The sequence below is a fragment of the Roseibium aggregatum IAM 12614 genome (assembly GCF_000168975.1).
Lineage (GTDB): Bacteria > Pseudomonadota > Alphaproteobacteria > Rhizobiales > Stappiaceae > Roseibium > Roseibium aggregatum.
Genome location: NZ_AAUW01000005.1, coordinates 228,680 through 324,427 on the forward strand (window position 1 = coordinate 228,680; position 95,748 = coordinate 324,427).

At 60.5% G+C, this 95,748-nt stretch carries 88 protein-coding genes, 2 tRNA genes and 1 pseudogene (1 of these 91 running past the window's edge); 55 read left to right on the plus strand and 36 right to left on the minus strand.

Annotated elements, in window-relative coordinates:
- From SIAM614_RS08675 to SIAM614_RS08710, 8 genes are all read right to left on the minus strand, one after another.
- Positions 1–194 carry the 5' end (the start) of a sulfotransferase family protein gene (locus tag SIAM614_RS08675; protein WP_006933707.1) on the minus strand. Its footprint begins 577 nt before the window's first position, so 194 of the gene's 771 nt are visible here — the first part of the coding sequence; its start codon is at positions 192–194; the stop codon falls past the left edge of the window.
- 151 nt (positions 195–345) lie between these two features.
- Positions 346–1,056 (minus strand): ThuA domain-containing protein, encoded by a 711-nt coding sequence (locus SIAM614_RS08680; protein ID WP_006933708.1) that lies wholly within the window; start codon positions 1,054–1,056, stop codon positions 346–348.
- Positions 1,053–1,928, minus strand: coding sequence for an NAD(P)-dependent oxidoreductase (locus SIAM614_RS08685; protein ID WP_006933709.1), 876 nt, complete (start codon positions 1,926–1,928; stop codon positions 1,053–1,055). Before SIAM614_RS08685 ends, SIAM614_RS08680 begins: the two co-directional genes overlap by 4 nt.
- Positions 1,928–3,439, minus strand: a complete 1,512-nt coding sequence (locus tag SIAM614_RS08690) for a sugar ABC transporter ATP-binding protein (RefSeq protein WP_006933710.1) — start codon at positions 3,437–3,439, stop codon at positions 1,928–1,930. The genes SIAM614_RS08685 and SIAM614_RS08690 overlap by 1 nt, the downstream gene beginning before the upstream one ends.
- The gene (locus tag SIAM614_RS08695; RefSeq protein WP_006933711.1) at positions 3,436–4,437 is read right to left on the minus strand and encodes an ABC transporter permease; all 1,002 of its coding nucleotides are present in this window, start codon (positions 4,435–4,437) and stop codon (positions 3,436–3,438) included. The genes SIAM614_RS08690 and SIAM614_RS08695 overlap by 4 nt, the downstream gene beginning before the upstream one ends.
- An 11-nt stretch (positions 4,438–4,448) precedes the next feature.
- Complete coding sequence (locus SIAM614_RS08700; RefSeq protein WP_040439707.1) at positions 4,449–5,423, minus strand: ABC transporter permease; 975 nt, start codon at positions 5,421–5,423, stop codon at positions 4,449–4,451.
- 86 nt (positions 5,424–5,509) lie between these two features.
- Positions 5,510–6,307: an SDR family oxidoreductase gene (locus SIAM614_RS08705; RefSeq protein ID WP_006933713.1), complete on the minus strand. Its 798-nt coding sequence runs from the start codon at positions 6,305–6,307 to the stop codon at positions 5,510–5,512.
- A gap of 80 nt (positions 6,308–6,387) precedes the next feature.
- On the minus strand, positions 6,388–7,350 hold the full coding sequence (locus tag SIAM614_RS08710) for a sugar ABC transporter substrate-binding protein (RefSeq protein WP_040439641.1): 963 nt from the start codon (positions 7,348–7,350) through the stop codon (positions 6,388–6,390).
- 296 nt (positions 7,351–7,646) lie between these two features.
- Between SIAM614_RS08710 and SIAM614_RS08715 the strand changes: the two genes are divergently transcribed.
- The 8 genes from SIAM614_RS08715 to SIAM614_RS08750 all read left to right on the plus strand — a co-directional run bounded on the left by SIAM614_RS08715 (position 7,647) and on the right by SIAM614_RS08750 (position 17,355).
- A complete protein-coding gene (locus SIAM614_RS08715) occupies positions 7,647–9,401 on the plus strand; it encodes an ABC transporter substrate-binding protein (protein ID WP_198137286.1) in 1,755 nt (584 codons plus the stop codon).
- A 12-nt stretch (positions 9,402–9,413) separates the two neighbouring features.
- Positions 9,414–10,220, plus strand: a complete 807-nt coding sequence (locus SIAM614_RS08720) for an SDR family NAD(P)-dependent oxidoreductase (RefSeq protein ID WP_006933716.1) — start codon at positions 9,414–9,416, stop codon at positions 10,218–10,220.
- A gap of 66 nt (positions 10,221–10,286) precedes the next feature.
- On the plus strand, positions 10,287–11,585 hold the full coding sequence (locus tag SIAM614_RS08725) for a M24 family metallopeptidase (RefSeq protein ID WP_006933717.1): 1,299 nt from the start codon (positions 10,287–10,289) through the stop codon (positions 11,583–11,585).
- 54 nt (positions 11,586–11,639) lie between these two features.
- Positions 11,640–12,635 (plus strand): thiamine pyrophosphate-dependent dehydrogenase E1 component subunit alpha, encoded by a 996-nt coding sequence (locus tag SIAM614_RS08730; RefSeq protein ID WP_006933718.1) that lies wholly within the window; start codon positions 11,640–11,642, stop codon positions 12,633–12,635.
- Positions 12,636–12,646: 11 nt separating this feature from the next.
- On the plus strand, positions 12,647–13,645 hold the full coding sequence (locus tag SIAM614_RS08735) for an alpha-ketoacid dehydrogenase subunit beta (RefSeq protein WP_006933719.1): 999 nt from the start codon (positions 12,647–12,649) through the stop codon (positions 13,643–13,645).
- The gene (locus SIAM614_RS08740) at positions 13,635–14,993 is read left to right on the plus strand and encodes a biotin/lipoyl-containing protein (protein WP_006933720.1); all 1,359 of its coding nucleotides are present in this window, start codon (positions 13,635–13,637) and stop codon (positions 14,991–14,993) included. Before SIAM614_RS08735 ends, SIAM614_RS08740 begins: the two co-directional genes overlap by 11 nt.
- A 16-nt stretch (positions 14,994–15,009) precedes the next feature.
- Positions 15,010–16,440 (plus strand): NAD-dependent succinate-semialdehyde dehydrogenase, encoded by a 1,431-nt coding sequence (locus SIAM614_RS08745; protein WP_006933722.1) that lies wholly within the window; start codon positions 15,010–15,012, stop codon positions 16,438–16,440.
- 9 nt (positions 16,441–16,449) lie between these two features.
- On the plus strand, positions 16,450–17,355 hold the full coding sequence (locus SIAM614_RS08750; RefSeq protein WP_006933724.1) for a 2-oxo acid dehydrogenase subunit E2: 906 nt from the start codon (positions 16,450–16,452) through the stop codon (positions 17,353–17,355).
- 102 nt (positions 17,356–17,457) lie between these two features.
- Here SIAM614_RS08750 and SIAM614_RS08755 read toward each other — a convergent pair.
- Positions 17,458–17,547: transfer RNA gene (locus tag SIAM614_RS08755), tRNA-Ser, on the minus strand.
- Positions 17,548–18,182: 635 nt separating this feature from the next.
- On the opposite strand from SIAM614_RS08755, the gene SIAM614_RS08760 reads away from it, so the two are divergent.
- The 18 genes from SIAM614_RS08760 to fdhF all read left to right on the plus strand — a co-directional run bounded on the left by SIAM614_RS08760 (position 18,183) and on the right by fdhF (position 36,450).
- Positions 18,183–18,782, plus strand: a complete 600-nt coding sequence (locus SIAM614_RS08760; protein ID WP_040439644.1) for a 50S ribosomal protein L21 — start codon at positions 18,183–18,185, stop codon at positions 18,780–18,782.
- A 50-nt stretch (positions 18,783–18,832) separates the two neighbouring features.
- A complete protein-coding gene (rpmA, locus tag SIAM614_RS08765; protein ID WP_006933726.1) occupies positions 18,833–19,102 on the plus strand; it encodes a 50S ribosomal protein L27 in 270 nt (89 codons plus the stop codon).
- 139 nt (positions 19,103–19,241) lie between these two features.
- Positions 19,242–19,847 (plus strand): GNAT family N-acetyltransferase, encoded by a 606-nt coding sequence (locus SIAM614_RS08770; protein ID WP_040439712.1) that lies wholly within the window; start codon positions 19,242–19,244, stop codon positions 19,845–19,847.
- Complete coding sequence (locus SIAM614_RS08775) at positions 19,844–20,413, plus strand: GNAT family N-acetyltransferase (protein WP_006933728.1); 570 nt, start codon at positions 19,844–19,846, stop codon at positions 20,411–20,413. Before SIAM614_RS08770 ends, SIAM614_RS08775 begins: the two co-directional genes overlap by 4 nt.
- On the plus strand, positions 20,413–20,955 hold the full coding sequence (locus SIAM614_RS08780; protein WP_006933729.1) for a GNAT family N-acetyltransferase: 543 nt from the start codon (positions 20,413–20,415) through the stop codon (positions 20,953–20,955). The genes SIAM614_RS08775 and SIAM614_RS08780 overlap by 1 nt, the downstream gene beginning before the upstream one ends.
- Positions 20,956–21,001: 46 nt before the next feature.
- The gene (gene obgE, locus SIAM614_RS08785; RefSeq protein WP_006933730.1) at positions 21,002–22,048 is read left to right on the plus strand and encodes a GTPase ObgE; all 1,047 of its coding nucleotides are present in this window, start codon (positions 21,002–21,004) and stop codon (positions 22,046–22,048) included.
- The gene (gene proB, locus SIAM614_RS08790) at positions 22,048–23,172 is read left to right on the plus strand and encodes a glutamate 5-kinase (RefSeq protein WP_006933731.1); all 1,125 of its coding nucleotides are present in this window, start codon (positions 22,048–22,050) and stop codon (positions 23,170–23,172) included. The genes obgE and proB overlap by 1 nt, the downstream gene beginning before the upstream one ends.
- 95 nt (positions 23,173–23,267) lie before the next feature.
- A complete protein-coding gene (locus SIAM614_RS08795; RefSeq protein WP_006933732.1) occupies positions 23,268–24,548 on the plus strand; it encodes a glutamate-5-semialdehyde dehydrogenase in 1,281 nt (426 codons plus the stop codon).
- A 23-nt stretch (positions 24,549–24,571) separates the two neighbouring features.
- Entirely contained in the window at positions 24,572–25,207 is a 636-nt protein-coding gene (locus SIAM614_RS08800) for a nicotinate-nucleotide adenylyltransferase (RefSeq protein ID WP_198137288.1), read from the plus strand.
- A gap of 230 nt (positions 25,208–25,437) precedes the next feature.
- Positions 25,438–25,821, plus strand: coding sequence for a ribosome silencing factor (gene rsfS, locus SIAM614_RS08805; protein WP_006933734.1), 384 nt, complete (start codon positions 25,438–25,440; stop codon positions 25,819–25,821).
- Positions 25,822–25,900: 79 nt separating this feature from the next.
- Complete coding sequence (gene rlmH / locus SIAM614_RS08810; RefSeq protein ID WP_006933735.1) at positions 25,901–26,383, plus strand: 23S rRNA (pseudouridine(1915)-N(3))-methyltransferase RlmH; 483 nt, start codon at positions 25,901–25,903, stop codon at positions 26,381–26,383.
- Between the two features lie 49 nt (positions 26,384–26,432).
- Positions 26,433–26,924, plus strand: coding sequence for a GNAT family N-acetyltransferase (locus tag SIAM614_RS08815; RefSeq protein ID WP_006933736.1), 492 nt, complete (start codon positions 26,433–26,435; stop codon positions 26,922–26,924).
- Between the two features lie 312 nt (positions 26,925–27,236).
- Positions 27,237–28,583 (plus strand): murein hydrolase activator EnvC family protein, encoded by a 1,347-nt coding sequence (locus SIAM614_RS08820; protein WP_050789350.1) that lies wholly within the window; start codon positions 27,237–27,239, stop codon positions 28,581–28,583.
- The gene (locus SIAM614_RS08825; protein WP_006933738.1) at positions 28,580–29,911 is read left to right on the plus strand and encodes a S41 family peptidase; all 1,332 of its coding nucleotides are present in this window, start codon (positions 28,580–28,582) and stop codon (positions 29,909–29,911) included. The genes SIAM614_RS08820 and SIAM614_RS08825 overlap by 4 nt, the downstream gene beginning before the upstream one ends.
- 117 nt (positions 29,912–30,028) lie before the next feature.
- Complete coding sequence (locus SIAM614_RS08830) at positions 30,029–31,174, plus strand: divergent polysaccharide deacetylase family protein (RefSeq protein ID WP_208983926.1); 1,146 nt, start codon at positions 30,029–30,031, stop codon at positions 31,172–31,174.
- Positions 31,175–31,204: 30 nt separating this feature from the next.
- Positions 31,205–31,735: an RNA pyrophosphohydrolase gene (locus tag SIAM614_RS08835; protein WP_006933740.1), complete on the plus strand. Its 531-nt coding sequence runs from the start codon at positions 31,205–31,207 to the stop codon at positions 31,733–31,735.
- A 273-nt stretch (positions 31,736–32,008) separates the two neighbouring features.
- The gene (locus tag SIAM614_RS08840; RefSeq protein ID WP_040439646.1) at positions 32,009–33,685 is read left to right on the plus strand and encodes an NAD(P)H-dependent oxidoreductase subunit E; all 1,677 of its coding nucleotides are present in this window, start codon (positions 32,009–32,011) and stop codon (positions 33,683–33,685) included.
- The gene (fdhF, locus tag SIAM614_RS08845; RefSeq protein ID WP_006933742.1) at positions 33,682–36,450 is read left to right on the plus strand and encodes a formate dehydrogenase subunit alpha; all 2,769 of its coding nucleotides are present in this window, start codon (positions 33,682–33,684) and stop codon (positions 36,448–36,450) included. Before SIAM614_RS08840 ends, fdhF begins: the two co-directional genes overlap by 4 nt.
- Positions 36,451–36,554: 104 nt before the next feature.
- Here the strand turns inward: fdhF and SIAM614_RS08850 are convergent, their stop codons facing one another.
- From SIAM614_RS08850 to SIAM614_RS08860, 3 genes are all read right to left on the minus strand, one after another.
- Positions 36,555–38,723 carry a hypothetical protein gene (locus tag SIAM614_RS08850; protein WP_006933743.1) on the minus strand — a complete coding sequence of 723 codons (2,169 nt, stop codon included), beginning with the start codon at positions 38,721–38,723 and terminating at the stop codon, positions 36,555–36,557.
- A 148-nt stretch (positions 38,724–38,871) separates the two neighbouring features.
- Positions 38,872–40,014: a tRNA epoxyqueuosine(34) reductase QueG gene (gene queG, locus SIAM614_RS08855; protein ID WP_006933749.1), complete on the minus strand. Its 1,143-nt coding sequence runs from the start codon at positions 40,012–40,014 to the stop codon at positions 38,872–38,874.
- Positions 40,015–40,080: 66 nt separating this feature from the next.
- A complete protein-coding gene (locus tag SIAM614_RS08860) occupies positions 40,081–40,773 on the minus strand; it encodes a glutathione S-transferase family protein (RefSeq protein WP_006933751.1) in 693 nt (230 codons plus the stop codon).
- Between the two features lie 218 nt (positions 40,774–40,991).
- Here SIAM614_RS08860 and SIAM614_RS08865 point away from each other — a divergent pair, with 218 nt between their 5' ends.
- The gene (locus tag SIAM614_RS08865; protein ID WP_006933753.1) at positions 40,992–41,798 is read left to right on the plus strand and encodes an undecaprenyl-diphosphate phosphatase; all 807 of its coding nucleotides are present in this window, start codon (positions 40,992–40,994) and stop codon (positions 41,796–41,798) included.
- Between the two features lie 216 nt (positions 41,799–42,014).
- Here the strand turns inward: SIAM614_RS08865 and SIAM614_RS08870 are convergent, their stop codons facing one another.
- The gene (locus tag SIAM614_RS08870) at positions 42,015–43,043 is read right to left on the minus strand and encodes a helix-turn-helix transcriptional regulator (RefSeq protein ID WP_006933755.1); all 1,029 of its coding nucleotides are present in this window, start codon (positions 43,041–43,043) and stop codon (positions 42,015–42,017) included.
- Between the two features lie 150 nt (positions 43,044–43,193).
- On the opposite strand from SIAM614_RS08870, the gene SIAM614_RS08875 reads away from it, so the two are divergent.
- Positions 43,194–43,430, plus strand: coding sequence for a DUF1127 domain-containing protein (locus SIAM614_RS08875; RefSeq protein ID WP_006933756.1), 237 nt, complete (start codon positions 43,194–43,196; stop codon positions 43,428–43,430).
- A 29-nt stretch (positions 43,431–43,459) separates the two neighbouring features.
- Here SIAM614_RS08875 and SIAM614_RS08880 read toward each other — a convergent pair whose 3' ends face one another.
- Both SIAM614_RS08880 and SIAM614_RS08885 read right to left on the minus strand, forming a co-directional pair.
- Positions 43,460–44,722, minus strand: a complete 1,263-nt coding sequence (locus tag SIAM614_RS08880) for an MFS transporter (protein WP_006933759.1) — start codon at positions 44,720–44,722, stop codon at positions 43,460–43,462.
- Positions 44,723–45,138: 416 nt separating this feature from the next.
- The gene (locus SIAM614_RS08885; RefSeq protein WP_006933761.1) at positions 45,139–46,113 is read right to left on the minus strand and encodes a complex I NDUFA9 subunit family protein; all 975 of its coding nucleotides are present in this window, start codon (positions 46,111–46,113) and stop codon (positions 45,139–45,141) included.
- A gap of 178 nt (positions 46,114–46,291) precedes the next feature.
- Here SIAM614_RS08885 and SIAM614_RS08890 point away from each other — a divergent pair.
- A tRNA-Leu gene (locus SIAM614_RS08890) sits at positions 46,292–46,378 on the plus strand.
- A gap of 100 nt (positions 46,379–46,478) precedes the next feature.
- Here SIAM614_RS08890 and SIAM614_RS08895 read toward each other — a convergent pair.
- Together SIAM614_RS08895 and SIAM614_RS08900 are read right to left on the minus strand one after the other, a co-directional pair.
- A complete protein-coding gene (locus SIAM614_RS08895; protein ID WP_006933763.1) occupies positions 46,479–46,826 on the minus strand; it encodes an SMR family transporter in 348 nt (115 codons plus the stop codon).
- A gap of 248 nt (positions 46,827–47,074) precedes the next feature.
- Positions 47,075–47,890: a hypothetical protein gene (locus SIAM614_RS08900; protein ID WP_006933765.1), complete on the minus strand. Its 816-nt coding sequence runs from the start codon at positions 47,888–47,890 to the stop codon at positions 47,075–47,077.
- Positions 47,891–48,311: 421 nt separating this feature from the next.
- Here SIAM614_RS08900 and cueR point away from each other — a divergent pair, with 421 nt between their 5' ends.
- The 9 genes from cueR to ptsN all read left to right on the plus strand — a co-directional run bounded on the left by cueR (position 48,312) and on the right by ptsN (position 55,280).
- Positions 48,312–48,737, plus strand: coding sequence for a Cu(I)-responsive transcriptional regulator (cueR, locus tag SIAM614_RS08905; RefSeq protein WP_006933767.1), 426 nt, complete (start codon positions 48,312–48,314; stop codon positions 48,735–48,737).
- Positions 48,737–49,162, plus strand: a complete 426-nt coding sequence (locus SIAM614_RS08910) for a c-type cytochrome (RefSeq protein WP_006933768.1) — start codon at positions 48,737–48,739, stop codon at positions 49,160–49,162. The genes cueR and SIAM614_RS08910 overlap by 1 nt, the downstream gene beginning before the upstream one ends.
- A 275-nt stretch (positions 49,163–49,437) precedes the next feature.
- The gene (locus SIAM614_RS08915; protein WP_006933769.1) at positions 49,438–50,058 is read left to right on the plus strand and encodes a ribonuclease D; all 621 of its coding nucleotides are present in this window, start codon (positions 49,438–49,440) and stop codon (positions 50,056–50,058) included.
- Between the two features lie 59 nt (positions 50,059–50,117).
- Positions 50,118–50,768 (plus strand): LPS export ABC transporter periplasmic protein LptC, encoded by a 651-nt coding sequence (gene lptC / locus SIAM614_RS08920; protein ID WP_208983927.1) that lies wholly within the window; start codon positions 50,118–50,120, stop codon positions 50,766–50,768.
- A gap of 3 nt (positions 50,769–50,771) precedes the next feature.
- Complete coding sequence (locus tag SIAM614_RS08925; RefSeq protein WP_006933771.1) at positions 50,772–51,350, plus strand: LptA/OstA family protein; 579 nt, start codon at positions 50,772–50,774, stop codon at positions 51,348–51,350.
- 124 nt (positions 51,351–51,474) lie between these two features.
- The gene (gene lptB / locus SIAM614_RS08930) at positions 51,475–52,230 is read left to right on the plus strand and encodes an LPS export ABC transporter ATP-binding protein (protein WP_040439725.1); all 756 of its coding nucleotides are present in this window, start codon (positions 51,475–51,477) and stop codon (positions 52,228–52,230) included.
- Positions 52,231–52,319: 89 nt separating this feature from the next.
- Complete coding sequence (rpoN, locus tag SIAM614_RS08935; protein ID WP_006933773.1) at positions 52,320–53,873, plus strand: RNA polymerase factor sigma-54; 1,554 nt, start codon at positions 52,320–52,322, stop codon at positions 53,871–53,873.
- 291 nt (positions 53,874–54,164) lie between these two features.
- Positions 54,165–54,752, plus strand: a complete 588-nt coding sequence (gene hpf, locus SIAM614_RS08940) for a ribosome hibernation-promoting factor, HPF/YfiA family (RefSeq protein ID WP_040439727.1) — start codon at positions 54,165–54,167, stop codon at positions 54,750–54,752.
- Positions 54,753–54,812: 60 nt separating this feature from the next.
- On the plus strand, positions 54,813–55,280 hold the full coding sequence (gene ptsN / locus SIAM614_RS08945; RefSeq protein ID WP_006933778.1) for a PTS IIA-like nitrogen regulatory protein PtsN: 468 nt from the start codon (positions 54,813–54,815) through the stop codon (positions 55,278–55,280).
- A 233-nt stretch (positions 55,281–55,513) separates the two neighbouring features.
- Here the strand turns inward: ptsN and mdoH are convergent, their stop codons facing one another.
- A complete protein-coding gene (mdoH, locus tag SIAM614_RS08950; RefSeq protein WP_208983928.1) occupies positions 55,514–57,286 on the minus strand; it encodes a glucans biosynthesis glucosyltransferase MdoH in 1,773 nt (590 codons plus the stop codon).
- A 147-nt stretch (positions 57,287–57,433) separates the two neighbouring features.
- Between mdoH and SIAM614_RS08955 the strand changes: the two genes are divergently transcribed.
- The 9 genes from SIAM614_RS08955 (at position 57,434) to SIAM614_RS08995 (ending at position 66,924) form a co-directional block, all read left to right on the plus strand.
- Complete coding sequence (locus tag SIAM614_RS08955; protein WP_006933781.1) at positions 57,434–58,456, plus strand: zinc-dependent alcohol dehydrogenase; 1,023 nt, start codon at positions 57,434–57,436, stop codon at positions 58,454–58,456.
- Positions 58,457–58,495: 39 nt separating this feature from the next.
- Entirely contained in the window at positions 58,496–58,894 is a 399-nt protein-coding gene (locus tag SIAM614_RS08960; RefSeq protein WP_006933782.1) for a 6-pyruvoyl trahydropterin synthase family protein, read from the plus strand.
- A gap of 6 nt (positions 58,895–58,900) precedes the next feature.
- Entirely contained in the window at positions 58,901–59,953 is a 1,053-nt protein-coding gene (locus SIAM614_RS08965; RefSeq protein ID WP_006933783.1) for a glycosyltransferase family 4 protein, read from the plus strand.
- Entirely contained in the window at positions 59,950–60,744 is a 795-nt protein-coding gene (locus SIAM614_RS08970; protein WP_006933784.1) for a class I SAM-dependent methyltransferase, read from the plus strand. The genes SIAM614_RS08965 and SIAM614_RS08970 overlap by 4 nt, the downstream gene beginning before the upstream one ends.
- Positions 60,745–61,091: 347 nt before the next feature.
- Positions 61,092–61,340, plus strand: a complete 249-nt coding sequence (locus SIAM614_RS08975) for an acyl carrier protein (protein WP_006933785.1) — start codon at positions 61,092–61,094, stop codon at positions 61,338–61,340.
- 3 nt (positions 61,341–61,343) lie between these two features.
- The gene (locus tag SIAM614_RS08980; RefSeq protein WP_006933786.1) at positions 61,344–62,525 is read left to right on the plus strand and encodes an acyl-CoA dehydrogenase family protein; all 1,182 of its coding nucleotides are present in this window, start codon (positions 61,344–61,346) and stop codon (positions 62,523–62,525) included.
- A gap of 2 nt (positions 62,526–62,527) precedes the next feature.
- Positions 62,528–63,436: an amino acid--[acyl-carrier-protein] ligase gene (locus tag SIAM614_RS08985; protein ID WP_040439654.1), complete on the plus strand. Its 909-nt coding sequence runs from the start codon at positions 62,528–62,530 to the stop codon at positions 63,434–63,436.
- Between the two features lie 11 nt (positions 63,437–63,447).
- The gene (locus SIAM614_RS08990; RefSeq protein WP_006933789.1) at positions 63,448–64,470 is read left to right on the plus strand and encodes a DUF1839 family protein; all 1,023 of its coding nucleotides are present in this window, start codon (positions 63,448–63,450) and stop codon (positions 64,468–64,470) included.
- Positions 64,471–66,924: a glycoside hydrolase family 2 protein gene (locus SIAM614_RS08995; protein ID WP_006933791.1), complete on the plus strand. Its 2,454-nt coding sequence runs from the start codon at positions 64,471–64,473 to the stop codon at positions 66,922–66,924.
- Positions 66,925–66,945: 21 nt separating this feature from the next.
- Here SIAM614_RS08995 and SIAM614_RS09000 read toward each other — a convergent pair whose 3' ends face one another.
- A complete protein-coding gene (locus SIAM614_RS09000) occupies positions 66,946–68,256 on the minus strand; it encodes a lipopolysaccharide biosynthesis protein (RefSeq protein ID WP_006933793.1) in 1,311 nt (436 codons plus the stop codon).
- Positions 68,257–68,493: 237 nt separating this feature from the next.
- On the opposite strand from SIAM614_RS09000, the gene SIAM614_RS09005 reads away from it, so the two are divergent.
- Entirely contained in the window at positions 68,494–69,174 is a 681-nt protein-coding gene (locus SIAM614_RS09005) for a polysaccharide deacetylase family protein (RefSeq protein ID WP_050789351.1), read from the plus strand.
- A gap of 25 nt (positions 69,175–69,199) precedes the next feature.
- On the opposite strand, the gene SIAM614_RS09010 is transcribed toward SIAM614_RS09005, so the two are convergent.
- The gene (locus tag SIAM614_RS09010; RefSeq protein ID WP_006933796.1) at positions 69,200–70,108 is read right to left on the minus strand and encodes a glycosyltransferase family 2 protein; all 909 of its coding nucleotides are present in this window, start codon (positions 70,106–70,108) and stop codon (positions 69,200–69,202) included.
- A gap of 175 nt (positions 70,109–70,283) precedes the next feature.
- Here SIAM614_RS09010 and SIAM614_RS09015 point away from each other — a divergent pair, with 175 nt between their 5' ends.
- Positions 70,284–72,077 (plus strand): alpha/beta fold hydrolase, encoded by a 1,794-nt coding sequence (locus tag SIAM614_RS09015; RefSeq protein WP_006933803.1) that lies wholly within the window; start codon positions 70,284–70,286, stop codon positions 72,075–72,077.
- An 18-nt stretch (positions 72,078–72,095) separates the two neighbouring features.
- Here the strand turns inward: SIAM614_RS09015 and SIAM614_RS09020 are convergent, their stop codons facing one another.
- From SIAM614_RS09020 to SIAM614_RS09035, 4 genes are all read right to left on the minus strand, one after another.
- Positions 72,096–74,444 carry a GumC family protein gene (locus SIAM614_RS09020; RefSeq protein WP_006933806.1) on the minus strand — a complete coding sequence of 783 codons (2,349 nt, stop codon included), beginning with the start codon at positions 74,442–74,444 and terminating at the stop codon, positions 72,096–72,098.
- Positions 74,445–74,597: 153 nt separating this feature from the next.
- Positions 74,598–75,902, minus strand: coding sequence for an O-antigen ligase family protein (locus SIAM614_RS09025; RefSeq protein WP_157139747.1), 1,305 nt, complete (start codon positions 75,900–75,902; stop codon positions 74,598–74,600).
- Positions 75,903–76,077: 175 nt separating this feature from the next.
- Positions 76,078–77,397 (minus strand): glycoside hydrolase family 5 protein, encoded by a 1,320-nt coding sequence (locus SIAM614_RS09030; RefSeq protein ID WP_006933810.1) that lies wholly within the window; start codon positions 77,395–77,397, stop codon positions 76,078–76,080.
- On the minus strand, positions 77,394–78,614 hold the full coding sequence (locus tag SIAM614_RS09035; RefSeq protein ID WP_157139748.1) for a glycosyltransferase: 1,221 nt from the start codon (positions 78,612–78,614) through the stop codon (positions 77,394–77,396). The genes SIAM614_RS09030 and SIAM614_RS09035 overlap by 4 nt, the downstream gene beginning before the upstream one ends.
- A 351-nt stretch (positions 78,615–78,965) precedes the next feature.
- Here SIAM614_RS09035 and SIAM614_RS09040 point away from each other — a divergent pair, with 351 nt between their 5' ends.
- On the plus strand, positions 78,966–79,580 hold the full coding sequence (locus SIAM614_RS09040) for an LbetaH domain-containing protein (protein WP_006933813.1): 615 nt from the start codon (positions 78,966–78,968) through the stop codon (positions 79,578–79,580).
- Between the two features lie 162 nt (positions 79,581–79,742).
- A complete protein-coding gene (locus tag SIAM614_RS09045; RefSeq protein WP_006933814.1) occupies positions 79,743–80,531 on the plus strand; it encodes a WecB/TagA/CpsF family glycosyltransferase in 789 nt (262 codons plus the stop codon).
- On the opposite strand, the gene SIAM614_RS09050 is transcribed toward SIAM614_RS09045, so the two are convergent.
- Together SIAM614_RS09050 and SIAM614_RS09055 are read right to left on the minus strand one after the other, a co-directional pair.
- On the minus strand, positions 80,528–81,289 hold the full coding sequence (locus SIAM614_RS09050; protein ID WP_006933815.1) for a cobalt-precorrin-6A reductase: 762 nt from the start codon (positions 81,287–81,289) through the stop codon (positions 80,528–80,530). The two genes, SIAM614_RS09045 and SIAM614_RS09050, sit on opposite strands and share 4 nt — an antisense overlap.
- Positions 81,279–82,373, minus strand: coding sequence for a cobalt-precorrin-5B (C(1))-methyltransferase (locus SIAM614_RS09055; RefSeq protein WP_040439662.1), 1,095 nt, complete (start codon positions 82,371–82,373; stop codon positions 81,279–81,281). Before SIAM614_RS09055 ends, SIAM614_RS09050 begins: the two co-directional genes overlap by 11 nt.
- Before the next feature lie 130 nt (positions 82,374–82,503).
- Between SIAM614_RS09055 and cobA the strand changes: the two genes are divergently transcribed.
- Complete coding sequence (gene cobA, locus SIAM614_RS09060; protein WP_006933817.1) at positions 82,504–83,382, plus strand: uroporphyrinogen-III C-methyltransferase; 879 nt, start codon at positions 82,504–82,506, stop codon at positions 83,380–83,382.
- Positions 83,372–84,691, plus strand: a complete 1,320-nt coding sequence (locus tag SIAM614_RS09065) for a cobyrinate a,c-diamide synthase (protein WP_006933819.1) — start codon at positions 83,372–83,374, stop codon at positions 84,689–84,691. Before cobA ends, SIAM614_RS09065 begins: the two co-directional genes overlap by 11 nt.
- Here the strand turns inward: SIAM614_RS09065 and SIAM614_RS09070 are convergent.
- The 9 genes from SIAM614_RS09070 to SIAM614_RS09110 form a co-directional block, all read right to left on the minus strand.
- Positions 84,688–85,317 (minus strand): class I SAM-dependent DNA methyltransferase, encoded by a 630-nt coding sequence (locus SIAM614_RS09070; RefSeq protein ID WP_006933820.1) that lies wholly within the window; start codon positions 85,315–85,317, stop codon positions 84,688–84,690. The genes SIAM614_RS09065 and SIAM614_RS09070 overlap by 4 nt on opposite strands.
- Positions 85,318–85,496: 179 nt before the next feature.
- Positions 85,497–86,270 carry a precorrin-4 C(11)-methyltransferase gene (gene cobM, locus SIAM614_RS09075; RefSeq protein ID WP_006933821.1) on the minus strand — a complete coding sequence of 258 codons (774 nt, stop codon included), beginning with the start codon at positions 86,268–86,270 and terminating at the stop codon, positions 85,497–85,499.
- Positions 86,267–88,195: a precorrin-3B C(17)-methyltransferase gene (gene cobJ, locus SIAM614_RS09080; protein ID WP_006933823.1), complete on the minus strand. Its 1,929-nt coding sequence runs from the start codon at positions 88,193–88,195 to the stop codon at positions 86,267–86,269. Before cobJ ends, cobM begins: the two co-directional genes overlap by 4 nt.
- Positions 88,165–88,890, minus strand: coding sequence for a precorrin-2 C(20)-methyltransferase (gene cobI / locus SIAM614_RS09085; RefSeq protein WP_006933824.1), 726 nt, complete (start codon positions 88,888–88,890; stop codon positions 88,165–88,167). Before cobI ends, cobJ begins: the two co-directional genes overlap by 31 nt.
- Positions 88,887–90,101 carry a bifunctional cobalt-precorrin-7 (C(5))-methyltransferase/cobalt-precorrin-6B (C(15))-methyltransferase gene (locus tag SIAM614_RS09090; protein WP_006933826.1) on the minus strand — a complete coding sequence of 405 codons (1,215 nt, stop codon included), beginning with the start codon at positions 90,099–90,101 and terminating at the stop codon, positions 88,887–88,889. Before SIAM614_RS09090 ends, cobI begins: the two co-directional genes overlap by 4 nt.
- Complete coding sequence (locus SIAM614_RS09095; RefSeq protein WP_006933829.1) at positions 90,098–90,352, minus strand: hypothetical protein; 255 nt, start codon at positions 90,350–90,352, stop codon at positions 90,098–90,100. Before SIAM614_RS09095 ends, SIAM614_RS09090 begins: the two co-directional genes overlap by 4 nt.
- A 1-nt stretch (position 90,353) precedes the next feature.
- A complete protein-coding gene (locus SIAM614_RS09100) occupies positions 90,354–90,995 on the minus strand; it encodes a precorrin-8X methylmutase (protein WP_208983936.1) in 642 nt (213 codons plus the stop codon).
- Positions 90,996–91,017: 22 nt separating this feature from the next.
- Positions 91,018–92,205, minus strand: a complete 1,188-nt coding sequence (locus SIAM614_RS09105) for a sirohydrochlorin chelatase (RefSeq protein ID WP_006933833.1) — start codon at positions 92,203–92,205, stop codon at positions 91,018–91,020.
- Positions 92,202–92,441 carry a DUF6732 family protein gene (locus SIAM614_RS09110; RefSeq protein ID WP_006933837.1) on the minus strand — a complete coding sequence of 80 codons (240 nt, stop codon included), beginning with the start codon at positions 92,439–92,441 and terminating at the stop codon, positions 92,202–92,204. Before SIAM614_RS09110 ends, SIAM614_RS09105 begins: the two co-directional genes overlap by 4 nt.
- Before the next feature lie 415 nt (positions 92,442–92,856).
- Between SIAM614_RS09110 and SIAM614_RS09115 the strand changes: the two genes are divergently transcribed.
- Positions 92,857–93,231, plus strand: a complete 375-nt coding sequence (locus tag SIAM614_RS09115) for a DUF2946 family protein (RefSeq protein WP_157139749.1) — start codon at positions 92,857–92,859, stop codon at positions 93,229–93,231.
- Positions 93,232–93,314: 83 nt separating this feature from the next.
- Entirely contained in the window at positions 93,315–94,715 is a 1,401-nt protein-coding gene (locus tag SIAM614_RS09120; RefSeq protein ID WP_006933839.1) for a PepSY-associated TM helix domain-containing protein, read from the plus strand.
- Between the two features lie 287 nt (positions 94,716–95,002).
- Here the strand turns inward: SIAM614_RS09120 and SIAM614_RS09125 are convergent.
- Positions 95,003–95,748 (minus strand): annotated as a pseudogene (locus tag SIAM614_RS09125) (PP2C family protein-serine/threonine phosphatase); the annotation flags it as partial.

Genomic DNA, 95,748 nt, shown 5'->3' on the forward strand with positions numbered 1-95,748 from the left:
AGGCGAAAGTCCGGTTTGTCCTGAAGCTCCTGCAAGGCCACGTGAAGCGGCGGATAGCGGCCAAGATGGTGCGAAATCAGCGCTTGAGAGGGGACGACTGCTGCCTCTCCAACTGCCTGTTCCAGCGAAAGGCGCAATGAGGTGCCGGCTGTCTTCGGGATGTGGCAAAAGAAGATCTTTTTATCAAACTTCAAAACACCTCCCTTTTCCTGAGGCGGAATATTCGCACTCCCTCACACCGGTGCAGTCATAGGTGCGCCAACCGATCATGAAAGCCTGATCACCCTAGCGGAAAGCCGGCGTTTATTGAAGCGTGACGCTCCTGTCGGAAAATCTGAAGGGGGGCTAAGCGGATTTGCCTTCTGCTGCCCAGAGTGCGCCGCGGCGAATGATTTCCGTCACCTGGGGCACCTTGAGATCGTCCAGTTCGTGGCCGATGGAGCAGTAGAACACCCGGCCCTTGTCCCAGCGCCGTTTCCAGACGACGGGAATGACGGTTCCCTCGATCCACCATAGGTGATCGCCGGAGAAGGTGGTGGTGGCCAGAACCTCGTTGGAAGGGTCTACCAGCATGTAATACTGCTCGGACGTCAGGCGGAAGCTCCTGATGCCCTTCACGATCGGATCGTCCGGTTTGCAGATGGTCACATCGTAGTCGATGTAGTCTTCCCGTGGCTGAAGGTTGTCCGGCCACCCGGGAGGATGAGCGACAAACTGCCCGCCGATCAGGAAATGGTAGGTCGGACGGTCGCGGAAGGCATCGCCCATGTGTCCGTGCCATCCGGCAATACCGCAGCCGTTGGCGACGAGTTTCAGCAGCCCGTCCTCCTGAGGTTTGGTCATGTTGCCGAATTCCTGCTGATGACCCGAGCGGGCCGACGACCAGATCGGCGTGATCAGATCGACATCGGCAAGCTCATCCGGCCGCTCCAGCGGTTCCATCGTGTCGTAGACGGTGACGCTGAACCCATTGTCGCGAAGCAGCGCTTCGTACCAGTCGCTGAAGTGGGTGGGCGTGTGGCCTTCCCAGCCACCGACAAACAGAACTGCTTTCATTTCAGACCCTTGTTCACGAAGGAAAGAATGGAGGCCATGTCGCGGCCGTCATATCCGGCCTGGCCGGCAGCCTTCAGAACCGCATGATTGAGTTCCGCCTGCGGCATGACCACACCGCAGGTGGATGCAAGTTCCAGTGCCAGCCCGACATCCTTGCGGGCAAGCGCGACCGTGAAGCTCACCTCATGGGCGGCCTCGTCCAGATAAAGTCCCTTGCGATAGGCGATAACCGGGGCGGCGGCTGCGGAATTTTCGACGACCTCGTAGGCTTGTTCCTGCGGGATGCCGGCGGCCGTTGTCAGGGAAAGGGCTTCGGCCAGCGTCTGGTTGAGACCGTGAATAAGCATGTTGACGCCAAGCTTCATGGCGGCGCCTGCACCGGCTTTGCCCAACCAGATTGTTTTCCGGCCCAGAACATCGAAGAGAGCGGCAAGTTCGGGCGCATCGCTCGCTGTGGCGCCTGCCATGATCAACAGCTTTGCGTCCTTGGCCGCCTGTGTAGCGCCGGAAACAGGTGCATCGACGAAGCGCCGGCCTTTTTCCTGCGCAGCTCGCGCCAGACGTTCTGCCATGGGGACGGAAAGGGTGCCCATTTCGACCAGAACCTGCGCGCCGCTCGAAGCTTCAAACAGACCATCCGGCCCGAAATAGACTGTCTCCGCAGCAGCATCGTCGGCGAGCATGGTGATCACGATATCCGACCGCTCCGCCAGATCTTTCGGGGTGGCTGCCGGAAAGGCGTTGTGGGCGGAGGCGAAGGTCCGCGCAGTTTCAGCTGTCCGGTTCCAGATGCTCACCTCCAGACCGGCGGCGGCCAGATTGGCGGCCATGCGCACGCCCATCCGGCCGAGCCCTGCAAATCCGACCCGCATCAGGCGGCCTTTTCCGGCCTTATGCCGGAAATGGCCTGGATGAGATTGTCCTCGGTAACTTCCTCGGAGGTGAACGTCCGGATGATCTCACCGCTGTACATGGCGACGATCCTGTCGCTGACATGCAGAACCTCCGGCATTTCCGAACTGATCACGATGATTGCATAGCCCTGGCTGGCCAGGTCGCGGATCAGATTGTGGATCTCGGACTTGCTGCCGACATCGATCCCGCGCGTCGGTTCATCGACGATCAGCACGCTCGGATGCATGGAGAGCCACTTGCCGATGACGATCTTCTGCTGGTTACCGCCGGAGAGGTTGCCGGCAAGCTGCTTCCAGCCGGGCGTGCGAATGTCGAGCCGGTCCCGGTACTGGTCGAAGATCGCAATTTCCGCGCCCTCGGCAACGAAGGGGCCGGCCTTGAGGTCGTCCACCTGAGGCAGGGTCATGTTGTCCCGGCAGTTCATGCCCAGAACGAGGCCCTGTGCCTTGCGGTCTTCCGGCACCAGAGAAATGCCTTTGGCGATGGCGTCGGCCGGTGAGTGAAAGACGGTTTCCTCGCCATTCAGCAAAATGGTGCCGCTGCTGGGTTCGCGCAGGCCGAACAGGGTTTCGGCGATTTCCGTGCGGCCAGCACCAACAAGGCCATAGAAGCCGACAACCTCGCCCTTGCGCACCTCAAAGCTGATGTCCCGGAACAGCTTCCCGCAGGAGAGGCCGCGCACTTCCAGTGCCACATCGCCCAGTTCGTGATGGACGGCGTTGCGCGACAGGTCGAGCTTGCGGCCAATCATCAATTGCGTGATTTCGTCCTCGCTGGTCTCGGCCGTGTTCAGGGTGCCCCGATACTGTCCGTCCCGCAGCACGCTGATACGGTCGGTCATGCGGAAGATCTCCTCCATGCGGTGCGAGATGTAGATGATGCCGACGCCTTCGGCTTTCAGGTTGTCGATGACATCGAACAGAACCACCTTTTCCGCGTCGGTCAGAGAAGCGGTCGGTTCATCGAAGATGACCGCCTTGGCTTCAACGGTCAGGGCGCGGGCAATTTCCACCATCTGCTGGTTGGCGATGGAAAGGTCGCCGACGCGCGTGCGTGCGTCGAAACCGACCTTGAGCGTCTCCAGAATGCGGTTGGTCTGCTCATGCAGCTTCGGCCAGTCGACGCGGCCGAAACTCTTGCGCGGCAATTCGCCGAGATAGATGTTTTCGGCAACCGTCAGTTCTTCGGCAAGGCTCAGTTCCTGGTGAATGAAGACGATGCCCTTGCTTTTCGCCTGAAGCGGCGACGTCATGACGACCGGTTGCTCGCTGACGATGATCTTGCCCTCGTCCGGCTGGTAGATGCCGCCGAGCACCTTCATCAGGGTCGATTTCCCAGCGCCGTTTTCGCCCATCAGGGCATGGACTTCACCGGGCAGGACGGAAAAGGAGACACCGTCCAGAGCGCGGACGCCGGGGAAGGTCTTGACGATGCCTTCCAGGCGCAAGGCGGGGGTGGCGCTGGTCATATTCTCAGCTCCTGTTTGCCTTTGAGGTTCAATTGACGGTCGAGGAAGAGGACGGCGATCAGGATCAGGCCGATAACCAGATTGACCGTTTCCGTGTCGGCGCCGATGTGCCCCAGCCCCTTGCGCAGAAGCTGGATGGCAATGACACCTCCAAGCGTCGAAAGCACGGACCCGGCCCCACCGGTGAGCTTGGTGCCGCCAAGCACAACGGCCGTAATGACCCACAGCTCATAGAGTTCGCCGTCGTTGGGATTGACCGAACCGGACTCGGAATAGAACACCACGGCAGACAGGGACGCGAGAAAACCGATGATCATGAAGTTGATCATCATGTGCGGCCCGACCCGGATGCCGGCATTGATGGCAGCAGTCCGGTTGTCGCCGATGGCATAGGCGTTGCGACCGTGGATCGTGCGGTTCATCACGAACCAGACCACGGCGGTAACCGCAATGAGGAACCACGTGGCGGTGTGAAGACCCAGGAAATGGGCTTCGGCAAAATCGACCAGGGTCCAGTTGAGGTGGGAGGTCGGCTGTTCCCCATTGTACATGAACACCAGTCCGCGATAGCCGAGCATGGATCCGAGCGTGACGATGAAGGCATCGACCCCGGTCTTCCACACGATCAGTCCGTTGAGGGCGCCGAGCACAATCCCCGTCAGCAGTGCGAGACCCCAGGCAATCGGAATGACGCCATCGCCGAGACCGGCAAAGACCGGCCATGTCATGCTGTCGAGCAGCACGACCGCGCTCAAGGCAAAGGTGGCGCCGACACTCAGGTCGATGTTGCCGTTGATCATGATGATCGTCATGCCGATGGCGATGATGCCGATGGGGGCGGACTGCTTGAACAGCAGCAGCATGTTGTCCATGTCCATGAACGCCTTGTCGCTCAGCGACAGGAATTCACCCGCGATCGAGAAGAAGAGCAGCTCGACGACGATAAAGCCCCAGATCGCGCCGCGTTTCAAAAAGGTGCTTAAGGTTCCCGGTTCCATCTTTCCCTCCCTCACGCGAACGGCGACCAGAGCTTGCCGCGTTTGGCGGCAATATCCAGCCACACGGCAAGAATGATGATGATCCAGGTGACGACATACTGGACATAGAACTGCAGCCCGACGAGCAGGAGGCCGTTCTGGATGAAGCCGAGGATCAGGACACCGATGACGGTCTTGAAGATCGTGCCGGAACCACCCAGCAGGGACGCCCCGCCGAGGATGACGGCTGCCAGCACTTCAAGTTCCAGCCCCTGGCCCACGGTGTTCTGGCTCCCGAGCGAGCGGCTGGCCTGGATGAGTCCGGCGGTGCCGACGCAAAAGGCGGACAGGAGGTAGCAGGTGAAGACGACGCGCGCCCGGCGGATGCCGGAAAAGGTTGCAGCCGTGCCGTTGCCGCCCACCGCATAGACCTTGCGGCCGAAGGGGGTCTTTGCCAGCACGATCCCCAGAACAGAGGCGACAAGGGCAAACAGCAGGATCGGCACGGGAATGCCGAGCAGGGTCGACTGGCCGAACACGCTGAACCAGGTGCCTTCCTTGTCGGCGATATCCATGTTCTTGCCGCCGGAATAGGTGAGGGTGAGGCCGTGGATCGCCGACAGCATGCCGAGGGTGACGATCAGGGAGTTGAGCTTCAGATATCCGACAAGAAACCCGATGAAAGCGCCCAGGCACAGGACCATCGCATACATGGAGGGGATCGCGAGCGCCGGGCCCAGCTTGTCGTGCAGATCAAGGACCACGATGGTCGCAAAGGACATCATGGAGCCGACGGAAAGATCGAGATTGCCGCTGATGACGACGAAGGTGACACCCAGAGCCATCACGCCGAGAATGGCGGAAGAGCGAACGACGCCCATGATGTTGTCAGGGTCGAGAAAGCGCTGATTGGCGATCGTGAAGCCGATGATGAATACGGCGAAGGCGACCAGAATGCCCTGTTTCGCCAGAAATCCCCCAACGCCTGTCAGACTGAAGGGCTTCATGGATTTATCCTTCGAACTGCCGGGATGGCTGGCAGCCTTGCTTGATATATCGGACAACAGACCCTCCCTCATTCTGTTGTAAAATCTCAGACGAGCGTCATGCCGCCATCGATCATCACCACCTGGCCGGTCATGTAATCGCTTTCCGGTGACGCCAGGAACGTGGTCGTTCCCGTGATATCGGATGGTGTTGCCACCCGGCCCCTCAGGATTTCGGAAGAGAATTCCTCCATCGCCTGCCCGGGGCGTTCGGCGGCGCCGATGTCCAGAAGATCGCGGTCCACCTGTTCCCACATTTCCGTGGCGACGACACCCGGCGCGAAGCCTGTGACAGTGATGTTGTGCCTGGCAAGGTCTCTGGCGCCGGATTGGGTCAGCGAGACCACGGCCCATTTCGAAGCGCAGTAAGGTGCGACATTGTCGAACCCCTGGCGGCTGGCGATGGAAGCGGTGTTGATGATCTTGCCGCCGGTGCCCTGGGCGATCATCTGGCGCGCGGCCTCCTGCATGCCGATCAGGCACCCCAGGCCGTTCACCCCCATGATGAAGTTCCAGTTGTCTTCGGTGACATCGAGAAAGTTCATGGGTTTGTTGACGCCGGCATTGTTGAACTTCACGTCCAGTTTGCCGAAGGTCTCGACGGTTTTGTCGATCATGGCGCGTACCTGGTCGCGATCGGTCACGTCGACCTTCGCCCATGTCACGCCCGCGCCGGCTTCAGTGGCCCGCTCGCGGTTCGCTTCGCAGACAGCCTGTGCCTGTTCACCGTTGATGTCGGCAAAGCAGACATCGGCTCCCTCGTTGATAAGCGCTTCGCCGATGGCGCGGCCGATCCCTCGGGCGGCGCCAGTGACGATACAGGAACGCCCGGACACTCGGCCCATGGTTTCCTCCCGGTCGATGTCATTCGGAAAAAAGGGGCGCAAAGCTTGGCTTGCGCCCCAGTCGGGCTTGTTCTTCAGTCTTAGAAGACAGGCTTTTCGAATTCGGCCATGTTGTCCTGGGTGATCTTCGGTGTGTCGAAGTAGTTCAGGAACGGGACATCCTTGCCGGACAGAATGTCGATGGCCGTCTGCAGGGCAGCTTCGGCATCGTCGACGGGCGACTGGTAGATCGAACCCCAGTATTCGCCGCGTTCCATGGCCTCGTAACCGACGGAGAAGTTGGTCGCGCCGACGAAGATGATGCCCTCGCGTCCGGCGGCTTTGGCGGCATTCAGCGCGCCGACACCCATGTTGTCGTCTCCGGCGTAAACGCCGTCGATGTCATCATATTTCACCAGGAAGGCTTCCATGACCTTCTGGGACTTTTCACGGTTCCAGTCGCCCGGCTGGGTCTCCATCAGGGTAACGTTCGGGCAAACTTCCGGCAAACGGTCTTCAAAGCCCTTTGCGCGTTCGATCGCTGTCGTGTAGCCCGGCTGACCGGAAATCTGCACGATCCTGGCTTCGTTCTCGATGCCCATGTCCTTGAACTTGTCACACATGATTTCCGCGGAGCGGGACCCCTGGGTGATGTTGTCCGGACCAGAGAAGGACTTCACAAACTCGAAGCCCTGTTCGGCAATGTTCGAGTTGGTCACGATGACCGGAATATCGGCCTTGAAAGCCTTGCGCACTGCCGGAATGACGGCTTCGCCATTTGTCGGCCAGATGATGATAGCGTCGACTTCCTGCTGGATCAGGTCTTCCATCTGAGCGATCTGACGCGCGACATCGCCGCCGGCGTCCAGCACGACGGTTTCGACATCCGCATTTGCGTCGGCTGCGGCGATGAAGGCTTTTTCATATGTGGTCTGGTAGCTGTCGACGCCGACATTGTTCTGCGTGATGCCGATCTTCATGGTTTCTGCACTGGCAGCACCGGTCAGCGTCAGGCCTGCAATGGCGGTCGTGGCGACAAGCAGCGAACGGAAAGTGTTCGTCATTTCGTTTCCTCCCTGAAAGACCAATCGAATGGTCTGAATTCTGAACCGTGCCTCCTCCTGACACGGGTAAGCGCTCACCGTGAGCGTCATCAAAAATCCTGCACACCTCTCCCGGATGATGCCCCCTCGAAAATATCCAAAATGGATGGTCTTATATCCATAATGGATTTTTTGGCCGTTTTTCTCACCGGTCATCTCGCTCACGCTTAGGAGGACATTCAATGTCGATCCAAAAAATATCCAAAACGAGGAAACGCAGCAGTGGTTCGTCCCGTCCGGAAAACTGGAGCCGAGCGATGAACCAGCAAGAGGGAGAGTTGGTTCGCGAAAAGACTTATCTGACGCAACAGGCCAAGACAGAAATTCTGCAGGTTCTCAGCTTTCTGGAGAACTTTGAAGAAGAGATGGATGGTCTGTTGGAGATATCTGCTCCGAACCCCTATGTCAAAATGTCGACCTATCTGGTGAAAAGGCATCTGGAAGCGAAGGCGGTGACGCCGACCTCGCTCATCGGCGCGTCGGGGGTACCCTACGCGACGGCCAGCCGCCGCATGCGCGAGATGATCGACAGCGGCCTGATCGAGCAACGGCCGAGAACCTCGACCGGCAAAAGCTACTCGCTCCACCCGAGCGCCGGCATGCTGGAGGCATGGACCCAGTTCAGCAGCCGTGTCCGCAGGATGGCGGCCCAGTCGTTTGGATCGGCCGATCTGCGCTCCGGCACTCAGGATTATTACTTCGGCGGATCCTATCTGGAAGCCCAGACGATCCAGCCGCCCCAGGTGCTGCTCGAGCCCTTGAAGCTCTCCGGCGATCTCCGCGTTCTGGTGCATGGGGATCCCACCTTCATGGTGATGCACGGCCTCAAGCGCCAGTTCGAGCAGGTGGTCGGCTGTTCCATACAGCAGCGGGCCTTTTCCATCGACCGGCTCCACGAGGAAGCGGTCAAGAACGCCCACCGGCCGACAAGCCGCTACGACCTGATTGCCCTGGATCTGCCCTGGCTCGGAGAGTTTGCCGAGAATGGCTACCTGCTGCCGCTGGATGAGGTGCTGGACGTCGAACGGCTTCAGCCCAGCGATTTTCACACGGCCGGCTGGCAGGCAGCCCACTGGGGAGGCAAGCCCTATGGTGTGCCCTCGCAGACAACACCGGAGCTGCTGTTCTACCGCAAGGATCTGCTGGCAGAGGCCGGGCTGGAGCCGCCGCAGACCACCGATGCGCTGCTGAAGGCTGCCGCCAGGCTCAACGATCCGGTTCAGGGTCGATACGGAATTGCCTGGAACGCTGCGCGCGGCACGGCGCTTGGCCATACCTTCATGATGACCTGCGCGGATTTTGGTCAGCCCATTCTGGACCTGCCGAAACAGGCCGGCGGCTATGATGCCTCGCGTCTTGCGGACGGAGACTACCGACCGGTCATCTATTCAGAGCGTGCGCTCGATGCGGCGGAATACCTGATGGCGCTGCTTCAGTATTCGCCGCCGGACATCCTGTCGATGTCCTGGTACGAGCGCGTCCGCCCCTTCGCCAGCGGGCGGGTGGCAATGGCCTACGGCTACACCTTGCTGGCCCCGTACTTTGAACAGAATCCGGCCTGTGCGGCCCATGGCAAGGTCGGCTTCCTGCCGCATCCTTCCGGCCCCAATGCGCAGAACATCGCCCCTGTCGGCGGGTATCTGCTCGGCATACCGGCCAACATCGCACCGGAGCGGCTGGAGGCGGCGGCCGAAGCGCTGATCGTCTTTACGTCGCCCGAAGCGCAGAAGCTTTACGTCGAACACGGCAGCCGCACCAATCCGCGCTACTCAGTTGGCGCGGACCCGGAAGTGCGGCGCCTGTCTCCGATTTTCGAGGCGGTGGACGCCATGTCCTGGCGGGACGAACTGCAGTTCTGGCCGCGTCCCCCGATCCCTGAAATCAACGACATCATCCGCATATGCGGGGAGGAATGCCACGACATGTTGCGTGGCGTGAAGTCGCCAAAAGCCGCGTTGCAGATGGCTCAGGATCGTGCCGACCGAATGATGCGGGAGGCTGGAAAACTTTAATGGGAGGAAATCATGGACCCCAATCGGCTCAAGGGAAAAAACGTTCTGATCACCGGTGCCGCGCGCGGCATGGGGGCGACCAACGCCGAGCATTTCGCGGCGCAAGGCGCTAACGTCTGTCTTGGTGATCTGGACCTCGACGAAGCCCAGGCCGTCGCCGATCGCATCAATGCGGCCGGAAACGGCAAGGCAGTCGCGGTCAAGATGGATGTGACCCGCCGCGAGGACAACGCTGCAGCGGTCGCGGCAACAGTCGACGCCTTCGGCAGCATCAATGTCGGCCTTTTCAATGCCGGCCTCAACAAGCCTCGTTTCTTCATGGATATCGATGAGGACAACTGGGATCTCATCATGGGCGTCAACACCAAGGCGATGTGGCTGGGCATGCAGGAAACCGCCCGGCAGATGATTGCGCAAGGGCCGAAGGATTTCCCCTACAAGCTGATCAATGTCGGCTCCATCGCCTCGCGCAAGCCGTTGGTGGATGTGACCGTCTACTGCACATCCAAATACGGCTGCCTGGCGCTGACCCACTGCGGCGCGGTCGCGCTCGGCGAACACAATATCACCGTCAACGGCTATGCACCGGGCGTGGTGGTGACACCACTTTGGGAACAGCTGGACAAGGATCTTGTCGAGATCGGCTTCAAGGAACGGGCCGGACAGGCCTACGAAGACATCGCCAACAACGAACTGGTGATCAAGCGGGTGTCCTATCCGGACGATATCAAGGGCACTGCGTCTTTTCTCGCCAGCCCCGAGAGCGACTACATGACCGGCCAGATGATCCACATCGACGGCGGTTGGTGCATCCAGTAACGAACTGAAAAACAATATTCTTTTTCACATGACGGATGTGCGCAGGTGCATCCGAAGGAGAGAGCCATGTCTCGCGCACTGTTACCCAACCTCCTGACGCCGCAGGACCTCGAACCCCATTGGCGCTGGGAAGGGCGTTTGCCTGCCTGGGGCCATACATCCGTCGATTTCGAACGCCGCATCGACCACGACCGCCTGCGCCGGTATCGCCTGGCCCGGACACGGGAGGCCCTGAAGGCGTCTCCCGCCGGCACGCTGCTGCTGTTTGACGTCAACAACATCCGCTACGTCTCGGCCACCAAGATCGGCGAATGGGAGCGGGACAAGATGTGCCGCTTCTGCCTGCTGACGGGCGATGATGCCCCTTACGTGTGGGATTTCGGCTCTGCCGCCGTTCACCACAAGAAATTCTCCGACTGGCTGGTGCCGGATCACTGCCGGGCCGGTGTGGTCGGGATGCGCGGCACCATCCCGCCGGAATTCGGCCTGATGCGCAAATATGCCCGTGAAATTGCCGGGCTGATCCGCGACGCCGGCATGGCGGACATGCCGGTCGGTGTCGACTATGCGGAAACCGCCATGTTCCATGCGTTGCAGGCAGAAGGGCTGAATGTAGTCGACGGCCAGCAGATCATGCTGGCGGCGCGCGAGATCAAGAACTGGGACGAGATCCAGCTTCTGACGCAGGCTGCCTCCATGGTCGATGGCGTCTATCACATGATCTACGAGGAGCTGAAGCCGGGCGTGCGTGAGAACGACATCGTCGCCCTGTCCAACAAGATGCTCTACGAAATGGGATCGGACGACGTCGAGGCGATCAACGCCATCTCCGGCGAGCGCTGCAATCCGCATCCGCACAATTTCACCGACCGCTATTTCCGGCCCGGAGATCAGGCGTTTTTCGACATCCTGCAGTCCTATCAGGGCTATCGGACCTGCTACTACCGGACCTTCAACATCGGCCGGGCCACGCCGGCGCAGCGCGATGCCTACGTCAAGGCACGCGAATGGATCGATGCCTCCATCGCCATGATCAAGCCCGGCGTTTCCACCGACAAGGTGGCGGAAGTCTGGCCCAAGGCAGAGGAGTTCGGCTTCCCCAACGAGGAAACGGCCTTCGGCCTGCAATTCGGCCACGGCCTGGGTCTGGCCCTGCATGAGCGGCCGATCATCTCGCGTGCGGTCTCGCTCGACCATCCGATGGAAATCAAGACGGGCATGGTGTTCGCGCTGGAAACCTACTGCCCGGCCGCCGACGGCTATTCCGCCGCCCGGATCGAGGAGGAAGTCGTGGTGACGGACACGGGCGTTGAGGTCATCAGCCTGTTCCCCGCCGAAGAGCTTCCCATCGCCAACCGGTACTGACCTGCCCATCGTGCCCGGCCGTGCGGCGGCCGGGCCCAGTCAAGGGACAACAAGATGAGCGCTGCGAAGAAAAAGAAACACAACACGGAAGAGTATCTGCGCATGTACACGCAGATGGTGCGTATCCGTGCCTTCGAGGACAACGCTAACCAGCTATACCTGTCGGCGAAGATGCCGGGCCTGACCCACATGTATTCCGGTCAGGAAGCGGTCGCCGTCGGCATCTGCGAAGCGCTGACGCCCGAAGACAAGATCACGTCGACGCACAGGGGGCACGGTCACTGTGTCGCCAAGGGCGCGCATTTCAAGGAAATGTTCTGCGAGCTTCTGGGCAAGGAAGAGGGCTATTGCCGGGGCAAGGGCGGGTCGATGCATATCGCCGACCAGGCCAACGGCAACCTGGGCGCCAACGCCATTGTCGGCGGTTCCATGGGAATTGCCACCGGATCGGCACTCACCGCCAAGCGTCTGGGCACCGGGCACGTCACCGTGTGTTTCTTCGGAGATGGCGCGACGGCACAGGGGCTCTGGTACGAGGTCATGAACATGGCCGCGCTCTGGAAGCTCCCCGTCATCTATGCCTGCGAGAACAACGGCTACAGCGAATACACCAGGACCGAGGAAATCGCGGCCGGCTCGCTGACCGCCCGGGCGGAAGCCTTCGGCATCGAGAGCTTCAAGGTCGATGGCCAGGATGTGCTGGCAGTGAACAAGCTGGCGGGCGAACTCGCCGCCCGATGCCGCAAGGGCGAAGGCCCGTTCTTCCTTGAACTCGACACTTACCGCTACCACGGCCACCACGTCGGCGACATCAACCGCGATTATTACCGTGCGAAGGATGAAGAAACGGAGTGGAAGTCCGCGCGCGACCCGATCACCAACTTCGGCAAGTGGCTGATCGACCAGAAGATCATGACCGCCGACGAACTGGTGGCCATCGACAATGAAATCGCCGCCGACGCCGAAGCCGCCGTCAAATATGCGCTCGACGCGAAATATCCGGATGTCCGGGAAGTGGACATGCATGTCTACGCGGACACGGCCGCCTGAGGAGAGACGCCATGACACGTGAAATCACCCTGTCCAGGGCCGTCAACGAAGCCATCGCGGAAGAAATGCGCCGGGATCCGTCGATCATTCTCCTGGGCGAAGACGTTGCCGAGGCCGGAACGCCGTTCAAGGTGCTGTCCGGCCTGGTGGAGGAGTTCGGAACGGACCGGATCATCGACACGCCGATTTCCGAACCCGGCTTCATGGGCATTGCCGTTGGTGCGGCGATGACCGGATTGAGGCCGATCGTCGATCTGATGTTCGGCGACTTTCTCTATCTGGTCATGGATCAGCTCTGCAACCAGGCGGCCAAGACCCACTATATGTCCGGCGGCAAGCTGAACGTGCCGCTGGTCCTGCGCACCAACATGGGCGCAACCCGCCGCTCCGCCGCCCAGCACAGCCAGTCGCTGCAGGCGCTGGTTGCCCACATTCCGGGGCTCAAGGTCGCCATGCCGTCTTCGGCTTACGAGGCCAAGGGCCTGATGAAGACGGCAATCCGGGACAACAACCCGGTGGTCATCTTCGAAGACAAGCTGATGTACAACGACAAGGCGCCGGTGCCGGAGGAGGAATACCTGATCCCCTTCGGCCAGGCGCACATCAAGCGCGAGGGGCGGGACGTCACGCTGGTGGCGACATCCTCCATGGTGCAGGTCGCCGAGGCGGCGGCCGACACGCTGTCCCGGGAAGGCATCAGCGCGGAGATCATCGACCCGCGCACGATCGTGCCGCTGGATGAGGAAACCATCCTGCGCTCCGTCCGCAAGACGTCGCGCGCCATCGTCATCGACGAAGGCCACCAGAGCTACGGCGTGACGGCGGAAATCGCCGCGCGCATCAGCGAAAAGGCCTTCTATCATCTGGATGCGCCGGTCATCCGGATGGGCGCCATGGACGTGCCGGTGCCGTTCTCGCCCGCCCTTGAAGACATAACCGTGCCGAATGCGGCCGGTGTTGCAGACAATGCGCGCAAGATCTGCCGCGGGGAGCTGATCCATGCCGCATGAGGTGATCATGCCCGCGCTCGGCATGGCCCAGGACAGCGGCCAGTTGCTGGCCTGGCACAAGAAACCGGGAGAGGCGGTCGCCGCTGGCGATGTGCTTTTCGAGGTGGAAACCGACAAGGCCGCCATGGAAGTGGAGGCGCAGAAGGAAGGCTACCTGACCGACGTCTCCGCGGAGGCCGGCACCGACGTTCCGGTCGGCCAGGTGATCGCGATGATTTCCGAAACCCCGGAAGGATCTGGAAAGGCGAACCCGGCCCCATCGCCGGACAAGACCTCCGCAGCGGAACGGCCCGAACCAAACGGTTCGGAGGCTGGCGCAGATGCCGGGGGCGAAGACCTTCCCGACGGACATCAGGTCATCATGCCGACGCTCGGCATGGCGCAGGACACGGGCCTTCTGGTTGCCTGGTGCAAACAGCCGGGCGAAGCCGTCGCGGCTGACGACATTCTCTTCGAAGTGGAAACGGACAAGAGCACGGTTGAGGTCAATGCCGGCCGCGACGGTTTCGTGGCCGCGCTTCTGGCAGAAGCGGGAGAGGAAGTGCCCGTCGGCCAGGCGATCGCGGTGATATCGGCGCAAAAGCCGGACAAGCCGGTAACGCGCAAGGCGGGAGGTTCACCTGCGTCTCCTGCGGCCGGTGAAACACCACCGGAGCGGCAGGAAAAAACGGAAACCGCGAACACGCCTGCACCGTCTCCTGAAAAAGCGGTGGCGGCTAAGTCTGCGCACGGGGTGGCCGGAAGAGTTCTTGCGTCACCAAAAGCACGGCGGCTTGCGCTGGAGCAGGGGCTGGACCTGCAGCGTCTGGCCGATGCCGGCCATCCCCAGCCGTTCCACGTCAAGGATCTTGAGACCCTGAAGACCCTGCGCGCGGAAACGCCGGCGGCAAGTGCCACGGCGCAGCGCTTTGAAGTGCGGGCCGAGGTGAAGGGCACTGGCTTTGCGGAGTTTACGTCCTGGGCACGGGAAAACGCCGGACAGGGCGACGAGGCGGCCCTGCTGGCCGGGTTTGCGGCAGCGAGTTTGGGGAACCTTCCATCCAAAGTCCGCGTTGAAACAATGCGGCAGCCGAAAACCTACTCCGCTTCTTCTCTCTGGCTCGGTCAGGTTGAGCCGGCAGACGACGAGTTGGAGGCGGATTTGGTGGTACGTGATTTGAGAGCCAGCCGCATTTCGTCCGTTCAGCTAGATGCAGACAGGTGTCCCGTCATCAGTATCCTGCGGAACGGTGAGGACCTCACTATGGTGCTGGAGTGGACCGGTGACCGGTTGACTGCGCCTCAGGCGATTGACCTGCTTTCCAATTTCGCGGGCCGGATGGAGCAACCGCTTCGCCACCTGCTTTGAACCCATGGGGACCATTATGGACCATACCGATCTTTACATTAACGGCACCTGGTGCGCGGGAGCGAGCGGCGAACGGTTCGACGTTCTGAACCCGGCAACCGAAGAGGTGCTTGCTTCTGTCGCCTCCGCAGACATCAAGGATGCGGATGCCGCGCTGGATGCCGCGGAAGCAGCGATGGCAAAATGGGCCGCCAAAACGCCGCGCGAACGCTCGGAAGTGCTGCGCAAGGCCTGGGAGCTGATGACGGCGCGGCTGGAAGATTTCGCCCGCATGATCACGCTGGAAAACGGCAAGGCGCGCAGCGATGCCATGGGCGAGGCGACCTATGCCGCCGAATTCTTCCGCTGGTTTGCTGAAGAAGCCGTGCGCGCCGACGGCCTCATCACTCATGCGCCGGCTTCCGGCGCGCGCATCATCGTGCAGCACAAGCCTGCCGGTCTCGCGGTTCTGGTCACGCCCTGGAACTATCCGGCGGCCATGGGCACCCGCAAGATCGCCCCGGCTCTGGCTGCGGGCTGCGGGGTTATCATCAAACCAGCCTCCGAAACGCCGCTGACCATGCTGGCGCTCATGCCCTTGCTGGAAGAAGCCGGCGTTCCGGCAGGCCTCGTCAATGTGTTGCCTTCCAAGCGCACCGGCGCGCTTGTCGGCCATATGCTGCACGACCCGCGCGTGCGCGTCGTCTCCTTCACCGGCTCCACGGCGGTTGGCCGCAAGCTGCTGCATTCGGCGGCAGATCAGGTGCTCAAACCGGCGATGGAACTTGGCGGCAATGCGCCGCTGATCGTCTTTGATGATGCCGACCTTGATGAGGCGGTGCAGGGCACCATGCTGGCCAAGATGCGCAACCTTGGCGAAGCCTGCACAGCTGCCAACCGCATCTATGTGCATGAAGCCGTTGCCGAGGACTTCACCCGCCGTCTTGTCGACGCCATGAAAAAACTGAAGGTCGGCGACGGATCAGACCCGGACGTGGATGTCGGCCCGCTGGTCAATGCGGAAACCCGCGACAAGGTCGCGGACTTCGTTCGCGATGCCGTTGAAAAGGGTGCGAAGATCGAGGTTGGTGGCGACCTGCCGGGCGGAAAGGGCTTTTATTATCCGCCGACGGTGCTCTCGGGCGTGCCCGAGACGGCCGACTGCGTCCACGACGAGATTTTCGGACCCGTCGCAGCCCTCCAGACCTTCACCGATCAGGACGACGTGATCCGCAGGGCCAACGACACGGAATACGGTCTGGTTGCCTATGTCTTCACAAAGGACATGAAACGCGGCCTGCAGGTCTGCGAAAAGCTGGACTATGGCATGGTCGGCTTCAACCGCGGTCTCGTTTCCGATCCGGCTGCCCCCTTCGGCGGCACCAAGCAGTCCGGCCTCGGCCGTGAAGGCGGCCATGAAGGCATGCTGGAGTTCATGGAAACCCAGTATATTTCGGCAAGCTGGTAGGAGGTGGAGATGTCCGACGTGATCGCACCGCCTTCAGTCAGGGCGCTGGCCCGGCAGAAGGGCATAGACATTGAGAAACTTGCCCGGGAGATTGGCCGCACGTCCATCGCCCGCGAGGATGTGGAAGGCGAGGGAGGCACCTCGGTGCCCCCCTCCGCCGGGGGCTCTGCCGCGCAATCGGGCGACAGTTCCTACTGGGACGTCGACCACGCGCTCTATGGCCCGGTCACCGAAGAGCCCGTCTCACGGTTTGCGCAGGTCGCCGCGCAGAACATGGCCGCCGCCCACAGGCTCATTCCTGCCGTCACTCATCACGACCGCGCGGAGATGACCGCCATCGAAGCCCTGCGCAAGCAATTGCGGACGGAAGCCGGCGAGCGCGGCGTGAAGCTGACGGCGCTGGCCTTCCATGCCAAGGCCCTGTCGAAGGCCTTGCGGGAGTTCCCGAAGTTCAACGCCTCTCTCAGTTCTGACGGCAAGACGCTGTTCCTGAAGGACTACGTGCACCTTGGCGTTGCGGTCGACACCGCCCACGGCCTGATGGTGCCCGTTATCCGGGACGTTGACCGGAAAGGCCTCTGGCAGATCGCGGCGGAAATCGCCGATCTCGCCTCAAGAGCACTAGAGCGCAAGGTGCGCCCGGACGAAATGGGCGGTGCGTCCATGACCATCACCAACCTCGGCGGCATCGGCGGCACCGCCTTCACCCCCATCGTCAACCCACCCGAAGTCGCCATTCTCGGCATCACCCGCACCGAATTGGCCCCCGTCTGGGACGGCGAGACGTTCCAGCCCGTCCAGATGGTGCCCCTCGACCTCAGCTACGACCACAGGGTGATCAACGGCGCCGACGCGGCCCGGTTCCTGAGTTATTATGCGGGGTTGCTGAGGGAACCCCGGCGGATGATGATGTGAGGGGGAGATCTCGTCAGAGATTCCAAGGAAGGGTCTTCCAACAGGCAAAGCCCGAGGGCGGGCCTGGTGCCCTGGATATTCAAAAACGCAGGTTAGGAAGAATGGCGGAGAGAGAGGGATTCGAACCCTCGGTACGGTTACCCGCACAACGGTTTTCGAGACCGTCCCGTTCAACCACTCCGGCACCTCTCCGCGGTACTTGCGATAAACGGGTCTCAAGTGGCGCGGAACATAGACACACTCTGCGCGCCCTGCAAGCCCGGAAATGAGTTCTTTTTTCAGTTTGTGGATTGGGGCAGTTTTCGCCCGGTTTGTCTGGGTTGGGGGCGTGGATTGACCGCCTGTGGACCTGGTTGGGTGGTTTGAAATGCTGCCTGGAAGAGCCTTCGGGAAAGGGCAGGGGAGAGCGCCGGGGAGATTCGCATTGACCTGATGCGAGCCTGCGCCGATAACGGCCCGTAACGCTGATTGGCGTTTCCCTGTTTGCGGTCATGGCGATGAATGCCAGAGAGCTTGCTGCGAATGCGCGGGCGCAAGGGAGATGGAAACAAGCGGTTTTGCGGCAGAAAGGCCAGATTTCCGTTTGACAACGGATGCGGGCCGACTATATTGCGCGAGCTCGAAAAGGTTCGCTTTTTCGAGTTCTGTTTGTCGTTCAAGGCCTGCCGGGCTTTCAAAGCTTCACGCTCAACCCGACACAAAGACTTGTCAGCCAGGATTCAAGACCTGGAGAGACAGGCGCCTCGGTTCGACCTGAAAAGCAGCCGGTTCGTTGGTGTAACAACCCGTTCCGGTGTGTCAAAAACGAAAAGAAGGACGTGCGAGACATGTTCGCAGTGATCAAGACGGGTGGCAAGCAGTACACTGTTGCCGCCGATGACCTCCTGAAGGTCGAAAAGCTCGAAGCCGAAGCCGGCAGCACCATCACCTTTGAAGAGGTTCTGATGGTCGGCAATGGCACCGACACCACCGTTGGCGCTCCGCTTGTGGAAGGCGCTTCCGTGGTTGCTGAAGTGGTCGAACAGGGCCGTAACCGCAAGGTTATCATTTTCAAGAAGCGCCGGCGTCAGAATTCCCGCCGCCGCAACGGCCATCGTCAGGCGTTCACCCTTGTCAAGGTGACCGACATCCTGACCGGTGGTGCAAAGCCAGCCGAGAAGGCAGCGCCGAAGAAGGCTGCGCCGAAGGCTGAAGAAACCGCTGAAGCCGCACCGGCTGCAGCAGAAGGCGGCGATGACCTGAAGAAGCTGGACGGCGCTGGTCCGGCTGCTGTGAAGAAACTGAACGAGGCAGGTATCACCACCTTCGCTCAGATCGCAGCCATGTCCGCTGACGATGTCGCGCGCGTTGAAGAAGAAACTGGCCTGAAGGGCAAGTTCGAACGCGGTAATTGGGTTGAGCAGGCCAAGGAACTGGCAGGCAACTAAGCCGCCGCTCCCGAACCTAAAAAGTATTCGAAGAACGAGGAGTTCTAACGATGGCACATAAAAAGGCAGGCGGCTCGTCCCGCAACGGCCGCGACTCAGCTGGCCGCCGTCTCGGCATCAAGAAATTCGGCGGGGAAGCTGTGATTCCCGGCAACATCATCGCGCGTCAGCGCGGCACTACCTGGCATCCGGGCACCGGCGTTGGTATGGGCAAGGACCATACCATCTTCGCGACCGTGGAAGGCAAGGTAGAGTTCCAGGCGAAAGCCAACAAGCGAACCTACATTAACGTGCTCCCGGTAGCGGAAGCAGCGGAGTAAAGCCGACGTGAAGTTTCGAAACGCCGGCGTCCCGTAAGACCCCGGCAATTCGAGACAGGCCAAGTTTCCGGCCAGTCAGAGATCCAAGGGGGAGATGGGGCGCCATCTCTCCCTTGACTTGTTTTGGCTGGAGGAAAAGATGGTTGTTGAAAGTGACGGATTATTAGACGAAAGCAGTCTGGCTGCGGCCCCATTGCCGCAGGAAGCGGTTCGTGTGCGGCTCGACAAGCCGCGTATGGACGATTTGGCCGATATGGTGTTTCTGGCCAACAACAAGAAAGTGGCGGCAAATCTTTCCACCATGCCGCATCCCTTCACACTGGAGGATGCCCGGTCGCTGGTCGCCAAGTCCGCGCTCAACCAGCTCCATTCCGCAACCTTTGCCATTCGTCTGAAAATCACCGGCCGGCTGATCGGTATCACGCGCTATGCCAACGTCGAGCCCGAGGGCCCGGTGCATGTGGGCTATTGGCTGGGGGAACCCTTCTGGGGCCAGGGTCTGGCAACCGAAGCGGTCCACGCGCTGGTCGACCATGCCTTCACCTATCACGACATCGCAGAGTTGCAGGGGTCGTGCAGGGTTACCAACCCGGCATCGCGCCGGGTGCTCGTCAAATCCGGATTTCAGTATCGCGACCAGGCCATGATCCGCTCCATCGGGGCGGGTGGCTCGGTGCCCATCGAGCGCTATACGCTGGAACGGGCTGTCTGGAAGTCGTTGAAAAGATGGGGGCAGGGACGATGAGCATATTGCCGGAACTGAAAACAAGACGCCTGATCCTGCGGCCGATCGAAATGTCGGACGCCGAAGCCATGGTTGCGCTGGCGGGCAAGGATTTCGAAGTCGCCCGCTGGATGACGTCGTTCACCTGGCCGTATGAGGACGGGGCTGCGGAAGCCTTTCTGAAGACCGTCGTCGGCAAGGATCCGTTCCAAACCGAAGCGCTGTTCGCCATCACGCTCGGCGGGGTGTTCATCGGCGTGGTCGCCATCGAGCCTCCGGGCGATCTGGACGATCTCCCGAACCTGCCGACACTCGGCTACTGGCTCGGCCGCGCCTTCCAGGGCCATGGCTATGCCAGCGAGGCGGTCGAGGCTGCGCTCGGCTGGGCGTTTGAGGCCTTTGAGACGGACGCCATCGCCGCGCGCGCCTTCGAGGACAACTTCCGCTCTCGCGGCCTGTTGCGGAAAATGGGTTTCAAGCCCTATTCCATGACGGAACGCTTCTCCAAGGCGCTGGACCGCAGGGTTTCCAACCTCATCGTGCGCCTGGCGCGAGCCGATTTCGACGCACGCAAGGAAGCGGCCTGATGTTGCCCGTTCTGAAGACGGAGCGTCTGCTCCTTCGAGCCCCGCGCCCGGAGGATCTGGGTCGCTGCGCCGAGCTCCTGGGCGACTATGAAGTCGCCAAGATGCTGTCGCGGGTCACCTATCCTTACGATCTGGAACAGGGCCGGTCCTTTCTGGCGCTATCCGCTAAACGCTGGACCAACTGGCAGGAGGCAGAGGAGCTCGGTTTCCAGATCGATTGTGAGGGCGAGATGATCGGCGGTGTCAGCTTCAAAAAGTTGCGGGAGACCCCGGAGATCGGCTATTGGCTGGGGCGCGCCTATTGGGGCAAGGGATATATGAGCGAAGCAGCGCAGGCGGCGGTCGCCTGGCTGTTCGAAAATACCGATCACAAGGTGGTTGCCTGCGAAGCCATGACGGAAAATCCGGCCTCGCTTGGCGTTGCCCGGAAACTGGGCTTCCGAGAAGTGAGGGAAGTGGGCTGTGCCAGCGTGTCACGAGGTTGTACGATGCCCGCCATCCGCACCGAGCTGACACGAACAGACTTTCTGAACGGCCATTGATCCAACCGGGATCCGGCCTGAAACAGGACGAAAAGAGAAAAAGAAAATGAAATTCCTAGATCAGGCCAAGGTCTACGTACGCTCCGGCAACGGCGGAGCAGGCTGTGTATCGTTCCGGCGCGAGAAATACATTGAATACGGCGGACCCGACGGCGGTGACGGCGGCAAGGGCGGCGATGTCATCATCGAATGCGTCGACGGCCTCAACACGCTGATCGATTATCGCTACAAGCAGCATTTCAAGGCGGAAACCGGCATTCACGGCATGGGCCGCAACCGCACCGGCGCTCATGGCGGCGATGTCGTGCTGAAGGTTCCCGTCGGTACACAGGTGTTCGAGGAAGACAACGAGACGCTGATCGCCGACCTGACCGAGATCGGCCAGAAGGTGCTGCTTTTGAAGGGTGGCAATGGCGGCTTCGGCAACGCCCATTTCAAGTCGTCAGTCAATCAGGCGCCGCGCCGGGCCAATCCGGGCCTTGAGGGCGAGGAAAAATGGATCTGGCTGCGGCTCAAGCTGATCGCCGATGCCGGTTTGGTCGGCCTGCCCAATGCCGGCAAGTCCACTTTCCTGGCAACGGTTTCCGCTGCCAAGCCGAAGATCGCCGATTATCCCTTCACGACCATTCACCCCAATCTCGGCATCGTGCAGATCGATGGCCGCAGCTTCGCCATGGCCGACATTCCCGGCCTGATCGAAGGTGCGCATGAAGGCACGGGTCTTGGCGACAGGTTCCTCGGCCATGTTGAGCGCACCCGGGTTCTGCTGCATCTGGTGGATGGCTCCGGACAGGAAGATCCGGGCGAAGCCTACCGGATCGTGCGCGGCGAGCTGGAAGCCTATGGCGCGGGACTGACCGAGAAGCCGGAAATCGTGGCGCTCAGCAAATGCGATGCGCTCAACGAAGACCTGATTGCCGAAAAGGCGGCGAGCCTCGAGGAAGCCTGCGGCCAGAAACCGCTGATCCTTTCCTCGGCCAGCGGTCTTAATGTCGACCGGGCACTGCGCATGATCGTGCGCGCCATCGACAAGGACAAGGAAGACGAGGCCAACCAGGTGCCCGCACCCGAACAAGAGGGCTGGCATCCCTGATGTCTCGCAGTCTGAAAGACTACAGTCGGATCGTCGTCAAGATCGGCTCCGCCCTTCTTGTCGAAAAAGGCGAACTGAAGCGTAGCTGGCTGAACGCGCTGATCGCCGATGTGGTCAGGCTGTCGGATGCCGGTGCGGAGATGCTGCTTGTTTCCTCCGGCTCGATCGCGCTTGGCCGGGGCATTCTCGGGCTGCCGGGCGGGCCGCTGAAGCTTGAGGAAAGCCAGGCAGCAGCCGCCGCCGGGCAGATCGCGCTGGCGCAGGCCTATGCGGATGCCCTCGGCGCCCACGGCAAGAAGGCCGGGCAGATCCTGCTCACTCTTGGCGACACCGAAGAACGGCGGCGGTATCTCAACGCCCGCGCCACCATCGGCACCTTGTTGAAACTCGGGGCCGTGCCGATCATCAACGAAAATGATTCCGTGGCGACCTCCGAGATCCGTTACGGCGACAACGACCGTCTGGCGGCGCGTGTCGCCACCATGGCCAGCGCCGACTGCCTGGTGCTGCTGTCGGACATCGACGGGCTGTACACCGCGCCGCCGCAGCAGAACCCCGATGCGGTGTTCCTGCCGGAAGTGCCGCGCATTACCCATGAAATCGAAGCCATGGCCGGGTCTGCCGGGTCGGAGCTTTCGCGCGGCGGCATGAAGACCAAGATCGATGCCGGCAAGATCGCGACGGCTGCCGGAACGTCGATGGTGATTACCTCCGGCAAGGAGCTCAATCCGCTTGAGCGGCTGGATCAGGGCGCTCGTGGCACCTGGTTTCCGGCGCTCAGCTCACCGGCCAGCGCGCGCAAGGCCTGGATCGGTGGCCATCTGGAGCCGCGCGGCGAAATCCGGCTGGATGCAGGTGCGGTCCGGGCAATGACCTCCGGCAAGAGCCTGTTGCCGGCCGGCGTCACCTCGGTATCGGGCAGTTTTTCGCGCGGCGACGCGGTGACGTTGCTCAATCCGGAAGGCCGGGTCATCGGCCGGGGGCTGATCGCCTATGACGCCGATGAAGCGCAACTGATTGCGGGCCGCAACAGCCGCGAGATCGAAGCCATCGTCGGCTATCCGGGCCGTGCGGAAATGATCCACCGGGACGATCTGGTTCTGGAATTGCCCGCGCTCGAGTGAGATTGCGTCATCCGGTGGATGCCTTTTGAGCTGGAACGCGCTAAAACGCGGCAGGACTGGCGGCGGTAAGCGCCGCAAAACGGGAGCAAGTGAGTATGCTGGAAGCAGTCGAGGCAAAGACGACCGAGGACTTGATGGCAGAGATCGGGCGACGTGCTCGCGCTGCCGGCCGGATCCTTGCCATCGCCCCAGCAGACCAGAAGAACAAGGCCTTGAGCGAAATGGCCGCGGCTGTCCGGGCCGCGACACCGGAGATTCTTGCCGGCAACCGGCTCGATATCGAGGCGATGAAGGCAGGCGGGCAGACCGCGGCGTTCCTGGATCGCGGCACGCTTACGGAAGAACGGATCGAGGCGATTGCCAAGGCCCTTGAGGACATCGTCGCGCTGGACGATCCCGTCGGCAGCGTGATTGCCGCCTGGGATCGGCCGAACGGGCTGAAGATCGAACGCGTGCGCACCCCTCTTGGTGTCATCGGCGTCATTTACGAAAGCCGTCCGAACGTGACGGCGGACGCAGGCGCGTTGTGTCTGAAAGCCGGCAACGCCGTCGTGCTGCGCGGCGGCTCCGATACTATCAATTCCAACCGGGCGATCCACGCAGCCCTGCAGAAAGGCCTCGTTGCAGCCGGTCTGCCGGAAGATGCGATCCAGATCGTGCCGGTGACCGACCGGGCCGCCGTTGGCGAAATGCTGCGCGGCCTTGACGGCAATCTGGATGTCATCGTCCCGCGCGGTGGCCGCAGCCTGGTCGAGCGCGTGCAGAGTGAAGCGCGCGTTCCCGTCTTCGCTCATCTGGAAGGCCTGGTGCATATCTTCGTCGACAAGGCGGCAGATCTTGAGACGGCCGTCGAGGTGGTCGTCAATTCCAAGATGCGCCGGACCGGCATCTGCGGTGCGCTTGAAACGCTTCTGGTGCATGAAGACGTGGCCCACAGCCACCTGCCGGTGATCGTGAAGGCGCTTCAGGAAAAGGGTTGCGAAATCCGCGGCGGTGCGATTGTGCGCGATATCTGCGAAAACATCGTGCCGGCAAGCGAGGACGACTGGGCGACCGAATATCTGGACAAGATCCTTGCGGTGAAGGTGGTTCCCGATCTCGATGCCGCCATGGAGCATATCGCGCGCTACGGGTCCAATCACACCGATTGCATCGTGACCGAGGACCAGGCCGCCGCCGACCGGTTCCAGCGGGAAGTGGATTCGGCCATCGTGCTGCACAACGCTTCAACCCAGTTTGCCGATGGCGGCGAGTTCGGCATGGGGGCGGAGATCGGCATTGCGACCGGGCGCATGCATGCACGCGGGCCCGTGGGTGTCGAGCAACTGACCAGCTTCAAATACAAGGTGCATGGCACCGGCCAGATCCGCCCGTGACGGCCAATCGTGAGGTCGTCTGAATGAGCCCCTCGAGTCTTGGCGCGGGACTGGACCGCGACTGGATGAAGCTGCCCCATGCCGAGCCGGGCAACCGTATCGGCATTTTCGGCGGGTCCTTCAATCCACCCCATTCCGGTCACCGGCTTGTGGCATCGACCGTGCTGAAGCGGCTGGGGCTGGATCAGGTCTGGTGGCTGGTAACGCCCGGCAATCCGCTCAAGAGCCATTCGGACCTGGCGCCGCTGGAACGGCGGCTGCGCCTGACGGGGGACCTTGCCGATCATCCGCGCATGAAAGTGACAGCCTTCGAGCAGGTGCTGGGAACTCCCTATACCGCCAGGACGCTCGTTGCCTTGCGCCAGATGCGGCCATCCGTCCGATTCGTCTGGGTCATGGGGGCAGATAATTTAGCCGGCTTCCATCGCTGGCAGGACTGGCGCTCGATTGTCGGCTCGGTGCCGATCGCCATTGTGGACCGTCCGGGAGCCTCGCTATCGGTGATGTCGTCTCCCATGGCGAAAGCCTATGAAAAATATAGGCTTCCGGAAGATGACGCCGCGCTTCTGCCGGAAATGGCTGCACCCGTCTGGACCTTTTTGCACACGCCTTTGGACCGGACATCGTCCACCGATCTGCGCCAGAGGCAAAAGCGGTAGACGGCAGATTTGCCAAGATTTCCCGCGTGTCTTGAAAATGCCAAACGGGAAGCGGTATTATAAGGACGGTCGCGATGAGCGCGGCCGAGGTACGGTCAACCGGTCCTGCATCCAAAACGGGTGACGTACGAAGTCGGACGTTTCAGTTCGTGACGACGTTGGGCGCGGGACGGCATAAACGGCGAAAGGCATAACACCTGACCATGACCTTTGAAAGTGAGCGGACAGACATGTCCTCTCCTCTGCAGGCTTCCGTAGGTAAAGAACTTGCGGCAGACCTCCTCGATACGGTCCTCACCAGTCTTGACGACTCCAAAGCTGAGGACGTTGTTACCCTCGAAATCGCAGGCAAAAGCTCGCTGGCCGATTACATGGTAATCGTGTCTGGCCGCTCCCATCGTCACGTGGGTGCGATTGCCGATCATTTGCTGAAAGACCTCAAGTCGGCTGGTGCCGGAACGGCAACGGTTGAAGGTCTGAGCATCTGCGATTGGGTGCTGATCGATGCGGGTGATGTGATCGTGCACATTTTCCGTCCGGAGGTTCGCGGCTTCTACAATCTGGAGAAGATGTGGGCACCGGAAGAGGATGCGGCACCGCATTACATCGGCTGAGCCGGCATTGAGGCCCTGAAACGGGCCTCCGTCTGCTGCCGGGCAGATTTTTCACCGGATCGATCTCCGGCGGGGACTTATGCGCTTTACGCTCTTCTGCATTGGCAAAATGAAAGCCGGTGCGGACAAAGAACTTTTCGACCGGTACATCGACCGCGCCCGCAAGACCGGCCGCGGTCTCGGTATTACCGAAGTCGCCCTCACAGAAATGTCTGAAAGCCGCGCACAGCGCGCCGACGACCGCAAGGCGGAAGAGGCGCGGGGCATTCTTGCTGCGCTGAGCGCAGGGGCCCGGCTGGTGGTGCTGGACGAAAACGGCAAGAACCTCAGCAGTCCCGCCTTCAGCCAGAAACTGGAAGCCTGGAAGGACGAGGGTGTTTCCGATGTGGTTTTTGCCATTGGCGGGGCCGACGGTCACGGCCAGGACGTCCTGAACCGGGCCGACCTGAAGCTGGCACTTGGCGCCATGACATGGCCGCATCAGATCGCCCGCATTCTATTGGCGGAGCAGATCTACCGCGCCATGACGATTCAGTCCGGGCACCCTTATCACCGTGTGTGAGACACCTGAATACCCCTGAAAAACTCTGAAAATTACTGGGAGAGACCTGGTGACACCGGCACTTGAAACCGAAAGACTGATCTTGCGGCCGATGACCATGTCGGACTGGCCGTTGTATGAGGCTTTGATGGCTTCCGGCCGCTCGCAGTATATGGGCGGCCCGATGTCGCGGTCTGCCGCCTGGGGCATGTTCTGCCACGATGTTGCGCAATGGCCGTTGATGGGACACGGCGCCCTGATGATGGAAGCGCGTGGGTCGGGGGAGGTTCTCGGCCAGGTCGGCATCAATCACGGGCCGCTTTTTCCCGAGCACGAGTTGGGCTGGTTTGTCTATGAACATGCGGAAGGCAAGGGGTACGCTTATGAAGCAGCCAGGGCCTTTCGAGACTGGGCGCAGCAGGAACGGCAGTTGCCGTCCCTGGTCAGTTACATGGATGCGGACAACAACCGTTCGGCACGTCTTGCCGAAAGACTGGGAGCGACCCTGGATGCGGATGCGCCGAGGCCGGAGCCCGGCGATATTGTCTACAGACATTTCTGAGGGGGAGGGCGGGGGCGTCGGGGTGCCGGCCAAAGCTGTTGCCGTAAGGGCAACATGACCAAAAATTAACGGTCCAAATGGCGGAAAAAGGCGCGAATGCCTGTATCTCGCCGCATTCGCCGCGTAACGGTCATCAATCAGACAGAAGAGGGAATGCGATCACGGTGGGAGTAAAAAGTTAATCGGCCGGTCACTAGGGTAAACGGTTCGTTAACGCAGACTGTGTATCGCATTGGAAGATAACCCTTTGGGAGCTTAGGCAGGTTGATAGCGGAACGCATGACAGCGGCGCGTTCGGAACTTGAGAGACGGATGCTTTTCCGCTTGCTCTTGAGTGGTCTGACTGCGGCCTCGCTCGTCCTGCCCCTGCCTGCCGGGTCGACCGAAAGTGCCGACGAGACCACCACCCAGGAACAGGCCGCGCCGCCTGCCGAGGTGACCGCCGCACTGGAACGCAAGAAGCAACGCGAACAGGAACTTGCCGCGCTCTCGCGCGATATCGAGGTTTCGACAGACCGTCAGGCCGCCATCGCACGTGAGATCCGCGCACTGGATCGCGACCGGGACACGTTGAATGCCAAGATCATCAGCACCTCCGATACGATCAAGGGTCTGGAGGGTGAGCTGACCGATACCGAGCGCCGGCTGCGTGCGCTTGGCGAGAATGAGGACGCCGTGCGCCAGTCGCTGATTTCCCGCCGCGATGTGCTGGCGGAAGTGCTGGCCGCACTGCAGCGAATCGGGCGGCGCCCGCCACCGGCGCTTGCCGTGCGCCCCAGTGACGCGCTTTCGGCCGTGCGCAGCGCGATTCTTCTGAACGCGGTGATGCCGGAGCTGAAGGTGGAAACCGAGGCGCTGGCTGCGGATCTTGAGGAATTGCACCGTCTGAAGACGGTGATTGCGGAGGAAAAGAACCGCCTGCGCGGTGATGCAATGCGATTGGCTGAGGAAAAGTCCCGGCTGGAGCTTCTTCTGAGCGCAAAAAGGCAGGAACATCAAAGAACGGTACAGGACCTTCAGGAAGAGAAGGAGCGTGCGGCGGAACTTGCGGACAAGGCGGGGTCTCTCCAGGAATTGATCGCGACCCTGGAAGTGGAAATCGAAAGCGCGCGGGAGGCGGCGGAAAAGTCGCGCCAGGCAGCGCTCGAGGCCCGAAAGCATCCCTCGCGCAGTTTTGATCCCTTTGCCGATCCGGGACGTCTGGCGCCGGCCATTTCGTTCCAGGACGCCAAGGGCCAGTTGCCGCAGCCTGTTGCCGGTACGCTTTTGAAGGACTATGGCCAGGAGGACGATTTCGGCGGTGTGACGGAGGGTCAATCTATCGCCACGCGTCCTGGCTCGAATGTTACTTCACCTGCGGATGGATGGGTGGTCTATTCGGGACCGTTCCGTTCGTTCGGACAGCTCTTGATCCTGAACACCGGCGACGGCTACCATGTGTTGCTTGCCGGAATGGACCGGATCGATGCGGAGTTGGGGCAATTTGTTTTGACCGGGGAACCGGTTGGTGTGATGGGCGCAACCCAGTGGGCTAGCGCCTCGACGTTCGGTTTGGGGTCGACCCAGCCGATCCTTTATGTTGAATTCCGGAAAGACGGTCGTGCGATCGATCCCACACCCTGGTGGGCACGCACTGAAGAAGAAAAGGCTCGCGGATGATACGGAAAGCTTCCTTGCTGCTGGTGGGTGCTCTCATGGGAGCTGCAGCAGTCACGACACTGTCCCAGATGCCGATCAATGTCTCGGTTGCTGCCAACGCTGCGGCGACGGATACGTACAGGCAGCTCAACCTGTTCGGCGACGTGTTCGAGCGCGTGCGCTCCGACTATGTGGAAGTCCCTGATGACGCTCAGCTTATCGAAAGCGCCATCAACGGCATGTTGACCTCTCTCGACCCGCATTCCAGCTACATGTCCCCGAAAAGCTTCCGGGATATGCAGGTGCAGACCCGTGGTGAGTTCGGTGGTCTCGGCATCGAAGTCACCATGGAAGAAGGCCTTGTGAAGGTTGTGTCGCCGATCGACGATACCCCTGCTGCCAAGGCCGGTGTTCTTGCGGGCGACTACATCACCTACATCGATGGGGAACAGGTCCAGGGCCTGACGCTCAACGAGGCGGTTGAAAAGATGCGCGGTCCGGTCAACACGGACATCGTGGTCACCGTGCGCCGCAAGGGCAGCGCCGAACCGTTCGACATCACCATCACCCGCGACATCATCCGCATCCGTTCGGTGCGCTGGCGGGAAGAGGATGACGTCGGATACGTTCGCGTCACCCAGTTCAACGAGCAGACCTTCGATGGACTCAAGGAAGGCATCGAGGAAATGACCGCGAACATCGGTGAAGACAAGCTCAAGGGCTTCGTCATCGACCTGCGCAACAACCCGGGCGGTTTGCTGGATCAGGCTATTGCCGTTTCCGACGCGTTCCTCGACCGGGGTGAGATTGTTTCGACCCGTGGCCGTGAAGCTGAAGAAACCCAGCGCTACAACGCCCGTGCTGGCGATCTGACGAACGGCAAGCCGGTCATCGTGCTGGTCAACGGCGGGTCCGCTTCCGCTTCGGAAATCGTTGCAGGCGCTCTGCAGGATCACCGCCGTGCCACCATCCTCGGCACGCGGTCATTCGGCAAGGGCTCGGTCCAGACGATCATCCCGCTTGGGGCCAACGGCGCCATCCGCCTGACCACCGCGCGCTACTACACGCCGTCGGGCACGTCGATCCAGGCCAAGGGCATCGTGCCGGATATCGAATCCCTGCAGGATCTGCCGGAGGATCTGGTCGGCCGGGTCGACACCAAGGGCGAAGCTGGCCTGCGCGGTCACCTGGAAGCGTCCGAAGGTGAAGAAGAAAGCGGCAGCCAGGCCTATGTGCCGTCTGACCCGAAGGACGACAACCAGTTGAACCTGGCCCTCGACCTTCTGCGCGGCAAGCAGGCAAACAGCGCCTTCCCGCCGGTCTCCGACAGCGCCGCTGTCAAAAACTAAAACTCCAAACGCGCGCCGGTCCGCCGGCGCGCGACTTTTCGTTCTCGTTCTGCGTACATCAAAAACAAACTTTCCGGTCCGGGGCTTCCTGGAACCGAGCAATAGGCTCAGGACGGTATGTCGAGCGAAGATCTCACAGCTCCACTAGGCATGGGCAAGCGGCGGCTCGTCAGGCTGCCGTTCGGTCTTATCGGGGTCGGTATTCTGAGCGTCATCGTCACGTCGACGCTCGTCTGGATCACCGTTGTCGACGACCCGCTGGGCGGCGAACCCGTCGCCGTTCTGCCGCTCGATGCTATCGTCGAAGGCGTGACCTCCCAGGACATTGAAGTGGTCGAGATCCGCCCGGGCATTGACGGCGATCTGGGCCCGAACCTGCGCCCGGAAAGCAGCAAGGATCTGCTTGGCCCGCGCTATGACATGGTCATGCGTCCCGACGGACTTGGTCCGAACGCACCGGTCACCAGCTTGTCGATCAATCCGGACAGCCGCGTCAGCGAACGCTCAGATTTTGGCTTCCTTCCGAAGATCAGCGACGCAGGCGTCCGTCCGCTGGATGCCTATTCACGGCCGGTCGTGCGCGAATTCACCTCGATACCGAAAATTGCCGTCATCGTGACCGGTCTCGGACTGAGTGAAACCGGCACCCAGAACGCGATCACCCGCTTGCCGGCCGATACGACCTTTGCGCTCGCACCCTATGGCGGTGATCTGGACGTGTGGATGCAGCAGGCCCGGACCAAGGGCCACGAACTGCTGCTGCAACTGCCGCTGGAGCCGTTCGATTTTCCGGACAACGACCCTGGGCCGCATACGTTGCTGGTCAGCCTGCGCCCCAACGAGATGATGGATCGTCTCGGGTTCCTGCTGACGCGGGCAACCAATTATGTCGGCGTCATTCCCGAAATGGGAGCTCGTTTCACGGCAACCAAGCCGTCGATGGAGTTCCTGTTGGAAAAACTGAAGGCCCGTGGCCTGATGTTTGCCGACAATGGCACCTCTTCCAGATCCATCGCGGATGAAGTCGCCAAGGAAAAACGCATCCCCTTCAGCGGGGTGGACGTGGTGCTGGACGAAGTGCCGCGCGAAGATGATATTGACGCCAAGCTGTTGCAGCTCGAAAGTGTCGCCCGTGCCCGCGGGGTCGCGGTGGCAACCGCCTCGGCCTTGCCGGTCACCGTGCGGCAACTGGAAAAGTGGGTCCAGGACCTGGAAGAACGGGGCCTCCAGCTTGTTCCGGTCAGCGCGACCATTGACCGATAATGTCTGCACATTGAATTCCAAGAGGTTTTTGTGACGAAGCTGGCACTCGGACCGGGGTTCCCGGAACCTGTCGACGGTCTTCCTTACCGGCCCTGCGTCGGGATCATGCTCATCAACAAGGCGGGCAAGGTCTGGATCGGCAGCCGCGACGACGGCGGCAGTTCATCCAACTACGAATACTGCTGGCAGATGCCGCAGGGCGGTATCGACAAGGGCGAGGCGCCGGAACCGGCGGCCCGGCGCGAGCTTTACGAGGAAACCTCGATCAAATCCGTCACCCTGCTTGAAGAAGCGCCGGAATGGTTTGCCTACGACTATCCGGATGAGGTCGTCCGCATGTCTCGCAAGGGCAAGTATCGCGGACAGGCGCAGCGCTGGATCGCTTACCGATTCGACGGATCGGAAGACGAGATCAACATCCTGAACCCGCCCGATGGCCATACGGCGGAATTCAGCAACTGGCGCTGGGAAGATGCTGACCGTCTGCCTGGCCTGATCGTGCCGTTCAAGCGCCCGGTCTATGAGCGTGTTGTTGCAGCGTTTTCTCATCTGACGTCCTGAGACGAAGCTGTCTGAACAGGCTTGGATGATGGTCCGGCCCCGCCGGTTTTCGTAAACCCGTTCCCTGCGAGGAACTCCAAAGCGTCAGCATTGGAGTTCCGTTTGTCGTTTTTCAAACAGACAGGCTGAAGCGGCGCGGCTAACATCCGGACCAAATTACGGGGTAGGTAAGGGGGATCGCGGTTGCGAACTGCCTGTCAACGCCGCGAAGGTCAAGAAAAGGGGCGCGGACGCGAAATCCAGATGCGCTCCAACACTATGGGAGGTACGCCAATGTCGTTCGGCAAGGGGCTTTCACGCAAGCCATCCCAGCCAAAAGGGCGTCAGGTGGATGATGCGGCTCTGGACGAGGTCCGCAAACTGCTGGGCGACGAGCCGCGCCGGCGCGACCTGCTTATCGAACACCTCCACAAGATCCAGGACGCATTCGGCTGCCTGGAAGCCCGGCATCTGCGCGCGCTGGCAGACGAGATGCGTCTGTCGCAGGTTGAAGTCTATGAAGTCGCGAGCTTCTATCATCATTTCGACATCGTGCGCGAAGGCGACGTCAGGCCTGCGCCGCTGACCGTTCGGGTTTGCGACAGCGTTGCCTGTGCACTGAAGGGCGCGGATGCTCTGGCGGCAGCACTCGAAGCCGGGGTCGATCCGGCGAAAGTCCGCATTCAGAAAGTTCCCTGCATCGGCCGCTGTGCCGGTGCCCCGGCTGTCCAGGTCGGCAAGCGGGCCATCGACAATGCCAGCGAGGTCTCCGTGCGCGCGGCCCTTTTCGAGGGAAATTCAGATCCTGCGGTTCCCGATTACATCAAGCTGGACTCTTATCGTGCCGCCGGTGGCTACGCGTTGCTGGAACGCGTGCGTGCCGGGGAACTGGACGCGGTGGAAATCGCGGACAAGGCCCTGGACGCAGGGCTGCGCGGCCTCGGCGGTGCCGGCTTTCCCACCGGCACGAAATGGAAGATCGTCCACGATCTGCCAGCTCCGAAATACCTCACCATCAATGGTGACGAAGGCGAACCGGGCACATTCAAGGACCGCGTTCATCTGGAGCGGGATCCGCACCGGCTTCTGGAAGGCGCGCTGATTGCCGCTCATGCGATGTCAGCAGCGCGCATCTATCTCTATATGCGCGATGAATATCCTGCGGTCCTTGAAATCCTGCGGACGGAAATCGAGGCGCTGCGTCAGGCCGGTATCATCACGACCATCGACATTGAGCTGCGCCGCGGGGCAGGGGCCTACATCTGCGGCGAAGAAAGCGCGATGATCGAATCGATCGAAGGCAAGCGCGGCCTGCCGCGTCACCGCCCACCCTTCATTGCGCAGGTTGGCCTGTTCGACCGGCCGACGCTCAACCACAATGTCGAGACCTTGTTCTGGATCCGGGACATTGTCGAAAAAGGTCCGGAGTGGTTTGCCAGCCAGGGACGGCGCGGCCACAAGGGCTATCGCTCCTTCTCGGTCTCCGGCCGCGTCAAGGAGCCAGGTGTCAAGCTGGCCCCTGCGGGCATCACGATGAACGAACTTCTGGTGGAATTCTGCGGTGGCATGGAGGATGGCCACGCCTTCAAGGGGTATCTGCCGGGCGGCGCTTCAGGCGGCATCCTGCCGGCCTCCCTTGCCGACGAGCCGCTTGATTTCGGCACGCTCGACAAATACGGCTGTTTCATAGGCAGCCATGCCATCGTCGTTTTCTCCGACCAGGATGACATGCGCGATGTGGCACTGAACCTGATGCGTTTCTTCAAGCACGAGAGTTGCGGCCAGTGCACGCCTTGCCGCTCCGGAACGGAGAAGATGGAACATCTGCTGGCGGCAGGAGACTGGGACAAGGCCAAGATCGCCGATCTCGACGCCGTCATGCGCTCGGCATCGATCTGCGGCCTCGGGCAGGCAGCCAGCAACCCGGTCACATCGGTGCTGAAATTTTTCCCGGAGGAGTTTGAGGCATGAGCCAGGTCACTTTCTCTCTCGACGGCCGGATGGTCACTGCGGAAGACGGTGAAACCATCTGGCAAGTTGCCAAGCGCGAAGGCGTAGCCATCCCGCATCTCTGCCACAAGGACGCGCCGGGTTACCGGTCTGACGGCAACTGCCGTGCCTGTATGGTCGATATCGAAGGCGAGCGCGTGCTTGCCGCCTCCTGCATTCGCACCCCTGCCGAAGGCATGGTGGTGAAGACCACCAGCGAACGCGCCACCAAGGCGCGCGAAATGGTGTTCGAACTTCTGGCCGCCGACCAGCCGTCACGCGACCACCATCCCGATCCGGAAAGCGATTTCTGGAAATGGTCCGACCGCGTCGGCGTTTCCACCAGCCGCTTTGCGCCCTGCGCCAAACCGGCGCAGGACATTTCCCATCCGGCAATCGCGGTCAATCTCGACGCCTGTATCGCCTGCAACCTGTGCGAACGGGCCTGCCGGGAAGTGCAGGTCAACGACGTCATCGGCATGGCCGATCGGGGATCGCACACGGTGCCGGTGTTCGATCTGGCGGACCCGATGGGGCTTTCCACATGCGTTGCCTGCGGCGAATGCGTGTCGGCCTGTCCGACCGGGGCCCTGATGGAAAAGAGCCTTCTGGACGCAACTGCCAGCAAGCGCGAGATCTTTGCCGAAGAAACCGTCGACAGCGTCTGCCCCTTCTGCGGCGTCGGCTGTCTGACGTCGGTCTCGGTGAAGGACGGCAGGATCGTCAGCGTTGAAGGCCGAGACGGCCCGGCCAACGAAAACCGGCTTTGCGTGAAGGGCCGCTTCGGTTTTGACTATGTTTCGAGCCCGGAGCGCCTGACCAGACCGCTGATCCGGCGGGACGATGCGCCCAAGCGCGGCGACATTGCCATGACGCTGGAAAATCATCTCGACTATTTCCGCGAAGCGACCTGGGAAGAAGCGCTCGAGCGGGCTGCTGGTGGCCTGAAAGCGGTCTATGACGCCAAGGGAGGCCGGGGCATTGCCGGCTTCGGCTCGGCCAAGGGCTCCAACGAAGAGGCTTATCTCTTCCAGAGGCTCATCCGCCAGGGCTTCCAGACAAACAACGTCGACCATTGCACGCGTCTCTGCCACGCGTCATCCGTGGCCGCGCTCATGGAAGGCATCGGCTCGGGTGCGGTGACGGCGCCTTTCAATGCCGCCGGCGATGCCGACTGCATGATCGTGATCGGGGCTCGTCCGGAACAGAACCATCCGGTTGCCGCGACCTACATCAAGCAGGCGGCCAAGAACGGCACCAAGCTGATCGTCATGGATCCGCGCGGCCAGGGGCTGATGCGCTTTGCCGACTACGGCTTGAAGTTCAAGCCGGGCACGGATGTCGCGATGTTGAACGCGATCCTCAATGTCATCATTACCGAAGGCCTCTACGACAGCCAGTATATCGCCGCCCATGTGGATGGCTTCGAGGCGCTTAAGGAAAAGATCGCCGATTTTACGCCGGAAGCGATGGAGCCGGTCTGCGGCATCGACGCGCAAACCCTGCGGGAAGTCGCAAGGCTTTATGCCACCAGCGCCAAGTCGATCATCTTCTGGGGCATGGGTGTTTCGCAGCATGTCCACGGCACCGATAACGTCCGCTGTCTGATTGCCATGGCACTGACCACCGGCCAGATCGGCCGCCCGGGCACGGGCCTGCATCCGCTGCGCGGTCAGAACAACGTGCAAGGGGCGTCCGATGCGGGCCTCATTCCGATGGTTTTCCCTGACTATCGTTCGGTTGAAAACCCGGACATCCGCGCCGAATACGAGGACGCCTGGGGCCGCACGCTCGACCCCGTGCGCGGTCTGACCGTGGTGGAGATCATGGACGACATCCTGGACGGCGGCATCGAGGCGATGTTCGTTCAGGGCGAAAACCCGGCGATGTCCGACCCGGACCAGGCGCATGCGCGCAAGGCGCTGGCCAGTCTGAAGCATCTGGTGGTTCAGGACATCTTCCTGACGGAAACCGCCTGGCATGCGGACGTGATCCTGCCGGCCTCCGCCCATGCGGAAAAGCTCGGCACCTACACCAACACAAACCGCCAGGTCCAGATAGGCCGTCCTTGCGTGCCGATGCCGGGCGAAGCTCGGGCCGACTGGCAGATTCTCATCGACCTCGCCAATCGCCTGGGGCTCAACTGGACCTATGACGGCGTGCCGGCGATCTACGAGGAAATGCGCTCGCATATGGGCTCGCTGAGCAACATTTCCTGGGAGCGGCTGGAGCGCGACGGCACGGTCACCTATCCGGCGGACGCTCCGGACAAGCCGGGCAACGAAATCCTGTTCGGCCAGTCCTTTCCGACTGCCGATGGCCGCGGCCGCATCGTGCCGACGGACCTGGTGCCGCCGGACGAACTGCCTGACGACGAGTTCCCGCTGGTGCTGACCACAGGCCGCATGCTGGAGCATTGGCACACCGGTGCCATGACGCGTCGTGCGCAAGTGCTCAACGCCATCGAACCGGAGGCCGTCGTCTCCATGAACCCGCGCGACATCAAGCTGTCAGGTCTGGACATCGGCCAGCAGGTGAGGGTGGAAACACGGCGCGGCGCGATCACATTGACCCTGCGCGCCGACCGGGACGTGTCGACAGGAATGCTGTTCATCCCGTTCTGCTTCAGCGAAGCACCGGCCAACTTCCTGACCAACCCGCAGCTTGACCCCTTCGGCAAGATCCCGGAGTTCAAATTCTGCGCGGCCCGGATCGGACCGGCCGGTCAGCAGCAGGCGGCAGAGTGACGCCGGTTCCTGCAGAGGTTCGAAGGAAGAAATGATTGCTTCGGGGCAAAAAAGGGCGGCCACTGGCCGCCCTTTTGGTTTTTGCATCTATGTGATCATAGCGATCAATTCGCGACAACCTTGACCGCCAGCAGATCCGGCAGGGTCTGCGGTGCTGCCATCGAGCCAAGGATCTGAGCCAGCGGAACCGGGTTCGGCGGGGTCAGGGTTACCTTCAGTTCGCCCGGATTGTTGAGGAACTTCGAGGCAGCTTCGCTGATCATCTGCGTGAACGCCGGGTTCTGGATGGGAGCGGTCATCTGCGCCGCTTGTGCCACCAGGGCTTCCCGGAAGACATTTTCCGGAATGTTCTGGGCTTCGGCCATATGGGCCACACCCTTTTTGGTGAGGCCGGCATCCTTGAACGTCAGCGACGCATCTACAAACTGCGCAACCACAAGTGCCATCTGTCCCTGGTTTTCAGGATCTTCGAACAGCGACTTCGGCACATTGGCGAGACGAGCGGACAATTCTGCCCGGCCAAGGCCTTCGACATCCACCATCATGCGTTCCAGGCGCAGTTCCAGCGTTGCTTCGTCCCAGTAGAGCCGGGTCTCATCGGACCAGACAACATTTTTCAGGTCGAGTGCTTCAAGAAGAGCCTGGACTTCCGGATCATCGATGGTTTCGACGGGTACTTTCAGCCCGTCGGTTCGAGTGTGTACGCTGGTCGGGATCGGCGGTACCGTTGTGGACAGCGTCATCTCGGTCCGGCCGATTTCGGTCCGCCCGATATCCGGAATGTTGAGATCAAGCCCCTCAAGCTCATAGCCGAACGAACGCGGCATGAACGCCCGGGCGACGTCCATCGGATGATCTTCGCCGAAGGTGGGATCGGCCATCAACGTGCTGATCATGGCGCGCATGGGCGTATATTCGGCAAATTCGATGTCGCCGACAGCCGCCCAGTCGAGCTTGAACGATGCGCCCTCCGGCAGTTCCGGGGCGTCGAGACCGACGATCATCATTTCGCCGATGCCGTCGGAATTGATTTGCGACATCGCCATTTCCTTGATGGCGACCTCGATCGGCTTCTCAGGGCCTGGTGTCGGAACGGTCACGTTGATGCCGCTGACGCGGGCATCGGTAACCCCGAACGACCGGTAGAACTGGAAGACGCCGGTGATCAGTTCCTCAGGCGCCGGAGCCTGCTTCGTGAACAGCCCGTCGAACAGGGCGAGAATGTTGTTGTCGCGCTTGACGACCGTGAGTTCCTCAATCGAGGTCTTGTCGACGGTTATTTCAACTGCGAGCCCGTCGCCGAGATCCTGTTTGGATTTGTAGTCGATTGCCGAGGCTGATCCGAGCATGACCACTTCATCGCCGGTTTCCGGAACATCGGGGTCGAACAGATCGAAGAACACGACTGCGTCCATGTCCTTGTAGATCGTTTTGCCCTGGCTGGTGGTCTGGTTCAGCATCTGGCCCGAGGTCGTGTCCAGGGTCTGCATCGACTGGCTCATGCTGTCGATCGTGTATTCCCCGATCCGTCCGTCTTCGGCATCGGCCATGCGGTAGCCGGCAATCTGCATGGTGCCCGAAAGGACCAGAGTGTCCTTGCCGTCTTCGGTCTCATGAGCCTCGATGGTCATGGCCGTGTTGTCGGCCTTGACTTCGTCGTAGGAGGTGAGAAGCGCCGCCTTCACGAACGGCAGCCAGCGGCTGACCTGATGTGCCTCATCTTCTGCCGGCACTTCCGGCATGGTGAAGCTGTAGTTCGTGGCGGATACTCCACTCAGCCGGCCATCGATCTTCAGCCTGCCCTTGCCTTCGGCGCTGGCGGAAACAACCATTTCTGAATCGTCGGAATAGACCCAGCTTGCGGCGGCAAACTCGCCGTCTTCATGACTGAGCCCTGTAATAGTGACCGTGCCGCTGCTGAATGAAAGCGAATAGGTCAGGTCGGTCAGCTTGGCCGGTTCGATATCCGTTGCGCCGTCGTTGCCCGTGACATCCGTTTCCTCGGCCGGGATATCTTCGATTGTTCCGCTCAAGGAAATCGTGCTGTCGGTCAGGGTCAGCGTGTCGGTGCCTGCATCGTAAGCGATGCTGCCGTTCTCGACCTCGACACCCAGGTTCCTCAAACCTTCGACATAGGCTTCATAGGCATCTTCTCCTGTGTCCTGTGCAAAGGCGGAACCGGAGACCAGCGCAAGCGCGGTGCCGAGCATGAACAGCCGGACGCGCGCCCTGGCCGGTTTGGATGAGAAAACGGAAGCGGGCTGGAAATTCAATGTTGTGGCTCCAATAAAAAGATCGGAATCGAGCGGTTCGAACGAGGTCGGTCCCGATAGGGTTGGACATCTAAGTCCTCATCAAGACCTAGGCCATTCCATGACTATGTACCAATCACATGACAAGGTCGAATCGGGAAAAGCCGGATCAGATTTGCGCGTGAAGCCACTCGGAGCGCACGATCTCGTCGGTTTCGACGCGCAGTGCCGCGGTTTTGCGGTCCTGAAAATCTTCCTGTGCAGAAAGTTGCCTCAGCGCCCAGACTGCGGTGCTGCGCACAAGGGCATCGTCATCCGCCAGCAGCGCTTCCACCTTTTCAAGCAATGCTGGTTCGCCGGAGTTGCCGGCGGCGATCAGCACATTGCGCAGAAACTTGCCGCGGCCGATGCGCTTGACAGGCGATCCGGAAAAAAGCGTGCGAAAGGCAGCATCGTCCAGCGACAGGAGGTCCGCAAGCTTCGGATTGATCAGCTCGTCGCGGGCAATCAGCTTGGCCTCCCGGGCAGCTTCGGCAAACTTGTTCCAGGGGCAGGTGGCGAGGCAATCATCGCAGCCGTAGATCCGGTTGCCGATGGCTTTGCGAAAATCGTGGGGTATGGGGCCGGGGTGTTCGATTGTGAGGTAGGAAATGCAGCGCCTGGCATCGAGCTGGTAGGGCGCGGGAAAGGCATTTGTCGGGCAACTGTCGAGGCAGGCGCGGCACGAGCCGCAATGATCGCGCTCCGCACCGCTCGGTGGCAGATCAAGCGTTGTAAAGATCGCGCCAAGAAAAAACCAGGATCCGAGCTCGCGGGATACCAGGTTCGTATGCTTGCCCTGCCAGCCGAGCCCGGCAGCTTCGCCGAGCGGTTTTTCCATCACCGGAGCGGTGTCGACGAACACTTTCACGTCGCCGCCGGACCGGGAAACGAGCAAACTGGCCAGCTCCTTCAGGCGTCCCTTGATGACATCATGATAGTCGCGGTGGCGCGCATAGACGGAAATTCCGCCGGTGGTCTTGTCGGCAAGATGGGCGAGGGGATGCTCGTGCGGCGCGCTGCCGGGGCCGTAATTCATCGCCAGCATGATGACCGAGCGAACCTCCGGCCAAAGTGCCTGCGGTGAAGAACGCCGGTCAGCGGTTTCCGCCATCCAGCCCATACTGCCTTCATAGCCCTTGTCCAGGAAATGCCGCAGACGCTCGCCCGCCTGGGGGATACTGTCGGCAGCAGCGATCTTCACGCCATCGAAACCGAGGGTATGGGCCTTTTCTTCAAAGGCGGTCAGAAGCTTTTGGGTCTTATGGTCCAAGGCTTTCGGCGGCTCTTTGGAACGACGGATAGTCAACCGGTGTCGGTTGAACGCAGACAGAATGTCTCAGAAATCGAGATCCGCATAGGTTTGTGCGGCGGGCATGCCCAAAACCTTCTCGCCCAGGAGCGGGCGCATCGACGGCCGCGATTTGACCCGCGCATACCAGCTCTTGATGTCTTCCTCGTCTCCCCAGGGCACTTCGCCCAGGTAGTCGGCGCAGGAAAGGGAGGCGGCCAGGGCGAAATCGGCGAAGGTCAACCTGTCGCCGGCAACCCAGCGGCGCGAGGCGACGAGATAGCCGAAATACTTGAGGTGATGATGGATGTTTGCCCGGGCAACGCGCAGGGCAGCCGAATCCGGTTCGCCGCCGCCGGCGGACTTCGGCATGATCTGCTTGTAGATGCGTTCGCGCACCAGATGGCCGATGACCTCCTGGTCGAACTTTCCGAGGCTCCATTCGACCAGACGCCGCGTTTCGGCGCGGGCATCGGGATGATCCGGCATCAGCCGGCGGTCGGCAACGGCATAGCCGCGGGTCTCATCCAGGTATTCCATGATGGGTCCGGCCCCGCAGATGGCAGGGCCTTCGTTTTCCACCATCACCGGCACGGTGCCTGCCGCGTTCAGCACCAGAAGCGCCTGTGGGCGTTCCCACGGGTTTACGTGGTGCTCCTCGAAGGCAGCGCCGTATTCACTCAAGATGAGCCGGATGAACCGTGAAGATGGCGAGAACGGATGATGGTAGAGCGTCAGCATGAAGGGGTTAAGAGCCTGAACTGTGGCAACACTACGTCGAAGCGGTTGCCAAATGATGCAACCGTCTAAACGGAGAGTTTGCCCCGAATATGGTTATCAAGGGTTTGACGGCGTGACCTCGCTTCGTCAAATAAGCGGCAGCTCGGGCAACGTCCTGAGTCGCGACACATACTTGGTCAGGCTGGTTTTCATCAAGCCATTTGGAGACAAGATATACTATGGACGGTCAAACGATTGTTAATGCTCTGATTTTGGGGATCGTCGAAGGTTTGACCGAGTTCATTCCCGTTTCCTCCACCGGCCATATCCTGCTGCTCGGCCATTTTCTGGGCTTCGACAGCACCGGAAAGACCTTTGAGGTTCTGATCCAGCTCGGCGCTATTCTGGCCATTCTGTCGGTCTATTTCGGCCGCCTGTGGACATTGCTGATCACCTTGCCGAGCGACCCTTCCAGCCGGCGTTTCGTTGCCGGCATCCTGATTGCCTTCCTGCCCGCCGCCGTTATCGGCGTTCTGCTGCATAGCTTCATCAAGGAAGTACTGTTCGAAACGCCTGCGCTGATCTGCACGACACTGCTGCTTGGCGGCATCGTTCTTCTGTGGATCGACCGCCTGCCGTTGAAGCCGCGCTACACCAATGTGATGGATTACCCACTATCGCTCTGCCTGAAGATCGGCTTTTGCCAGTGCCTTGCCATGGTCCCTGGCGTCTCGCGGTCCGGCGCGACCATTGCCGGCGCGCTGCTGATGGGCACCGACAAACGCTCGGCCGCCGAATTCTCGTTCTTTCTGGCCATGCCGACCATGGCCGGCGCCTTCGCCTATGATCTTTACAAGAACCGCGACGTGCTCTCGATGGATGACGCCATGCTCATCGGCATCGGCTTCGTCGCGTCTTTCATCTCCGGTGTGTTCGTGGTCAAGGGCCTGCTCGACTTCGTCTCCAAACACGGCTTCGCACCCTTTGCCTGGTGGCGCATCTTCGTTGGCATCGCCGGCTTCGCCGGGCTTTATTTCCTGGGCTGAAGCCGCGTTTCCAAAGGCATCAGTGGCCCCGTCCTTGCCGACAAGTGCGGAGCAGCCACAAGTAGATCCGAAAACCAGCGCTTGAGTGTGAGCGGAGCGAACGCCTCCTGAAGGGAATCGCTGCGCTTCGCGCGAATGATTTCCGGGTTCCGGATCGGCGCGCAGCTTTTACTGCACTTGTCCGGAACGACGGAGCGGGCAGGGGAGGGCTTTGTCTCAGGCTGAGCGGTCGAGCTGCCCCTTGGCCGTATAGAGCCCCGCAAGCGCTTCCAGCTCGTCTGCAAGCTCTTGCCGAAGGTCCTCGGGGCCTAGCAGTTCCGCCCCCGGGCCAAGCCAGCGCACCAGTGGCAGGATGCGGGCACGCTCGGTCGACGGAATGCTGACCAGGATCCGGCCCTCTCCAGCCGGTGTAAAAATGGCGTGGCGGTAATACCAGTCCGCACTCAGCTTTTTCGCCTGGGAAGCCGTGATCAGGATCTTGGCAATGGCTTCTTCCTGCTCCCAGCGGCGCATGGCCTGGGACAACCAGGCCCCTCCGAGAAGGCTCTTGATGGAGAAATTCTTGTCCGGCCGAAAGAAAAGCCCGCTGATTTCCAGACCCCGAACCCGGTCTGCCCGGTAAACCTTCAGCGTGTCCGTATCGACGCAGCGCCCGGCCAGGTACCAAAGGTCCCGGTCGAACATGACGCCATAGGGTTCGACATCATGTGCCTTCACGGTCTTTCGTGCGGGATTGACGTGTTCGAAGCGGACGCGCTTGCCGTCCAGGATCCCGGCCATGAAGCCGTCCAGAGCCTTTTGCCAGTCGCAGGTCGGTTCCGCCTTGGTGCCGGAATGAAAGATGTCGGGCGGGATCGGTTCGATGCCGACAATCCTGTCCGCCTCCTTCAGCAACCCGTGCACCGTCTTCGGCAGGGAAGCCACCAGCTTCTTTTCCGCCGCCGCGAGATCGTCTGCCAACGGCACTGTGCGGCTGGAGCGCACCAGAGCCATCGCCGCCAGGAGGGCTGCCGTCTCGTTGCGCGTCAGCGCTACCGGCGGCTGAAGATAACCGCTGGCAAGCCTGTAGCCGCCTTCCGCGCCGCGTTCCGCATCCACCGGCACGCCGAGCGCGATCAGCCGGTCGATGTCGCGATAGATCGTGCGAAGCGAAACGTGAAACCGTTCGGCAAGCACGGTTGCCGGGACAAGTTTGCCTCCGGTCAGCAGCAGCAGGATGCCGAGTGCGCGTTCAATCGGGTTCATGGGAAATCGGGCTCGGTGAGGTCGGGACAAAAAAAATCATAACCTGAGAACAGAACAGGATCAAACATGACTCACTGCTGTCAGGATTGGTTTGTCATTCTTTCCTTGTCCCCAGGAAGGAACGGGCGTTTGGCCCACAGGAGAAGTGAGATGAGCCTTGAGATCGACACCATTTTCCGCAACCGTGCAAACAGCCGTGGCGTTCTGTTTTCTGCCCTTCGTGTTTGTGTCGCAGAGTTCCGGAATTATCTTCGCCGCCGGGAAACTCACCGCGCGCTTTCTCGCCTGAGCGAGAGCGAGCTGAAGGACATCGGCCTGCAGCGCACCGAGCTCGGCTACAACGAGCTGCATAACGATCGCTTCAAGTTGGGGCCTCGGCGTGGGTAAAGACTTTCGGCGGCTGGCAAGATCTCCTGTCAGCCGCCGGATCCGCGCATCAATGCCTTTATGTCCGGCTTGTTCCAGGCAAAGAACATCACCACAAGGGCGGTAAGCGCCGCGATGATCACGCCGTAGAACGGCAGATCCAGATTGAGCCCGATCAATTCCCCGCCCAGCAGCGAGATCACGCCTGCCACCAGCGTGAAAACGGCGATGGTCACGCCCATGACCCAGCCCTGTTCCTTGTCGTTGACGGCTGCCGAGTAAAGCCCGAGAAACGTCGGGTAGGCGATACCGAAGGCAAAGTAGAAACAGAACACCGGCACATAGGTCAGAAGGGCGTTGGGTGAAGCTATGAAGGCGGCCGCGGACAGCGCCCAGACCGTGAAGGTCATTCCCAGGAGGGCTTCCTTGCTGAACCGCTTTTGCGCCGGCACCACCAGAAAGGTGCTGGAAAAGGCGAGAGCTATGCCGATGGTCAGCATCACCATCGAACCGCCGAGCGTGCCATAGCCGAAGCGGCTGGTCAGGTAGTTGTCGACGAAGATGTAGAACGACAGGTTGGCGACGTGGAAGAAGAAGAACACCACCGTCAGCCGCATCACCGTCGGATATTTCCGGATACGCCACAGGAGTTCGAAGATGTCCGAAGGACGGAACACGAATTTCTGCCGCTCGGCTTCAGCGTCGCGGGCATCCTTGAATGAAAACACCACCAGCAGGATGGCAATCAGCACCAGCAGGAAACAGGCATAGAACGGCAATTTGATGCTCGCCAGATCGCCAAGCAGGACCGGATCGGACAGGAGGCCGCCGAGCAGCGGGCCGCCAACCAGGCCGAAGCTGACGCCGGTGATGATGTAGCCCATGTTTCGGTTGCGGTCCTCGTCATCCCTGCTGCCGTCGATCATCGCCGCCTGTGCGATCGGCTGGTTTCCGGCGGTCAACCCGGTGATCGCGCGGCCCAGGATCAGCAGCCCGAAACTGTTGAGAGTGAGCGCCGCTATTGTGAGCGCATAACCGCCGAGCGCGCCGAAGAGGCAGATCAGGATCGCATTCTTGCGGCCGATGACGTCCGACAGTTTGGAGATGTAGGGCGCGCCGAAAAACCAGCACAGAAAGAAGACGCCGATGATGAGGCCATAATCGAAATGGCGCATCGCGTCGCTGGTGGACTGCGGCAGCATGGATGTCGACGGTTCCATCACCAGGGAATTGATGATCGGAAACACCAGTCCCTGGCCGAGCAGGTCGACAAAGACAACAAACAGCAACGTGACCTTGGCAAGAAATGACATCTGCGCCTCCCGTCAGTTTTGACGGTAGGCGAAGCAGCAGGATGCGGCAATGAAAAGCTGTGATCTGCGGGGAAGGCCGGGTGAAAGGTGCTGCCTGCGGAATGAGTAGTGACCCCCACCCCTAACCCCTCCCCACAAGGGGGAGGGGAACCTGGGCCGTTCCTGAGGCGAGAGCCTAGTTTCCGTTGAACGAACACGATTGTGTTGCTCAGGATCGCCAACGAAGCGAGGCGGTGATCCCCCTTCTCCTTTTGGGGCGGGGTTAGGGGTGGTGGGGACACCCAATGATGAGACTAATCATCATGTGTAGTGCGCATACATCCCCGACACCCGGCGGGGGGCCTTACCGAACAAAACGGGCCCCGAAGGGCCCGTCGAAGACGTCGTTTGCAGAAAGGCGTTACCGCAGAAAGGCGTTACGCCGGCCGGTGCGCGTCGTATTGGCCGTGTTCGCGGTAGCGTTCCAGGTAGGTCGGCAAGACGGCAGCCACAGTTGCGGGCTTGATGCCGATGCCTTCCAGCGTGCGGCCTTCGGCTTTCGCCGCTTCGGACACCACGTTGTCGGTTTTCAGAAGCTCGACCTGGTCGGCCGTGAACGGCGCATAGGGGAAGAGCTGCAGCACCTTGCCCATGGCCGAGGAGACCGGGAAGGGCAGGGGCAACAGAACGCGGTTGCGCCGGGTGACTTCCAGAACGTCTTCCAGACAGGCTCTGAAGCTTTTTACTTCAGGTCCACCGAGTTCATAAGTTGTGCCACCGGCAAGCTGGCCATCGACGGAGCGGGCAACCGCCTCGGCAACATCGCAGACATAGACCGGCTGGAATTTCGTCTCGCCGCCGCCAAGCAGCGGCAGCACCGGCGAGAAGCGGGCCATGTCGGCAAACTTGTTGAAGAACTCGTCTTCCGGACCGAACACGATGGAGGGCCGCAGGATCACGCTGTCCGGCAGCGTTTCCAGAACACCTGCTTCGCCAACGGCCTTGGAGCGGGCATAAGCGGATGTGCTCTGAGCGTCTGCGCCGATCGCAGACACATGCGTGATTCGATCAAGTCCGGCAGCGCGCGCAGCTTCCGCGATCGCGCGCGGACCAAAGCCTTGAACCGCGTCGAAGGACTGTTTGCCGGTCGGGGCCAGAATGCCGACGGCGTTGACCACCGCATCGGCACCGATCACCGCCCGGTCGACCGACCAGCGGTAGCGCAGGTTCGCCTGAACGGGCATGATCTGGCCGACAGCACCGAGCGGCTGCAGATGCGTTGCCAGATCGGGACGGCGGACGGCCGCGCGCACGCGGTAACCGCGCCGGGCGAGCGCCTGAACGATGTGCCGGCCAAGGAATCCCGATCCGCCGAAAACCGTGACGAGTTTGCCGTTAAGTGCTGTGGACATCCTGAAAATGCCTTCTGTCGCGTCCAAAAGGAGAGGCGGCCTGGAAATTGACCGGCTCCGTCTGGGAGTTTCTTAGCCCTTTGCCGCGGGTCTGTGAAGGGCTGGTTGTGAATGAATAAAAAAAGTCACACAGAGTGATTGACAAGCCCCGGAACCACCCTTAAAAGCCCCCCTCACAGCCCAGGTGGCGGAATTGGTAGACGCACTAGCTTCAGGTGCTAGCGCTCGCAAGGGCGTGGAGGTTCGAGTCCTCTCCTGGGCACCAAATTCCGGTTTTGGACACACTACCAAGGTCCGAGACAATCTAAAAAAGCTCCGGTTTTCCGGAGCTTTTTTCGTTTCCAGGGCAGTTTCAGCGTTTCCGCCTAATGCCCTACCGATTTCGAGAAAACATTGATGATCACCACCCCGGCAAGGATCAGTCCAAGGCCGATCAGGGCGGGTAGATCGAGCTTTTGGTCGAAGACCAGCCAGGCCACCATGGTGATGAGCACGATGCCCGCTCCGGACCAGATCGCGTAGACGATTCCCGTCGGCAAAACACGAATCGGATAGGACAGCAGCCAGAAAGAGATTGCATAGCCGGCGACTGTGATAAGCGATGGCAGCAGGCGGGTGAAATTTTCGGTTTTTGCCAATGCAGAGGTCGCGATCACTTCGGCAACGATAGCCGCGATGAGAAAAAGATAGGTGGCGGCAAGGCTGTTCGGCATCTTGGGTTCTTTTCGGCGATGGGCAACCCCGGACAAAGGCGTCAAAGCCCTCAGGGTTCATGCGGTTTCGTCTCACCGGTTTACACGAAAAAGGCTCGCATGAGCGGACCTTTCCAACTGTTGGGTTATCTCTGCCGGGCGCGTTTCCAGAGCAAATCGCATTTTACCTGAAACGCTTTTCGCTGTCTGAAATCAGAGATTTCACCGCAAAAGCGATGCAGGATTTTTCCGGTTAAACGCGACATGCTCTAGAACGTGTATTTGCTTTCCAGCAGCAGGCCGTACCGGTGATAGTTCTGGTCGAGAACCACCTTCTCGCCGGTGGTGACAAGTCTGCGGTCGAAATTCGAATGAAGCCACCAGTAGCGGCCGCCGACCCCGAGCTGCCAGTTCTGGGTCAGATCGACATTCAGCATCGCGTCGGCTTCCAGACCATAGGTCCAGTCGCTCTCCCAGGTTTCGATCTTGTTGTAGCTCCAGGGGACGCCTGCCACATCGACGGACCAGCCGACACGTTGGCCCAAATCGCCTTCAGCGGTCATACCCAGGCGGATCGCGTGCCAGTCGCGGGACTGTTCGACGGTCAAGCTCCCGTATTTCGCGGAAACGTCGTCGGAGAGATACTGATAGCCGAGAAAACCTTTCAGCCGCACCTGGTTGTTGGCAAATTGCGCGAAGCCCCAGCCGCCGTCGATAACGACATATCCGAGCGTCGTCTCGTCGGTGCTGTCCATCTCGTAACCCGCGAAATGCACATCACCGCCATTGCTTCTTCCAAGGCCGACATACCCTCTGACGAAGGTATTGGCCGTGGTGTCTTCAAGCGTCCCGACCAGTTCAGCGGTGTTAGAGGTCACATTGTCCGTGCTGGAAATGTCGAAGCCGCTGTTGTCCAGATCGGAGCGTGACTGGCTGTACCAGTAGCGCAGGCCAATGCTGCCGCGCAGCGTCGATGGCTGATAGAGCTCGCCGGGCCCTGAGTAGAGATCGGCGGCCGAAGCAAGAGGCGCTGAAGACAGCGCAAGGAAGGCCGCAATCGGAAGGGACTGAAAAAGTCTTTTCATAGCTGAAACACCGCTTGTGTGAGTACGCGGAAATGCGCGCTATTGGTGTGTCAGGTATTGCAATTTATGGTTAACAGTGCGTGAAGGCACACTCAATCGATTCAGGCGAGGAGGCTGGAACTGCCTTCGTTCCGGAAGTCCAAAGCATCTTCGGGGATTTCAGCGTCCGGGAAAGCCTGTGTCGGATCGGGATAACTGCCGGATCGAACAATAAGCAATTGCCCGCCTTGACCTTCCAGCAACTGGAAGGGTTATCTGATGGCATAGTTCCGGGCTCACCCGGACCGGCTCCAAGAGGCCTGCAGCAAACCGGCCTCGGTAGGGTGGACTGCAGAACTGCCAAGGGCCTGGCCAAGGTTTGGGACCGTGTCCCATAACCGCCCGGCGGGACGCACCGGACGATGTTTTGAGGAAAAACAAAATGAATATCGGTGAAGCTTCAGAACACAGCGGGTTGCCGGTCAAGACAATCCGCTACTACGAGGATATCGGCCTTGTCCGGCCGCTGCGCAGCGAAAACGGTTATCGTGACTTTGTCGACAGCGACCTCCAGCGACTGAAGTTCCTTCAAAGGGCGCGCAGTCTTGGGTTCTCCATCGACGAATGCCGCGAACTGCTCTCTCTTTATGAGGATCGCAACCGGGCAAGCGCTGATGTGAAGGCGATCACCCATGCAAAGATCAAGGAAGTGGATCGCAAGATCGAGGAACTCCGGTCGCTCAGGAAGGTTCTGTCGGAACTGGTGACAGCCTGCCATGGCGATGACCGGCCCGACTGTCCCATCATTGACGATCTGTCCGGCCAGCATGAGCCCGGTCAACAGGACGAAAGCAACGGGCGTAACTGATGCGTAAGATCTTTCTGATCGGTTCAGCAGCCCTGTCGGCTGTTGTTCTGGCCGTTTTGTTTTGGGGGCTCGTGGCGGAAAAAGATCAGTCCCCTGGTGCCAGCGGAGCCGCCCTGGTGGAGGTTCAGGTCCCGGCGCTGGAGGGAGACGCGCTGGCGGGCCAAGGGCTTTTTCGTGAAAACTGCGAGAGCTGCCATGGCGAGAACGCTGGTGGGCGTGACGGCATAGGCCCGCCGCTTGTTCACAAGATTTACGAACCTGGCCATCACGCAGACGGTTCCTTTCTGCTGGCAACCGCACGCGGCGTGCGCGCCCATCACTGGCCGTTTGGCGACATGCTCCCCGTGGAGGGCGTTAGCCAGGCGGATGTCGAAAAGATCGTCGTTTATGTTCGAACCTTGCAGCGGGCTAACGGGATTAATTGATCGCACGTGCGTATGGTTCTGCGGTCAACCGGCTTGCCTCATCCCGCTGCATGTTTTACCTGACGGAAAACTTATTCGAGTAAGGGACCTGTCGTGTGCCCGTTGCGGGCAGCCGGCAGGCGTCCGCATTTCACTTCGTTCAACTTGTATTCATATGCCATCGCATAAATGCAGGTGCGGTAATTGAAGATATAAGCGCGGTGTCCTGCCGGTTCTGCAAGGCAGGAACGCCGGCAGAACGTGCGCCCGGGACAGGCCAGAGGAGACGAAACGTCATGACCATCCGCTATCACAAGGGCGATCTGCCCGACCTGAAAGCCTATGAAACGGCAAATGCGGTGGCGGTCGATTCAGAGACCCTGGGCCTCAACCCGCATCGCGACCGGCTGTGCGTGGTGCAGCTTTCCCCCGGCGACGGCAGCGCCGATGTGGTCCAGATCGCACGCGGCCAGAGCGAGGCGCCGAACCTCGCCGCGCTCATGACGGATACGTCCAAACCCAAAATATTCCACTTCGCCCGGTTTGATGTTGCGGTGCTTCAGCACTATCTGAACATTCGGGTCTCGCCGGTGTGGTGCACGAAAATTGCTTCCAAACTGGTGCGGACCTATACGGATCGCCACGGATTGAAGGATATCACGCGAGAGCTTCTTGGAGTTGAGCTGTCCAAGCAGCAGCAGAGCTCGGATTGGGCGGCGGAAACCTTGAGCGATGCGCAACTGGCCTATGCGGCTTCGGACGTGCTTCATCTGCACGCCTTGAAGGAACGGCTGGAAATGATGCTGGAGCGTGAAGAACGCACTCATATTGCCGAGGCCTGTTTCGACTTCCTGCCGACGCGGGCGGAACTCGATCTGAAGGGCTGGGAAGAAAACGATATTTTTGCCCACTCGTAAGGGCCTACTCCCAAGGGCCTTGGCGTCAGGGCACCGGGCACAGGATTTCGGAGAATGGATTGAGCGCTGTTGGCGATCACATGCACGGGCATTCAGCCAGGCGGCCTTTGAGCCGCGCCCAACGGGCTGCGCGCCGGCACAGCCTGATGGTGCGCATCATGCGCTGGCTGTTTCCGGGCGTCGGACTGTTGATCCTCGCCGTCATGGTCGGGCTGGTTGTGCTGTTCAACGTGCTCAGCGGCTTGGGCGCCACCAACGTGATGCTGACCAGCGAGGGGCTGGTGATGGACCATCCCGAGCTCTCCGGCCATGATGGCGACCGCTCTTACCGGGTCACTGCCTACCGGGCGATCCAGCGCCTCAGCGATCCACGCATCATCGATCTCGAAACCATTCGGGCCGACATCACGCTGAGCAAGGACCAGAGCGCGCAGATCGTGGCGCTGAAGGGCACCTATAACAACGCCACGGAAAGTTTGCGGCTTTACGAAGGCATTCAGCTTGAGTGGAGTGAAGGCTACACGGTCGATTTGTCCGAAGTTGAGATCGATCTCACCAACGGCGCTCTGAAGACCTCGAACGTTGTGTCCATCCGGTCCGATCAGGGTCGTGTCGTGGCGGGCAAACTCGATTATGATAAAGCCAAGGGAATCGTAAGATTTTCCGATGGCATCAAGATGACCCTCAATCCTGCTTCGCAAGGACAGTAAGAGATGACATTTCTGAAACGCATGACGATTGCCGCCGCCGCTGCCCTTCTTGCCGGTTCGGCCCATGCCCAGACCTTCTCCGATGCCTTCGCGGGTTTCGGGTCGAACGAAGGTGAACCCATCGAGATCGAGGCAAGTGAGCTGCGGGTCGAGGACAACAACAACACCGCGACCTTTGTCGGCGACGTGCTGGTGACGCAGGGCGAAACCAGCCTCAAGACCCAGCGACTCAAGGTTTACTACGTCGGTTCCGGTGCCGAAAAGACCGAAGACAGTGCCGTTCAGCAGCGGATTTCCAAGCTGGAAGCGGAAGGCGGCGTGTTCATCACCTCCAAGGATCAGACCGCGAAGGGCGATGAGGCCAGCTTCGACATGAACAAGGAAGTCATGGTCATGACTGGCCGGGAAGTCGTGCTCAGCCAGGGACCGAATGTTGTCGTCGGCAACAAACTGACCGTGAATCTGAAGACCGGCAAGGCCAACCTGAGCGCCGGCGGCGGCAAGGTGTCGGGGCAGGGTAATGGCCGCGTCAAGGTGCGTATTCAGCCCAACAGTGTGAACAACGGCCAAACCGGCAATTGAGTTTGACGGCAGGTCCGACTCGACAGCGTCGGTCGCAGACCTTATGTGAAGCCGCGGCAACGATCGGATGGACGGCGCGCCAGTGAAGAGAACGTCTTCGGAGAACAACGGATTGCAGGGAAACATGCCGGATACCGGCCACGATGGCGAAGACTTGTCGCAGGCGCTGGTCGTTGAAGGCATTGGCAAGACCTATGGCCGCCGACAGGTGGTGAAATATGTCAGCCTGACAGTGAAACCGGGGGAGGCCGTTGGACTTCTGGGCCCGAACGGTGCCGGCAAGACCACCACCTTCTACATGATCACCGGCCTGATCCGTCCGGATCAGGGCCAGATCTCGCTGGAAGGCTTCAACATCACCCGAATGCCGATGTACCGCCGTGCCCGGCTCGGCATCGGCTATCTGCCGCAGGAAGCGTCCATCTTTCGCGGCCTGACGGTGGAGGAAAACATCCGCGCCGTTCTGGAAGTGATTGAGCCCAACCGGCAGAAACGCCGCGAGGAACTTGATTCGCTGCTGGCCGAATTCGGACTTACCCACTTGCGGAAGTCACCCAGTATCGCCCTGTCCGGTGGTGAACGCCGCCGCGTCGAAATTGCCCGCGCGCTGGCAAGCCGGCCATCCTTCATGCTGCTCGACGAACCCTTCGCGGGTATCGATCCGATCGCTGTCGGCGACATCCAGCAGCTCGTTCGCCATCTCACCCAGCGTGGCATCGGCGTCTTGATTACGGACCACAACGTTCGCGAAACCCTCGGCCTGATCGACCGGGCCTATATCATTGCTTCGGGCGAAGTGCTGACGGAAGGGTTGCCGCAGGAAATTGTCACCAACCCGGACGTGCGCCGGCTTTATCTGGGTGAACAATTTACGCTTTGATGACACGCCGTCAGGTACGTTATACACTTGGTCTGCAACGAAGAAGCAAAAAGCAGACCAACTTGAAATAACGCTTGCCTGGGAACTCAATGGCCATTTCAACCAAGCTCGAGATGCGGCAAAGCCAGTCGCTGATCATGACGCCGCAGCTGATGCAGGCGATCAAGCTGTTGCAAATGTCCAATCTCGATCTGGTTGCCTACGTCGAAGCCGAACTGGAGCGAAACCCGCTCCTGGAAAAGACCGACGTTGCCGAAGGTGGAGCCGAGGGGGATAGAGGCGGAGAAGCGGCGGCAGATGCGTTCGGCGATAGCGCGGACAGCCAGAACCGGCAGAGCGACGAGCCGGACACCGGCGACTGGATGCAGAGCGACCTGGAAACCGGGTCGGAAGCCATTGCCTCGCGGATGGATACCGACCTCGGCAACGTCTTTCCCGACGAACCTGGCGTGCCGGCATCGCCCGATCCCGCCCTTTTGAAGGCCGGCGACAGCTACAAGAACACCGGCAGCAGCGGCGCGTCCGAAGATTACAATCTGGAAGCTTTCGTTGCCGACGAAGCCTCTCTGGTCACGACGCTGGAAGAGCAGATGCATCTTGCGATCGGCGACGAGGCCGACAAGCTGATTGCAACACATCTGATCAATTCGCTCGATGAGAACGGCTATCTCTACCTGGATTTCGACGAAACGGCAGAGCAGCTCGGGGTCGAGACGGAACGGCTGGAAAGCGTTCTCGCAGTCCTGCAGACCTTTGAACCCGCAGGCGTTTTCGCGCGGAACCTGGCCGAATGCCTGAAGCTGCAGCTCATCGACAAGAACCGCTTCGATCCCGCAATGGAAGCACTGATCGACAACATTGAGCTGCTGGCCAGACGCGACTTGCCCGCGTTGCGCAAGGTCTGCGGTGTCGATGACGAGGATCTGATCGAGATGATCGCGGAAATCCGGGCTCTCGATCCAAAGCCTGGCAGCCTGTTCGGGTCTGCGCTGGTGCAGCCGGTGGTGCCGGATGTGTTCGTGCGTCCGGCCAATGACGGCACCTGGGCGATCGAGCTGAATTCCGACACCTTGCCGAAGGTGCTCGTCAATCAGACCTACTACGCCAAGGTCATCAAGACGGCCCGCAATGAGACCGAGAAGGAATATCTGACCGACTCGCTGCAGACGGCCAACTGGCTGGCCAAGAGCCTCGATCAGCGCGCCCGCACGATCCTGAAGGTATCGACGGAAATCGTGCGTCAGCAGGACGGGTTCCTGACCTATGGCATCGCCCATTTGCGGCCGCTCAACCTGAAGACGGTCGCGGAAGCGATCGGCATGCACGAATCGACGGTCAGCCGGGTGACGTCGAACAAGTTCATGGCGACCCCGCGCGGCATCTATGAGCTCAAGTACTTCTTCTCGTCAGCCATTTCCGCAACGGTGGGGGGCGATGCCCATTCGGCCGAGTCGGTCCGGCACCGGATCAAGCAGATGATCGATGCCGAGGATCCGAAGGCGATCCTCTCCGACGACACGATTGTCAAAATTCTGAAGGACGATGGTGTCGATATTGCCCGCAGAACGGTAGCCAAATACCGTGAAGCCATGAAGATCGGCTCGTCCGTTCAGCGCCGGCGGGAAAAAAACGTGCGACTATAAGTCCTGACGCGATCTGCCTTTAGGGCTCGATGGTGCAACTTTTAAAATGTTTCAGAGATTTCCACTGAAACAATACAAGGCAATTACACGGGACTTTTTCTAGTTTGTTTCTTTAATTCATAATCAATTGACTCTTTGAGCGAGCGCAATTATAGCACCGCCCTCGTGACGTAAACAGGGGATGGCGCTTCGGCGCTGACTGGTCCATTCTGTAAGCTTGAAACGTCTCGCGTTTCAACACCGGTGGCAACGCCGGTGACCTATCGGTCAATAGAAAAAGAAGAGGTCCCCATGGCTTTGCGGATTTCGGGTAAGAATGTCGATGTAGGCGATGCACTGCGCGTCCACGTCACAGACCGAATCGAAGACGCTCTGGAAAAATATTTCACAGGCGGCTTCACAGGCCACGTTACGCTCAGCAGGGAGGGCACAGGCTTCAAGTCTGAATGCAGCCTGCATTTGGACACCGGAATTGTGCTTCAAGTGTCCGCGCAGGATCAGGACCCGCGCGTCAGCTTCGATATGGCTGCGGAAAAGATCGAAAAGCGGCTCCGCCGCTACAAGCGCAAGCTGAAGGACCATCATGGCCCCAACGGCCACGAGCGGGAAGCTCTAGAGGCGGCATCTTATGTGCTTGCTTCGCCCGAGGAAGACGAGGAAGTGCCGGTGGATTTCAATCCGTTGGTGATTGCCGAGACTTCCGCGAAAGTTAAAACGATGACCGTCGGTATGGCGGTAATGGAGCTGGATCTGACCGAAGCGCCGGTCGTGCTGTTCAAAAATGCGGCAAACGGCGGAGTCAATGTTGTCTATCGTAGGCCAGACGGCAATATTGGCTGGATCGACCCAGCATTGGTAGCCAATCAGGCTGCCGAATAAGGATGCGGATGGGGTCGGCTTCCGTGAGGAAGCCGACTTCTGAAACTTGTAGGCGGACTAATGGATCTTGGTGATCTTCTGGGTAAAGACGCGGTAATTGCCGGGCTCAAGGCCAAAAGCAAAAAACAGGCAATTCAGGAACTCGCCGGAAAGGCGTCTGAACTGACCGGGCTTTCCGAACGGGAAATCTTCGACACGCTTCTTCAGCGCGAACGTTTGGGATCTACAGGTGTCGGTCACGGCATCGCGATCCCGCACGGCAAGCTGACACGGCTCGACCGTTTGATCGGATTGTTTGCGAAGCTGGAAAAACCGGTCGATTTCGATGCACTTGATGACGAACCTGTCGACCTGGTGTTTCTGCTTCTGGCACCGGAAGGCGCTGGCGCTGACCATCTCAAGGCATTGGCCCGTATCGCACGCCAGCTCCGCGATGGCGCTGTCACCCAGGGTATTCGCGCGTCCCATGATGCGCAGGAGATCTACGATCTTCTGACCCAGCCGCTGGCATCTTCCAACGCGGCTTGATCTGCTCAAAGTCCCTGACGCAACAAGACCGGCCGCATGGCCGGTCTTTTGGTTTCTATCAGCTGCCTTGCCACAGCGAAGATGTGGTGGACGCTACTTTCGGGTGTTCCCCGGTCGCAGCGGAGCGGAGAGCCGGGCATTGCCCACACAGTTTGGCTGCAACGCTGATTTGAAAGCTGCTCCGGCCATTTGTCTTGCACGTGGCCGGGGAGCGCTTGTGAGGCAGAGGCGTCTCAGGCTTTTGCCGGATTGGCATCGCCCTGGACAAGCCCTTGCTGCGGGGCGGCCACCGAGCCTTTGGTCAGGGCCGGAAGATGCAGGTCGGCCAGTTCCGCGGGCGGGTTTGTTTCCTCAGGAATGCGCCAGAGGGTGGAGTGGATCGCGATCTGACCAAGGGTTCTTGTGGACGTGGCGACAGCGATCAGCACGGCCAGCAGCGGACCGATGGCGACAGGAATGACCGGCCACACCAGATCGATGGGCTGAGTGGAAAGCCACGCGAGCCCGGCCAGCCCGAAAAGCGTCTGCGGCCAGAGCTTGGCCGCTGCCAGCAACACCGGCAGGCGCTGGACACCGCGCGCCTGCGCGCCCCAGCCGATGGTCTTGCCGAACAAAAGCCCGCCCATGAACAGCGAATGCGCGACGGCCATGATCGGTGCCAGCATCGCTGAATAGACGATCTCCGCCAGAACGCTGAGGACGATGCGCACAGGTCCACCGAAGGCCTTGCGAAGATCCGGCCGGGCAAGCACATCGGCCACTGTTGCCAGTTTCGGCGCGAATACCATCGTCAGAACCGTGAAGAAGAGCAGGGCACCGGTATCGGGCCGATACGGCATGTAGTCGGTGACTATGCCGAGGATGGCCGCCGATGTCATGAAGCCCAGCCAGGCGGGCGAGCCGAGGAACATCAGGATGGCGAGCACGAGCTGCATCCGGCTGACAGGCTTGAGGCCGGGAAGGCCGATAAGTCGGCGATACTGCAGGTTGCCCTGGCACCAGCGCAGGTCGCGGCGGATAAACTCCAGCAGATGCGGCGGATTGGCTTCATAGCTGCCCGTTTCCAGCGGCAGCACACGCACCTCGTAGCCGGCGCGGCGCATCAGCACGGCTTCCACCTGGTCGTGGGAAAGGATGGTTCCGGAGAGCGGACCCTTGCCGGGCAGTTCCGGCAGGCGGCAGCTTTCCTTGAACGGTTTGATCCGCAGGATCGCATTGTGACCCCAGTACGGACCGCAATCGCCCTGCCACCAGGCGCTGCCGATGGTGTAGGAGCGCATGCCGAGCCGCATGCCGAACTGGAAGACACGGGCAAAGGCGCTGTCCGTCGGAAGGCCAACCACCAGGCTTTGCAAAATGCCGAGTTGGGGATTGGCTTCCATGCGCCGCACCAGGCCGATGATGGCTTCGGCGGACATGTAGCTGTCGGCATCCAGCACCAGTGCGAACTGGTGCTGATCCCCCCAGCGGTCGCAGAAATCTTCGATATTGCCGGCCTTGAAGCCGCGATTGTCCGTGCGGCGCCGGTAGACGACGTCCATCTGGCCTTCAAACCGATCCTTCAGTCGGGACGTCATCTGCTGCTCCTGAAGGGCAACGTCGTCCATGTTGGTGTCGCTGAGCACGTAAAGGGTGAACCGGTCCGCTTCGCCTGCGCGTATCAGGTGAGACACCATGGCGGTCAGGTTGGTTTCCAGGCTTTCGGTATCTTCGTTGCGGACGCAGGACAAAAGGGCCGTGGAGCTTCGCAGCGGCTGCGAAGCATCGCCGTGGTCGATCGGGCAGACCGCATCGGCCGGATTTCTGGAAAGCCGCATGATGAGAAGGCCAATCACCGCGTTCCAGAAGCCGATGATGGTCCAGGGCAGGGTGATGAGGAAGCAAGTCAGGATGAAAAGGTCGAGAGCCGTGTAGCCGCCGGGAGAAAGCGTCAGCGTCATCAAGGTGGCAAGGCCGGCAAAGCTGAGTCCGAGAAGGACAGCGAAGGTGATACGCCGTGCGGTCATGGTTGAATTTGATCCAGTGAATTTTGGCATGTCACAGACCCGAAACATTTTTTTGACTTCCAATTGGAGCGATCATCGCAATAGTTCGCATGTCAAAATGTCCTAACATTGACGAAGGCAAGGGTTGATGACCGCTGAGGATAGAGGATGACCGCAGACGCACCGGTGACGAGCGACACAGGCAAACCGCAGGCGCTGTGGTACACCGAGCCCGGTCGATGCGGACTGGAGACTGTTTCCTTGAACAAGATGAAAACCGGCGAAGTGCTGGTCGAAACGCTCTTTAGCGGGATAAGCCGGGGAACGGAAGGCCTTGTCTTTCGCGGCGATGTGCCGCCGAGCGAGTGGCAGCGCATGCGGGCGCCGCATCAGGAAGGGGATTTCCCGTTTCCGGTCAAATACGGCTACGCAAACGTCGGCACGGTCCGCGCTGGAGACCCGGATCTCGACGGCCGCCTCGTTTTCTCGCTCTTCCCTCATCAAAGCGTCTTTACGCTCCCCTCCATGTCATGCGTGCCGGTTCCTGAAGGCGTTTCCGCCGAAAGGGCCGTCCTGGCGGCCAACATGGAGACGGCACTTAATGCGTTATGGGACGGAAAACCATCACCTGGGGATCACATCTGCGTGGTCGGCGGTGGTGTCGTCGGGCTCCTGACCGCATACGTTGCCGGGCGGTTGCCCGGATCAAAAGTGACGGTCGTTGATACAAACCCTGACCGAGCGGAAGCTGCCATCGCGCTGGGATTGGAATTTGCGCTGCCGGAACAGGCATCGGGCAATCAGGACCTGGTGTTTCACACGAGTGCGACATCGGCCGGCCTTGCTACGGCACTCGCCTGCGCCGGAGACGGCACATCTATCGTCGAGTTGAGCTGGTATGGTGCGCAGCCGGTTTCTGCACCGCTCGGAGCAGATTTTCACTGCCGTCGCCTGAAGCTCGTCTCAAGTCAGGTTGGAACGATCCCGGTGGAGCGCCAGGCACGCTGGACTTACCGCCGCAGGCTGGAAACGGCACTTTCCCTGCTGGCCGACCCGGTGCTCGACTGTCTCATCACGCACAAGGTGGCTTTTCAGGATCTGCCCCGTCAGCTTCCCGACTTGTTGAACAAGACGTCGGATGTGCTTGCCGCCCTTGTTGTGTATGACAGACCCAACCAGGCAGCCCTTTGAGAAACCTTCCAATTTTCCTCGTAAATTCAGGATGATAAAATGTTTGCAGTTGAAGTCCGCGATCACGTCATGATTGCCCACTCCTTCAAGGGAGAGCTGTTCGGTCCAGCCCAGGCATTGCATGGTGCAACCTTTGTCATCGATGCTGCGTTCCTGGCCGATAGCCTCGATTCCAACGGCGTGGTGATCGACATCGGCCGGGCCCATGAAGCCTTGAAGGAAGTTCTGCAGCCATTGAACTACAAGAACCTCGACGAGGTTCCGGAATTTGCCGGCATCAACACCACGACCGAGTTCCTCACCAAACACATTCATGACCACCTGGCGAAAGCCGCAAGGGAAGACCGGCTGGGACGTACGGGGTCGGAACTGAAGGCTATCCGTGTGACAATCTCCGAATCTCACGTCGCCCGCGCCTGGTACGAAGCCGGGATCTGACAGCTCATGCCTTCGCTTGTCTTTGCCTATCCGGGCGACCTGGACACGCCGACCGGTGGCTACGGCTATGATCGCAGGATCATTGCCGGTTTGCGCACACTCGGCTGGGATGTCGATCTGGTATCACTCGGAGAGGGTTTTCCGTTTCCCACCGAAGAAACGCTCCGCCAGGCCGAATACAGACTGTCCTCGGTTCCGGAAGGATCGCTTGTCGTCGTTGACGGTCTCGCCCTCGGTGTGATGGCGGAAGCCATGGAACGGCTGCACGAGCGGATCAGCCTTGTCGCCCTGGTTCACCACCCGCTGTGCCTTGAGAACGGCCTGTCGAAGGAAAAGGCCGACGCTCTCTTCCAGAGCGAGAAAAGCGTGCTGGCGTTCGCTCGCCACATCATTGTGACCAGTCCTGCGACGGGAACACAGGTGGAAGATCTGTTTGCCATTGCACCGGACCGCATCACGGCTGTTCTGCCGGGCACCGACAAGCCTGCGCCCTTTGAGCGTTTACAGCATGACACCATACGGCTTCTGTCGGTCGGCACCCTGTTGCCGCGCAAGGGGTATGACCTGCTCGTGTCTGCCTTGGCCAGCCTGAAGGCACTGGACTGGCGCCTTGATATCGTCGGCGGGCTTGAAGCGGATCCTGCCTGTCAACAGGCGCTTCTCAAGCAGGTGCGTGAGCTGGACCTTCTCGACAGGATCACCTTTCACGGTGCTGTGCCTGCGCAAGACCTTGGCGGCTTTTACCGGGCGGCGGACATCTTTGTTCTTGCGAGCCGCTATGAAGGCTACGGCATGGCCTATACGGAAGCCCTTGCCTACGGTTTGCCGGTGATCGGCAGCGGTGGCGGCGCTGTCAAGGAAACGCTGCCCGAGGGAGCTGCGATCTACTGCGGCGTCGAGGATGTGGAGGCATTGCACCGGGCACTTGAGACCCTGATTTCTGACCGTGGTGAACGTGACAGATTGAGCACTGAAGCCAGAAGGGCCGCTGAACTCTTGCCGGACTGGACAGACGCAGCGCGGCAGTTTGCAAACCTCTTGCAGGACACTTGCCGATGACCGGTTTTTCTCCCGAATGGCTGGCCTTGCGCGAGCCGGTCGATCTCGCAGCTCGCAACGAAGCTGTCGAAATCGCGTTCTTTGCGGCGCTCGGCAGTGATCGTCTGCGTATTCTGGACCTTGCAAGTGGCGCCGGCTCCACTGTCTCTGCGCTTTCACGGTGTCGAGGCCGGTCTGTCGGCTGCTCGGTGGAATGGCTTTTGACCGATTACGATCCAGCACTGCTGAAAGTTGCCGGTCAGCGTTGGCGGGACAGCGTGACAACGCGGCAGATCGATCTTGCCAAGGATCTGGAACAGCTTCCCTTTGCCGAGGTCGATGCTGTGACCACCTCCGCCTTTCTGGATCTGGTCTCGGAGCCGTTTCTCGTCCGTCTGGTCGAGCAGGTCGTGCAGGCGAAAAAGCCGTTTCTGGCAAGTCTGACCTATGATGGACGCGCCGCATTCGCTCCGCAGCTTTCCTTCGATGCTGCGGTCTTGAACGCGCACAACACGCATCAGTTATCCGACAAGGGCTTCGGCGCAGCTCTCGGTCCGGCCGCCGCCGGGCGTGCCATCGAACTGTTTCAGGATCGCGGCTACAAGGTCGTGCAGGGCCGGTCCGACTGGCAGGCAGACCACGCGTCGGCAAACTTCCTGAGGGAACTGCTCGGAGGCTGGCATAACGTCGGCAGGCAGGTCGCGCTGGACGAGGCAGAGCTGGAAGACTGGTGGTCGCTGCGACAGGAGCAGATCGGCTCCGGCGCTCTCAGCCTCACCGTCGGGCACGTCGATTTCGCCGCCTTGCCGTAAGCACTGGCGCCCGGCTCCCCGAAAATCCACCCTCTTTCCGGATGATACGACGCCTTGGCAGCCTTTCGCTGCCAAGGCTCTTGGTGCTTTATCAAGATCTTGTCTGTAAGGACGGGGATGTTCAGCCGGATAACATCAATGACCGAAGCTGAAAGGTCTCGGAACGGGATATTTTTGTCCGTACTTGGGGTGGTGCGGAAGCGTTAACTTAACAAACTTTAATGGTTGTTGTTTCGTGATTTTTTACCATGCCCTTTAATTACAGTTTATCGTTTTTTGGGTCTAGATGACGTTTCGGAACTCAAGGACCGGTTCAAGCGAAACCGTGAGAAAGTGATAAGGACAAGATGAAACAGACCATTCGGACCCTGCTGGCAAAACATGGCAATCTGCCGGTTTCTATCGATGATGTCGCGGACGGTGCGGATCTCTACGATGCCGGTCTGTCGTCCTTTGCCTCCGTGCAGGTCATGCTGGCTCTCGAAGAAGAATTCGACATCGAGTTCCCGGAGCATCTGCTGAACCGCAAATCGTTCTCCTCCATTGATGCGATCGATGCAGCGCTCACTGAAATTCTGAAAGAACAGGCTGCCTGATCCATGACCGCCGCAGCCAAGATCACTGCCATGGGATTGGCAGATCGCGCCAAACGCGCCGCCAAAGTCGCCTCCGAATATGCGGACAAGGTCGATGTGGAAGGCCGTTTTCCTGCTGAAGGCATGAACGCCTTGAAAGCGGAACGTCTGATGGGTGTCATGATCCGTCCGGAGTTCGGCGGCGAGGGAGCAACGCTGACCGAGATTGCCGACATCTGTGCGATCCTCGGACAAGCCTGCTCGGCCACGGCGATGACCTACGCCATGCACCAGATCCAGATTGCCAGCCTCGCCGATTACGCGGTCGGCGGCGCCTGGCACGAAGCCTTCCAGCAGCGGATCTGTGACGAACAGCTGCTGATCGCTTCGGCAACCAGTGAGGCGGGGATCGGCGGCAACCTGCGCAATTCGATCTGTGCGGCCGAGGTTGAGGGTGACACTGTTCGCCTCACCAAGGACGCGACGGTGATTTCCTACGGCGCCAATGCGGATGCCATCATGGTGACGTCTCGCCGGCATGCCGAGGCAGCCCATTCCGATCAGGTTGCGACCATCTTCCTCAAGGATCAGTACACGCTCGAGCAGACCAGCAAATGGGACACGCTCGGCATGCGTGGCACATGTTCCGATGGCTATATTTTCAAGGCGGAAGCGCCGGCCGAGCAGACCCTGCCGCGGCCCTTCGCCGAGATCGCGGCCCAATCCATGTTGGCCGTCTCCCACCTGCTGTGGGGTGCGCTCTGGTATGGCATCGCCGCTGACGCGGTTGCGCGCTCGCAGAGTTTCGTCAAGGCCGCTGCGCGCAAGTCGCCGGGCCAGGTGCCTCCGGGAGCGCTGCGCCTGGCCGAGGCGTCCAGCCTGCTGCAGCTGGTCAAGGCGAATGTCGTTGCGGGCCTGAAACAGTTCGAAGGCTGCAAGGGTGACAGCGATGCGCTCAATGCCATGAGTTTTTCGGTTGCCATGAACAACGTTAAGATCGGCACGTCGCAGACGATCCTGACGATCATCAACCACTGTATGCTGATCTGCGGGATCGCCGGCTACAAGAACGGGACCCCGTTCAGCCTCGGCCGGCATCTGCGCGACGCGCATTCGGCGCAGCTGATGATTTCCAACGACCGTATTCTGGGCAACACGTCCACGATGCTCCTGGTCAACAAACAAGACACCAGTCTTTTGGGGTAATGATGGACGCGCAAGTCTCTTTTCTGGATCAGCTCTTTGCCGAAGGCGTCCTGCATGACAGCGGCGTCGACGGCCTTTATGCCCGCAGCGGCGAATTTGAAGACGTCATTGCCCGTTTCGAAAAGTTTGCCCTCACTTACGGGCAGGACGAAATCTCCGAAGCGATGGTGTTCCCGCCGGGAATGACCATGCAGGATTTCGAAACCAGCGGCTACATGAAGAACTTCCCCCAATTGGCGGGAACGGTGCATGCCTTTTGCGGCAATGACCATGACCACATGGGGCTGTTGCAATGCATGGCGGCTGGCGACGACTGGTCCAAGGACCAGAAGCCGACCCAGGTAGCTCTGACCCCGGCCGCCTGCTATCCGCTTTATCCGATCCTGTCGCGCCGTGGCCCATTGCCGGCGGAAGGGGCATACGTGGCGCTGCAGTCCTACTGCTTCCGCCACGAGCCGTCCAAGGATCCGGCCCGTATGCAGATGTTCCGCCAGCGCGAATACGTGCGTGTCGGCTCCGCCGAGCAGACCATGGACTTCCGCGAGACGTGGAAACAGCGTGGCTCGGACATGATGGAACGGCTGCAACTGCCGCATCATGTCGATGTCGCCAACGATCCGTTCTTCGGCCGTGTCGGCAAGATCATGGCGTCCGGCCAGCGTGAACAGGAACTGAAATTCGAAATGCTGGTGCCCATCACCTCGGAAGAAAAGCCGACGGCCTGCATGAGCTTCAACTACCACATGGACAATTTCGGCAAGGCCTGGAACATCCGGCAGGCCGATGGATCGCCTGCCCACACTGCCTGTGTCGGCTTCGGTCTCGAACGTCTTGCGCTTGCGCTGTTCCGCCATCACGGTTTCGACACGTCCAAATGGCCTGAAGGTGTCCGTGCCGCGCTTTGGGGATAAGGGAAGGCAACATGACGCAAGCTGTGTTTGACCGCTTCAATGCGGCAACCTACGTGCGCAGTCCGCTCCATTCCCAGGACCGGGACTGGCCCGAAACCAACTGCTATCTCGATGTCTGGATCGAGGTGCTGCCCTCGCTCGGCTTGCCGGCAGAAGCCTGCCTTTCCTATTCGGTCACCCAGGACTTTGAAGGCGACCAGTTCACCTTTTTCAAGGTGCCGCTGGAGGACCTGGAAGCGCTATACGGCCTCAAGGTCACCGAGCTTGCCATCTATGACCGGGTCGAAAACCACGTTCAGCAGCAGATCGAACGGGGCCGGTTGTCGCTGGTTGAAGTCGACAGCTATTTCCTGCCCGACACGCATGGCGTCGGCTATCACGAGGCCCACGGCAAGACCACGATCGCGGTCAACTGGATGGATTTTGAAGCCCGGACGATGGAGTATTTCCACGGTCTGGGCCTGCACCGGCTGGATGGCGACGATTTCGATGGCGTTTTCCAGCGCGGTGCTCATGAAAAGACGACGCCGTTTCTGCCCTACACGGAATTCGTGAAGGTTCCCGAGACGCTGCCGACGCCCGCGCACATCCTGAGTGTTTCGGAAAGCCTGCTGCGCCATCATCTGAAGCGCCGCCCTGAACAGAACCCGATTGCCGCCTTCGCACAGGTCTTCCCGGCGCAGGTAGAAAAGATCTGCGAACGCGAGTTCGGTTTCTTCCACCTTTATGCCTTCAACACGCTGCGCCAGCTCGGGGCGAATTTTGAACTGTTCTCCTCCTACCTCGATTGGCTGGTGGCTGAAGGCCGGACCGAAATGACCGAGGGTGTGGAGATGGCCAGGACCATTTCGTCCACCTGCAAGATGGTGCAGTTCAAACTGGCGCGCGCAGTCATGCGCAAGAAGTTCCAGGGGCTGGACGAAAGCTTGCAGCCCGCGGTCAACGCGTGGGACAGCCTGATGCAGTTGCTCGACCGTCACTACGGCGATGAGGAAACACGCTTTTCGCCCGTTGTCAGCGCCGCCGGGGTTTGAATGATCGACCTGAGTGAAGGGGCCTGGTCGCTGTCACTGACAGAGCCAGGGGCCATCGAAACGCCGCATGCAACCGGCCATCAGTGGGACTTTGTTCCCGCAAGGGTTCCGGGAACCGTTGCCGGTGCTCTGGCGAAAGCTGGCCGTTACGACCCGGAAGACCCCTTTCCGCTCCATGACAAGGATGTCTGGTACGAAGCCTGGTTCGACGCAGAGCCGGGGCAATACCGCTTGTGCCTGGACGGACTGGCAACCATTGCCGAGGTTTACCTGAACGACGTTGAAGTTCTGTCCAGCCGGAACATGTTCCGGAAATACAGCCTTCCCGTCGAACTCACTGGGCGCAACGTCCTGAAAATCTGCTTTCGTGCGCTTGAACCGCATCTCAACGCGAAGGGCCCGCGCGCCCGCTGGAAACCGCAACTGGCAACCAGCCAGGGCCTGCGGCTGGTGCGGACGACGCTGCTCGGCCATATGCCCGGCTGGTGCCCGGAGATCCATGCCGTCGGCCCCTATCGCCCGATCCGGCTGGAACGCGAAACGGCACCACGTATCGTCGACAAGCACATTCTGGCGGATCTCGCCCCGGACGGCAGCGCCGCGCTGTCGGTTGCGGTCAGACTGGAGAATGTGGACGCTGAACCGGTGCTGACCTGCGCCGGGGTATCGGCGAAGATGACCCGTCAGGACGACGGCACCTATGCGGCGACACTCCGCCCAGAGGGCATCACGCCCTGGATGCCGCACACGCACGGCGACCCTGCGCTCTATGATGTGGCGGTGCACTGCGCGGATCACACGTTTTCGCTGGGCAAGACAGGCTTTCGCCGGGTCGAGGCAGACCACGGCCACGATGGGCGAGGCTTCGGCCTGAAAATCAATGGCACATCCGTCTTTTGCCGTGGCGCGGTCTGGACCAATGCGGATCTTTTAAACCTGTCGTCCGGCCGCGAAGCCTATCGTCCCTTGTTGGAAAAGGCGCGGGATGCGGGCATGAACATGCTGCGCATCGGCGGAACGATGCTTTACGAAAGCCGCGCCTTCTTCGAGCTGTGCGACGAACTCGGGCTGCTGGTCTGGCAGGACTTCCAGTTCGCAAACTACGATTATCCCGTGAAGGACAGTGCCTTCGTTGAGGAGGTCGAGGCGGAACTGCGCGATCAACTGAAGGAAAGCATGGGCTGTCCGTCAGTTGCCGTTCTGTGCGGCGGCAGCGAGATCTACCAGCAGGGCGCCATGATGGGGCTTCCCGAAGACCGCTGGAAGGGGCCGCTGTGTGAGGAGATCCTGCCGGAGATTGCCGCAGCGCTGCGCCCGGACGTGCCTTATGCTGCAAATTCTCCCTGCGGCGGTGTCCTGCCGTTTTCTCCCACTGAAGGCATCGCGCATTATTACGGCGTTGGCGCGTATTTGCGTCCGCTGGAAGACGCCAGGCGGGCCGATGTCCGCTTTGCAGGCGAATGCCTTGCCTTTTCCAACGTTCCCGTTCAGCAGAGCCTGGAGGAAGGCTTGCCGGCGAAACCCGGCCATGATCCGCGCTGGAAGGCGCGGGTACCGCGTGACCGCGGCGCTGGCTGGGATTTCGAGGACGTGCGCGATCACTATCTGAAGCTGCTCTATGACGTCGAGCCTGCCGCCCTTCGCCATGGCGATCCTGACAGATATCTCGATCTCGGGCGGGCGGTTACCGGCGAGGTCATGTCCGAGACCTATGCCGAATGGCGACGACCTGCGTCCAACTGCCAGGGCGCTCTGGTCTGGACCCTTTCCGACCTTTCGATTGGGGCGGGATGGGGGCTGATTGATGCGGCCGGACGGCCCAAGCCCGCCTGGTATGCGCTCAAGCGGGCCTTCCAGCCGGTTCTGGCGTGTGTAACCGACGAGGGGACCAACGGCCTGGCCATTCTCGTGATCAACGAACGGGCTGAAGAAAAGCCCGTCAAGGTCAGCATTGCCTGCCTGAAGGACGGCCAGGTGCCGGTGGTTTCAGGAGAGTTGGATCTTGTTCTTTCGCCCCGCAGCGCCAGGACGCTCAATGCGGTAGATCTGATCGGTGCGTTCTTTGACGTTACCTACGCCTATCGCTTCGGACCGCCCTCCCACGATATCACCGTGGTGCGTCTTTGCGATGCGCAAACCGGCGAACAGATTTCCGAAGCGCATCATTTTCCGCTCGGGCGCGGACATCACCGTCATTTCGATGCACCAGAGGTAAACGTTCATGAAGACGAGGCGGGGACCTGGTCTTTGATGATTGTTGCCAGGCGGTTCCTGCAATCGGTCGCCGTCGACGTGCCCGGGTTTGAACCGGAAGACAACTGGTTTCATCTGGCGCCAGGGGAAACAAGGCGGGTTCGGCTGAGGCAGGTCGAAGGCGACGTCCGTAGCGACGGTCAAACAGCTCCGAAGGGGCACCTGGTTGCGTTGAATTTCGCAGGCCGGACCACCTTCTGACACCGCTCGGCAAGCAAGTGCTTATCTGCCCGCTTTGTCTGCCGCCGCCGGTGCCTTTGCCCACAAAATGAAGAACCATGTCCCGATCGTCAGCGCGATCTGGACGGCGAAGCGGAAAAGCGCCGCACCGGCCAGGCCGCCTACCATGGTGCCAAGCGTAACGACAGGGATCAGCAAGAGGCTGGTGCCGATGAGCAGTGCCATGCGAACGCGTTGACGCCCGGTTGCCCGCAGGACGTCCGCCCCGACACCCGAAAGACCCATAAGCAGCGGATAAAAGGCGAGGCACACCACGACGATCGGCGTCTCGGCGAAATCCTCTCCCAGTACAAGGGGGATGAACCCTGCGGTCAGCAACAGGAAGGCGGCGACTGGCAGCGCCAGGAAAACCGTGACGGGCAGCAGTTTGACGCCGAATGCAAGGCTGCTTGCCTGACCGCCCTGCGCCTGCCGGAAATGACGGGTGTAGGTTGCATAGAGAAACGCCCGGACCGGCGCGGAGGCCGCATCGATGATCCTGAACCCGGCCGCGTATTGCCCCCCTGCATCCGCACCCAGATTGTGAACCACCACCGGTTTATCCAGATCTCTCATGCCGCCGATGGAAAAGAACTCGATGCAGTAGAGCATGCTGAGTTTCAGGTCGTTCCGGATCAGGGTAAAGACCGGGCGGCCGAGATCGCGCAGGATGAGCCAGCACGCAACGACAGCCGACAACAGCCCTGCCACGAAGAACCACCAGGCCCATTCATCGAGCGTGAGAGTTCCGGGCAGCATGGTGGCAACCAGGAGGAACGCAAGTTTCAGGGCGGCCGCCAGGATGTTGATGACAATCTGTTTTCTGGCCTGGTCAAAGGCCATGTAGGATTGCGCACCCAAGATGACGAGTTTCGTGAACAGCAGATCCGTCAGCGAAATGATCGCGATGGTCGAAAGCGGAACGGAATCGCCGATGAGAGAATACAGCAAGGCGAGCGTTACCGGCAGGACGAGCGGAAAGGTCAGCCCCATCATGATCAGGGAATGGCCAAGATACTTGCCGAAGGACTGAGGCTCCACCGCAACCCGCTGCAGGAGCAGGTATTCGCTGCCCAGGCCGACCACGAAACCGGCCATGATGGAAACGCTGGTGATCGTTACGAAGAGACCGTATCCCTCAGGCCCGAGTGCGCGCGAGATGAACAGGAAAAACGCAAGCTGAATGACAAGCTGCAGACCGAAATTGATCGTGTACGAAATCGTGTTGGCAACCAGCGGCAAACGCGACAGACCAAGCAGCCTGTCATAGAGCGCTTTGAGCTTATCAAGAGCCGGACGGGAGTTCTTGGACACGAATAGGCCTCGAGGCGTTAGCCGTTGGTCTGTGAGCAGCGGGGGCCACAAAAAAGGCCTTCGGTCCGCGGAGAGCAGTTATTGTGTCGCCATGACGGGACAGATCATGTCTAGGTGTCAATTCTGACCTTGCCGTTAATAGGGGCTTTCCCGGTTCAAATAAAACCAATTTTAACCTTCCTTTTATCCCGGCTGAGCCAAGGATGGCGCATCGGGTTCAATTAAGATCGGCAAAACATGTTGGCACATACGCAGGTTTTGACATTTCACGGCATAGGCGACCCTGCGGTACCTGTAACTCCGGCCGAGCGCAATTATTATGTGACGGTGGAAACCTTCAGGCGCACTATCGCTCGTCTTTCCGACCTCGAGAGGCAACATGGCGTCTCAATTGAAGTGACCTTTGACGACGGTAACCTGTCCGACATCGCAACTGGTCTTCCCGCACTGACCGACGCTGGCCGGATAGGCCGGTTTTTTGTTCTTGCCGGACGGATTGATACCGAAGGGTTTCTGAGTGCGGGCCAGATGCGCGAAATCGCGGCCGCCGGGTCGGTGATCGGAAGTCACGGTCACGATCACGTCGACTGGCGCAATCTGGATGAAGCCGGATTTCAGCGGGAGTTTTATGACGCCCGCAAGAAAATCGAAGATACGGTTGGTCTTCCCGTCACCGAAGCGGCCATTCCCTTTGGCGCCTTCGACCGGAACGTCCTGCACAGATTGAAAGACGCGGGATACAGCCGGATCTACACCAGCACACCCGGTTTGGCTTATGGCAGTTCCTGGTTTTGTCCCCGCTGGTCGCCGACAGCAAGCTTCGATCCGGATACCGATATCGCTCCCCGACTTTCGATGAAGCAGAAACTGAAAAGTTCGCTGTATTCACTGGCCCGCCGGGGCCGGTACCGGATCTAGCCTCCAGGGGCTATGGGGCGACACCCTAATCCGGCTTCTTGTAGAGTTCCGCCAGCGGGCGACCAAAGACGGCGCGCAGCTTTCCCATGTTGAGCGAAAGTTTTTGCCGCATCCGGAAGGAGCGGGCCTTGTCGAACAGCCGGAAGGAAAGTGCCAGCGACCCGGCGACCCCGCATTTTGCCAGCGCTCCTAACGCAAACACCATATGCCACAAAGGGTCGGGATGTCTGGCGAGGCGCATTTGGCCATAGCTCTGGCCTGCGCGCACGGCCCGGCTGAGGATGAAGTTCATCGACAGACGTTCTTGCGGGACATGTTCACGGGCAATCGCGTCGTCCGTGGCAAAAATGCGCGCGCCGCGTTCGGCTGCCTGGGCAAAAAAGATCGTGTCTTCGCCCCCAGTGCGGCCGTAGGCTTCGTCGAACCTCAGCTTCAGCGCGCGCACGAAATCGACCCGCACCAGCGTATTGCCGCCTCGGCCGGTATAGAGCCTTTTGCCCCGGTGTCCCCAGTCCGTATAGAGCGGGTTTGCCCGGCGCAGCCAGTCGGGCGTATTGTCGGGATAGACGGGCTTCACCGGGCCGATCACCACATCCGCGTTGAACTCTTTCTGGCAGTCGAAGAGCTTTACCAGCCAGTCGGGTTCCACCCATTCGTCGTCATCGACAAAAATAAGCCAGCCGCCGTCGGCGGCATTCAGCAAAGCGTTGCGGGCCGTCGAGATATTGCCGCTGGCAACCGCCAGACAGGTTACGTCCAGCGACTTGATTGGATGGGCGGTCACGAGTTTCGTTGCTGCGCCGGATTTGGAATCGTCGGCCACCAGCACCTTTAAATCCACGCCAGCCGGTCTCGTCACCGCAGCCAGTGAGCGGAGCGTATCGAGCAGGGTTTCACGGCCGATGCTGGCAATGGCGACGGAAACAGTTTCCATTCAGGCGGGGCTCCGAGGCGGGTTGGAGACAATCAAAAGGATGTGACAAGACCCATTCATGCACGAAAAGATCCTGCCGTATTATTAAACAATGGCTTAGGAAAAAGGCGCAAGATGCGCCGGATTTGCAATAGTTTGTCTTTAACCCACGAATAAGCTGGAGCCAGCCTTCGATATGAACCGGCAAGGTTTCGATACCTCCACTGCTGCACCGGTTGCCAGAATGTCTCCGGTGGCCGTGCCGATCGCGTTCGACGGTCTTGCCGGCTACTTTCATCCGGCCGGTGGAAGCACTGCAATCCTGCTCCTCAGCCCGTGGGGATACGAAGAGCTTTGCTCGCGCAAGAGCTACAGGATGCTTGGCGAGAAACTGGCTGCGGCAGGGTACCCGTGTCTGCGCTTCGATTATCCGGCGACAGCGAATTCGCATGGCGACAGCGCGGATCTTGAAGACAAGTCCGCCTGGCGGAATTCCGTGAAACGGGCGCTTGCCGAACTTAGACGGCTTGCGAACCCGGATCGTGTCGTCGTGATCGGGCAGGGGATCGGTGCAGGTCTCGCAGCAACCCTCGCCGAAGGCGGGGAAGTTGCGGGGCAGGTTCTTCTGGCACCGGTTGCCCAGGGCCGCGCCTATCTGCGCGAACTGGCAGCCTGGACCGCGATGACGCAGCCGACGTTCCTGGTCAAGGCATCGGATGGCCCTGAGGGCGGGCTGATGGCAGGCGGGTTCGTCCTGTCGGCCGCAACGGCAGACGAGATCAAATCGATCAATCTCTTCAAGGCGCAATTGCCGTCCGGGTTGAAAACCTTGCTGGTGGAACGCAGCGGCCATCCGGGGGATCAGAAACTTGCGGGCCATTTCACCGAAACGGGCCTGTCGGTCGAAACGCTGCCGTTTGAGGGCTACGCCGACTATGTGTCCGACCCGACGCTGTCCGTGCCGCCGGTTCAAACGCTTGAGCGGATAGTGGCCTGGATGAAGGCCAGTTTTCCGGCGGACCAATTAGAGCTGGCACCTGGCGCCGAATGCACCGCCGTGTCCCAACCCTTGCCGGATGTGGTTGAAGAGGCGCTGCGCTTCGGGCCGGACAAGATGTTCTTCGGCGTGCTGGCAACACCGCTTGGCAAGGAGACGAAAACCGCCGTCGTCATCCTGAATTCTGGCTACGACCATTCCATCGGCTGGGCGCGTATGTCGGTCGGCTTTGCCCGCTCTCTTGCGGAATACGGCTGTGCGGTGCTGCGGATGGATCTGGCCGGCATCGGCGAGAGCAGCTATTGGCCGAACCAGCCAGCCCAGGTGCTTTATTCAGACAAGCAGCTTGATGATGTCAGAGCCGCGGTCGGTTTCGTGAAGGAACGTACCGGAGCGGACACTGTTATCCTGTTCGGCCGTTGTAGTGGGGCCTATCTCGCCCTTCTGGCCGCGTCTGCCGATGAACGTGTCAACGCTGCCTTCCTGGTCAATTCGCGCAAGCTGGTCTGGGATCCGGACGAAGACGTGGACAAGGCCATCCGCGAGCCGATCCAGACGCTCTCCAGTTACGGTCGCAAGGCGGTCGATCTGAACACTCTGAAACGTGTCGTATCTGGAGATATCAATCTGGTATCGGCCTTGAAAAAGGTGACCCGGGCCGCGAAGCTCAAGGCCGACCGGAAACTGGCACCGGTTCTTGGAAACCTTTCACGGCATCACCGGCTGTTCAAAATTCTGACGAACCGTCTGAAGCTTCTCAAGCAGCGGGGTGTTCCGCTCTGTCTTGTCTATAGCGACAATGACAGAGGGCTCCTGGAACTGCACAACTGGTTCGGCCCGGACAGGCGTGGTTTGAAAACCTATCCGAATATCAGGGTTGAAGCTCTGCCGGATGCCGATCACAACCTGACACCGGTTGCTGCCCGCCAGCAGATGTTTGCCCTGTTGACTGACTTTGTCGCCCACGTGGCTAGTTCGAAATCGAGCAAGTGACGGATTGACGAGCCGGTGTCACGCGTATTTTCGGCGTGACGGCGGCGTGGTGCCTGTCATTGTCCGCACCAGCCCGGCGGGGCGGCCTTCTGCGATCGTAAGCAGATCACGGGACAGGATCGGCATCGAGATCTGATTCTCTTCCCGTTCAGCGACGGTCACCAGGAACTGCGTTGAAAGACCAGCAAGCGGATCGTCTTCTGCAAGTTGCGGCAGGGCCACGCCGTCGATGATGACAAGGTCATAGTCCCGGGCAATGTCGGCGAAATCAAAGGCTTCGCGGATGTTCATCCGGTGGTGCTTGTACTTCGGCAATCCCGAAACCAGCGACAGGAAGGCGATCCCGAGTTCGTCATAGTCGACGATCCGCTCTCGCAGCGTTCCGCCGAGGTCATCCACGTCGTCCAGGCTCAGATCATGGCTGAGCATCCGCTGTTTCGGTTCGCCGTCGGCAAGAAGCACGTGCAGCCCGCGCTGGGCAGCTCCAAGGGCAAGGGCGAGGGCTGCAATGGTCTGGCCATGGCCAAGGGCCGGAGAGGTCAGAAACACGATGCGCGTGCCGTTCTGGGCAGGGGCGTCCTGAACCGCCGCGACGATCTGATCAACACCTTCTCCGAACGCCCAGCCTGGTCCGTCTTCGTCCGAATAATACCGGTCGACCGCATCCTGCACGGCGGAAACGGCGTCGGAGCTGAGCGGACGCACGCTGCCGTTTTCGTCGGTTTCCGTCAGCCAGGGCAACTGGCTGATCACCTGCAGGTCAGGGTCCGGACTGGACGACAGTCTGGACGGCGTGCGTTTGCTTCTCGCCCGGGTGGCGGGCAACTCCGATTGCGGGCGCGCATCGTAGGAGGCATCGACCCGCGTGACGACAGGCGACGCCGGCTGCACCGGGTCGGCCACAGCCATTGCGGGCTCGGGGGTCTGCATGAACTCCGGCAGCAGATGTTTCTTGGCGATGCGGATCGCCTCGCCACCAACTGCGATCATCGTGCCGAAGAGCACACCCAGAATGCCGGCCAGAATGACCATGATCTTGCGTTTCGGGTAGACCGGGCTTTCCGGAGGGATTGCCGGAGAAATGATGCGGGCGTTTGGAAGGACAACCTGATCGAGCTGCGAGATTTCCTTGGCCCGGCTCAGCGCGATCTCATAAAGCTGCCGGGTGGCCTGCGCTTCCGTTTCCAGTTCACGCAACCTGATCGAGGCCGCCTGATCGACGTCGGAGAGGTTCCGCGTGGAATCGAGCTGCTGCTCGAGCCTGGAAACCCGTTCCTGATTGACCTGGACATCGATACGCGTCGAATCTGCAATCCGTTTGATTTCGTCGCGGATGAGATTGCGCAGCCGCTCAAGCTGGGATCTGGACTGCGCCACGGACGGATGCGACGGCAGCAAATCGGCCATCAACTGGGCTTCCGTGCGTGCCGCAGTCGCATATTGCTGGCGAAGCGAGGAGATCGTAGGGGAATTGACCACATCCGCGATGGATTCCGCGTCGACACCGCTTTTCAGCACCCGCTGGATCTCATCGTATTTTGCGGTCGCTTCGGCCAGTGCGGCGCGGGCGTCGATCAGCCTGGAGTTCAATCCGGTCAGTTCCTGACCCGTCAGCAGAGATCCTTCGTCGGAGTTCTGAAGCTTGTTGTCCGCGCGGAATTTCTGGATTTCTTCTTCAGCCTGCCGCAAACGGTCGCGCAAATCCACCAGCCGGTCGTCGATCTGCGCCGCCGCTTCGTCCGAGGCGAGGTCCACCTGCCGTTTCTGGTCGGACAGGTAGCTTTCGGCGATCGAGTTCGCAAGAACGGCGGCTTGCACCGGAGAAGGCGATTCCGCTGAAATATTGATGACGAAGGTCTGACCGACTCTCTTGACGATCGTTGCATCGGCAAGGGCTTCGACCGCCGCGGTTTCCTGCGCTTCAAGCGTCGCGGCGTCTTTCTTGGTATCACCGAAGATCAGGCTCTTGAACTGGCTCATGAGGCCTGGCTTTCCCTCTCCGAAATGAGGGTCTTCGGACAGGTTGTTCTCACGGGCGACCGGACGCAGCACGGTGTCGGAATGGATGACCGAAATCTGGCTGTCGATCACTTCCGAACCCTGTCCGGACCGGCTCGGGCGGTTCGGGTCGTCAAATGGCTGGCGCACCGTCGGGTCGAACAGGACCTGCGAAGACGCCCTGAAGATCGGGGTGATGGTCAGCGAGTAGGCGGCAGTGAGAGCGGCAAAGACAAAAGCGATGGCAGCGATGAGAAAGATACGGCGACGCAGGACCTGAAAAATGGACAGGATGTCCAGGGCAATGGCATCGCGGCCTTGAGCCGACGTTCTATCGTAAGCCTGATTTTCTACCTGTCTGGGGTCCACAAAAAGTCACCTTTTCTCCTCGCGCGCACGCACCTTACTGCTTGTAAGCACTTATGGTTAGTGAACTGCTAATTTGCGGCAAGACTACGGTGCGTCACTACCGCGAGGAGGGCAGCGGTTGTGCTGGCAAAAGAGCGGGCGGCGGGGGATGGTCTATCGATTGTTCCAGGTTCGCACCACCGCATGAGGAAGCAGTGCGGCGAGCAGAAAGATCAGCCAGTTCAGGGAGAACGACCGGAACCAACTGCTTTCCAGCATGTTGTGACAGACGACAAAAAGCATGAGGGAATAGCAGAGGAAGGCGATCCTGGTGTCCAGGGCAACGACCCGGGCAGCGGAAAAAAGAGCCGTCAGGACAATCAGGAACAGCACCGAGATGCCGGCAATGCCGAGCTCCAGCATGACGTCGAGATAACCGTTGTGCGCCTGAATCAGCAAGATGACGAAACCCGGAGCTTCGCGAAAGGCAATTGAATCGGAGCCAGTTGCCCAGAACGAGGCATAGCCCTGGCCCAGAAAAGGGGCTCTCGAAATCACGTCAGTGACAAAAGCCCAGATGAAAGTCCGGCCTGTGTAAGTCTCGTCGTTGAACAGGAACAGCGACAGATCAGAAAAACCGAACCGTGTGAGGAGCGACAGGAACGTCAACAGAACGGCTCCGGTCACAGCCCCGAAGATCAGCAGCACTGCCGCGTTCATGCGGAAGAGAAAGGCCATGCCGACCGCAACATAGGCAATGGCCGGCATGAGGACCGCCAATCCGAGAGACGTTTTCGACTGGCTGAGGACGAGCAGGCCAAAGGCAAGGGCCGAAATGATGAGCATGCCGAACCGCTTCGCCAGTCCGCGTGACATCAGGAAGCCGTAGAGGTTGAACATCAGCGCCAGAGCCATCACGGCACCGAGATTGTTCTTCTGGGTATAGATGCCGGCGTGGCCGATCGGTGTTGGCGGCAGCACGACGACGGCAACCGCGTTGAGCAGAACGACCGTGTTCATCAGCAGCATCAGCCGTCTGAGCAGCGTGCGGGCGTCGTCCGTGAAGGAAACCGAAATCACCAGGCTCAACACGATGATGATTTGCAGAACCACACGGCGAAACGCAATGCCGGGTGCATGAGACCACAGCACGCTTGTGACAGCGAGCAGAAGGTAGAGAAGGAGAAGCCATATGAGCGGGCTTCGCAGCACCGTGAACGTGTTGAGCAGGCGGCGTCCCGCGGACACGAGCACCAGCAGAAACAGGCAGATCCAGAAGAGCTGGTTCAGCGCGTTGGATTTCGACGCACTGATGTTTGCAGCAGTATCTTCCCCGCCGGAGGACACCAGGACAAACGGGCTGATCAGCATCGGATAGGCGAGCAGCAGAACCGGAATCCAGTTGAAAATCCGGTCCAGCAATGTCTGCCTGTGCAACACGGCCTGTGGCCCGGACTGTTCAACGGGGTGAACTGTCAAATCCCAGTCTCCAGATCGATTACGACTGCGGAACCTGCGCTCCGGTCCAAAAGGACCTCAGCCTTCAAGTCAGTCACTAGGCATGATTCGCAGGCACCGGCTCAATCTACCAGCCGCCTTTTCGCACAGTCGACTTAAAATCCGGCCCCGGCCGCACCCGTGCGGCTTGCGAGACTCACAACGCGTTGGCGTTCAATCCCAACGCGTCGACCATTCCCGGCTCGACGGTTCTCTTGACGTTGTCGGTCATAAGGCCGAAGCCTTCATAGTAGTCCCAGAGGGCCCAGCCGAAGCCGCGTTCTTCCACGACGGTGCGCACGTCCTTGATCCACGCGAGCCGGCTGCCGTCGTCCGGAAGACCCTTCGGCGGACGGATGGCGCTGAATTCGCCGAGCACGATCTGGTCAGGGGCGATGCCGTGTTTGTCCACCCACTGCGAGATCGTGTCGAACCGGCTTTCGATGAAAGCCCGGTCGGGTCTCTTTCGTTTGTAGTAGTCCAGGACACCATCCATCGCCTTGTCGAAGGCATAGTCGGGAACGTCGACATCCGCCGCCTTCAAGGCCGCGATGTGCTGCCGCGTCCTCTCTTCTGCGGTCTCAACATTGCCCGCGGTCCAGGGGTAGCTGAGGCCGGCGATGTAGCGCAGCGGGTCCAGCACCCACGGCAGAGACTGGTGGGTGAAATAGAAAGGCTCGTAGAAATGGAAGTCGACGATGATCTTGTCGTCGTAACCCTCCAGGCTCATGTATTCGAGACCTTCCAGGGAACGCCAGCACCCCGGTGTCAGCACAATCGGCAGATCCGGCGCAACGCTGCGCACCCTGTCGTAGAGCTGCTTTTGAGACACGGACCAGTCCTGTCCGTCTTCCCGGAAGCACACGCCCTGCGGTTCGTTCATAAGCTCCAGCGCGACCTTGTCCGTCGGCAGATCGCGGATCCGTTTGGCCACATCTTCCAAGAGATCGGCATAGGCCTGAAAGCGGGGGCCCGGAGCTTCTTTCAAGATGTCGGCAGGGGTCCAGTCCGTCAGGTAGGTGGCCGGGTGTATGTCGACCATCACGGCAAAGCCGCTGTCCAGCAGGCGAACGGTGATGGACTTCATATCGTCCAGCAGAATGCGCCGTTCGCTGTCCGTCGCGGCCAGAAAGACGCCGGCGTCAATCGGAAGGCGAATGAAGTCGAACCCGAGGGCGCGTAGTCTTTCAAGTTCGGCGTCGGAAACTTTCGAAAGCTCGCCCTGAAACGGCGGCCACAGATATTTTCCCGGGCGTTTCGGGTCGCGGTAAGCGAAGCTTTGCAGGCGGGAGACGTTGACGCCGCGCTTGAACTTGGGGATCGAAACGGTGGTTTCCGGCACTGCCTGGACACCGGCGGCAATGGCGTTCTGACGTTCATCCAGATAGAGAAAACCGGCCGCAAAAACGAGGAAAGCCACGCCAAAGGCAATCGTGGTCAGCCAGGACCAGAGGCGCTTCGGCTTTCTTGCAGTCACATGCGGCTCCGTTGCTGAGCGGGATTCAAGATGGCTTCCAGGTCCTGACGGTAACTCTCGAGGATCATTGCAGGGTTGAACCGGTCGTGCAAGATTTGCTCACTTGCCACGATCTGGTTGCGATAGTGATCAGACTTTTCGGCCAGATCCGTGAAAGCCGCCGCTATGCCTGCGACATCGCCGGGCTTCACGCCGATACCGACGTCGATGTCGTCCAGATAGCCGTCGATGCCCGTGTCCTTGCCATAGATGATCGGCAGTCCGGCAAACAATGCTTCCAGATAGACCATCCCGAAGGTCTCGTTGTAGCTGACCAGTGCCATGGCCAGATAGTTCGGCAGGACCTCGAACAGGGTCTTGCTGTCCATGGGCCCGAGGATCTCAACGCTGCCGCCGAGACCCAGGTCGGCAATTTCCTTTTTGGCAGCCTCGACCGCCTCCGGACTGCCGGGACCGATCAGATCCAGACCGATACCGGGATGTGTTTTTCTGAAGGCGGCAAAGCCCTGCAAAAGGTCAGACATCCCCTTCCGTTTCCGCATGTCCAGATCGAACACACTCACGAACCTGGGGATCGGATCCTTTACCGGCACCTTGCTCGTGGAGTTGCCGACAATGTTGGGAAGCAGTCTTTCCTTCTCCGGCTGTTCGGGGACATACCGGTGGTAGGTGTCCCGGAACCAGGCGGAGATATGGTAGATCTTGTCTGCACGCGCCGCGATGCGGCGCATCAGGTTGCGGTAGGTCGGCTTGAACAGCAGAACCTTGCGCTCGGATTCGCCGCGAACGGAAACGAACAGCCGCGTATCCGGTCCGAACCGCTCCACCAGCCACAATCCCGCAATGCCCTCGAACGAAAGCTTGTGCGCATGGACGAGGGCCGGCAGGCCATGCTCCGCCTTCATGGTCTTCAGGACGTGCCGCGCGACGCGGCGCATCGCCATGGCGAGACCGAAACCCATTGGCAGGCCGAAGTAACGGTACGAGTAGAGCCGTACCCCCTTGTCTTCACCGCAATCCATGAAGCAGGCCTTCCAGGGCAGACTGGTCCTGTCCATGGTCACGACAACGTGCCTGCCGTAATCCGTGCCGGTGACCAGACGCTGGATCGCCGTGGTTCTGCGGTGAAATTGCTGCGGATTTGGGTAGTCGGCGCTCAGATGCAGGATGAGGGGTGCTGCGGTGTCCGCTTCACTGAATTCAGTCCGTGTGTCCATAATCTCCCCCGCAGCGAACGTCAGCGGCAGAACGATTGCGCCGCGCACATCGGATTTTGAATTCAACAAGACGAAAGAGGGCCCGCCAGCGTGTCAGATCGTCAATTCCGGAGCAAACTTCCATCATCACGTTTCAATAAAGAGTGAATGACACCGCGCAACGGACCTGCGAACGGCATTCTGCAGGGTTTGAGGAAACCAATATCGAACAATCGACAAAAATAACTAACTTTAAACGCCGGTTCGGCACAGTGCCGGCGTGCAGACCTTCAGACGGTGACCCGTTCTTTTGATGAGCGGAACGCGTCTTGCCAGCAAATAGCAGAGGGAAACTGCAGGGGAGAAAGATGTATGCCGGACCGGATCGACGAAGACAGGGATGCCAGAGCGCTCGGCGCGCAAAGCTTCGGCTTGAAGAACAGGCTGTTCCGCATTCTCTGGGGGATCGTCTGGTTCCTTCTGGCGTCCTGGACGCAACCTCTGCATGGCTGGCGCCGATGGCTGCTGCGCCGGTTCGGCGCAACCGTCGGGCAAGGGGTCTATGTCGCTCCTTCCGCCCGGATCTGGCATCCGGGCAATCTGATTCTGGAAGACTTTGCCGCCATCGCCGATGGTGCGGATATCTACAACATGGGGCCGGTTACCATCGGCCGGTACGGCGTTGTTTCCAAGCGCGCGCACATTTGCGCCGGTACACATGACATCAACGACGACAAGTTCCTGCTGATCGCAAAGCCCATCGTTCTGGAAGCCTATAGCTGGGTTGCCGCGGAAGCCTTTGTCGGCCCCGGGGTTCGCGTGGGTGAGGGGGCTGTTCTGGGAGCGCGTGCGGTGACGGTCAAGGATCTGGCACCCTGGACCGTTTATGCCGGCAATCCTGCCAAACCGCTCAAGGAACGGCAGCGGTTTGAACGCAACGATGTGCCGAAACGGGGGTGGCGGGAGCCGCTGGAAACCGCTGACTGATTTTCCCGCCAAATCGGGCTCGCCCGCGGCCAATTAAATATCGGTAACTACGCACTTTCTAACGGCTATGTTTACAACTGCTTAGAGACAAATCGGGTATTGCTCGGATGCGCGCGCCTCTGACGCGAACGGGGCGGACGCATTGGTGAGGCTGGGATCGGAATGCTGGCAAGAGATTTCGAAAGTGAATTGCTGGGGAGCCGGATCGAAGCAACCGCCATCGGTCCGTTTGCCATCGGGCGCTTTCGCTCCCGGGATGCGATTCAACTTGTCGAGTCGGCCGTGCAAAATCGCCGGAAACTCGATATTGCCATATGCAACGCTCATACGCTCCTGTCTGCTCTGGACGACCCCCGGTACGCCGCAACGCTCCAGAAGATGACGCTCCTGAACGACGGCATCGGCATCAGCCTTGCCAGCAAGCTTCTCAAGGAAAAGCCTTTCCCGGAGAACCTGAACGGTACGGATCTCATCCCGCGAATCCTGGCCAATATCGGTATTCCGCTGCGGATCTATCTGCTTGGAGCCAAGGAAGAGCAGGTCAGGCTTGCCAAGGAACACATCGAGACTGCCTACCCGAAACACCACGTGGTCGGGTACCGGGACGGCTATTTCTCACAGGATGAAATTGACGGCCTGTGCGAGGGGATCAATGCCGCAAATCCGGACCTGTTGCTGGTCGCCATGGGCAATCCGCGGCAGGAGTATTTCATCGTGGAGAACCGGTCTGCCTTGTCCGTTCCGGTCGCGATCGGGGTCGGGGCGCTGTTCGACTTCATGTCGGGCGCAGTTGTCCGGGCTCCGAAGATTGTCCAGGCTGCGGGTCTGGAATGGCTGTTCCGCCTGATGCAGGAACCACGCCGACTGTTCCGCCGGTATGTGATCGGAATTCCGCGCTTTCTGTTTGCGCTGATGAAAATCAGGTTCTCAAGATCCAGCGGCTCGCGCTAATTCCTGTTTGCAAGTATCTGCCTCAACCGGTCGACGAGCGCTGCAACCGTCGGAGCGGTTTCGGCGTCAGGAAGCTGCGGCCGGGCGATCATGATGACGGGAAGTTTCAGGGCGCGCGCTGCCTCGATCTTGGCAATGGACCGACTGCCACCACTGTTTTTCGTGACCACATGCGTGATGTTCCTGTCCCGAAATAGCGAGATTTCCTCGGCGGCTGATGTCGGCGGACGGGAAAGAAGCAGCTCCCAGGACCCCGGCAACGGGGCTGGCGGAGGCTCGATCATCCTTGCAAGGCCGAAAATATCGGTGCGATGGGTAAAGCGCTCGATCTCCTTGCGGCCGATAGCCAGGAAAGCTCGTGCACCGGTTGGCAGGGCCATGGCTGCCTCGTCCATGGAGACGACATGTGTCCAGCGGTCGCTTTCGCCGGGCTGCCAGGAGGGCCGTTCCAACCGCAGCAGCGGTAGCTTGAGTGTCTTCGCCGCTTCGGCTGCGTTGTGGCTCATCTGGGCGGCGAACGGATGGGTCGCGTCGACAATGGCCGTAATTTTTTCCTGCCGCAGATAGGCGAGTAAACCTTCGACGCCGCCGAAGCCGCCGACCCGCGTGGGCACACCAAGATCGGGCAAATCGCGAACCACCCCGGCAAAGGACGCGGTCAGGCGACTTTCCGGAAATGTCTCCGCCAGGGTTTTGCCAAGCTGCCTGGCTTCGCTTGTCCCGGCAAGGAGCAGGATATGATTAGCCTCAGCGGTCAAAGCCGGTTTCCCCCAGCACCTTGCCCTGCCGATCGGTGATCAGCACTTCCACATCCACCGGCGCATCACGCAGGATCTGGCGGACGGCGGTTTTCGTTCTGCGGGCAAGCGGGCCACTCAGATCGATACCGGCAGCCAGGGAGGCGTCCAGCACCTCCTTGGCCGTATTGGCCGAAGCTGCCTGTTCGATCAGGTCGCCGGGAGCGTTTTCCTGCCGCAGAAGATCCTGCAGGAAGGAAAAGTCGACGGAGCTGCGGGCCGAATGCAGGTCGAGCGCCCCTTGTGCCAGCTTGGTGAATTTCGCAAAGCCGCCGGCAAGGGTCAGCCGGTCGACCGGATGACTGCGCAGGTATTTGAGCAAACCGCCGGCGAAATCGCCCATATCGAGATAGGCGGTTTCGTCCAGGTCGTAACGGGCCTTCACCGCATCTTCGGAACTGGCGCCGGTTGCGCCGACCACATGGCCAAGCCCGACCGCGCGGGCAACATCAACCCCCCGGTGAATGGACGCGATCCAGGCCGCACAGGAGAACGGGCGGACAATGCCGGTCGTGCCCAGGACGGACAGTCCGCCCAGGATGCCGAGCCGGGGGTTCATCGTCTTGAGAGCGAGCTCCGCTCCGCCTTCGATCGAGACGGTTATCTCGACATCACCGGCACCGCGGTGCTGCTCGGCAACCTCTTCGATCGCCGTTCGCATCATCTGGCGCGGAACCGGATTGATGGCAGGTTCCCCTGGCGGGATCGGCAGACCGGGTCTTGTGACGGTGCCGACGCCATCTCCGGCCTTGAAGACCACCCCGGTGCCCTTCGGCAACAGGCTGACGGTCGCGCTTACCAACGCGCCATGGGTCACGTCGGGGTCGTCGCCCGCATCCTTGATGATGGCTGCCGACGCCGTTGATCCTGAAAGGGTGTGCCGGGTGAGGGCAAAGGCAGTCGTTCCACCCTTTGGCAGGGTGATTTCGACCGGATCGGGGAAATCGCCGGTCAAAAGGGCCTGATACGCCGCCTTGGCAGCCGCTGTCGCACAGGCTCCTGTCGTCCAGCCCCGCCGCAGCTCTTTTGGCTCTTCCTTCGACATGCTCTTTCTATAGACGATCAATTTCCGCTTTGCGCAGATTAGTTTATGTGCGCGATGAAATGTCGTTTTCGCATCGTTTTTGATCGCCGAAGCGCTTGGCGTTGCCGGGCCACACGGGTAAACAGGAACCATGATTGGTAACGACGACGACAACAGACTGCCTGAGGGCGTGCCGGGTGGCCTTCCGGTGTTCGAGCCCGGCTGGGTTTGGCTTGCGGGCGCGGGGCCGGGCGATCCGGGCCTTCTGACGCTGCATGCGCTCAACGGCCTGCGTCAGGCCGATGTCGTCGTATTTGATGCTCTTGTCGATCAGAGCATTCTTGCCTGGGTCAAACCCGGAGCCGTGACGGACTATGCGGGCAAGCGCGGCGGCAAGCCGAGCCCGAAGCAGCGCGATATCACCTTGAAGCTGATCGATTACGCCCGTGAGGGCAAGCGCGTACTTCGCCTGAAGGGGGGCGATCCCTTTGTATTTGGCCGTGGCGGTGAGGAAGCCCTTGGACTTGTCGAGGCCGGTGTGCCGTTCCGCATTATTCCGGGCATTACCGCCGGTATCGGCGGTCTTGCCTACGCGGGCATTCCCGCAACGCACCGCGATTGCAATCAGGCCGTGACTTTCCTGACCGGCCATGACCAGACAGGCCTGACACCCGACGCAATCAACTGGGACGGCATCGCCAAGGGCTCTCCGGTCATTGTCATGTATATGGCGATGAAGCATCTGGACGTCATAGCCGGCAAACTGATTGCCGGTGGACGGTCTGTGGATGAGCCTGTGGGAATCGTGTGCAATGCGTCCCTTTCGGGCCAGGACGTTCTGGAAACCACCCTCGGCCGCTGCGCTGAAGAGGCCAAGGCCGCGGGTATCGAACCTCCGGCAGTCGTGTGTGTCGGGGAAGTGGTGCGCCTGCGCAAGGGGCTCGACTGGCTCGGAGCCCTGTCCGGCAAGGTGCTCGACAGTGATCCGCTAGGCATCCGTGTAGCGCACCGTACCGCCGATGCCGGCTGACACTGGCACGGCAGATGCCAGAGGTGTCCTGATCGCGGCGCCGTCATCAGGGGCCGGCAAAACCACACTGACACTTGCACTGCTGCGTGCACTGAAGTCCTCTGGTTGCACGGTGGCCTCGGCCAAATCGGGCCCGGATTATATCGATCCGAGATTTCACGAAGCTGCCAGCGGAACGCCCTGTATCAATCTCGATGCCTGGGCGATGGACCGGGCAACGCTGCAGTCGCTCGCAGGCCGCCAGGCTAAGGGGCGCGATATTCTCGTGGTTGAAGGTGCCATGGGGCTGTTTGACGGGGCGGCCAGCGGCAAGGGCTCTGCAGCCGATCTGGCGGCAAGCCTGCATTTGCCGGTGATTCTTGTCGTTGATTGCGGCAAGCAGGCCCAGTCTGTCGCAGCGCTTGTTCACGGGTTTCAAAGCTTCCGGCCGGATATCACTCTTGCAGGCGTCATCCTCAACCGGGTTGGCAGTCCGCGTCACGAAGCCATGCTGCGCACGGCTCTGGCCCCCCTCGAGATCGATGTTCTGGGGGCCTTGCCACGTTCACAGGACCTTGTCCTGCCGGAACGCCACCTGGGTCTCGTCCAGGCGGGCGAACACCCGGATCTGGAAACCTTTCTGGAAAAGGCAGGAGAGATTTGCGCCCGGCAGATCGACCTGAACCGCCTGAATGCCTTGGCCGCTCCTCTTGCCACCACCGCACATGCCACGGAAAACCTGCCCGCTCCGCTCGGTCAGCGCATCTCCATCGCGCGGGACGTCGCCTTTGCCTTTTCCTATCCGCATATGCTGGAGTTCTGGCAAAGACAGGGGGCAGAGCTCCACTTTTTCTCGCCGCTGGCTGATGAAGCACCGGCTCCGGGTGCCGATGCAATCTTTCTGCCCGGCGGTTATCCTGAACTTCATGCCGGAAAGCTGGCCTCGGCGCGTACGTTCAGAGCCGGTATCTTGAACGCCGCCAGCACAGGCGCGCTGATCTACGGCGAGTGCGGCGGTTACATGACCCTCGGCGCAGGTATGGTTGACGCCGAAGGCACCCGTCATGAAATGCTGGGGCTATTGCCGCTGGAGACATCGTTCGAGACCCGAAAGCGCCATCTCGGCTACCGGAAGGCTAAAGCGCTGAGTGGCCTGCCGTGGCAAAGGCCGCTGTCCGTCCACGAATTCCACTATGCTTCCATAGTTTCGGAAGGTGCGGCAGAACGGCTGTTTTCAGCCGAAGATGCCGAAGGAACCGAACTGGCGCAGATGGGGCTGCGCTCCGGATCGGTCATGGGCTCCTTTGCCCATGTCATCGCGCTCGCCTAAATCACCTCAAGCACGACCAGCTCGCAATAGACGTCTTCCTTGGTGTGATAGGGACTGTGGGTGATTTCCAGCGTCCTTGTCTTGCCGTCCTTTTCCAGCTTTTCGACCTTGGCCTTGAAGCCGTCGGCTTCCCAGGCGCTATCGCGCACTGTCAGGACGATGGGAGCGCCCGGCTTGGCAATGCGCAGCAGTTCATCGATCCCTTTCGGACCCACATGGCCATTCGTGAAGACGCCTGCGCTGACGATGCCGTCATAAATGTTGTCGTCAATGCTTGAGAGCGGGCCCATCATGTCGGCCTGGGAAAGATTGCGGTAGATCCCACGGCTGCGCGAATGCTCCAGCATCGCCGGTGTCAGATCGATACCGTCAATGGTCAGGGCTGAATTGCGACTGTTCAGCTCGCTCCCGACAAGGCCGGTGCCGCAGCCGGCGTCCAGCACGAGGGCTGTTTCCGGCACGCGCTTGACCAGGGCTTCCGCTGCAATCCTGGGACCGACATAGCCGATGGCCTGAAGCAGATCGTCGTCGTAGGTGTCAGCCCAATCCGCGTAAAAATCGCGTATGGCGTCTGGATCGCCGGTGAGAGAAATCGCCTGTTTCAGAAGAGGGTTTTCATCGTGCATGGCGCGCTCCTGTGTGAATTGAGTCCACACCCTAGGCGAGGGCAGGAGCGCGATGCAAATGACCGCTCTCGGTCAGGCAAACCATCGCTCGAGAAACCTGCAAAGCATTCCGCGACCTTCAACTCGCCACTAGCGGCAGGTAGTGGAAGGTCGTGAAGCATGAAATTTCCGCCGGTTCCTCAGGCTTTCGCCTTCTTCTTTGGACGCAGCACATGCACGTGGTCGGCGTCGTAAAGGGCGCTGTCGCGGAAATCGGCAGCAGGTTTCAGGGCATGGCCGACGAAGACCAACGCCGTGCGGGTGATCTTGGCGGCGCGCACTTCCGCGGCAATTGTCGACAGCGTGCCGTGGATAAAGGCCTCGTCCGGCCAGCCGACACGGTAGGCGACGATCACCGGGCAATCGGCGCCATAATGCGGCGTCAACTGGCGCTCGACTTCGCGCAGGTTCCGGATCGACAGGTGGATTGCCAGCGTCGCCCCGCTTTTGCCGAGCGTGTCCAGATCCTCGTTGTTCGGCATCGCCGAAGATTTCATCGCCGTGCGGGTAACGATGATGGTCTGGGCAACTTCCGGAATGGTCAACTCGGTCTTGAGCGCGGCAGCAGCAGCTGCAAAGGCCGGGACGCCGGGGGTGACGTCATAGGCGATGCCGAGCGCATCCAGCCGGCGCATCTGTTCCGCCGTCGCACCATAGATGGACGGGTCTCCGGAATGAACCCGGGCAACGTCCTGGCCCTTTTCATGGGCGGTCTTGATCTCGTCGATGATGTCGTCCAGCGTCATCGGGGCCGTGTCGATCACCCGTGCATCTTCGGGAGCTGCGGCGACGATCTGTTCTGGCACCAGCGAGCCCGCATAGAGGCAGACCGGACAGGACTGGATGAGTTTCAGGCCGCGCACGGTAATGAGATCGGGATCACCCGGTCCGGCGCCAATGAAATGAACAGTCATGCTTTGTCTTCCGTTTCGAGAATGTCGGAAATATCGGTCGTTTCGTCTTCTGTCCGCGATGAAGGCGCCGCTGCAGCGGGAGCCGGTGTTGAGTTCGTTTCAGCCGCCTTTGGCGCATCGATCCGCTTGGCATAGCCGCGCGGCGTATAGACGAAGGGTTTTCCGTCGCCGCGCATGACGGTGCGTGTATTGGTCGAGCCGACCAGAACGGTGGTCAGCATGTCGACATCATCGACGCTGAGTGCATGCAGGCTGGTGACACGGATGGTTTCTTCCGGACGGCCGAGATTGACCCCGAGAATGACCGGGGTCGCCGCCGAGCGATGCTCCAGAAGGATTTCCTTTGCCGCTGCCAGCTGGGTGCGGCGGCGTTTGGACACCGGGTTGTAGAAGGCAATCACGAAATCGCCCTCGGCTGCCGCATGCAGACGCTTTTCGATCGCTTCCCACGGGGTCAGAAGATCGGACAGAGAGATCGCACAGAAATCATGACCGAGCGGCGCACCGATACGGGCGGAGCAGGCCTGAAGGGCGGAAATGCCCGGCGCGTTGGTAACGCTGACCCGTTTGGCGGCATCCGACACGCCGCCATATTCCTCGTTCCGATGCAACAGCTCATAGACCAGCGAGCCCATGGCATAGATGCCGGCATCACCGGATGAAATCAGAGCGACATTCTTGCCCTTGCCGGCTTCTTCCAGGGCAAAGCGGACCCGGTCCTCTTCCGCACCAAGCGGGAAGTTGTGGTGGGTCTTGCCGGTTATGTGCTGTTCCACGATGTCGAGATAAAGCGAATAGCCGACAACGTCGGTTGCCTCGGCCAGAAGCTTGGTGGCCTCCGGTGTGCGCCAGTCGTCCTTGCCCGGACCGATACCGATAACGGACAGATGCCCGCGAGCCCGGCCGACCGCGTCGCTGTCGATCCACTTCGGAGATCGGGCAATGGCACAGGTCGCGTTGTCGGTTTTCTGCTTTTCGACCTTCAGCGTGCCGAACGCGCCGGAGGCGGCAAGGGCAGCCCCTTCCGAGACGCCGTAACAGCCGACTTCCTTGAAAACGACAGGAGAGGGGTTTTTCAGCCGGGGCGTCTCGCGCTGCAGCTCTTCTGCGGAAAAGACGCGCAAGGGCACATCCAGATGCACGGCCAGAGCATTGACGGCAGCTTCATCGGCCTTGAGGTCGATGGTCGTGACACAGGCGACAGCGCCCTTGGCAATGTTGGCTCCCGCCAGCTCCGTCTCCACCAGTTCGATCAGTTCGGCCGCATCGCAGCCACGCGCACAGCCGACGCCGACGGCATAGCGTTGCGGGTGGTAGACCAGCCGCGTCGGGCCTGCTTCTTCCGGCTGTTCGGTTGCCGACAGCGTGATGGCGGCATCGTCTGTCTGCTGCAGCTTTGCCTCTTTCAGCCAATCGGCGCGGCCTTCCAGGCGGACGGGAGCGCCGGAGAGCAGCTCGGCCATTACCGGTTTTGCATCTTCCGGATTGGCAAGACGCCAGCCGCGGGGAGGGGCGTCGAGCGCAACACCAAGCTTGGTGTCACCTGCCGTCGTGATCGCCGCATGTCCACCGAGAGCGCTGGCCAGAAGCTTGGCCAGTTCGTTGGCACCGCGATGCCCGCCGAGAAGTGGCACGACACTCTTGCCGTCCTCCGAAACCGCGATCACTGGCGGTTCGGTTGTCTTGTCGGACAGGACCGGAGCAAGCGCCCGGATCAGAATGCCGCTGGCACAGAAACCGACAATCGGGTGACCTGCCTGAAACAGCAGGCGGATATGGTCGATCGTTTCGTTGAACTGCGTGTCCGCCGTCGGCACACGCCCGGCAAGCCCGTGGATGCGGGCGGTTGAAAACCGTCTGGCGATCACTTCGGCTGCTGCGAGGCCAGCCTGGTTCAGGACGAGTAGGATGGGGGAAGCGTCCACGCTTCTTCTCCCTTGTAGATGAGGATCATGGAAAAATAGGGGGCGGTGTCGGTCTCAAGATCGATGAGCCGATGAACTTTCTGTTCCGGCAGGCTGGCACGTTCCACGTAACCGGCCTTCTCCAGCAGCCCCATGTCGGAAAGCAGGGTCTTCAGCCGTGTCAGGTGGCGGCCGACCTTCATGATGGCAACCGCCTGGGCTTCTTCGATCTTGCGGCGGATGTCCGCATCCGGAAGCGGGCCGGGAATGACAGTCAGCACATCGTTGCGTGCCGTCAGCGGCCGCCTGAGCCGGGCGGCGCAGGCTGTCAGCGAGGTGACCCCTGGCACGATCTCGATGGTGAAGCGGTCGGAAAGCCGCTCGAACAGATACATGAAGGAGCCATAAAAGAAGGGGTCTCCCTCGCACAGGGTCACGACATCCTCACCGCTTGCCAGAACGGCAGCGATCTCTTCGGCCGCCTTGTCGTAGATCTCCTGAGCCGGAAACCGGTCGACCCGCATCGGCACGACAATCGGAATTTCCCGAACGCCGTCCGGGATCGAGTCAGCGGCAATCGAACGGGCAAAGCTTTCGCCGGAATCGGGCGCAGGGTAGGCGATCACCCGGGCGCTGGCGATCAGCTTGTGCGCCTTCAGGGTCATCAGCTCCGGATCGCCCGGGCCAAGACCGATGCCATAGAGGGTGCCACTCATGATTTCGTCAGGCTCCACTGCGTTACGGGCATCAAAGGGCGCCATCCGGTCAAGCCGCCGATGGCGCTTGCCCGGTGAACGGAAACTTTCTTCAAAGTGCCTCCATGAGACTGATAGGCGGAAAGGAGTATGGCTTCGCTCTCCAAAGTCACTGCATTGGCGACAAGACGTCCGCCTCGGCCGAGCGCGGCAAGGCACACCTCGATGACACCGGGCGCTGTCAGGCCGCCGCCAATGAAGATCGCATCCGGCTGCGGCAGATCCTCAAGGCCTTCAGGCGCGCTGGCGTCCAGCAGCTTCAGGTGTGGAACACCGAGGGCAGCGGCGTTTCCCGCCGCCATCTGCCGGCGTTCAAAATGTGGCTCCAGGCCGATTGCCCGGGTCCGGTCGGCGGCCCGCAGCCATTCGATGGCAATCGAACCGCAACCCGCGCCAACATCCCAAAGGAGCGCACCGGGATGAGGTTTCAGTTCCGCCAGCGTGATGGCGCGGATGTCCTGCTTGGTCATCTTGCCGTCGTGGCGAAAGGCGTCGTCGGCAAGGCCTGGTGTCCGGGCGCGGAACCTCAGACCAGGGTCGGCAACCACCTCCAGCGCAAGCGTGTGAAAATCGGCAACCTCGGCAGACCAGTTTTCCGCAGCGCCTTCGACGCGCCGTTCCTTGGTGCCACCCAGATGTTCCAGAACGGTCATCCGGCTGCGTCCATAACCTTCATCGGCCAGAAGATCCGCCACCTGGCGGGGCGTATCCGCATTGCTGGTGAGACACAGGATCCGCGCGCCCGGATAAAGCGAGGCCCGCAGCAGATCGACAGGCCGGCCGTGAACCGACAGGCATTCGGTTTCCTGCAAGGCCCACCCCATGCGCGCCGCTGCCAACTGGAAGGCGGAAGGCGACGGCAGCACGATCAGCTCGTGCGCGGGAAAATGTTTCAGCAGGGACGAGCCGATGCCGAACCACATGGGATCGCCTGTCGCCAACACCGCAACGCGCTTCTGCCTGAGTGCAGCCAGATCATCAAAGACGGTCGCAAAGGGGCTGGGCCATGTCCGCTTCTCGGCGGTGATCCCGCCTGTCAGCTCCAGGTGGCGGGCGCCGCCATAAACGATGTCAGCGCCTGCCAGGGCTTCTGCACCGCCTGGCGCCAGAACGCCATCCTCGCCCAGGCCAACCAGCGTCAGCCAGGGATGCTTGTCTGTTCCGGAGGTCATTTGTCCTCCAGGCGATACGGTTTGATCACCGGCTTAATCGAAAGATCCTGCGGTTTGCCATTGCTGCTTGGCGACACCTGACGGGCACCGCGCGAGCGGTGATGGACCGGCTGGTCACCACTACCCTCCGCAGACACCTTCACGGCTCCGCCCGGCTGAGACAGGAACCCGCGAGACCGCAAGGGCTTTTTGCTGCCCACGGATTTGAGGCCGGGTGATTTCTCAGCATCTTTCGGGATATCCGCTGCCATCTTACGCTTCCTCCGGCAGACCGGCGGCCAGCGCGTTGACGGCGGCGGCGGCCATGGCCGATCCGCCCCTGCGGCCGCGCACGGCCAGGAAAGGCACCTTGAAGGGATTGGAAATCAGGGCGTCCTTGGATTCCGCAGCGCCTACGAAGCCGACCGGAAAGCCGAGAACCAGCGCCGGCTTCGGCCCGCCGGCGGCAATCATTTCCAGGAGGTGGAAGAGGGCTGTCGGCGCATTGCCAACAGCAACCATGGCCCCTTCCAGCCTGTCACGCCACAGCTCCACCGCAGCGGCGGAACGGGTTGTCCCAAGCTCTTTGGCAAGGTCCGGAACCGCGGGGTCGTTCAATGTGCAAACCACGTCGCAGCCTGCCGGAAGACGGGAGCGAATGAGACCATGCACCACCATTTCCACGTCGCAAAACACCGGCGCGGACCGTGCAAAGGCGTCCTGCGCTGCCGTCAGGATATCTTCCGACCAGGCAAGATCCTGTGGCAGGTCCGTCATGCCGCAGGCATGGATCAGCCGCACCGCGACCGGTTTCAGCCCGTCGGGAAGATGAGACAGCTCTGCTTCCGACCGCACGATCGAAAAGGACTGGCGGTAAATCGCCGCCGGGTCCTTTTCATAGTCGTAGGACGGTATGGTTTCGGTGCTCACGGCAGCCTCAATCTCCGCGGTTCAACGACCGGGGGCCGTGCGGATGGTCTGCGTGGGGGTAGGGGTGGTGGTGATGATCGTGATCATGCCCGTGACCGTGCCCGTGGCCGTGGCCGTGGCTATGCCCATGTGAATGCTCGTGCGAATGATCATGAGAGTGGCCATGATGATGCGCGTGATCGTGACCATTGTCATGGGAATGATCGTGATGATGGAGACCGTGGTCGTGGTCGTGGTCGTGGTGATGATGGCCGCCCGCCTGCACCTTTTTTTCACAGGCACCGGTGCAGATCTCGTCGCATAGTTGGCATTCCGCTTCCGCGCCGAGGCCTTCCACATGGTGGTGGTGGCTTTCCTGGGCCAGGCCCACTTCTGCCTCGAAGCCGAGCACCTGTTCGCGGTACTTGCACATCTGGCAGTTCATCAGATTGGCGCCCTGCAAGATCTCCTGCACCCGATCGGCCATCGTGTCGATCACCTGCGGGTGGTCGTTCAGATAACCGGCTTTCAGGAACTCGATCTCGGGATGCTTGGCGGCAACTTCGTCCGTGGTCGAATAGATCCGCTGCACCAAAACGCCGGTGAACAGGAAATAAGGGAACACCATAACGCGCTTGTAGCCGAGCTTCGCGGCATGTTCGAGACCGGGGCCGACCAGCGGGAAAGTGACGCCGGAATAGCAGGTTTCCGCCCAGCCGAAACCGAACCCTTCCCACAGCAGGCGGGTGATCTTGGAGACGTTGGAATTTGCATCCGGATCGGAAGCACCGCGCCCAACCACCATCAGCAACGTTTCGTGCAGTGGTACGTCGCTGTCGGCAGCGTCGATTGCCTCCTGCACGCGGGCAGCAGCGGCTTTCACCATGCGTGTGTCGACGGCCAGTTCGCGGCCATAGGAGATCGTCATCTCCGGATGCATGGCCTGATAGGTGTTCAGGACCGAGGGAATGTCGTTCTTGGCGTGACCTGCGGCAAACAGCATGCCCGGTACGGCCAGAACACGGGTGCAGCCGGCCTCGCGCAGCTTGTTGAGGCCATCATGAATCACCGGGTTGGCGAATTCCAGATATCCGTATTCCACCGGCCAGTCGGGAAAACGGGCCGTCAGGCCTTCCGCCAACTGGGCAAATTGTTTCACAGCACCCTTGTTGCGGCTGCCATGGCCGCAGATCATCAGTCCGAGTTTTTCGCTCATTGAGCCGCTTCTCCGGCAGTCTCGTCGTCTTCCGGACGGGCTTCTGGCGCGTCTTCGGCTTTTTTCTGCTTCTTGTCTTTGAGGGCAATGATGCCGGCGACGAGCGCGGCACCGGCAAGGGCTGCGACCCCGACCCAATGGGAATGACCGGCGAGTTCGCCAAGATGGCCCCCATGGGCAAAGGCGGAGGTTGGCAGCATGGCCGCAAGGCCTGCAAGGATGGTCCGACTGATCATGTCTCTCCCCAGTGGCTTATGCCGGATCGGCAGCGTGGCAACAGGCGTCGGGAAGAATGAAAGCAAACACGCGCAAAAGCCGGCCGGGCCGGGTGATCTGCTGATGCCTTGGACAGCTCCGACCTTGGTCCCCTGTTTGGGTCAACCTCATCCGGAATCGCTTTCAGTCCCTCCACGGGACGCCGTCAGGTGGCGGCACCTTAGGGGAGTGGCCATAGCGGATCAAGCATGAAAGCGACATTATTTGGCACGTTCGGACCACCTCCTCGCAGCAATTAATTGCTGTTCAGGCGTAGCCTTTTGCGTCTTTGCTAAACGATGGTTTGTCTTGCGGGCTCTATTGGATTACAGAAGGGCCGCTTTCGATCTGAAGGATGTGAATTTGGGGCACTTCCGGCGAAAATATCCGGACTTGATGGCAGCAGTCAGGCTTTTGCTGCTGCTGCCGTTCGTGCTGACGGCACTTCTTCCCAAAGGCTTCATGCCGGACGTGCGCGCGGATGGCGGCTTCACGGTCACGCTCTGCACGACGGAAGGCCTGCGCACAGTCACGCTGGATGCGAATGGCGTTGAAATACCGCCGGCATCCGACCAGGACAGCCCCGACGACAAAACCTCACACCACTGCGTTTTTGCCGGCATCGGTGCCTTTGCGGTTCCTGGCAAGGTTTCCTTCGTCTTCGGACAGGAGGAGATCGCCCGCCAGCCGGTGTCTTTCTCCGCGCATGTGTGGACTGCCAGCACATCCCGTGGCCGGAACTTTGCTCGCGCGCCGCCGCTCATCGTCTGATCTTCCCGAACCTTCATCTGAATAATGTGAACCCGAAGTCCAGCCGGCCTTTTCTGCCAGGTGCGCTTCGGTGTGGAGATCCCATGAGCAAAATCTTTTCGGGCGCAACGGATGCGTCCACCCCCAGCCGGTTTTACCTTGCCGCCTGGCGCTGGCATTTTTATGCCGGTCTTTATGTCGTGCCGTTTCTGGTCATGCTGGCCGTCACCGGACTTGCAATGATGTATATTTCCATTCTCGACGGCCGTGACGGTGAATGCATAAGGGTCGCCGTTTCCGGTGAACCTGTGTCGCTGTCCGGCCAGGCGGAAGCCGCGCTTGCCTCCCGCGGGGAGGAGGCAAACCTGGTGGAATGGATCGGTGCGAAATCAGCCGAGGGAGCAAATGTCTTCCGTGTCGAGGATGCGGGCGCCAATTACATGGTTGCCGTTGATCCCTATACGGGCTCGGTCATCGAGAGCTGGGTCCGGCGCGACGGCTGGTACGATCTCCTGAACGACATTCACGGGACACTTTTGATAGGTGACGTCGGCGACCGCCTGATCGAGATCGCGGCCGGCCTTGCCATTGTGCTGGTCGTGACCGGTCTTTACCTGTGGTGGCCACGTGCGGGCAGCGGCTCCGCCTTGGTGCCGGATTTTCGCACCAGTGGCCGTGCACTCTGGAAGAGCTTGCACAAGGTGATTGGGGCCTATGTCTCTTTAGTCCTGCTGGTCTTCCTGGTCAGCGGCCTTTCCTGGGCGGGTGTCTGGGGAGAGAAATTCGTTCAGGCCTGGAGCACGTTTCCCGTCGAAAAATGGTCCAACGTGCCCCTTTCCGATGATACTCACGCATCGATGAACCACGGCGCGATCAAGGATGTGCCCTGGGGACTGGAGCAGACCAGGATGCCGCTGTCCGGTTCAGGCGCCGGCATCGACGCAATAGCTCCGGGCACGCCCGTGGATCTGGACAGTATTGCCGCGTTCGGTCGGCAGATCGGCTATGAGGGGCGGTTCCGGGTCAACTTCCCCGGCAGCGAGACCGGGGTCTGGACTATCAACCAGGATTCCATGAGCAACGATTCGGAAAACCCGACGGTCGACCGCACGGTGCATATTGACCGGTACACTGGCCGGATCCTCGCAGACGTCGGCTTTAAGGACTATTCGCTGCCGGCCAAGGGCATGGCTGTCGGCGTTGCCTTTCACGAAGGCGACATGGGCCTGTGGAATGTGGTGCTCAACACCCTGTTCTGCCTGTCGGTGATCTTTTTGTGTGTCAGCGGGCTGGTCATGTGGTGGCTGCGCCGTCCGAAGGGGGCGGCCCTTCGCATCGTTGCCCCGAAAACACCGGACGACCTGCCGCATTGGCGCGGTGCGATGATCCTGATGCTCGCCATGTCTCTGGCCTTTCCGCTGGTCGGCATCACGCTGCTGAGTGTCCTGGCGCTGGACTATCTCGTCGTCAAACGTGTGCCGATGCTGAGAAAGGTGATCGGTTGAGGCAAACGCAAAGCGCCTGAACAGGCACCCATCCCCTGGGATGGGTGCCTGTCATGACCGCCAACCTCGTGGCAACCATTGGTGTTACCCAGGCCGACCGTAGGGAGACCCGGGGCCCACTCGTTTCCAGAGCAAGTGCGAGATGTGGCGCCTTCAGAAAAGCAACACCTGCTTCAGCAAGCTGTATTGCGAACAGGTCCGGGATCAGCGCTGTGGTTGTCCGGGGTGATGTTGAAAAACTCTGTGCGTCTGGTGTCAGGTGGCAGCATTCATCTGCTGTCACCCCTCTACTTGTGCCGGATCACCATAAGCGTGATGTCGTCATGAACGGTCTGCGTATCGATATGGGCCTTGAGGTCTGCCAGGATGCCTTCCAGCACCCGCGCCGCATTGGGCGCTGCATTCTGGCGGGCGCTCGCGACCAGCCGGTCCAGGCCGTACAGCACCCCGTCCGGGTCTTCCGCTTCGGTAACACCATCCGTGTAGAGGATGATGATATCCCCCGGGCCGAAAGCCAGTTCTCTGGTTTCAATGAAGGGTTCTATGTCTTCGTCGAGACCGATCGGGAAGCCGAGATCGACCGTGTCGATGATGTCGCAACGGCCATCTTCGCGCAAAATGATCAGTTCCTCATGCTGCCCTGACAAGGTCACCTTGTTCGATTCGAAATCGAGGAAAGACAGGGTCAAATGCTTGTCTGTCTTGGTGCGCTTGAGGTTTCGGCAGATGGCGCTGTTGAGCGCGACCAGGAACTGGCGCGGGTCTGACGGCCCGCGCTCCTGCAGGGCGACCGCGATGGATTGAACCATCAGCATCAGGACACCGCTTTCCAGACCGTGGCCGGTCACGTCGCCGATGCCGACCTTCACCTTGTCGTCCAGCTGCAGCACATCGTAATAGTCGCCGCCGACCTCATCCGCCGGCTCCATGAAGGCCGCGATTTCCAGTTCATGGATACCGCCAGCTCGTCTTTCGTCGGCAGCACCATCATCTGGATCTGCCGGGCCACCTCGATTTCCGCTCCCAGCCGGAG

Excerpts from the sequence above, each read along its gene's own strand:
- SIAM614_RS08680 (WP_006933708.1), bottom strand. The coding sequence starts at position 1,056 with ATGAAAGCAGTTCTGTTTGTCGGTGGCTGGGAAGGCCACACGCCCACC.
- SIAM614_RS08685 (WP_006933709.1), bottom strand. The coding sequence starts at position 1,928 with ATGCGGGTCGGATTTGCAGGGCTCGGCCGGATGGGCGTGCGCATGGCC.
- SIAM614_RS08690 (WP_006933710.1), bottom strand. The coding sequence starts at position 3,439 with ATGACCAGCGCCACCCCCGCCTTGCGCCTGGAAGGCATCGTCAAGACC.
- SIAM614_RS08695 (WP_006933711.1), bottom strand. The coding sequence starts at position 4,437 with ATGGAACCGGGAACCTTAAGCACCTTTTTGAAACGCGGCGCGATCTGG.
- SIAM614_RS08700 (WP_040439707.1), bottom strand. The coding sequence starts at position 5,423 with ATGAAGCCCTTCAGTCTGACAGGCGTTGGGGGATTTCTGGCGAAACAG.
- SIAM614_RS08705 (WP_006933713.1), bottom strand. The coding sequence starts at position 6,307 with ATGGGCCGAGTGTCCGGGCGTTCCTGTATCGTCACTGGCGCCGCCCGA.
- SIAM614_RS08710 (WP_040439641.1), bottom strand. The coding sequence starts at position 7,350 with ATGACGAACACTTTCCGTTCGCTGCTTGTCGCCACGACCGCCATTGCA.
- SIAM614_RS08715 (WP_198137286.1), top strand. The coding sequence starts at position 7,647 with ATGAACCAGCAAGAGGGAGAGTTGGTTCGCGAAAAGACTTATCTGACG.
- SIAM614_RS08720 (WP_006933716.1), top strand. The coding sequence starts at position 9,414 with ATGGACCCCAATCGGCTCAAGGGAAAAAACGTTCTGATCACCGGTGCC.
- SIAM614_RS08725 (WP_006933717.1), top strand. The coding sequence starts at position 10,287 with ATGTCTCGCGCACTGTTACCCAACCTCCTGACGCCGCAGGACCTCGAA.
- SIAM614_RS08730 (WP_006933718.1), top strand. The coding sequence starts at position 11,640 with ATGAGCGCTGCGAAGAAAAAGAAACACAACACGGAAGAGTATCTGCGC.
- SIAM614_RS08735 (WP_006933719.1), top strand. The coding sequence starts at position 12,647 with ATGACACGTGAAATCACCCTGTCCAGGGCCGTCAACGAAGCCATCGCG.
- SIAM614_RS08740 (WP_006933720.1), top strand. The coding sequence starts at position 13,635 with ATGCCGCATGAGGTGATCATGCCCGCGCTCGGCATGGCCCAGGACAGC.
- SIAM614_RS08745 (WP_006933722.1), top strand. The coding sequence starts at position 15,010 with ATGGACCATACCGATCTTTACATTAACGGCACCTGGTGCGCGGGAGCG.
- SIAM614_RS08750 (WP_006933724.1), top strand. The coding sequence starts at position 16,450 with ATGTCCGACGTGATCGCACCGCCTTCAGTCAGGGCGCTGGCCCGGCAG.
- SIAM614_RS08760 (WP_040439644.1), top strand. The coding sequence starts at position 18,183 with ATGTTCGCAGTGATCAAGACGGGTGGCAAGCAGTACACTGTTGCCGCC.
- rpmA (WP_006933726.1), top strand. The coding sequence starts at position 18,833 with ATGGCACATAAAAAGGCAGGCGGCTCGTCCCGCAACGGCCGCGACTCA.
- SIAM614_RS08770 (WP_040439712.1), top strand. The coding sequence starts at position 19,242 with ATGGTTGTTGAAAGTGACGGATTATTAGACGAAAGCAGTCTGGCTGCG.
- SIAM614_RS08775 (WP_006933728.1), top strand. The coding sequence starts at position 19,844 with ATGAGCATATTGCCGGAACTGAAAACAAGACGCCTGATCCTGCGGCCG.
- SIAM614_RS08780 (WP_006933729.1), top strand. The coding sequence starts at position 20,413 with ATGTTGCCCGTTCTGAAGACGGAGCGTCTGCTCCTTCGAGCCCCGCGC.
- obgE (WP_006933730.1), top strand. The coding sequence starts at position 21,002 with ATGAAATTCCTAGATCAGGCCAAGGTCTACGTACGCTCCGGCAACGGC.
- proB (WP_006933731.1), top strand. The coding sequence starts at position 22,048 with ATGTCTCGCAGTCTGAAAGACTACAGTCGGATCGTCGTCAAGATCGGC.
- SIAM614_RS08795 (WP_006933732.1), top strand. The coding sequence starts at position 23,268 with ATGCTGGAAGCAGTCGAGGCAAAGACGACCGAGGACTTGATGGCAGAG.
- SIAM614_RS08800 (WP_198137288.1), top strand. The coding sequence starts at position 24,572 with ATGAGCCCCTCGAGTCTTGGCGCGGGACTGGACCGCGACTGGATGAAG.
- rsfS (WP_006933734.1), top strand. The coding sequence starts at position 25,438 with ATGTCCTCTCCTCTGCAGGCTTCCGTAGGTAAAGAACTTGCGGCAGAC.
- rlmH (WP_006933735.1), top strand. The coding sequence starts at position 25,901 with ATGCGCTTTACGCTCTTCTGCATTGGCAAAATGAAAGCCGGTGCGGAC.
- SIAM614_RS08820 (WP_050789350.1), top strand. The coding sequence starts at position 27,237 with ATGCTTTTCCGCTTGCTCTTGAGTGGTCTGACTGCGGCCTCGCTCGTC.
- SIAM614_RS08825 (WP_006933738.1), top strand. The coding sequence starts at position 28,580 with ATGATACGGAAAGCTTCCTTGCTGCTGGTGGGTGCTCTCATGGGAGCT.
- SIAM614_RS08830 (WP_208983926.1), top strand. The coding sequence starts at position 30,029 with ATGTCGAGCGAAGATCTCACAGCTCCACTAGGCATGGGCAAGCGGCGG.
- SIAM614_RS08840 (WP_040439646.1), top strand. The coding sequence starts at position 32,009 with ATGTCGTTCGGCAAGGGGCTTTCACGCAAGCCATCCCAGCCAAAAGGG.
- fdhF (WP_006933742.1), top strand. The coding sequence starts at position 33,682 with ATGAGCCAGGTCACTTTCTCTCTCGACGGCCGGATGGTCACTGCGGAA.
- SIAM614_RS08860 (WP_006933751.1), bottom strand. The coding sequence starts at position 40,773 with ATGCTGACGCTCTACCATCATCCGTTCTCGCCATCTTCACGGTTCATC.
- SIAM614_RS08865 (WP_006933753.1), top strand. The coding sequence starts at position 40,992 with ATGGACGGTCAAACGATTGTTAATGCTCTGATTTTGGGGATCGTCGAA.
- SIAM614_RS08870 (WP_006933755.1), bottom strand. The coding sequence starts at position 43,043 with ATGAACCCGATTGAACGCGCACTCGGCATCCTGCTGCTGCTGACCGGA.
- SIAM614_RS08875 (WP_006933756.1), top strand. The coding sequence starts at position 43,194 with ATGAGCCTTGAGATCGACACCATTTTCCGCAACCGTGCAAACAGCCGT.
- SIAM614_RS08880 (WP_006933759.1), bottom strand. The coding sequence starts at position 44,722 with ATGTCATTTCTTGCCAAGGTCACGTTGCTGTTTGTTGTCTTTGTCGAC.
- SIAM614_RS08885 (WP_006933761.1), bottom strand. The coding sequence starts at position 46,113 with ATGTCCACAGCACTTAACGGCAAACTCGTCACGGTTTTCGGCGGATCG.
- SIAM614_RS08895 (WP_006933763.1), bottom strand. The coding sequence starts at position 46,826 with ATGCCGAACAGCCTTGCCGCCACCTATCTTTTTCTCATCGCGGCTATC.
- SIAM614_RS08900 (WP_006933765.1), bottom strand. The coding sequence starts at position 47,890 with ATGAAAAGACTTTTTCAGTCCCTTCCGATTGCGGCCTTCCTTGCGCTG.
- cueR (WP_006933767.1), top strand. The coding sequence starts at position 48,312 with ATGAATATCGGTGAAGCTTCAGAACACAGCGGGTTGCCGGTCAAGACA.
- SIAM614_RS08910 (WP_006933768.1), top strand. The coding sequence starts at position 48,737 with ATGCGTAAGATCTTTCTGATCGGTTCAGCAGCCCTGTCGGCTGTTGTT.
- SIAM614_RS08915 (WP_006933769.1), top strand. The coding sequence starts at position 49,438 with ATGACCATCCGCTATCACAAGGGCGATCTGCCCGACCTGAAAGCCTAT.
- SIAM614_RS08925 (WP_006933771.1), top strand. The coding sequence starts at position 50,772 with ATGACATTTCTGAAACGCATGACGATTGCCGCCGCCGCTGCCCTTCTT.
- lptB (WP_040439725.1), top strand. The coding sequence starts at position 51,475 with ATGCCGGATACCGGCCACGATGGCGAAGACTTGTCGCAGGCGCTGGTC.
- rpoN (WP_006933773.1), top strand. The coding sequence starts at position 52,320 with ATGGCCATTTCAACCAAGCTCGAGATGCGGCAAAGCCAGTCGCTGATC.
- hpf (WP_040439727.1), top strand. The coding sequence starts at position 54,165 with ATGGCTTTGCGGATTTCGGGTAAGAATGTCGATGTAGGCGATGCACTG.
- ptsN (WP_006933778.1), top strand. The coding sequence starts at position 54,813 with ATGGATCTTGGTGATCTTCTGGGTAAAGACGCGGTAATTGCCGGGCTC.
- mdoH (WP_208983928.1), bottom strand. The coding sequence starts at position 57,286 with ATGACCGCACGGCGTATCACCTTCGCTGTCCTTCTCGGACTCAGCTTT.
- SIAM614_RS08955 (WP_006933781.1), top strand. The coding sequence starts at position 57,434 with ATGACCGCAGACGCACCGGTGACGAGCGACACAGGCAAACCGCAGGCG.
- SIAM614_RS08960 (WP_006933782.1), top strand. The coding sequence starts at position 58,496 with ATGTTTGCAGTTGAAGTCCGCGATCACGTCATGATTGCCCACTCCTTC.
- SIAM614_RS08965 (WP_006933783.1), top strand. The coding sequence starts at position 58,901 with ATGCCTTCGCTTGTCTTTGCCTATCCGGGCGACCTGGACACGCCGACC.
- SIAM614_RS08970 (WP_006933784.1), top strand. The coding sequence starts at position 59,950 with ATGACCGGTTTTTCTCCCGAATGGCTGGCCTTGCGCGAGCCGGTCGAT.
- SIAM614_RS08975 (WP_006933785.1), top strand. The coding sequence starts at position 61,092 with ATGAAACAGACCATTCGGACCCTGCTGGCAAAACATGGCAATCTGCCG.
- SIAM614_RS08980 (WP_006933786.1), top strand. The coding sequence starts at position 61,344 with ATGACCGCCGCAGCCAAGATCACTGCCATGGGATTGGCAGATCGCGCC.
- SIAM614_RS08985 (WP_040439654.1), top strand. The coding sequence starts at position 62,528 with ATGGACGCGCAAGTCTCTTTTCTGGATCAGCTCTTTGCCGAAGGCGTC.
- SIAM614_RS08990 (WP_006933789.1), top strand. The coding sequence starts at position 63,448 with ATGACGCAAGCTGTGTTTGACCGCTTCAATGCGGCAACCTACGTGCGC.
- SIAM614_RS08995 (WP_006933791.1), top strand. The coding sequence starts at position 64,471 with ATGATCGACCTGAGTGAAGGGGCCTGGTCGCTGTCACTGACAGAGCCA.
- SIAM614_RS09005 (WP_050789351.1), top strand. The coding sequence starts at position 68,494 with ATGTTGGCACATACGCAGGTTTTGACATTTCACGGCATAGGCGACCCT.
- SIAM614_RS09010 (WP_006933796.1), bottom strand. The coding sequence starts at position 70,108 with ATGGAAACTGTTTCCGTCGCCATTGCCAGCATCGGCCGTGAAACCCTG.
- SIAM614_RS09015 (WP_006933803.1), top strand. The coding sequence starts at position 70,284 with ATGAACCGGCAAGGTTTCGATACCTCCACTGCTGCACCGGTTGCCAGA.
- SIAM614_RS09035 (WP_157139748.1), bottom strand. The coding sequence starts at position 78,614 with ATGGACACACGGACTGAATTCAGTGAAGCGGACACCGCAGCACCCCTC.
- SIAM614_RS09040 (WP_006933813.1), top strand. The coding sequence starts at position 78,966 with ATGCCGGACCGGATCGACGAAGACAGGGATGCCAGAGCGCTCGGCGCG.
- SIAM614_RS09045 (WP_006933814.1), top strand. The coding sequence starts at position 79,743 with ATGCTGGCAAGAGATTTCGAAAGTGAATTGCTGGGGAGCCGGATCGAA.
- SIAM614_RS09055 (WP_040439662.1), bottom strand. The coding sequence starts at position 82,373 with ATGTCGAAGGAAGAGCCAAAAGAGCTGCGGCGGGGCTGGACGACAGGA.
- cobA (WP_006933817.1), top strand. The coding sequence starts at position 82,504 with ATGATTGGTAACGACGACGACAACAGACTGCCTGAGGGCGTGCCGGGT.
- SIAM614_RS09065 (WP_006933819.1), top strand. The coding sequence starts at position 83,372 with ATGCCGGCTGACACTGGCACGGCAGATGCCAGAGGTGTCCTGATCGCG.
- SIAM614_RS09070 (WP_006933820.1), bottom strand. The coding sequence starts at position 85,317 with ATGCACGATGAAAACCCTCTTCTGAAACAGGCGATTTCTCTCACCGGC.
- cobM (WP_006933821.1), bottom strand. The coding sequence starts at position 86,270 with ATGACTGTTCATTTCATTGGCGCCGGACCGGGTGATCCCGATCTCATT.
- cobI (WP_006933824.1), bottom strand. The coding sequence starts at position 88,890 with ATGAGTGGCACCCTCTATGGCATCGGTCTTGGCCCGGGCGATCCGGAG.
- SIAM614_RS09090 (WP_006933826.1), bottom strand. The coding sequence starts at position 90,101 with ATGACCTCCGGAACAGACAAGCATCCCTGGCTGACGCTGGTTGGCCTG.
- SIAM614_RS09095 (WP_006933829.1), bottom strand. The coding sequence starts at position 90,352 with ATGGCAGCGGATATCCCGAAAGATGCTGAGAAATCACCCGGCCTCAAA.
- SIAM614_RS09105 (WP_006933833.1), bottom strand. The coding sequence starts at position 92,205 with ATGAGCGAAAAACTCGGACTGATGATCTGCGGCCATGGCAGCCGCAAC.
- SIAM614_RS09110 (WP_006933837.1), bottom strand. The coding sequence starts at position 92,441 with ATGATCAGTCGGACCATCCTTGCAGGCCTTGCGGCCATGCTGCCAACC.
- SIAM614_RS09115 (WP_157139749.1), top strand. The coding sequence starts at position 92,857 with ATGGCAGCAGTCAGGCTTTTGCTGCTGCTGCCGTTCGTGCTGACGGCA.
- SIAM614_RS09120 (WP_006933839.1), top strand. The coding sequence starts at position 93,315 with ATGAGCAAAATCTTTTCGGGCGCAACGGATGCGTCCACCCCCAGCCGG.